The organism is Paenibacillus sp. FSL F4-0243 (genome assembly GCF_037963295.1).
In the GTDB taxonomy this organism is placed as follows: Bacteria; Bacillota; Bacilli; order Paenibacillales; family Paenibacillaceae; genus Paenibacillus_AQ.
Genome location: NZ_CP150151.1, coordinates 1842237 through 1957579, shown reverse-complemented (window position 1 = coordinate 1957579; position 115343 = coordinate 1842237). Strand labels below are relative to the sequence as shown.

General features: G+C 44.5%; 92 protein-coding genes, 1 riboswitch and 1 other annotated feature (2 of these 94 cut by a window edge). Of the genes, 18 read left to right on the top strand and 74 right to left on the bottom strand.

Translation table 11 applies throughout. The features are described 5' to 3' along the window. From NSS87_RS08710 to NSS87_RS08700, 3 genes are all read right to left on the bottom strand, one after another. Positions 1-679 carry the 5' end (the start) of an extracellular solute-binding protein gene (locus NSS87_RS08710; RefSeq protein ID WP_339246313.1) on the bottom strand. The gene continues 968 nt to the left of window position 1, outside the view, so only the first 679 of its 1647 coding nucleotides appear in the window; the start codon lies at positions 677-679; its stop codon lies beyond the left edge, outside the window. 219 nt (positions 680-898) lie between these two features. Further along, on the bottom strand, positions 899-2518 hold the full coding sequence (locus NSS87_RS08705) for an extracellular solute-binding protein (protein WP_339246311.1): 1620 nt from the start codon (positions 2516-2518) through the stop codon (positions 899-901). A gap of 45 nt (positions 2519-2563) precedes the next feature. Further along, a complete protein-coding gene (locus tag NSS87_RS08700; protein WP_339246308.1) occupies positions 2564-4810 on the bottom strand; it encodes a helix-turn-helix domain-containing protein in 2247 nt (748 codons plus the stop codon). 525 nt (positions 4811-5335) lie between these two features. On the opposite strand from NSS87_RS08700, the gene NSS87_RS08695 reads away from it, so the two are divergent. Next, the gene (locus NSS87_RS08695; RefSeq protein ID WP_339246304.1) at positions 5336-6727 is read left to right on the top strand and encodes a SpoVR family protein; all 1392 of its coding nucleotides are present in this window, start codon (positions 5336-5338) and stop codon (positions 6725-6727) included. A 100-nt stretch (positions 6728-6827) separates the two neighbouring features. On the opposite strand, the gene NSS87_RS08690 is transcribed toward NSS87_RS08695, so the two are convergent. The 3 genes from NSS87_RS08690 to NSS87_RS08680 form a co-directional block, all read right to left on the bottom strand. Then, entirely contained in the window at positions 6828-7259 is a 432-nt protein-coding gene (locus NSS87_RS08690) for a GNAT family N-acetyltransferase (protein WP_042186252.1), read from the bottom strand. Positions 7260-7608: 349 nt separating this feature from the next. Then, positions 7609-8535, bottom strand: a complete 927-nt coding sequence (locus NSS87_RS08685; RefSeq protein ID WP_231573406.1) for an AraC family transcriptional regulator — start codon at positions 8533-8535, stop codon at positions 7609-7611. 383 nt (positions 8536-8918) lie between these two features. Next, on the bottom strand, positions 8919-10814 hold the full coding sequence (locus NSS87_RS08680) for a PrkA family serine protein kinase (RefSeq protein ID WP_042186251.1): 1896 nt from the start codon (positions 10812-10814) through the stop codon (positions 8919-8921). Positions 10815-10994: 180 nt separating this feature from the next. Between NSS87_RS08680 and NSS87_RS08675 the strand changes: the two genes are divergently transcribed. Beyond that, positions 10995-11933, top strand: coding sequence for a DUF2161 family putative PD-(D/E)XK-type phosphodiesterase (locus NSS87_RS08675; RefSeq protein ID WP_339246301.1), 939 nt, complete (start codon positions 10995-10997; stop codon positions 11931-11933). Positions 11934-12673: 740 nt separating this feature from the next. Here NSS87_RS08675 and NSS87_RS08670 read toward each other — a convergent pair. Both NSS87_RS08670 and NSS87_RS08665 read right to left on the bottom strand, forming a co-directional pair. Further along, positions 12674-13891, bottom strand: a complete 1218-nt coding sequence (locus NSS87_RS08670; protein ID WP_339246299.1) for a PLP-dependent aminotransferase family protein — start codon at positions 13889-13891, stop codon at positions 12674-12676. Between the two features lie 139 nt (positions 13892-14030). Further along, positions 14031-14687 (bottom strand): response regulator transcription factor, encoded by a 657-nt coding sequence (locus NSS87_RS08665; protein ID WP_042186245.1) that lies wholly within the window; start codon positions 14685-14687, stop codon positions 14031-14033. Between the two features lie 283 nt (positions 14688-14970). On the opposite strand from NSS87_RS08665, the gene NSS87_RS08660 reads away from it, so the two are divergent. After that, the gene (locus NSS87_RS08660; RefSeq protein WP_042186244.1) at positions 14971-15378 is read left to right on the top strand and encodes a hypothetical protein; all 408 of its coding nucleotides are present in this window, start codon (positions 14971-14973) and stop codon (positions 15376-15378) included. Continuing rightward, the gene (locus tag NSS87_RS08655; protein WP_143759516.1) at positions 15375-16442 is read left to right on the top strand and encodes a phosphodiester glycosidase family protein; all 1068 of its coding nucleotides are present in this window, start codon (positions 15375-15377) and stop codon (positions 16440-16442) included. The genes NSS87_RS08660 and NSS87_RS08655 overlap by 4 nt, the downstream gene beginning before the upstream one ends. A gap of 365 nt (positions 16443-16807) precedes the next feature. On the opposite strand, the gene NSS87_RS08650 is transcribed toward NSS87_RS08655, so the two are convergent. From NSS87_RS08650 to NSS87_RS08615, 8 genes are all read right to left on the bottom strand, one after another. Further along, positions 16808-17062 (bottom strand): AbrB/MazE/SpoVT family DNA-binding domain-containing protein, encoded by a 255-nt coding sequence (locus tag NSS87_RS08650; protein ID WP_039871533.1) that lies wholly within the window; start codon positions 17060-17062, stop codon positions 16808-16810. Between the two features lie 125 nt (positions 17063-17187). After that, positions 17188-17652 carry a tRNA (uridine(34)/cytosine(34)/5-carboxymethylaminomethyluridine(34)-2'-O)-methyltransferase TrmL gene (gene trmL / locus NSS87_RS08645; protein ID WP_042125678.1) on the bottom strand — a complete coding sequence of 155 codons (465 nt, stop codon included), beginning with the start codon at positions 17650-17652 and terminating at the stop codon, positions 17188-17190. A gap of 123 nt (positions 17653-17775) precedes the next feature. Next, entirely contained in the window at positions 17776-18864 is a 1089-nt protein-coding gene (gene serC, locus NSS87_RS08640; protein ID WP_042186243.1) for a 3-phosphoserine/phosphohydroxythreonine transaminase, read from the bottom strand. A gap of 110 nt (positions 18865-18974) precedes the next feature. Continuing rightward, positions 18975-19862 (bottom strand): hypothetical protein, encoded by an 888-nt coding sequence (locus NSS87_RS08635; RefSeq protein WP_339246290.1) that lies wholly within the window; start codon positions 19860-19862, stop codon positions 18975-18977. A gap of 150 nt (positions 19863-20012) precedes the next feature. Continuing rightward, positions 20013-22751, bottom strand: coding sequence for a cellobiose phosphorylase (locus NSS87_RS08630; RefSeq protein WP_339246288.1), 2739 nt, complete (start codon positions 22749-22751; stop codon positions 20013-20015). Positions 22752-22780: 29 nt separating this feature from the next. Continuing rightward, complete coding sequence (locus NSS87_RS08625) at positions 22781-23617, bottom strand: carbohydrate ABC transporter permease (RefSeq protein ID WP_042186238.1); 837 nt, start codon at positions 23615-23617, stop codon at positions 22781-22783. Then, complete coding sequence (locus NSS87_RS08620) at positions 23617-24510, bottom strand: sugar ABC transporter permease (RefSeq protein WP_042186236.1); 894 nt, start codon at positions 24508-24510, stop codon at positions 23617-23619. The genes NSS87_RS08625 and NSS87_RS08620 overlap by 1 nt, the downstream gene beginning before the upstream one ends. A 121-nt stretch (positions 24511-24631) precedes the next feature. Beyond that, positions 24632-25999, bottom strand: a complete 1368-nt coding sequence (locus NSS87_RS08615; protein WP_042186235.1) for an extracellular solute-binding protein — start codon at positions 25997-25999, stop codon at positions 24632-24634. A gap of 375 nt (positions 26000-26374) precedes the next feature. Between NSS87_RS08615 and NSS87_RS08610 the strand changes: the two genes are divergently transcribed. Next, positions 26375-27409 (top strand): LacI family DNA-binding transcriptional regulator, encoded by a 1035-nt coding sequence (locus tag NSS87_RS08610; protein WP_042186234.1) that lies wholly within the window; start codon positions 26375-26377, stop codon positions 27407-27409. A 205-nt stretch (positions 27410-27614) separates the two neighbouring features. Here the strand turns inward: NSS87_RS08610 and glnA are convergent, their stop codons facing one another. The 17 genes from glnA to metA form a co-directional block, all read right to left on the bottom strand. Next, a complete protein-coding gene (gene glnA / locus NSS87_RS08605) occupies positions 27615-29039 on the bottom strand; it encodes a type I glutamate--ammonia ligase (protein ID WP_339246284.1) in 1425 nt (474 codons plus the stop codon). Positions 29040-29322: 283 nt separating this feature from the next. After that, entirely contained in the window at positions 29323-30369 is a 1047-nt protein-coding gene (gene aroF / locus NSS87_RS08600; protein ID WP_042186231.1) for a 3-deoxy-7-phosphoheptulonate synthase, read from the bottom strand. Positions 30370-30633: 264 nt separating this feature from the next. Continuing rightward, on the bottom strand, positions 30634-31590 hold the full coding sequence (locus tag NSS87_RS08595; RefSeq protein WP_042186228.1) for a 4-hydroxy-3-methylbut-2-enyl diphosphate reductase: 957 nt from the start codon (positions 31588-31590) through the stop codon (positions 30634-30636). A 60-nt stretch (positions 31591-31650) separates the two neighbouring features. Then, positions 31651-33096, bottom strand: coding sequence for a HAMP domain-containing sensor histidine kinase (locus tag NSS87_RS08590; protein ID WP_042186227.1), 1446 nt, complete (start codon positions 33094-33096; stop codon positions 31651-31653). A 1-nt stretch (position 33097) separates the two neighbouring features. Further along, a complete protein-coding gene (locus NSS87_RS08585; RefSeq protein WP_042125657.1) occupies positions 33098-33787 on the bottom strand; it encodes a response regulator transcription factor in 690 nt (229 codons plus the stop codon). Positions 33788-33896: 109 nt separating this feature from the next. Further along, entirely contained in the window at positions 33897-35561 is a 1665-nt protein-coding gene (locus tag NSS87_RS08580) for a trypsin-like peptidase domain-containing protein (protein ID WP_042186226.1), read from the bottom strand. 600 nt (positions 35562-36161) lie between these two features. Further along, positions 36162-36815 (bottom strand): response regulator transcription factor, encoded by a 654-nt coding sequence (locus NSS87_RS08575; protein ID WP_042186223.1) that lies wholly within the window; start codon positions 36813-36815, stop codon positions 36162-36164. Positions 36816-36818: 3 nt separating this feature from the next. Continuing rightward, positions 36819-37895 carry a sensor histidine kinase gene (locus NSS87_RS08570; protein WP_339246280.1) on the bottom strand — a complete coding sequence of 359 codons (1077 nt, stop codon included), beginning with the start codon at positions 37893-37895 and terminating at the stop codon, positions 36819-36821. Next, positions 37896-38975, bottom strand: a complete 1080-nt coding sequence (liaF, locus tag NSS87_RS08565; RefSeq protein WP_339246278.1) for a cell wall-active antibiotics response protein LiaF — start codon at positions 38973-38975, stop codon at positions 37896-37898. It lies immediately after the preceding gene. Positions 38976-39219: 244 nt separating this feature from the next. Beyond that, on the bottom strand, positions 39220-39363 hold the full coding sequence (locus NSS87_RS08560) for a hypothetical protein (protein ID WP_156113077.1): 144 nt from the start codon (positions 39361-39363) through the stop codon (positions 39220-39222). Between the two features lie 176 nt (positions 39364-39539). Further along, a complete protein-coding gene (locus NSS87_RS08555; RefSeq protein ID WP_339246275.1) occupies positions 39540-40385 on the bottom strand; it encodes a 3D domain-containing protein in 846 nt (281 codons plus the stop codon). Positions 40386-40521: 136 nt separating this feature from the next. Then, entirely contained in the window at positions 40522-42459 is a 1938-nt protein-coding gene (gene thrS / locus NSS87_RS08550; RefSeq protein WP_076300071.1) for a threonine--tRNA ligase, read from the bottom strand. Positions 42460-42957: 498 nt separating this feature from the next. Beyond that, entirely contained in the window at positions 42958-43125 is a 168-nt protein-coding gene (locus NSS87_RS08545; protein ID WP_042186214.1) for a toxin-antitoxin system HicB family antitoxin, read from the bottom strand. Positions 43126-43136: 11 nt separating this feature from the next. Then, positions 43137-43979 (bottom strand): SPFH domain-containing protein, encoded by an 843-nt coding sequence (locus tag NSS87_RS08540; protein WP_042186213.1) that lies wholly within the window; start codon positions 43977-43979, stop codon positions 43137-43139. A gap of 212 nt (positions 43980-44191) precedes the next feature. Then, on the bottom strand, positions 44192-45328 hold the full coding sequence (gene mqnC / locus NSS87_RS08535; RefSeq protein WP_042125644.1) for a cyclic dehypoxanthinyl futalosine synthase: 1137 nt from the start codon (positions 45326-45328) through the stop codon (positions 44192-44194). A 268-nt stretch (positions 45329-45596) separates the two neighbouring features. Continuing rightward, complete coding sequence (locus NSS87_RS08530) at positions 45597-46769, bottom strand: aminotransferase class I/II-fold pyridoxal phosphate-dependent enzyme (protein WP_042186212.1); 1173 nt, start codon at positions 46767-46769, stop codon at positions 45597-45599. A gap of 36 nt (positions 46770-46805) precedes the next feature. Then, positions 46806-47726 carry a homoserine O-succinyltransferase gene (gene metA / locus NSS87_RS08525; RefSeq protein WP_042186211.1) on the bottom strand — a complete coding sequence of 307 codons (921 nt, stop codon included), beginning with the start codon at positions 47724-47726 and terminating at the stop codon, positions 46806-46808. Between the two features lie 113 nt (positions 47727-47839). After that, positions 47840-47970: riboswitch (SAM riboswitch) on the bottom strand. A gap of 398 nt (positions 47971-48368) precedes the next feature. Between metA and corA the strand changes: the two genes are divergently transcribed. Then, on the top strand, positions 48369-49304 hold the full coding sequence (gene corA / locus NSS87_RS08520) for a magnesium/cobalt transporter CorA (RefSeq protein WP_042125638.1): 936 nt from the start codon (positions 48369-48371) through the stop codon (positions 49302-49304). Between the two features lie 82 nt (positions 49305-49386). Here corA and NSS87_RS08515 read toward each other — a convergent pair whose 3' ends face one another. From NSS87_RS08515 to NSS87_RS08480, 8 genes are all read right to left on the bottom strand, one after another. Next, positions 49387-50403, bottom strand: a complete 1017-nt coding sequence (locus NSS87_RS08515; RefSeq protein ID WP_339248475.1) for an HRDC domain-containing protein — start codon at positions 50401-50403, stop codon at positions 49387-49389. A gap of 211 nt (positions 50404-50614) precedes the next feature. Further along, positions 50615-51496 (bottom strand): ROK family protein, encoded by an 882-nt coding sequence (locus NSS87_RS08510; RefSeq protein ID WP_339246269.1) that lies wholly within the window; start codon positions 51494-51496, stop codon positions 50615-50617. A 261-nt stretch (positions 51497-51757) separates the two neighbouring features. Then, a complete protein-coding gene (locus NSS87_RS08505) occupies positions 51758-52684 on the bottom strand; it encodes a 5'-3' exonuclease H3TH domain-containing protein (RefSeq protein WP_042186207.1) in 927 nt (308 codons plus the stop codon). A 210-nt stretch (positions 52685-52894) separates the two neighbouring features. Then, on the bottom strand, positions 52895-54277 hold the full coding sequence (locus NSS87_RS08500; RefSeq protein WP_339246266.1) for a hypothetical protein: 1383 nt from the start codon (positions 54275-54277) through the stop codon (positions 52895-52897). A 25-nt stretch (positions 54278-54302) separates the two neighbouring features. Next, a complete protein-coding gene (locus tag NSS87_RS08495; RefSeq protein WP_339246263.1) occupies positions 54303-55154 on the bottom strand; it encodes a carbohydrate ABC transporter permease in 852 nt (283 codons plus the stop codon). Next, the gene (locus tag NSS87_RS08490) at positions 55132-56190 is read right to left on the bottom strand and encodes a sugar ABC transporter permease (protein WP_339246261.1); all 1059 of its coding nucleotides are present in this window, start codon (positions 56188-56190) and stop codon (positions 55132-55134) included. The genes NSS87_RS08495 and NSS87_RS08490 overlap by 23 nt, the downstream gene beginning before the upstream one ends. A gap of 12 nt (positions 56191-56202) precedes the next feature. Further along, the gene (locus tag NSS87_RS08485) at positions 56203-57468 is read right to left on the bottom strand and encodes a sugar ABC transporter substrate-binding protein (RefSeq protein WP_081951063.1); all 1266 of its coding nucleotides are present in this window, start codon (positions 57466-57468) and stop codon (positions 56203-56205) included. Positions 57469-57488: 20 nt separating this feature from the next. Further along, positions 57489-58538 carry a LacI family DNA-binding transcriptional regulator gene (locus NSS87_RS08480; protein WP_042186198.1) on the bottom strand — a complete coding sequence of 350 codons (1050 nt, stop codon included), beginning with the start codon at positions 58536-58538 and terminating at the stop codon, positions 57489-57491. 316 nt (positions 58539-58854) lie between these two features. On the opposite strand from NSS87_RS08480, the gene NSS87_RS08475 reads away from it, so the two are divergent. Beyond that, positions 58855-60639 (top strand): glycoside hydrolase family 36 protein, encoded by a 1785-nt coding sequence (locus NSS87_RS08475; RefSeq protein WP_339246259.1) that lies wholly within the window; start codon positions 58855-58857, stop codon positions 60637-60639. A gap of 95 nt (positions 60640-60734) precedes the next feature. On the opposite strand, the gene NSS87_RS08470 is transcribed toward NSS87_RS08475, so the two are convergent. The 8 genes from NSS87_RS08470 to NSS87_RS08435 all read right to left on the bottom strand — a co-directional run bounded on the left by NSS87_RS08470 (position 60735) and on the right by NSS87_RS08435 (position 66095). Then, positions 60735-61109: an arsenate reductase family protein gene (locus tag NSS87_RS08470; RefSeq protein WP_339246257.1), complete on the bottom strand. Its 375-nt coding sequence runs from the start codon at positions 61107-61109 to the stop codon at positions 60735-60737. Positions 61110-61290: 181 nt separating this feature from the next. Further along, the gene (locus tag NSS87_RS08465; RefSeq protein WP_339246255.1) at positions 61291-62280 is read right to left on the bottom strand and encodes an RluA family pseudouridine synthase; all 990 of its coding nucleotides are present in this window, start codon (positions 62278-62280) and stop codon (positions 61291-61293) included. A 1-nt stretch (position 62281) separates the two neighbouring features. Continuing rightward, the gene (locus NSS87_RS08460; RefSeq protein ID WP_042186191.1) at positions 62282-62848 is read right to left on the bottom strand and encodes a cob(I)yrinic acid a,c-diamide adenosyltransferase; all 567 of its coding nucleotides are present in this window, start codon (positions 62846-62848) and stop codon (positions 62282-62284) included. Between the two features lie 159 nt (positions 62849-63007). Continuing rightward, complete coding sequence (locus NSS87_RS08455) at positions 63008-63196, bottom strand: aspartyl-phosphate phosphatase Spo0E family protein (protein WP_052404481.1); 189 nt, start codon at positions 63194-63196, stop codon at positions 63008-63010. Between the two features lie 250 nt (positions 63197-63446). Next, entirely contained in the window at positions 63447-64667 is a 1221-nt protein-coding gene (locus NSS87_RS08450; RefSeq protein WP_042186187.1) for an aminotransferase class I/II-fold pyridoxal phosphate-dependent enzyme, read from the bottom strand. A gap of 13 nt (positions 64668-64680) precedes the next feature. After that, complete coding sequence (locus NSS87_RS08445) at positions 64681-65181, bottom strand: Lrp/AsnC family transcriptional regulator (RefSeq protein WP_042125589.1); 501 nt, start codon at positions 65179-65181, stop codon at positions 64681-64683. A 260-nt stretch (positions 65182-65441) separates the two neighbouring features. Further along, the gene (locus tag NSS87_RS08440) at positions 65442-65831 is read right to left on the bottom strand and encodes a spore coat protein (RefSeq protein ID WP_042186183.1); all 390 of its coding nucleotides are present in this window, start codon (positions 65829-65831) and stop codon (positions 65442-65444) included. 30 nt (positions 65832-65861) lie between these two features. Next, positions 65862-66095, bottom strand: a complete 234-nt coding sequence (locus NSS87_RS08435; protein ID WP_042186181.1) for a spore coat protein — start codon at positions 66093-66095, stop codon at positions 65862-65864. A gap of 177 nt (positions 66096-66272) precedes the next feature. Between NSS87_RS08435 and NSS87_RS08430 the strand changes: the two genes are divergently transcribed. Continuing rightward, complete coding sequence (locus NSS87_RS08430) at positions 66273-67496, top strand: FAD-dependent oxidoreductase (RefSeq protein WP_339246246.1); 1224 nt, start codon at positions 66273-66275, stop codon at positions 67494-67496. A gap of 91 nt (positions 67497-67587) precedes the next feature. On the opposite strand, the gene NSS87_RS08425 is transcribed toward NSS87_RS08430, so the two are convergent. The 3 genes from NSS87_RS08425 to NSS87_RS08415 all read right to left on the bottom strand — a co-directional run bounded on the left by NSS87_RS08425 (position 67588) and on the right by NSS87_RS08415 (position 71162). Further along, positions 67588-68130 (bottom strand): hypothetical protein, encoded by a 543-nt coding sequence (locus NSS87_RS08425; protein ID WP_052404205.1) that lies wholly within the window; start codon positions 68128-68130, stop codon positions 67588-67590. A gap of 214 nt (positions 68131-68344) precedes the next feature. Then, positions 68345-68764, bottom strand: coding sequence for a DUF350 domain-containing protein (locus NSS87_RS08420; RefSeq protein WP_042125581.1), 420 nt, complete (start codon positions 68762-68764; stop codon positions 68345-68347). Positions 68765-68795: 31 nt separating this feature from the next. After that, a complete protein-coding gene (locus NSS87_RS08415; RefSeq protein ID WP_339246238.1) occupies positions 68796-71162 on the bottom strand; it encodes an endonuclease MutS2 in 2367 nt (788 codons plus the stop codon). A gap of 150 nt (positions 71163-71312) precedes the next feature. Here NSS87_RS08415 and NSS87_RS08410 point away from each other — a divergent pair, with 150 nt between their 5' ends. Then, positions 71313-71660 (top strand): phage holin family protein, encoded by a 348-nt coding sequence (locus NSS87_RS08410; protein WP_042186173.1) that lies wholly within the window; start codon positions 71313-71315, stop codon positions 71658-71660. A gap of 69 nt (positions 71661-71729) precedes the next feature. Here the strand turns inward: NSS87_RS08410 and NSS87_RS08405 are convergent, their stop codons facing one another. After that, a complete protein-coding gene (locus NSS87_RS08405; protein ID WP_052404204.1) occupies positions 71730-72797 on the bottom strand; it encodes a GGDEF domain-containing protein in 1068 nt (355 codons plus the stop codon). Between the two features lie 241 nt (positions 72798-73038). Between NSS87_RS08405 and NSS87_RS08400 the strand changes: the two genes are divergently transcribed. Further along, positions 73039-73467, top strand: a complete 429-nt coding sequence (locus tag NSS87_RS08400) for a cupredoxin domain-containing protein (protein WP_339246234.1) — start codon at positions 73039-73041, stop codon at positions 73465-73467. 177 nt (positions 73468-73644) lie between these two features. Here NSS87_RS08400 and NSS87_RS08395 read toward each other — a convergent pair whose 3' ends face one another. The 3 genes from NSS87_RS08395 to pheS form a co-directional block, all read right to left on the bottom strand. Next, the gene (locus NSS87_RS08395; RefSeq protein ID WP_339246231.1) at positions 73645-75702 is read right to left on the bottom strand and encodes a hypothetical protein; all 2058 of its coding nucleotides are present in this window, start codon (positions 75700-75702) and stop codon (positions 73645-73647) included. A 199-nt stretch (positions 75703-75901) separates the two neighbouring features. Then, positions 75902-78346 (bottom strand): phenylalanine--tRNA ligase subunit beta, encoded by a 2445-nt coding sequence (pheT, locus tag NSS87_RS08390; RefSeq protein WP_339246228.1) that lies wholly within the window; start codon positions 78344-78346, stop codon positions 75902-75904. 343 nt (positions 78347-78689) lie between these two features. After that, entirely contained in the window at positions 78690-79724 is a 1035-nt protein-coding gene (gene pheS, locus NSS87_RS08385; RefSeq protein ID WP_339246225.1) for a phenylalanine--tRNA ligase subunit alpha, read from the bottom strand. A 60-nt stretch (positions 79725-79784) separates the two neighbouring features. Next, positions 79785-80071 (bottom strand) — a binding site (T-box leader). A 269-nt stretch (positions 80072-80340) separates the two neighbouring features. On the opposite strand from pheS, the gene NSS87_RS08380 reads away from it, so the two are divergent. From NSS87_RS08380 to NSS87_RS08360, 5 genes are all read left to right on the top strand, one after another. Beyond that, entirely contained in the window at positions 80341-82902 is a 2562-nt protein-coding gene (locus NSS87_RS08380; RefSeq protein ID WP_339246223.1) for a hypothetical protein, read from the top strand. A 58-nt stretch (positions 82903-82960) separates the two neighbouring features. Next, positions 82961-84373, top strand: coding sequence for an efflux RND transporter periplasmic adaptor subunit (locus NSS87_RS08375; RefSeq protein WP_339246221.1), 1413 nt, complete (start codon positions 82961-82963; stop codon positions 84371-84373). Beyond that, positions 84370-85068, top strand: coding sequence for an ABC transporter ATP-binding protein (locus NSS87_RS08370; RefSeq protein ID WP_042186162.1), 699 nt, complete (start codon positions 84370-84372; stop codon positions 85066-85068). The genes NSS87_RS08375 and NSS87_RS08370 overlap by 4 nt, the downstream gene beginning before the upstream one ends. Beyond that, positions 85065-86237 (top strand): ABC transporter permease, encoded by a 1173-nt coding sequence (locus NSS87_RS08365; protein WP_339246217.1) that lies wholly within the window; start codon positions 85065-85067, stop codon positions 86235-86237. The genes NSS87_RS08370 and NSS87_RS08365 overlap by 4 nt, the downstream gene beginning before the upstream one ends. Positions 86238-86676: 439 nt before the next feature. Then, entirely contained in the window at positions 86677-88287 is a 1611-nt protein-coding gene (locus NSS87_RS08360) for a diguanylate cyclase (protein ID WP_339246215.1), read from the top strand. 61 nt (positions 88288-88348) lie between these two features. On the opposite strand, the gene pulA is transcribed toward NSS87_RS08360, so the two are convergent. The 13 genes from pulA to NSS87_RS08295 form a co-directional block, all read right to left on the bottom strand. Beyond that, on the bottom strand, positions 88349-90688 hold the full coding sequence (gene pulA, locus NSS87_RS08355) for a type I pullulanase (protein WP_339246213.1): 2340 nt from the start codon (positions 90686-90688) through the stop codon (positions 88349-88351). A gap of 411 nt (positions 90689-91099) precedes the next feature. Continuing rightward, positions 91100-92812: a phosphoenolpyruvate--protein phosphotransferase gene (gene ptsP / locus NSS87_RS08350; RefSeq protein ID WP_042186158.1), complete on the bottom strand. Its 1713-nt coding sequence runs from the start codon at positions 92810-92812 to the stop codon at positions 91100-91102. Continuing rightward, a complete protein-coding gene (locus NSS87_RS08345) occupies positions 92805-93080 on the bottom strand; it encodes an HPr family phosphocarrier protein (protein WP_042131974.1) in 276 nt (91 codons plus the stop codon). The genes ptsP and NSS87_RS08345 overlap by 8 nt, the downstream gene beginning before the upstream one ends. A 100-nt stretch (positions 93081-93180) precedes the next feature. Further along, positions 93181-95244 (bottom strand): glucose-specific PTS transporter subunit IIBC, encoded by a 2064-nt coding sequence (gene ptsG / locus NSS87_RS08340; protein WP_339248473.1) that lies wholly within the window; start codon positions 95242-95244, stop codon positions 93181-93183. A 279-nt stretch (positions 95245-95523) separates the two neighbouring features. Then, a complete protein-coding gene (locus NSS87_RS08335) occupies positions 95524-96399 on the bottom strand; it encodes a PRD domain-containing protein (RefSeq protein WP_339246209.1) in 876 nt (291 codons plus the stop codon). 128 nt (positions 96400-96527) lie between these two features. Continuing rightward, positions 96528-98141, bottom strand: coding sequence for a hypothetical protein (locus NSS87_RS08330; RefSeq protein WP_339246206.1), 1614 nt, complete (start codon positions 98139-98141; stop codon positions 96528-96530). Further along, entirely contained in the window at positions 98134-98841 is a 708-nt protein-coding gene (locus NSS87_RS08325) for an ABC transporter ATP-binding protein (RefSeq protein ID WP_339246203.1), read from the bottom strand. Before NSS87_RS08325 ends, NSS87_RS08330 begins: the two co-directional genes overlap by 8 nt. 111 nt (positions 98842-98952) lie before the next feature. Next, positions 98953-100527 (bottom strand): flotillin family protein, encoded by a 1575-nt coding sequence (locus tag NSS87_RS08320; protein ID WP_052404202.1) that lies wholly within the window; start codon positions 100525-100527, stop codon positions 98953-98955. Then, positions 100527-101063, bottom strand: coding sequence for a hypothetical protein (locus tag NSS87_RS08315; RefSeq protein WP_042186148.1), 537 nt, complete (start codon positions 101061-101063; stop codon positions 100527-100529). The genes NSS87_RS08320 and NSS87_RS08315 overlap by 1 nt, the downstream gene beginning before the upstream one ends. Positions 101064-101352: 289 nt before the next feature. After that, complete coding sequence (locus NSS87_RS08310) at positions 101353-102516, bottom strand: iron-containing alcohol dehydrogenase (protein ID WP_339246199.1); 1164 nt, start codon at positions 102514-102516, stop codon at positions 101353-101355. 223 nt (positions 102517-102739) lie between these two features. Then, positions 102740-104320, bottom strand: a complete 1581-nt coding sequence (locus tag NSS87_RS08305; protein WP_339246196.1) for a UDP-glucose--hexose-1-phosphate uridylyltransferase — start codon at positions 104318-104320, stop codon at positions 102740-102742. A 55-nt stretch (positions 104321-104375) separates the two neighbouring features. After that, complete coding sequence (gene galE, locus NSS87_RS08300) at positions 104376-105362, bottom strand: UDP-glucose 4-epimerase GalE (protein ID WP_042186143.1); 987 nt, start codon at positions 105360-105362, stop codon at positions 104376-104378. A 4-nt stretch (positions 105363-105366) separates the two neighbouring features. Continuing rightward, a complete protein-coding gene (locus NSS87_RS08295) occupies positions 105367-106542 on the bottom strand; it encodes a galactokinase (protein WP_339246193.1) in 1176 nt (391 codons plus the stop codon). A gap of 218 nt (positions 106543-106760) precedes the next feature. Here NSS87_RS08295 and NSS87_RS08290 point away from each other — a divergent pair, with 218 nt between their 5' ends. Next, positions 106761-107627, top strand: a complete 867-nt coding sequence (locus tag NSS87_RS08290) for an AraC family transcriptional regulator (protein WP_042186139.1) — start codon at positions 106761-106763, stop codon at positions 107625-107627. Between the two features lie 86 nt (positions 107628-107713). Here the strand turns inward: NSS87_RS08290 and NSS87_RS08285 are convergent, their stop codons facing one another. The 5 genes from NSS87_RS08285 to NSS87_RS08265 all read right to left on the bottom strand — a co-directional run bounded on the left by NSS87_RS08285 (position 107714) and on the right by NSS87_RS08265 (position 112169). Continuing rightward, entirely contained in the window at positions 107714-108712 is a 999-nt protein-coding gene (locus NSS87_RS08285) for an aminoglycoside phosphotransferase family protein (protein WP_042186136.1), read from the bottom strand. A gap of 29 nt (positions 108713-108741) precedes the next feature. Continuing rightward, positions 108742-109749 carry an L-glyceraldehyde 3-phosphate reductase gene (gene mgrA / locus NSS87_RS08280; protein WP_042186134.1) on the bottom strand — a complete coding sequence of 336 codons (1008 nt, stop codon included), beginning with the start codon at positions 109747-109749 and terminating at the stop codon, positions 108742-108744. A gap of 104 nt (positions 109750-109853) precedes the next feature. Beyond that, the gene (locus tag NSS87_RS08275) at positions 109854-110594 is read right to left on the bottom strand and encodes an NAD-dependent protein deacylase (RefSeq protein ID WP_339246188.1); all 741 of its coding nucleotides are present in this window, start codon (positions 110592-110594) and stop codon (positions 109854-109856) included. Positions 110595-110628: 34 nt separating this feature from the next. Beyond that, the gene (locus NSS87_RS08270) at positions 110629-111393 is read right to left on the bottom strand and encodes an HAD-IA family hydrolase (protein WP_339246186.1); all 765 of its coding nucleotides are present in this window, start codon (positions 111391-111393) and stop codon (positions 110629-110631) included. A 32-nt stretch (positions 111394-111425) separates the two neighbouring features. After that, positions 111426-112169, bottom strand: coding sequence for an alpha/beta hydrolase (locus NSS87_RS08265; RefSeq protein ID WP_076284247.1), 744 nt, complete (start codon positions 112167-112169; stop codon positions 111426-111428). Positions 112170-112355: 186 nt separating this feature from the next. Between NSS87_RS08265 and NSS87_RS08260 the strand changes: the two genes are divergently transcribed. Together NSS87_RS08260 and ilvD are read left to right on the top strand one after the other, a co-directional pair. Further along, positions 112356-113396, top strand: a complete 1041-nt coding sequence (locus NSS87_RS08260; protein ID WP_339246184.1) for a fucose 4-O-acetylase — start codon at positions 112356-112358, stop codon at positions 113394-113396. Between the two features lie 316 nt (positions 113397-113712). Next, positions 113713-115343: the 5' portion of a dihydroxy-acid dehydratase gene (gene ilvD / locus NSS87_RS08255; RefSeq protein ID WP_042125516.1), read on the top strand. It continues 55 nt past the right edge of the window; the window shows 1631 of its 1686 coding nt (coding positions 1-1631); it begins with the start codon at positions 113713-113715; the stop codon falls past the right edge of the window.

Here is a 115343-nt window from a genome sequence, read left to right as displayed (position 1 = left end):
CCGGAGCGAAATCCATAGGGATTTCATCATTTACATCACCGTCCCCATTGGCATCCTTCTCTTTGAACGCCAGGAGCACATTATATAATTCATCCCAATTAGTCGGTTCCTTGAGACCTAAATTGTCTAACCATTGTTTATTGATATATTGCCGACTTACCGTATCCGGCCAGAATCGTTGATATTTTGGTAAACCGTATATTTTCCCATCCAGCTGTGTAGCGATTAATTTGGTCTCCGGCTTCTCAGTAAACATCTGTTGAATGTTAGTGCCGCCTGTTGAAATGAGCTCGGTTAAATCCTGAAAGAGTCCGGTGAACTGGGCAAAATCAGCATCCGTGATCACATTCGGTCCTATAAGGATATCCGGAATATCTCCTCCGGCTAACAAAGCGCCTTTTTTCTGATCCCAGTCCGCTGAAATTTCTTGCCACTCAATATCTACCCCCACTTGCTCCTCAACCTTGGTCAACCATTCCATTTTGGAGAATTCTTGCGTAAGAGGATGTTTCAGCATGATCCCTTTTAGTTTTACTGTACCGGTTGTAGAATTCGTTGACGAACTTGAATCAGAAGAAGAGGCACCATCATTACTCCCGCCTCCACACCCCGCAAGAATTGTTCCAAATAGGCTAAGTGCTAATACGGGCTTCATTACCTTTAACAAATATTCCCTCATACAACGAACCTCCCTTTTTGGTTTAAAGCGCACGTTCAAGCTGCGAGGCAAGCAATTGGAATACAATTTTTTGCTTCTTACTGCTCGCATTTCACATGACGGCTACATCGCAACTTTAACCCGGGGTTGAGGCGGCTGTATACGAACAAGAATTTAAGCATTCGCAATATTTGAAAGCGTTAACAATTCGATGGTTTTGGGCGTTTTTTGAATTCGTTTTCAATTATTGTTGACGTTCAAATTTGGTTGAGCATAATAATCCTCATAACCCTGTTGATATATTCTGTACAGTACTGGCAGTCCCATTTGTTTCAGCTGATTAATATACTGATCCCATTCCTTATCTACCGTTGAATTCATAATCCATTCCGCAAATTTCTCATCGACCAGCTTAAATATATCTGATTTTGCCAAGGCCATTTCATTAAGCTCTTCTGACGAAAATTTAATCATCGGATAAATGTCCTCTGATTTAGGCTCATAAGCTTTATAGATGCTGTCCAATTCTCTTCGGATCGTTACCGCGGGAGGAACAATCGTTTTGTTCTCCAATGATTGCGAAAAGTATAGCGGACCATTATCCACGAGAGCATTCGTCCATTGCTGTGTATCTTGATCACCTTCTGGAGCGGGAACTATGGTATATATACCGTCAAGTTCCTTAGTCACATAATCAGGCATGGAGCCGTAATAGCCTTGGATCGAATTTTCCTCGGAGTAGAATTGATCAATCCATTGAATGGTCTCGACAGGATGCGGATTAGCTGTTGTCATGCTAAACAGATTGGTTGTTATTCTTACGCGAGAAGGACTCATTGGCCATAATGGCGCCACATTACTACCGCTACGCAGCGGTGGCAAAGCCACATATTCGTTGGCCCATTTACCAACGCGGTCTGTTAATGACCAACCGAAGGTCACACCAACCGTTGCCGCATCATCTTGTTGCGCACTCGCTTTCATCCCGGAATAATCTTGCGTGAACACGTCCGGATTGATCAGCTTTTCCTTCCAGAGCTCTGCCAGGTGAGAGACTAAGCTCTTATATTCATCACTCTCGAACAAAAAGCGGATCTGCCCTTTCGTCACTCCGATCATCTCTTCGGTGAAATTATCTGTCACTCCATAAGCCCCAAGTAAACTGGTCACACTAAATAGACCTCTGCTCCCCAGACTTCCTCCAGCACCTGCCCACCAGTCCATTCCAAGCTCATCCTGCTTCCCGTTGCCATTGGGATCTCCATTGCGAAAGGCGGTTAATACATCACGCAGTTCATCCAGCGTAGTCGGTTCTGTCAGTCCAAGCTTATCCAGCCATTTCTTATTAATCATCAAGACATTATAGCTATCTGTATTAATTGGTCTTACACCGGGAAGAGAATACATCTTCCCATCGGGAAATGTACTCACCCGCTTGGTTTCGGGAACTTCCTCAAACATTCTCTTGATATTCGGGGCATATTTATCGATATATTCACTAAGGTCTACGAATTTATCCTTATTCGCGATGATATCCTGATCGGTCAATCCAGCCAAAAAAGCATCAGGCATTTCTCCGCTTGTCAAAGCAGTGCTTTTCGCTTCTTCCCATCCGTTACGTTTCTGCATCCAGTTCACATGAATTTTTGCGTCAGTAGCGATGCGATTCAAATAAGGAATATCCTGAAGATTCTTGGATAGCTGATGTGTAGGTGTCATCACGCTAATCTGTACCCTGTCTAGCAGCTCTACATTGCGCTCTGTAGTATGGTCAGACTCATTCTTCGCACTGCATCCCTGAAGCAATATAATCACCGGTAGCATACATACACATATAACCCATCGTCTCATTCCTCGCATATTGAATCCCCCCGTAGCTTATATCTGCAATAGACAAGAAGATATTCACTTGTTAAACAATCTGAATTGCCCAGGTGTGACCCCTACATGTTTTTTGAAGGCGCGAATAAAACTGGAAGGGTTAGTGTAGCCCACCCTGCCTGCAATCCAATCAATAGTTTCATCGGAATGAATAAGCAGCTGCTTCGAATGATTGATTCGGCGCCCATCCATAAAGTCTTTAAAGTTCTGTCCGGCGTTCTTCTTGAAATAGTGGCTAAAGTTCGACACCGACATTCCAAAGTGATCGGCAATAGCTTGTAGTGAGAAGTTGATATCAAACTGATTCTCTTGAATATATTTAAGCACTTCATCCAATGTAGCTGCCTTAGAGGAAGTATGCGTACTAGCCATCAATTCACATAATATATCCGCACTTTTCTCTAAAATCTCAGTGATCTGGGCTACCGTAATACGATTATGAAACGATGTGATCCCAAGCTGCTCCATATTCTCCTTATGCTTCAAACGGATCAGATTGTTTAATATAATGGTCGAGATATTTACAAATACAGCCCGAATCATATAGGGAGGCGTTCGATCATGTTGGAGAAATTCAATGAGTCTTTGAACTGTTTTCTGCACTTCAGAGACATCACCCGTCATGATAAACAATTCCAGTGATTGAATCGTTTCAGCCGGATAAGGTACAGGCTCATTCCTCTGCTGCATCAGATCATGAAAGGACAGGATGGAATCTTCATTCTTGATGCGCAAATGTTCGACTGTTCTAAGCGCATTAATATAAGAAGCATGAAATTCGCCTGGGCTATCAACGGTATTTCCTATTCCGATCACAAGCTTAGCGCCAGTAACCAATTCAATCTCAACCTGCAGCTTCATGAACATCTCCCGTAATGCTTGCTCCGCTGTATGTGTGGAAATAAATAGAATATCATCATTATGAATACTCCGAATAAAATACCCTTCCATTGCATCCTCGGGCTGTAATTTAACGCTCTTCACAATTTCAAATACTTGCTCGATATCTCCAATCACATTGATGACCACAGTCGTGCATTTCGCATACGTAAAGGTGATGCCATAGGACTTTGCCTCTAGCAGCATGTCTTGAAGTGAAGAGTACTGTCCACTTATGATTTCATATAGAATATTATCACGTAACTTCGGAACGATACTTTGGACATTCCGATCTAATTGCTCTTTCGACTGGAACAGATTCTGGATTGTAGAGCGTATAATATCAAACTCATTGCCACCACTTTCCGTGTTGCCTTTAAATGCATGTCTGGAGAATTGGACAAGAGACTTAATCGGGGCATAATTATTACGGATGGATAAATAGATGATAATAATCTCAGTGAGCAGGATGGATATAACCAGAATAATTGTGTTGCGCTGCGTTTCCTTCGTCTCCAGAAGTACCGATTCCAGCGGATTCATGCTTATGTATTTCCAGCCATTCTGCTTGGAAACGGTCTGGGAGGCAATATAAGCTTCTCCGTCATAATCCATTTCACCGCCTGATGGCGATGCTTGCAGCAGCTTAATAAATTGCTTGAAATTTGCCTCACGCAAATCATCACGTTGGTTGAGGGAGAAGATAGGGATGTTATTTTGATCAAGGATGATGAAATCTCCTGTATAGCTATTAGACACTGACTTCATCATTCGCTCGATCGTATCATGCCTGATCATATAGATGACGCAGCCTTCGGATTGGTCGACACCTAGAGGTAGAGGAATCATCACAGTAATCATCTTAACGCGTCCTTCGCCAAGAATGGCAACATCCTCTGAAGGGCGAACTTGAATAGCGTTGATTACATTGATCTCTTGGCTGAACTGCTCTTGACTCCAAGACGTATAAACATAACCATTCTTGGGGTTCATAAAGCGCTCCAACTCATAGATATACCCTGTACTTGAGAACAGATACCCACTTTGTTTGATATATAAGAAAGTATCATTCAAGAGAGTATCCGTTGTTTTGTATTTCTTCATCTCATTAGCCACGACGTATCGCTGGTATGCATCATTTTTTAATAAGGATAATTTGATCTCAGGATTAGCTACAATCGAAGTTGGGAGAGAATAGATGGGCCGCATAAACAGATCCATACTGCTGGCTACTTGCTCGGTAATATGTGTATTCCAGTCCAATATTTTATTCTTCACAATCGAATTGGAATATGGATAGTAATAAAAGATAATAACAGAAAGCGGCAGCAACAAGACAATGATATATGAAAGTAGAAATTTCCATAAAATATTTATTTTAAATTTACGCATTTTTACCTCCATAATCATAATCACTGAGGAGTAGCACTGGGATGTGCAGCTATACTCAGTTCATCTGCTCATTCCTATAGCTCAACAACGTCAACCGAGTAGGATTTCCATCCTTACCACTCCCACTTGTTAGATTTAGGCTGAATAAGGAATGGTCCAAACAAGATTTACATTTTTATTAATTATTTAATAAATCTATATATGAATACGGTTACATCGCTAAAGTAGCACATGCATAGGCGATTGTAAATACCAAAACGGTGTTCATTTAAACTTATTTATATTTAATTAAATTAAATATGCAATGCTGTAGTTTTCATATTGAGAAATATACAATGGATACTCCCGGCATTCGATAGTTTTGTGCCATAGTGACAGCGAGGAAGAGTTCGTCATATTGCCCTCCCCCTACCCATATACATAATATGAACTACATTGATCGACCCATCTATATGAAGCCAAACCCCATTTCGTGAGGGTTTATTCAGGTTGGATCTACAGAATTATAGGAGGGAGTACAGAATCATGCCAAGCGAAGAAATTAATGCGTTGGAGCGGGCGATTGCAGAAATTACGGAAATAGCTACTGGCTTCGGCTTGGATTTTTATCCCATGCGTTATGAAATATGTCCTGCCGATATTATTTATACATTCGGTGCCTATGGAATGCCGACAAGATTTGGTCATTGGAGCTTCGGAAAAACATTTCACAAAATGAAATCCCAATACGATTTCGGGCTGAGTAAAATATACGAGCTCGTCATTAACTCCAACCCTTGTTATGCCTTCCTGCTCGACGGAAACTCGCTGATTCAGAACAAACTGATCGTAGCTCACGTGCTGGCGCACTGCGATTTTTTCAAAAATAACATGCGTTTCTCCATGTCCAACCGGGATATGGTCGAGAGCATGTCGGCTACTGCGGACCGAATCGCGGGTTATTCAGTAACCTACGGCACCGATGCTGTGGAGAAATTCATTGATTCGGTGCTGGCCATTCAAGAGCATATAGATCCCAGCCTGATTCAGCCGCGCAAGCTAGGTAAGACCCATCTGCTGGAAGCCAAAATGAAAGAACTCAAGGATGCCCCTCCGGGTGGCTCCAAACCAGCTAATCCGTACGACGAGTTATGGAATCTAGACAAGAGAAATTCTGTACCACAGGAAGCATCATCCGGAAATCGTGCGTTCCCACCTGAGCCGGAAAAAGATATTGTCTGGTTCATCCAGCAATATTCCACCGTCTTGGAGGATTGGCAGCGCGATATTATGACGATGCTTCATGATGAAATGCTCTACTTCTGGCCACAAATGGAGACGAAGATCATGAACGAAGGCTGGGCTTCGTACTGGCATCAGCGCATCGTTCGTGAACTGGATCTGACCGAAGAAGAAACCGTAGAATACGCTAAACTAAATTCCTCCGTCGTGCAGCCTTCACGGCAAAGCCTGAATCCATACTATCTTGGTCTAAAAATCTTCGAAGACATCGAACGCCGCTGGGACCGAGAGAAAATATTTGAGGTTCGCGAGTTGGAGTCTGATACTTCTTTTATCCGCAGCTATCTGTCCAAAGAACTGGTGAACGACCTCGATCTTTATGTTTTTGAGAAAAAAGGGCCGGAATGGAAAATCACCGACAAAGCATGGGAAAACGTACGGGATCAACTGGTGCTCGCTCGAGTCAATGGCGGGTCACCTTACTTGGTCATAGAGGATGCCGACTTCGAGAAGAATGGCGAGTTATTTATCACCCACCGCTATGAAAGTATCGAGCTGGATCTGAAGTACCTGGAGCGAACACTCCCGCATATCTACTCATTATGGGGGCGCACCGTTCATCTGCAGACCGTCGTGGAGGACAAAAAGGCGCGGTTCTCGTATGATGGCAAAAAGGTGCAACGGAAGTTTATTTAAAGAGGAATAAGTGAACAGTGCTCTATTGCTTGAATAATAAAGCGGCAGAACTGGACGCGTAGTACGTCCCTGGTCTGCCGCTCTTTATTTGGTCTGTTGATTATTCGGATTCATTTAACATCTTTGAAAAATATTTTGGAGCTTCAGTAAATCCTTGTCGGGCATAAAATCTATGCGCATCAGTTCTTCTGGAGTGGCAATGAACTTGAATTCGGTCACAGTTTCTTTTTCTAGCTAAATCAGTGCAATATTCCTCAAGCATCCGTCCAATTCCCTTACTCCTAATGGCATTACTTACCACAAGATAGCTTATAATTGCAGTATCCCCTGTGAGCCCTAATTGAGGTATGTAATGCATGGAAATGCAAGCGACTACTTTATGATCTTCCTCGAAAACTAATAATTCCTCATCCGGATGCAGGACTAGCTTTTCTATTTTTTCTTGCATGAACGCTTCTGTCTCTGAATAACCCAACTGCTCTAATAATTCGGATATGTCTTTCCAGTCCTCTACTTTTGCTTCTCTAATCATCTGTTTCACTCCCCGAGATTATCAAGTTACACGTCTATTTAATCTATTAGACTACGGGAGGGGATAAGCGTCAATCAACCTACAATAAATGAGAAAGCCCGCAGCGTATAACCCGCTGCGGACCTTCTTACGTCGACACCCCGTATCGACTGAATAATTGAACTTTGCAAATGCTGCAGAGGTGAAAGTAACGTAGGGGAAGTTTGGAACTGTAGGAGCGTAGCGTTCGCCTTTGTTTCTGGATTTAATCCGCTAAGGAATAATCAATAAATCCAGAGACAACAGCGACCGAAAGTCCAAACATTCCCCGAAGTTACGATCATCACGGAGCAGCATTTGCCCTAACACATCATTCGGTCGATTTTTTCACAGGAACATAAATCTCCATCACCGTATCCGGCCGCGAGTGGCAGCGTTCATCATAGAATTCGAAATCCAGCTTACTATCATCATAATCGTAGCCACTATCCTTAAACCATTCTTCGAAGATGTACTTCCATGTGCTTTTTATAACCTGTGCAAACTGTATTTGCTCTGTATCCGTTGATGTATCCACTGGCGGCGTTGTGAACACAGCATACTCGGCTTCTGGCACATCCATCGTCAACATATCATCTTCCACCTTCGAGTAGTCCTCTACAATAACACCTAGAAGATAAGTCGCATTACCATTATCTGAGGAAGGAATACATAAGCCGACTTCTCCGTGTTTAGGCGGGTTTAGTATTTTATACATTTTGGACTCCAGATTCTCACCCTCATAATGACTCCAAAAAGATGCAATATCCTTGGTGTACATACTTCCAGCAACATTAGTTTGGATCCCATACCCAGCGACCTTAAATGCAGGCTTGCGAACAATAACAGGGTTCATTATAAAACCTCCGATTTCAATTAGTGTTTTTCCTTTAGTAAATCCGTCCATCCGTGCGGCATACTGTGTCGGGCTATAGCCAAAAGCCTTACGAAAGGCCTTAGTGAAACCACTTTGTGTCTCAAAACCATAGTCCAGCGCGATATCAATGATTCTTCTGCCGGCAAACAATTCAATGGACGCTAAAGATAATTTCCGGCTCCGCACATATTCCATCACGGACATTTCCTTGCATAAGCTGAACACTCGGCAAAAATGATACACCGAATATCCAACCTCAGCGGCTATTTCTTCCACTGTTATATTTTCTTTGATATGAGCTTCAATATATTCAACACATTTCTCTATATCTTTACTGTAATTCAAGTGCAGCACCAGCCTTCCCCCGTACGGTGATTTCATTATATCAACTGCAAGCAAGTAGGATTGTTCCTGTTTTGCTGAGCTGTATGATGTTGTATGATCTAACACTTTCTTTAGTTAGCTGTCATAAAAACCTGCAAATGTGCAGTTTTTTACATTGATATCGCCCTCATCTAGCTCAAAAGCTGCAGATTTGCGGAATTACTAACTTAAAGAGCTATGCCATATAAAATAATATACATTTGCAATTTTTTCCTGTATGGGCGTCTGCTCCCCTGCTACTTTTCATTGTTCGTGCATTACTTTTCGGTCGCGCGACCAAAGCCTAATTCCACACAATATCACGTATTGAAACACGTAAAAAATATCTATCACATAAAAAAAGACCACCAAATGGTGGCCGCAAATGTACTTGTATTCTTTTACCGATTAAGCAGACTGCCCACATACTTCAGCAGCTCATTAGCGCAAATTGGGCAATAGTGATGCCCATCAATAAGTCTAGCGCACACCTCATTGATCCGTTTAAGCTGACTTTCATCCGGCGTTTTGGACGAGGTGGTGATTTTGACGATATCTTTGAGATCTGTGAATAGCTTCTTCTCAATCGCTTCCCGTAGGCGGTCGTGGTTGTTGTACTCGAATTTCTTCCCTTTGCGTGAATACGCGGAAATCCGGATCAGGATCTCTTCACGGAACGCTTTTTTCGCATTCTCAGAGATACCGATTTGCTCTTCAATCGAACGCATTAACCTTTCATCCGGCTCCATCTCCTCATCCGTCAGTGGATCACGGATTTTGGACCAATTGCAGAAGGCTTCGATATTATCGAGATAATTCTCAAATAATGTCTTGGCGGACTCCTCAAAGGAGTAGACGAAGGCCTTTTGCACTTCGCTTTTAGCTAAAATATCATATTCTTTGCGGGCAATGGAGATGAAGTTCAAATAACGCTCCCGCTCCTCTTTTGTAATCGATGGATGCTGATCCAGACCGTCTTTAATTGCGCGCAACACATCCAGTGCGTTCATGCACTGCAGATCACCTTTGATCAAAGCGCTGGAAATCCGGTTGATAACATACCGCGGATCTATTCCGGACATGCCTTCATCCAAATACTCCGTTTGCATCTCCTTGAGATCTGCTTCTTTGTAGCCTTCGACCTCTTCACCATCATACATGCGAAGCTTTTTGATCAAATCCATGCCCTGCTTTTTACTTTCTTTCAGACGGGTCAAGATCGAGAAAATAGCAGCGGCACGCAGCGCATGCGGCGCAATATGCACATGGTTCATATCACTCTGGGCGATCAGCTTCGCGTAGATTTTTTCCTCTTCCGATACTCTGAGGTTATACGGAACAGGCATAACAATCATACGGGACTGGAGCGCTTCATTCTTTTTATTAGAAATAAACGACTTATACTCGGTTTCATTGGTGTGAGCTATGATCATTTCATCCGCACTGATCAGCGCGAACCGGCCAGCCTTGAAATTGCCTTCTTGCGTCAGTGACAGCAGATTCCATAGAAACTTTTCGTCGCATTTGAGCATTTCTTGAAATTCCATCAGCCCACGGTTAGCTTTGTTCAGCTCTCCGTCAAAACGGTAAGCGCGTGGATCGGATTCCGAACCAAATTCAGTAATGGTCGAAAAGTCGATACTTCCTGTCAAATCGGCGATATCTTGCGACTTCGGATCGGATGGACTAAAAGTACCAATCCCTACCCGCTCTTCTTCTGACAAAATGACACGAGCCACTTTAACCTGCTCAATATCTCCCGCATAATCATTTCTCAGCCGCATCTGGCAGGATGGGCACAAGTTGCCCTCAATACGCACACCGAGTTCTTTTTCAATCTCTGGACGAAGCTCCAGGGGGATCAAATGTAGTGGATCCTCATGCATCGGGCAGCCCTCAACCGCATATACCGCACCCGCATCCGTCCGCGAGTATTGTTCCAAACCTCTTTTTAACAGCGTGACTAGGGTCGATTTCCCCCCACTGACAGGTCCCATCAATAACAGAATCCGTTTACGAACATCTAGCCGGCGTGCTGCAGAGTGAAAATACTCCTCCACTAACTTTTCGACTGCACGATCAAGTCCAAAAATCTCCTGTTCAAAAAACTTATAACGTTTGCGTCCGTTTATGTCCTCTACGCCATGCGACTTGATCATGTCATAAACGCGGGAGTGAGCGGTTTTTGCGGGAGAGGGGTCTTTTTTCAAAAGTTCTATATATTGCTTGAAGGTCCCGCTCCACGCCAAACGGTCGTTCTCAGCCCGATACGAAGCTATTCGCTCAAAAATATCCATTGCTCGCTGCCTCCTCTTGCGCTCCTACTTGCTCTCCTATAGCGTTAAAAAGTGTATTACATACCTATGCGGCAAGCGCGGAATAGTTGACCTCTTTTTTGCTGTGCTATAATAGAGAATCATAAAATCGCAGTAAAACCTTAATGAGAACCCGAAAAAAAGAGCTACGGGAGTGACACTATGGCGGTACGACATGAAACGGAGCTGTATGCTCCTTTGAAGGTTTTTTTTGAAAAGCAAGGATACAGCATCAAGGGTGAGGTTCGGACTTGTGATTTGGTGGGTATTCGTGAGGATTTAGAGCACCCTCTAATCGTAGAGATGAAAAAATCGTTCAACCTCGCCTTGCTCCTGCAAGGCGTGGAACGGCTAAAGCTCAGTCCTACGGTCTATCTCGCAGTAGAACGTGTCCGTGATAAAAAAGGGGCGGTGAACCAGCGCTGGGGCGAGCTTAGCGGACTGTGCCGCCGCCTTGGTCTCGGGTTGATCACCGTTGTTTTTTATAAGACCAAGGCCCCGCTGGTCGAGGTGCTCGTCGAGCCGGACGAGACGCCACCTGCGCAGCGCAGCAACAAGCGGCGGCGCGAGCGCCTGCTCTATGAGTTCCGCGAGCGCAGCGGAGACTACAACACCGGTGGCAGCACGCGCGTCAAGCTCGTGACGGCCTACCGAGAGAAAGCGCTGCGTGTCGCGCTTTCTCTGCAGGCAGCGGAGGCGGAAGCCGCCGTCGCTGCCGAGAAGCCCGCTGCGAAGGCTTCGCTCGCAGCGGGCAAACGTGCAGCGGCGAGCACCGCTGCACAGGCTCCGGCGCTGAGCGCAGCGCCGGAGGGGCGTGCTGCCGGGGACACGGCAGCACGGGAGGCAGCGGCGGCTGGCACGCGAAGCGGTGCCCCTAGCGCTGCCTCAAGCGCCCGCTCGGCCGGGATCTCTCCGGCCGAGCTGCGGAAGCGTAGCGGCGTACCGAACGCCGCCGCTATGCTGCAGCACAACTACTACGGCTGGTTCCACCGTGTCAGCCGTGGGCGCTATACCCTGACCCCAGCCGGTCAGGCCGCGCTAGTAGAATACGCCGCTATAACTGGCGGCGTACCCCATGACAGCAATCATCACAGTAATTAGCTTGCTTATGCTAAGCAAAAAATTCTTTCAATTTCAATTTTTTGCTGGAGCCTTTATCTTTTTCTCTGCTTTTGATCTTTCACTCTGACTTTTATCATTATCCGATTTTGAACTTTCACTTCGATTTTCGTCTTTTAATCAGGTTCTGATCTTTCACTCGGACTTTAAACTTATTATTCTAATGCACACGTAACAATGTCTAGGTAACGCCAAAAAGCATCCCATCAACGGGATGCTTTTTGTGTTCCAATCCGTTAAGCCATAGAAACAGAACTAACCTTCGAAGTATTAGTCTCAAGCTGATAAGTTAAATTAAAGGGAAATCATCCCTATAATTACTCAATATACGCACTAAAATCCGATATATAGGGAATTCCTCCCTATAAATGCATAGATCACTCCACAAAAAGGGCTTTTTCTGAAATTTATAGGGAGAGATTCCCTATAATCTCCATTCCAGAATATAAATCAGCCAGTTATAGGGACAAATTCCCTATAATGGCCTTCTCCCCACTCTACGCCTTGCCTAATGCCTCACTCTGTCTGTTATGATTTTCCGGTGTGTCATAAATTGAGCTGCCAGTTCAACCTGCAACACATCACCTTGCGCATCTGATCGCACATCTGCCTTTGCATTTGACCGTTCATCAACCTGTTCATCACATTTTTATGTCCGATCCATCAGATTCCTTAAACATTCATTAAGCACGCTCTTCACGGTACAATGGATCAGCACCCACCTAACTCCGAGCCGTGAACTCCTTAACCGCCTCGCTCATCAGATTCATACCAAGTAGCAGCTCATCCCGGCCGGGATGGCTGAAGTTAAGACGAATGTGATTTCCGCTTCCATCTACGCTACATAACGGTCCTGGCAAAAATGCCACTCCCTTACCTAGCGCACATTTTAGCAGTGCCATAACATCCATCCCCTCCGGTGGAGATACCCATAGAAACATACCTCCTGACGGCAGGTCGTAGGAGCTTCCTTTCCAAGCTGGACGTTTTAGCAGTTCAACCATTAACTTCAGTCGGGTGTTATATTCTCGGTTCAGCTGCGCAATATGCTCACGAAGATCAAAAGCGGTCACATCCAACAAATGATGCAAGAGCCGCTGATTTAATGCGCTCGATTGCCAGTCTGCCATCTGCTTGGCAGCAGCCATCATCCCGATCACTTCCCGGCTACCTGCAGCCCAGCCCGTCCGCAGCGCGGGCGCAACGGTCTTGCTGAACGAACCGATATATAATACGTGTCCGCCATCACTTATATTTTCCAGCGCATACAAGGATGGATATCTTGTGGCCCAATGTTCACCATACTTCTGGAAATGTAGATCACCATAAGAATCATCTTCTACAATCAGGATGTTATACGCGATGCAAAGATCCAACACCTCACGCCGTCTTTCTAAGCTCCATAGGATGCCACTTGGATTCGTAAAGCTTGGTGTTGCGAACAACATCTTAGGGTTATGCAGTTCAATTTGCCTCCGCAAATGATCTGGATGAAGCCCGTCCAAGTCACCCTCTACAGGAATAATGATGGCACCCTGCATCCGAAGAGTTTGCAAGAATCCTGGAGATGTCGGATTTTCTACTAATACACGATCTCCCGGATCAATATACACCCGCGACAACAAATCAATCGCTTGCTGGCTCCCCGTTGTTAGCAGAACTCCACCCTCAGTAACAGTTACCCCTTTTTCTCTGAGCCAATCCCCGGCAAGCCACTCCCGAAGTGGACCATACCCTGCAGGATCACCATATTGAAGTGCTCCTGCATCTGCAGAAATCACCGTAGAGGCTGCTTCGGCAAGCAGCGATAATGGGAACAGTTCTTCCGCTGGTAATTCTTCAGCAAGCGATATCATGGAGCTTCTCCGTGTTTGGGTGCGAATACTTAGAAGCGGTGACGATAGCAGTGTGTGCGCGCGAGCAGAAAATTGGTAAAGCATGCGAAATCCCCCTTCCCTAGTACCAAGTAGAAATGGTTTAGTTTTCCTCTTCCGAGGACGATTATCCATTTAACGTGATATGCTTTCTTCTATTTCAAGAATATTCCGCCTTTCCCGTCATTATGTCGTATAGCTTGGGTTATGCGTAGATTTGTCTGTTTTGTCTTGAAAAGAGAGCAAATTTCTCAATGGCCTGCGCTCGCGTCGAAACATCAAGCTTCACATAAATTTTGCGCAAGTAATTGTCAATCGAACGACGACTTACTGCAATTTCAAGCGCTATTTTATCATAAGTAATCCCCTGAACGATTCGCTCCATAATAAACATCTCTGTCTGTGTCAATTGAAGAACATCATCCAGTCCTTTAGAAGTCGAAATCGGCCAGGATCCTTTTTCTATCCATTCTAGCGGCATTGAAAGAAAACCCACCCGCAAACCCAGGATCAGCTGTAAAAGCTGATGAGGAGAAGCTCCTTTGGAGAAGATCCCGCTGGCTCCCAGCTCTATGAGGGGCTGAAGCAGATCCCTGCCGTCTTCATCCGTCATTACGACAAAATGTGAGTTTGGTGAGCTTTTTTTCATATTTAACAGCACACTCTCAATATTACCTTCAGGCATATGATAATCTGCCAGCACTAGCTCGGGATTCTTTTCCCTTACGATGGAAGCGCCTTCGTCCCAAGTTGAATACATTCCTAGAACTTTAAGCTCTCCTCCCTCTTCCAAAATCAATTTTGTCCCCAGCATACTTGTAGGATGACACCCCACAATAACCACCTGCCAAACCTTCATCATTAATGCCCAGACCCCCTGCTTTATATAATCATCCAGAAAGGAAAGCGCCGCAGCGTTTCCGGTTTAAACGCAAGCAAGGAAGTATGATGACTTGTTCGTTTATTCTCTCGCTGGTTACCTTGAGTACGTCTATCAGAAATTCCAATCTATAGAAATTGTATCGCAGTAGTTTAATAGGATGCAATTACTTTTTCTAGTTTTCACACTCTCTTACATTTTTGCGAAACTAGTCAAAGTCTGATAGAATGGGGACTTGAAAAAAAGACCAACCCGAGGTGATCAAATGCAACCGCTAGCGGAAACGTCCCCGGTACACTCGCGCCGTGCTGCTGTGAGAAGCGGCCCTTCCGTAAAATGGTTTTTACTGTTCTGGATCGTGATGATTGGAATCGGTGTATATGCTGTATACAGCTACACAAACCATTTGAAGCAGCAAGTGCTGAGCGAACTTAGCAATCAGAGCCAGCAGCAGCTTACCGTTCTGAAGACCGACTATGAGTCGAAAATTGCCGTTCTCACTGAAGAAGTGAAGGAATTGCAGAATACAGTACAAAGTTTTAACGAACTATTAACCTTCACTAAAGATAATGCAAGTGCCAAGACAGACAATAGTAATAAGCTATATACGCAATTGAGCGAAGTTAGCAAACAGTTAGAAGCTTTGAAGAAAGAAATGGATCTGATCAAATGATGACGCCAGTCAAGAGAGTGAACCGTTTCTTTATGCTTCTGACCGCACCTTTTTTAGGTTTACTGATATGTATGTGGTGGTATAGACCTCCGCTCGAGCTGGATCTTGATGTAGGACAATTCGCACCTATCTCAGGGCCTTTGAATGAAACAGCTGTCCTAAAAAAGGATTTAACCCTAGCCGAAGGCACTGCATCCTACACCATAGATGCAGTCAGCGCTAGCGCTAAGCTATATAAAGGAACCACTACTGCTATGAATAAGTTAGTCGAGACAGCGAAGACTCAAGCGAGCCGTCCTGAGCTTATCTATAACCGCCGGATATCTGCCAAGCTTGGAATACCTTCTGAGGTCCTTACTAGCGACCGGATTAGAATCGAGCTGTATAAGCTGAATCCAGGTAACTATAAGGCCTATGCTTTGAAGATCAAATTGAAGGATCCAACTGCGATGCAAATGAGTCTTGCGAAGGAAGCTACTGGTGGCGCAGAAACCACTATGCACGCTGTACAAAGTCATGGTGCTATTGCAGGTATTAATGCTGGAGGTTTTGCGGATAAAGCCGGAAAACGATATCCCTTAAGCACTACTGTGGTTGATGGAAAGTATCTCAATGGTTTCGAGCCGACATTCAAGGATCTCAGCTTCGTAGGTCTGAACAAGTCCGGACAGTTAATCGGCGGGAAATTTTACAGTCGCGCACAGTTAGATCAACTCGAACCCGTATTTGGTGCAACCTTTGTGCCTGTTCTACTTAAGAATAACGTCAAAGTACCGATCCCGGAAAAGTGGAAAACATCCCCCAATCGGGCGCCACGTACAGTAATCGGTAATTATAAGGATGATCAGCTTCTCATCTTTGTAGCGGATGGCTATAATGAGCTTGGCAGCTCTGGTGCCCGACTAGAGGAAATTCAGAACAAGCTATATAACATGGGTGTCATGGATGCTTATAATCTGGATGGTGGAGGATCGTCATCACTCATCTTCAATGGAAGAGTAGTCAACAAGCCATCAGACGGAAATCTTAGAGCTGTACCAACCAATTTCCTGTTTTTTAAATGATTATAGTAAAATGTCTATGCAACATATCACATTTGCGTTTATTTTTATTGATTTGCAGGGTATAATCTTGATAACGAATACATTTGCTAATGGAGGTGCCAGTATGTCGTTCTCATTAACCTTTTGGATCGTAACTATCGTATTTGTGTTATTTATGGTCGGCATCCTTACCTCATCTTACAACGACGACAAAACAAAAGGTCTATAAGCAAGAAATGCCTCAGCAGCCACTTGGCTCTGAGGCATTTTTTATAAGCCTGAAACAAAAAAACTGCCACATAAGTAGAGAAATCTACGAATGGGACAGTTTCTTTTTTTAGAAAACTATTGGCTGTCAGAATTCTAAATGTGTAAATATGTACTTCCTAGGCGTGTCTTGGCAATTGCGTCATTTCTGAGAGGCATGCAGCGCAAATATAACGATCTTTATATTCACTCACACCTTCCATTGATCCGCAGAAAACACATTTTGGACGGTAACGCTCCAAGATGATATGGTCACCCTGTACCAAAATTTCAACCGGGTCGCCTTCATTCATCTGATACCTTTTACGCAGGGACTTAGGCAGAACAATTCTACCCAGCTGATCCACTTTGCGAACTACACCAGCAGGTTTCATATCTAACGTACACCTCTCCTGTTCAACTAATAATTTGTAGCTACTATATATTTCGGCTCATTCATTATATTTCGTTATTAAAATGTCGAATCCTGCTGAAAAAAAACAAAAAAAATGTCTTTTTTCTAAACAAGATTAGGAAAATCCAGCTGTCGAAGGGCTTCATATACAATAATAGCTGCAGAATTCGATAAATTAAGCGATCTCACGGCATCACTCATTGGCATGCGCATTTTTGTTTCTTTACCCGCTTCCAGAATTTCAGCAGAAAGCCCCTTCGTTTCTTTACCAAAGACAAAGAAGTCTCCATCTTGAAAATCAAAATCGCTATATCTCTTCTCCGCTTTCGTCGTTGCGTAAAAGAAACGTCCCTCACTGTACTTCTCAAGTACCTCAGCAAAAGAGTCGTGGTATTCAATGTTAACAGCGTGCCAGTAATCCAATCCTGCTCTTTTCAATGTAGCATCGTCTGTACGGAATCCGAGCGGGCGAACCAAATGAAGATGAGTGCCTGTTGCTGCGCAGGTACGCGCAATGTTTCCAGTATTGGCCGGTATTTCCGGCTCAACTAATACGATATGGAGTGCCATTATATGGTTCCTTCCTCTCTAAAGGCTTAATAGCCAGATGTTTTACTCTACTGCATAACCATAGCTTCTCCAAACAAACTGAAAACCTTCCACCCATAGGCGGAAGGTTTACGATAGAGTTCATTAACCTTGAGTTTGCCGGAAATGGTTCATGAAATCAGAAAGTGCTTTAACACTTTCGTAAGGAACTGCATTGTAAATGGAAGCGCGCAAGCCACCCACACTACGATGTCCCTTTAAGCCGACAAAACCTTCCAGTTCAGCAGCTTTAACAAACCGTTTTTCGAGTTCTTCCGATTGCATCCGGAAGGTAACGTTCATAATGGAGCGACTGCTCTTCTCAGCAACACCACTGTAGAAGCCGTCACTTCCATCGATGTGATCATATAATAGACCCGCTTTTTCAAGGTTCTTGGAATGGATACCAGCAAGACCACCTTGCTCCTCAATCCATTTTAATACTTCGTTAACCATATATACAGAGAAAGATGGAGGTGTATTGTAAAGAGAGTTATTTTTGTAATGAGTGCTGTAACGCATGATAGTTGGAATGTTAGAAGGTGATTCTGCGAGCAATTCCTCTTTAGCAATAACTACAGTCACACCGGAAGGACCAAGGTTCTTTTGTGCTCCAGCATAGATCATTCCGAATTGGTTGACATCGATTGGCCGGCAAAGGATATCACTGGACATATCTGCGATGAGCGGAATCGAGCCAGCATCCGGATATTCTGCATATTGCGTTCCTTCAATGGTCTCATTGGAAGTAACGTGAAGGTAGGCAGCATTTTCCGCAGCTTTAATCGAACTCAATTCAGGTATAGCTAAGAATTTCTTGTCTTCGGAAGAAGCAGCAACATGAGCGCCCCCTACCAATTTAGCTTCTTTATAAGCCTTATCTGCCCAGCTACCTGTCATAACATAGCTACCTACTTGGCCTTCGGAAATCAGGTTCATAGGGATCATAGCAAACTGTGTGCTTGCTCCACCTTGTACGAACAATACCTTATAGCCCTTCGGATTGCCGAGGAGCGAAAGCAGACGTTCCTGCGCTTCATTATGCACGGATTCGTAGATTGCTCCACGGTGCGACATCTCCATGATAGACATTCCACTTTCTCGGAAATCAACAAACTCCGCTTGTGCGCGTTCCAGTACCGTAAGCGGCAATGCTGCCGGTCCGGCATTAAAATTGTATGCTCTCTTATTCAAAACTACTCCCCACCCTTTCTCTCCTATCAATATGGATATCGCTTATGATAGCAATAATCTCACACACCAGCAAGTATAATTATTCACATAAAAGCTTTGATTACTGCTTATCATGACGTGAAAAAATGATAAGTTCGGCTCCAGGACTTGCTTTCATGCGGTAAAAGACTAATGTTCACAAAAACTTCAGGTGAGACCACATGGCGTTCTCCCCATAGCGCCATTCGTGCTACTGGGAAATCTCCGCTTTCGCGTACTCCTGTTCCACTAGGCTTATGAACCAACTCCCAATTGAACTCAGCCTCTGGGCCTCCCCAGCCACTCAGCTTGCAGTAAAATGACCGATCTGGCTCTTCTGACCAAGTAAGGGTATTACCAGATACCTCTAGCAAATTATTCGTGTATTGAGATTCTGGTTCTACTACTTTGAGCCCATTCGAGAGGCGCAACTCAAAATCCGAACCTATATTCAAACCATCAATTCCTACGAAATTGTGGATGTACTCCTCGGTTTGGATTGGCTTATCCCCTTTGTTATGCAATTCATATGCAATTTTCAATTGGTCGTCCTTTATAGAGATCGTTTTGGTCAAAAGCATCGCGTATCCATCACTTTCCATCGGCTGGACAGTATATGTAATCGAATCATCCCTAACCTCCATATCAACAGCAAAGGGGGTTAGTGGATATTTATTATGAAAGCTATAGCTCTGCGAATCCAGCTTTTGTAACAATCCGATTCCGGGCTTTGGAAACCAGCCTCCGATCGGCGCTTCATCATACCCAATTGCCCGGGAAATGCCAAACTCGTTGCATAGTCCACTTCCGCCAGTACCCTCGCCTTCCTTCAAGCTCTCTGGCACACAAAACGTATGGTTACCCTTTTCTAACGTAACCTGTGTGATAAACCCCGTCCAGTCAAAACGAGTCCCTTTATAATCTTCTCCAATATCAGCGATATCCACAGATAATACGCCATTTGACAGCCTGTAACCCATCCTACACAAACCCCTTTCAATCATTCAACAAATAAGTAAATTAGCCCCATTATATCATTTATGAAGAACCTTAGTTTTTATAATTTTCAAAAAAACGTCTGCAGCCGCTATTCATAACGGTGCAGACGTTTATAAAAATTCTAGTTAAGATTACGCCAGAGTCACTTCAATCACGTGAAGCTTCTCTGTCTGCAGAGCAAGTAGCTCCTCACGTGGAATAATCGCACTTCCTGAGCCGCGCTGCAGCGTCACCCCGCTGCCGTTCAACGTAACGGAGTGTATTTGGTACTCTCCGTAGTTAAAGCTTCCAGTGGCTTTATAGACCACTTCAAACTCACGATCTGCAAAGATCGTCTTAATTGATGCTTTACCCTCGGAATCAAATTGTTCTTTTACTAATTTAGGTTCTAACAATAGATCTCCCAGCTTGCCCTTCACACCAAATACTTCAGTGACCATGGTTAGCAAGAGCCAGCTTGCGGAGCCTGTTAGATACGTGTACATCCCTCTGCCTTGCTCGTTAATATATTCAGGAATACCTGGGTAGATACGAGCTTTTTCGAAATCCGTACTCAAGCTGTAAAGAGATTCGAGGACCTTATGACCTTCTTTTACATAACCACGTTTGTACAACGCATTTCCGTACATGATGGTCATGTGACTGAACATGGCCCCATTTTCTTTATGGCCAAAAGCAAAACCAAAAGCACGACCCAGATTTTGCTGAATCCCACCGAAACGTGAATTAAGCCTGTATCCAATCTTATCATCAAATAGATTACGATCTACAGCAGCTATAATGTGTGGAATTTGCTCCGGAGCCGCTGCATGACCCATAAGCGGGAACACTTGGCCCGTAAGCGTCATACGAACGCCTTCAGAAAATTCACCCTCTACCTGTTCACCATCGTTATTATAATAACCATTAAACCAGCCATCGCCATTCTCACTCTGTACCCACTCGTTGCTACGCAAATGGTTAAATAACCATTCCGCTTTTTGTTCCAGATCGTCAGCTACTTTATCAATATCGAGAGATACACGAACTCCACTCACCTTATTTGGTGCGGCAGCATAATATCGATCCAATCTCTCATGTTTACCTGATACAGAACCATAATCCACAGACTCGTTAAGGGTATCCAGCAGTAGCTGCATTTCTTCGGCTAATTCAACAGTTTCCTGACCTTTAGAAGTCTTAAGGTTACGTAGGACCCGGGAAATATCCAATAGATTGCTAGCATAGAAAGATGTAAATGCTACACTCTCTCCGCGATCCGCCCCCATATCAAGGCCATCATTCCAGTCCGCGCCTTCGAGCAGGATATTATTATGTTCTCCTACATTAAAGAACGGAACTAGATTTTGCAGTAAAATGTGTTCCAGAATTGTACCTTTGTAGATTTCCCCAGAAACTGTTCTAAGATCACTGCCTACAGAGGTATTCCATGAAGTGTCACGTTCCTTACAACGACTCATAAAAGTATCCCGGAAATAAGTCTGTTCTTGCAACAAGAAATCAAGATCACCACTCTGATCCAGATAGAGCATCGTTGTTAAAAATGGCCATGCCCCATGATCCATCCATACACGAGGGATATTGTTACGGTCAGCGATAAATTCACCTGGCTGTTGACCGATAATGGTTGCGTTACTGCCATCAATTCTCACACCAGCGTAATTGTTGAAGAGTAGGCTACGAACTTCGGCAGGCTCCATAATGAGCAGTGCCAGACAGTCTTGCCAAAGATCTCGCCAGCCACGTCCGCCTCTTCCATAATCATGATACGGTAAGAAGGAGTTACCATACAGTCTTCTAAGGACTGGTTGGATGGTTACCCATTTCATCCATTGATCTGCATCCGAGTCGCCGGTATGAAATTCAACCATATTCACTTTGTCTGCCCAGAACATTTTAGTTTCCTCTAGCAGATGATCAAAAGCTTCAGATGTACCATATTTACTCATCAACGCTTCAACGTTAATTCTATCACTATCAATTGCCATAACTACGACATAAGAATGGCTTGCACCAGAAGACAAGGTAATTGAAGTAAAACGAAGACCACCAACGGCTTCATAACCCTCTCTATCCACGCCGCCACCTTTACCAATCTCTGGCGTAGCATTCAGAATAACAGCTTCTGGCCAGTCAAGACTTCCACCTTCACCGATAAATTCTTCTTGAATCGGGAAGAAACCATCAGGCTGACTGCCATCACCTTCTGCACCAAATACACCGTAAGAAGTGTGATTAATGCGATGACCACGCTCATCGAAAGATAGTGCAGGTTGAACCTCAACACCATAAGCTGAGGTGTAAATCCGGTTCAGCAGTGAAGTTACATGTCTGTGATCGCGCAGATCATCTGCGGAACGGGCATACAAGGGAACTACCGCCGTTGGCGTAAGAGTAAGCTCCTCTGTTCCCGTATTCGTCAACGTAACTTTCATAAGTTCTACCTTGTCGTTACCGCTAGGTACGAAGCTGGTAATCTCAGCTTTGACACCCATCTCAGAGTTGCTGCGAGTCACACGATGCCATAGAAATCCAGCCTCAAGTACTGCATCATCAGCAGATGGGGTGTAGAACGCTGCATTTTGCTTAGCAGAGTTTCCAGCTGCAGACCAAGCACCCTTGCCTTCGACGTAAACCCAGAAATTACGCGAGGCGCGTGAATTATGCAAATCTTCAACAGATAATGGCGGTGTTAAAAATGTATTATGACCTGTTGTCGCCTGACCATGAAGCTTCGGGGTTACAGTCGACATCATTCCCCCCTCATTTACTAGAGGGAAGTATAAGAAACTACTATGATCCGGTTGCTGAAGCTTGAACTCCCCGTCCTTTCCGGTGAATTCAAAGCCTTGATTTTTTTTGCGGTCCATTGTCCCCATCCTCTCATTTACACATCTACTTAAGCTTTAACCGCACCTGCCAATGCACCGTCAACGATATACTTTTGAATGAAGGTGTACAGGACGATAAGTGGTGCGGATACGATCATGATACCGCACGCCAACATAGGCCAGTTGTTTCCGTATTGACCGCGGAATTCTTTAAGCCCGAAGGTAATTGGATAATGTTCCGGACTTGGCAAATACATGATTGGACCTACAAAGTCATTCCAAATGGTAATCGCCGTCAGGATAACACCTGTTGCGATAACAGGTTTCATCAGTGGCATAATGATCTGGAATAAATACCGCATATACCCAGCACCATCCATACCTGCAGCTTCATCCATCTCACGGCTGATCCCTTTAATATAACCTACGAACATCATGAAGACGATCCCTGTTCCTCCTGTTTTTAGGAGAATATAACCCAGCTTCGTATCATAGCCCACGAATCCAAGCTCTTGTTTCAAGGTAAGCATCAATTTGAACTGTGCAACCATAGGGTTAGGCAAGAACTGTGACATCAAGAAGAACAAATAAATAAACCCGCTCCACTTCACATAATTTCTCGCCACCGGGAAAGCTCCGAATAACGACACGATTAGTGTTAGCACTGTTGCTACAACTGTGTACAGCAAACTGTTAATGAAATAATTAGAGAAATTACCTTTTAACCAAGCTTCCTTGTAATTATCCCATTGAATACTTTTCACAAGTCCGATCGGGTCTAGCAAATAGTCCGAAAAAGACTTGAATGAAATGTTTATTACAAACAATAGTGGCATGATATACAAAACAAGCAATACTGCAATCAGAATATAGGAGAGAGTTTTGGCGGTTTTGGAATCTTTCATTAATACTCCACCTCTCTCTTACGCATTTGTTTAACTGCAAATACAACGAAGACCAGAATCATAAGGAACTGCACCACAGAAAGCGCGGATGGAAGTCCCATCTGTAGAGAACCACGGAACGTCTCTTTATACACGTCATAAGCCATCGTTCTTGTGTTAAAGCGACCGTCCGTAGTTGCGAGAATAATATCAAAGGTCGACATCGCACCGATAATGGACAAAATAATATTAATGGTGAACGATGGAGCAATAAGTGGGAACGTAATGTTCTTAAAAGATTGCCACTTCGTGGTACCATCAATATATCCAGCTTCATACAGATCTTTCGGAACGGATTGAAGACCTGCAAGGAAAATCAGCATGGAGTAACCCATGTACATCCAAATTTGCGTGAATATTATATAACCAAACGCATGGGTGAAGCTTCCAAAGAACATATCTTTATAACCGAACAATGAATCATACAGTTGATTTACGGGACCACTTAGCGGATCGAACATCAAGCCCCATACCAGTGCAACTACCGATACACCGAGCACAACCGGCAAAAAGAAAACTGCGCGATAAAAATAATCGCCTTTCAGCTTCTGATTAATCACTACGGCCATAAGGAGACCGACACCGTTTTGTACGATTGTAACAATGACCATGAAATAAACTGTTCGTATAATGGAATCCCATCGTTCGCCTGAATTTCCGGAGTTAAAAACACTGTAATAATTGTCAAGGCCTACGAAATTCAATTTGCTTCCTGGAACGTTAGTAATATCTGTAAATGAATAAATGACCGTCATCATAGAGGGTCCAAAATAAAAAATAACGTACAACGATAATGGAATCATAAGCAGCAGAAGCGGTAAATATCTTTTTATACCTTTTCCGAATGGATACATTTCTCTCACCTACCCAATCCTAATTCAATAAAATGATCGGGGTCTGTACGAACAGACCCCGATGTTGTAGTACATGATGGTGCACAGTATGTTGTAGATGTCTGTTTATTAGGATAACAGCTTATTTAGGTGCTGCTGCTTCCCATTCTTTTTGTTGTACATCTGCAAGTTCTTTAGCGGTTTTGAATTCGCCGCCTGGTGCCAGGTATTCAGTGTGAACGCCTTCAGCAGCAATGTGCTCGCCTACATTGTCGCGGTTAATCATAATGATTTCATAAGCAAGTTCAAAGTCTTCTGCCATGTATTGGGCAAGTTCGTTATCAATGAAGTCACTGCCAGTTGCGATGTTATCTTGTGTTGGCACGAATCCGGCAGCCTTAACATATTCCGTGTAATTTTCTGGTTCAGAGAAGAATTCCAACCATTTCAATGCGCCTTCTTTGTTCGGACCTTTTTCTGCTGCATACCAAGTTACATCGTATTTGCCGACAAGAGAAGCGTTCTTAGCAGCATCTTCAGTAGCAGGGATTGGGAAGTATCCGAATTTCACATCAGGATTTGCCGCAGCGATTGTAGGTGCATCCCAAGTTCCGTCAGCAATCATAGCTGCTTTACCTGTTGCGAAGTACGAAGGTGCTGTTGCATAGTCAATACCCAAGAAACCATCGATGATGTAGTTATCTTGAAGGGTCTTCATTTTATCCAAAACTTCTACAGCCTCAGCATCGTTGAACGCCGAAGTGCCTTTCCAAACGCCTTCAATCCATTTTTGTTGGTCGCCGCCGCCTAGAATCTTAGCTTGCAAGCCGAACACTGGCAGTTTCAAAGGCCATACGTCTTTACCAGCCACTACGATTGGCACAATGCTCTTGGATTTCAAAGTATCTAGAACACTGATGAACTCTGTCCATGTTGTTGGAACAGTCAAACCGTTTTGTTCAAAAATTTCTTTATTATAGAAGAAACCTGACATTGCTACTTTACCGGTTGGGATCGCATACACTTTATCGTTGTAAGTACCCGCTTTGGCAATATCATTCGCATTGTAGTTTTTAACGAAAGCTTCGTTGCTCAGATCAGCAATCAAACCGGAATCAATCCATTGTTGCCAGTCTGGCACTTTCGCACCTGGTGTCCAATCTTTCGGAGACAATCTCATACCGGACAAATCAGCAAGGACGTCTACGTCACCAGCTGTAATTCTTGCTCTTTGTGCTTGTTTAAATTCATCGTCCGGACCTGTCGTCGTGTACTCAATCTTGTATTCTGGATATTTCTCTTCAAACTTCTTATTAATGTCTGTAATAACCTTGTTAATGTTTTCTTGTTTCCAGTGCAAGATTTTAATAACCTTTTTCTCACCATTTGCGGGCTTGCTTGTTCCGTTGCCCGAAGTAGCCTCACCATTTGTGTTGTTGCCGCTTCCACATGCTGCTAATGAGAGCACTAGCGCTGAGCTCAACAATACCGCAGAAAGCTTCTTTACCATTTTTGTTACCCCCCAGATGATTTGTATGACCTCTTAACGAAACACCATCTTAATTATTGAAATTACGAAACTTTAGCGATTATAATACAGAAAGCGGTTTCGTTGTTTTTATTATTACATCGTTATTTATCTTTGTAAAGTCTTTTTTTATTCTTTATCTTTGAACTATTCTTGAACTCAAATCCTCCAAAACCCTTTAAAATAAAGGATATATCTGTTTGAACGCCAAACATCCCATTGACTATCTACCTATATAATTATAAAATCATTTACGAAAACGTTTCGTAATTCATATTTGAAATCCTTAAAAAGTTTAACTCACCAATACTTTTATCATAGATTACGGAGTATTTCGCATTATAAGGAGGACTAAAGTTGGCCTATAACATTAAAGACATAGCGAAAATAGCTGGAGTTTCTGTTTCGACAGTATCTAAAATCATAAATAACTACAGCGACATTTCGGAAGACACCAAGACTAGGGTACAACAAATCATAAAGGAAACTGGATATACTCCCTCCAATTCAGCAAAAACATTAGCTACAAAATCATCGAATCTAATTGGAGTTATTTTTGCAGGAATGCTGAACGTTGACTTTACCCACCCTTTTTTCATCGAAGTTCTAAATTCCTTCAAAAAACAAATGGGACTGCTAGGTTACGATCTGATCTTTTTCTCTAACGAAAAATTCCAAAGTGGCGATACCAATGATTATCTTGCCCGTTGTTTGCATTTTAATGTGGATGGCTGCCTACTTATTACCGGACAAGAGCTAGAAACCTCCATCAGCGAATTGGATAATAGTTCTATCCCATGCATCGGCGTAGATTTAAAGCTATCAGGCGACAATTCGGGTTATATCATGTCTGATAATTTTAAGTTGTCTACCAAGGTAGTCGAACACTTTTACTTATTAGGCTATCGAGAACTTGGTTATATCGGCAGCTCCTCTGAGTCAGAAATCTCCAATATACGTGAAAGTGGTTTCCGCAAAGCGCTTGAAGATTTAGGTCTACCGATCAACGAAAACTGGTTCTTAAACGGCAGCAACTTCTTTGAAGCCAGCGGTTATGAAACCATGCGTAGAATGATTTCGAATGGAAACTTGCCAAGAGCGATCTTCGCGGCTTCTGATCAGCTAGCTATTGGGGCTATGCGTGCCCTAAAGGAATCTGCTATTGCTGTTCCTGGAACCGTCGCGATTATTGGCTGTGACGATATCGAAGCCTGCAATTACACAACACCACTCTTGACTACGATTAAGCAAAATAAAGATAAGATCGGTCGTCTAGCCGCGTTAATGCTGTATGATCTAATAAACAATCAATCAGGCACGAGCTCTTTCAGCGTCGAGCCAGAGCTCATCATAAGAGAATCCTGTGGAGCTCCTGAGCGGGGTTTAGTATAGATCCCTAGTGATACCTCTACTTAATTAAAGCGGAACTACAGGGCAGAATATTAACTATAGAAGCAAAAATGAGGATATCCTTAGCCATATCAATGGCCAAAGATATCCTCATTTTTGTTAGGATCAATACAAAAGGTGTTCCTAAATCATTTCCATGACTTAGGAACACCTTTATTGGTTAAAGCTTTATATGATTTGAGCAATCTTACAGGTCGAAGTACAGAGAATATTCATGTGGATGAACACGAATCGCAACCTCTTGAGCCTCGGAACGTTTCAGAGCAATATAGTTATCAATGAAGTCCTTAGTAAATACGTCGCCTTCTGTAAGGAACTCGTAATCAGCTTCCAAAGAATCAAGCGCTTCGCTCAGGCTACCTGGAACGCTGCGGATCTTTTCTTTGTCTGCATCGGACAATTCGTAGATGTTCTTATCCAGAGGACCGTAACCCAGTTCTTGTGGGTTGATCTTGTTCTTAATTCCGTCCAGACCTGCCATCAGCATTGCGGAGAATGCCAAGTAAGGGTTAGCGGTGGAGTCCGGTGTACGGAACTCGATACGACAGCCCTTCGGTGTCACAGCCGCTACTGGAATACGAACTGCTGCAGAACGATTTCCTTTGGAGTATACCAAGTTGACCGGTGCTTCGTAACCAGGAACCAAACGTTTAAATGAGTTGGTGCTTGGGTTAGTCAAAGCGATCAAGGCTGGTGCATGGTACAAAATACCGCCGATATAGTGAAGAGCCATTTCGCTCAAGTTAGCATAAGCGCCTTTTTCGTAAAACAAAGGAGTGTCTCCGTCAAAGATCGATTGGTGTACGTGCATTCCGCTACCATTATCGCCAAACAGTGGTTTTGGCATGAAGGTTGCTACTTTGCCGTACTGACGTGCAGTGTTTTGTACAATATATTTATAAGTCATGAGATTATCAGCAGTTTTCTTCAAGGTATCAAAACGGAAGTTAATTTCCGCTTGGCCTGCAGTTGCTACTTCGTGGTGATGACGCTCAATGCGTAGTCCCACTTCAGCAAGCAGACGACACATTTCACTACGGATATCCTGTTGGGAATCCACAGGTGCTACAGGTACATATCCACCTTTAACGCCAACTTTAAATGCAAGATTGCCGCCTTCTTCTTTACGACCCGTATTCCAAGCCGCTTCTTCAGAGTCTACGAAGAATGAGGAGCTGTTCATACCGCTCTCGTAACGAACATCATCAAAGATAAAGAATTCAGACTCAGGTGCGAAGAATGCTGATGTTCCAACTCCGCTCTTCTGAAGGAATTCTTCTGCTTTCACAGCAATACCGCGAGGATCGCGCTCATAGCGTTCACCATCAGGAGTGAAAATGTCGCACATAACGTTCAGCGTTGGATGAGCTGTAAACGGATCAATGAACACACTGTTCGGATCAGGCATCATAACCATGTCTGATTCTTCAATACCACGGAATCCTTTGATGGAAGAACCGTCGAATGCTACCCCATTTACAAAAGTTTCACCTTCCACTTCAGATGCAGGCAGAGAAATGTGGTGAGCACGGCCACCTAAATCTACGAATCGAAAATCTACCCACTCGATATTGTTTTCTTTAATTGTTTGCAACACTTTTTCAACCGACATGAATTTTTCCTCCCCCAAGTTCCGAACATTAAGCCCCTCACAGTATGCAAATGTTCTTGTTTCATTTTTATTTGCTGTCGTCATTATAAATCTCATACCTAACATCGTCAATGCTTATGTCAGGTATTTCTTTCAGCAATGTAAGATATTCTAACGCTTTCGTGAAATCCATTATTTTCGCTAATATTCATAACATTTCTAACTTATCCAATAGCAAAGAAGCCCTACTATCCCGCTGTACCACGGGTTTAGAGGACTTCCAAGATTCTTATATTCTTAAAAATTATAGCGCCGAAACGGTTTCTGGCGAAGTTGAAAACTTACGTCCAACAATCGGAGCAAGCTTTTCTAGATCCTTAAGCAGATTATCGAACTGCTCGGGGAATAACGATTGAACACCGTCACCTGTCATAGAATTGTCCGGATCTGTGTGCATTTCGATGATTAGACCATTTGCACCAGCTGCAACCGAAGCTTTAGCCATAGGTTCAACTAACTCACGACGTCCAGTGCCGTGACTTGGGTCAGAGATTACCGGAAGGTGGCTTAAGCTTTGTAAAACCGGAATAGCCGATAGATCCAGCGTATTGCGTGTGTAAGTCTCAAATGTACGAATACCACGCTCACAGAGCATTACATCCTTATTTCCGCCTGCCAAAATGTACTCCGCTGCATTGAGCAATTCATCATAGGTTGCACTGAAGCCGCGTTTCAGAAGGACAGGTCTTCCACAAGTACCCAGCTTGCGCAACAAATCAAAGTTCTGCATGTTCCGTGTACCCACCTGGAGGATGTCAGCATGCTCTGCACAAATATCCACATACTCTGGTGTCATAACCTCTGTAATGGTTAATAGGCCATGACGCTTTCCTGCTTCAGCCATCATAGTCAAACCTTCTACACCTACACCTTGGAAGCTGTATGGACCTGTACGCGGCTTAAACGCGCCTCCACGCAGTACCTGAGCACCTGAAGCTTTAACCAGACGGGCAATCTCATCAATCTGTTCTGGAGACTCAACGGCGCATGGTCCGCCCATAATCACCAGATTCTCTCCACCAATCTTCACACCCTTGATATCGATAATGGTATCCTCTGGATGGAAATCGCGGCTAGCTAGCTTATAAGACTTGGAGATCTTTACGACGTTCTCTACTCCCTTCATTTGCCGCAAATGCTCTGCAAGCTTAGGAGTTACACTTCCTACTAAACCGATAACAGTGTGATCTGCACCTTTAGAGAGATGTACCTGCAGACCCTCTTTTTCGATAACTGCAATAATATCTTTAACCTGCTCTTCTGGCGTTTGATTGGATGTAATGACGATCATTTTAATAACTTCCTCTCTACACTTAAAATTTATAATAATTTCGCTCAACACACTCGCACTACGACGCGTGTTCGCTTTTAAGCTTTTAAGCTTTTATGCTTTTAACCGATAAAGCGATTTTACTCTAAAAATCCTTTACCGTCAATCCTATTTCCTGATTTATAAGATGAAACCGCTTTTTCTAAATAGAAAAGCGCGTAACCTCGATAGATGAGGTTACGCGCTTTTGCCATAACACAAATATATAAGTTCGCTTACAGCGCATTAAGTAGTGCTTGTGCTCTTATTCTTAACCGGAGGAAGTAATTTCGCCATATTCACAGTACGTTTGATCTCCCATGTCTCGGGATTCTCGGAATCGTACTGCTCCAAATAATTAATAACTTCTTTGGTAATTGGTGTAGGTGTAGACGCGCCAGAGGTAACCCCCACAATATTTACACCCTTCAGCCAGTCGGTGTTTAGTTCAGAGATATCAGAAATCCGATGAGCAGGCACACCTGCGATCTCTTCCGACACCTGTGCCAGACGATTAGAGTTGTTGCTTCGTGGATCGCCAACGACAATCACTAGATCGCATTGACCCGCCTGTTCCGCTACAGCCTCTTGACGCACCTGAGTAGCCATACATATCTCATTATGCACTTCAGCACCTGGGAAGGTCTCTAGAAGCTTTTTCATAATATTCTTAATGTCCCACTGGCTCATAGTGGTCTGATTCGTAATTACAATCCGTGAAGAAGGAATGGATAGAGTTGCAATCTCATCTTCTTTTTCAATTAAATGCACATGCTCTGGCGCAATGCCGACAGCACCTTCCGGTTCCGGATGGCCTTTCTTGCCGATATAAATAACCTCATAACCGTCATCGACTTTCTCCTGAATGAGATCATGCGTCTTTGTCACATCAGGACAGGTAGCATCGACCGTAGTCAATCCTTTATCCCTAGCCATCTTGCGTACCTCAGGTGAAACTCCGTGAGCAGTGAATATAACGGTTCCACTGTCTACTTTATCAAGAATATCCAGACGGTTATGACCATCCAAGGTAATGATGCCATCGTCCTCAAACGAATTCGTGACATGACTATTATGAACAATCATGCCCAGTATATAAATCGGCCGGGGAAGATCGAGATTTTGCGCAGCCTGCCGTGCCATTACCATAGCATCGACTACTCCGTAACAATATCCCCGGGGAGAAATTTTAATGACTTCCATGACTTCACCAACTTTCTGCTTTCGTTGACTTCTGTAATAGGACACACTTTAAATTATACCCTATTCCAGCGGTGGAGCAAAGAGAAGCGGCAACCAGATCACAAAAGTAGTTCCTTCGCCTTGGCGTGTAACAACTTCCACAGACCCACCATGCTCGTCAATAATCCATTTAGCAATGGATAAACCAAGCCCAATTCCTTCAGTAATTCCACGTGATTCATCTGCACGATAGAAACGGTCGAAAATATATGGAACCTCATCTTTATCCATACCTATCCCCGTATCGGTGATCCGAATACCGACCTGATTCTGATAGAAAATCGTATCTAAACTTACCTCACCAGAAGGCGTGTATTTAAAAGCATTATCAATAAAAATAAATAACATTTGTTGTAAATAATCTTTATTACCCACAACATATTTTCCATTTAAGACGGACATATCCCCTGTAACCCACTCCGCTTGACGAGGCAGGAAGGATGCCCTACGCGCGATCTCAGTCATCATTGGTTCCAGTGCCACCGGCTCTATCTCGAAGGTTCGCCCTGTATCAGCACGAGCGAGCGAGAGCATATCTGCTACAAGTCGGCTCATTCGCTTAGACTCGTCCGCGATATCCTTCACCGATTCCATCGAGAGCTGGCGAATTTCAGCCTCGCTCATCTTCCCTTCGCCCGGTTCCATCTCCCAAACTTTTTGCAACAGATCGATATTCCCACGAATGGTTGTTAGTGGAGTCCGCAGCTCATGTGATGCATCGGAAACGAATCGACGCTGAGCTGCATAAGAATCCTCTAACTCTGTGTAGAATCCTTCCATCCGCCCAAGCATGTTATTGACAGTCTCAATTAAACGACCTATTTCGTCCGGAGGTCCATCATATTCAATACGGGAGCTTAGGTCTGTCCCAGTCTGGATACCGTTTGCAGCTTCAATCACTTTCCCAATAGGACTCATCGCTTTACGTGCCAGGAATAAACCAAAGGTAAATGCCGCGATCAAGGTAGCAAAAGAACCGACAAGCAATATATTTTTCAAACGCTCCAATAGCTTATTCTGCTCATTCACATAGGCAGCGACTTGTAATACAGCCACTGGATTATTATTATAATGCTCTAGTTCGATAGGCATCTCGTAGATCAAAAACTGATTGCCGTCCACAACAACATTACGAAATCCTTTTGCAATTTTATCTTTAGCAGGATAATCAAACCGTAGGCCAAAGTTAATCATATTTGTCGATTGTGACAAGCTTTTGCTGCCATAAGTATAAATCTGCGTATATAAATTGGAGTTTTCAGGACCGACTCCGCCAAGTTTCAGCTCACCATTGTAGCGATCAACGCTAAATAAAAGTTTCGTTTGCTCAGATTGTACCTTCAGACGATCCTTCAAGTCCCCATACGTATTAAAATAGACAAAACCGTAAATTGCGGCTGATAAGGCCAGCAGCATAACGGCCAAAATCCCTGAATACCAAGCAGTCAGCCGCAATCTTATAGACATGTTAGTTGTCACCTCTTAGAATGTAACCGGCACCCCGGATCGTTTGAATGAGGCGTTTACCGCCATGCTCCTCCGTCTTTTGACGTAGCATAGCTATGTATACCTCAAGTACATTTGATTCACCGCTATAATCATAACCCCATATTTTATCCATGATCAGATCACGCGAAAGCACCCGTTTCGGATTTTGCATAAAGAGATGCAGCAGCTCAAATTCCTTCGCTGTCAGCTCCAGTCTCTTGCCGGCGCGTGTCACTTCACGTGAATCCACATCCAAGGTAATATCCTCGTAAGTAACCGCTTGCTCACTGCCGCCACTTTGCTCACTCTTGCGCCGAAGCAATGCTCGCACACGCGCAAGTAACTCTTCCAGCGCAAATGGTTTAACTAGATAATCGTCCGCACCCAGATCAAGCCCTTTCACACGATGCTCAATTTCATCCTTGGCCGTAAGCATTAGAACAGGTACATTACTGCCCCCTTCTCGCAAACGACGACAGACTTCAAATCCGTCTACCTGAGGCATCATAACATCCAAAATCACCACATCCGGATCGCTGCTTAGGATTGCTCGTAAACCATCCGCTCCATTCACCGCTGTCTTTACATCGTAGCCTTCAAAAGCTAACCCCCGGCGCAGCATGGAAATAATTTTTTCATCATCATCAATAATAAGAATATTCGGTCGCATCAAGCAGCCCCCATTGTTCATTTCTATTTATTTATATTGTAGCAGTCACACCATGATTAGACAAAAACGGAAGGGTTGCCCCTTCCGCGTTATTCACCGTCCGGTGTTATTACTTCTGACTTTGCCCAGTAGTCGTATCAAAATCATTCTTGTTGCCGATTGTTACGGAAAGATCCATATTTTTACCATCGCGCACCACATTCAGCGTTACTTTGTCACCGACTTTTAGCGTTTGAATGAAAGCGATCAGATCTTGGTTTGTTGCATATTTTGTTCCATTTGCACCTGTAATGATATCGTAAGGGCGCAAGTCAGCGGCATACGCTGGCGATTTAAAGATAATGTCTGCAACTACAGAACCTTCTTTAATATCCGTGCCCATTTGCTTAGCTACTTCATCTGTAATCGTCATAAGCGTTGCACCAATGAATGGTACGGGTTCTTTTGGAATCGCTTGATTCGCTTCGAGTTTATCTACGACTTCTTTAATCGTATTCACAGCGATAGCGAAACCAATACCTTGGGAATCTGTGCTAACAGCTACGTTCATACCAATTACCTGTCCATTCATATTGAGCAACGGACCACCGGAGTTACCAGGGTTGATAGAAGCATCTGTTTGCAGCAGGTTTTTGTAGTTGCGTGTTCCACTACCATCTTCTTCGTTAATATCAATGCTGCGTCCTTTTGCACTAAGAACACCAGAGGTTACTGTATGGTCGAAGCCTTGCGGGTTACCGATAGCAACCACTTCTGAGCCTACTTTCAAGCTATCCGAATCTCCCAGAGCAACTGTAGGAAAATCAGTATCTCCTTCAATCTTCAGTACTGCCAAATCCAGATCTTTGCTAGAACCTAGCAATTTCGCTTCGTATGGTTTGGTCACGCCATCCACTGTAACTTGGATAACATCGGCATTTTCAATGACGTGCTGATTGGTCAAAATATATCCGGATTTCTCATAAATGAAGCCTGTTCCAATTCCATAAGGGATGAGCTGCGATGAAGAATTTGAACCTGACTTCGAGTCCTGCTCATTTTGTGAAGAACCACTTCCACCGTATTGATCCCCGAAGAAAAATTGAGAGAACGGATCACTTAAGTTCGGACTGGATGAACTTCCATTACGCGAACCAGATTTCACTAACGTCTCAATCTTGACGACTGCTGGTCCAACCGCATCAACTACGCCAGTCACATCACGAGATCCTTTCACCAATGATGTAGTGGTAGTATTAGGTGTAGTACTAGCACTCTCATTCGTCGTCTTCGCCGTTCCATTCGATTCTGAGCTCGCAATGGTTGAAGCTGCATCTCCTGTGAACCAGTTGCCTCGATCTGCCATGAACATAGAACCTGAGAGAACGACCATACCCGCTAAGAAGGAAACAAATATTGTTTTCACTGAGCTTTTTGGCTTTTTATTAAATTGCCAGCCACCGCCACCTTCAGAACCGCCTCCGCCGTTTCCTCCACGTCCACCGCCATTACCATCAAAGCCTGTACTGCGATATGAACTGTTATATGGGAGTTGTTTTACAGGCTGTGGAGGTGTAATCTCGACCCGCTCCGGCTCCATCCGGTTGTAATGCTGAGCACTTCCGTCTACGTTACTTTCATCTTTGTTCAATGATTTAAATGGTCCATAAGAATAGTAGTATGATGATCCGGATTCGGATGACTGATTATTATTGCTATTATGGTTATTATTGTCCCAATCCCGATCTGGTGCTGGTCCATTGTCTCGATTAAAGTTGTTTTTGTTATCGTCCATGTTTATTTACCTCCTGCATCCTGTCGCCTGACAAGGATTAATTTGTTTTCTTGTTTCTTATTTTGTACTTTAAACCTTAAGGTCACATTAAAAACAATTTAAGCGGAGATAAAAGATATAGGCAAATAGACGTTATTTGGTTCAAAAGGCGCACGCTGTTGGTCGGGAATGGGTTTCAGGCTACACCGCTGTTGAAATCATGTTCCTATGAATTGACACTGCGAGTGGAACATGATTTCAAGGGCGGACGTAAACTTTTCGCTCTGATACCCAATCCCTAGGCAGGGAAGTAAAAAAGAAGCTCGGGCGCGGAAAACAACGCGGCCCGAACTTCCAACATACAACCTAGAACAAAACCCTAGAACGTCGTCCATGAACGAAGTCCAAGAACAAGGAACAAACAACGATCAATAATTATAGGGAAAAACTCCCTATAATTCTCAGCAACATAGCTAATTATGAGAAAAACAAGGAATTTATACGGAGGATTTCCCTATAGTCCTGTATACAAGCGTAAAACTCAAGTTTAAAGGGACGTTTTCCTTATAACTTACTTTTAAGCCCCCATAAACTACTCCAAATCATCATAAACACCAATCCCTAACCCTGAGCCCAACCCTTCCGATGAGCATAAATAGCCAACTGGGTTCGATCATCCAACTCGCATTTCATCAGCAGGTTACTGACATGCGTCTTCACAGTCTTGATGCTGATATGTAGTTCCTCGCCGATATCCTTATTGGTCTTGCCCTCTGCAATAAGTAGTAGGACCTCCTTCTCACGCTCCGTCAAGCCGGAGGAATCACCTTGCACGGTACGCTGGCGAATGCCACGTGTCAACGCTTGCGATACATCCCCTGTCATAACTGGCATACCGCGAAATGCGCCTTGCAGTGCGTAGATCAGTTCCTCTGCCGATACGGTTTTGAGCACATAGCTGACTGCTCCAGCTTCTATAGCGTCCACGACGAGGTCATCCTCTAAGAAGCTGGTCAAGATAACGATTTTGAGACCAGGAAATTCCGATAGCACTGCACGAGTAGTCTCCACACCATTCATCACAGGCATCATCAGATCCATTAGCACGAGATCGGGTAAGCCTTCATGTCCGCCAGCACGCAGCATCTCCAGCGCTTCTTGTCCATTTGCTGCTTCTCCTATAACCTCAAACGTCGGCTCCAGCATCAGATATGTTTTAAGACCCATCCGCACCATATCATGATCATCCACGAGCAACACTCTTATGACGCTCATGCTCTATTCCTCCTCGTCCTCTGTATCTGTTCCTAACGCTCTTTTTCCCTCTAACTCAGAGTTCCCTTGCACAAACTTAGGGATATGTACACGTATGGTCGTTCCCGCACCCTTACGGCTAATAATCTCCACTTGTCCACCCAGTTTCTCCGCACGCTCGCGCATGGTGGTAAGACCGTACGAACCCTGTTTTTGCTGTATATGTTCAAAACCTTGACCGTCGTCGCTAATACTCAGCACAACCTGTCTTGACCCTTCACGCAGTGATAAACTGACCAGTCTAGCTTCAGCATGCTTCACAATATTCGCCATAGCCTCCTGGATAATCAAGAATAACTGATGTTCAATAGCCTCAGATAATTCTCCTTGCAGCTCAAGCTCCTTCATTCCTTTTAAGCCGTTCTGGCGGCAATAATCAGGGAACCATTTTTCCAGTGCTTCGAAAAGATTCCTGCCTTCCAGCTCCACCGGTCGCAACTGTGCAATAAGTGCTCTCATCTGCTTTTGTGCCATCTGTGACATTGCAATTAACTGATCCATTACCAATTGACCTTGAGCTTCATTAACCTTCAGCACTTTAGGCAGCGAAGAAGCCGACATATGGATGGCAAAAAGCTGTTGGCTCACCGTATCATGCAAATCCCGGGCCATACGCCTTCTTTCCTCCAACACCGCACTCTCCGCTGCCTGTTCCTTCTCAATAACCTCTTGTTCACCCAATCGCTGCAGAAGCTGCATCTTGTTCTCAACCGTATCCATCATGACATTAAATTCATGGTACACTCTCGCAAAAGACTGGTCATCACTCTCTGGCATACGAACGGACAGATTCCCTTTTGCCACCTGCAGCATATTTAGATCCAGATGATCAATCCGGCGCTGAATGCGCTGACCTGCCATATAGCCGATTACAACAGTGAACAACACGATCCCCAGACATAAGTACAGCCACATGCGATAATCCATTACTTCGATATACCCAAGGCAAGTGCCTGCATACATCAACCCGGCGCTTACGGCTCCAGTGAGCAAAAAGTAAAACAACAACAACCATTTGGTATTACTAAAGATTGTTCCCATCTAACCCACCGTTTTAACTTTAATGTCACCTATAAAAGCACTTACGTTAATGCGGACCTTTTTGCCCGCTTCTTTATAATAAGGCGTCTTGCATTGAACACTGCTCATAAATCCACTCCGAGACTGATCCAAAACTTCCATATCGCCGATAAATGAACTACTGTTCACTGAGATTCCAAGATCCATATCATTCGGAATGTACACCTTGATGTCACCTATAAAAGCGGAGATATTAATTTTCGTTTCTCCATAAGCAATCTGCGCGTTCGTCAGATCCAGTACAGTATCACCTATAAACTGCGAGACATTTGTATTCTTCAGTTGGAAATGCTCGCGACCCATGTGGACATCCCCAATAAAAGCAGAGCGATTAGTTGACTCCTTGCTGCTACTCTCTGTCTTATGGAACTCCTCATGCCATTCCCCATGTCTTCTAGCATGACGCTCATGACGTTCCTGACGTCTGCGCTCATGACGCTCCTGTTTCTCCTGCCAACGTGATTCAGCGGTGGATTTAAAAGCTCCAGTTCCGTCCTCATCCTCTTCTTCATCTTTTTGCAGATTAATATTCCAGTCTCGCCCACCAGAAGGTTTGCCGAATTTCTGCTCGAATTGTTCATCTAGCGTGGAATCCAGCGGTTTTGGCGGCTCCACATCCAGCGAGCTTTTTCCTGGAGGAAAGTAATCAGGTGGTGATGGTGGCGCAGGTGGCACTGGTGGTACTGAACCTCGTGGTTTAAAAATCACATAAAGACCGCCACCAATAAGCATGATTGGAATGAACATTTTGAAAAAATCCCCGGCTGAAATATCGAACCAGTCCAAATTTCGTCCAAGGAAGAACACTCCGATCGCCAGAAAGAAAAAACCGCCGATAGGTGAAGATCCACCTTTTTGATGTTCGTCTCCCGTACCCAGGAGTCGCTTCATCCCCATGAGGATCAAGATAACAGGCCAATAATTTGAGATTAAATAACCTAAGCTGAAATCGGTGTAACCCAATTGTCTAAGTAGAAACATGGCTCCAATCCCTATCAGGATCAAGCCGCCAAAAATCTGACTGGTGAACCTTCTTTTCATATTCCATTTCCCCTTTAAATTAGTGGAACGCTCTCTTCTTCAATCTTATAGCCTTAGTCTACAGGAAGGAAGCGCTCATAAACAGCGGCGAGAGAAGGAACTTCCACTCAGTCTCTAGACGGAGACGAATGGGGTAATATTCCATTTACTTCATTATATATGAAAAATGAAAAAAGACCGTCCCTCAGTTTTAAACTGATTGGGACAGTCTCTTTATTCAGCAGTCTTCTGCTTCAGAAGCGCATTATTGTTGCGGTTTCTGAGCTGGCTTAGAAGTATTTCCACTTTGCTTAGTTGCGCCGTCATTCTCAACAGCAAACTCAGCATTGTATTTTTCATTCGGTGTTTTGTAGTTTTCTTGAACTTTAGATTTTTTATTATTAGCCACGTAATTCACCTCCCTTATCCCTTATGCAGCATAGATAATGCTTACTAAGAGAAAATCTCGGATGAGGCTAATGCTCTGCCCCAGTCCGTATTATGGCAAGGTGATGTCACTATTATGCATGACCAAGTGAAATTAAGTTCAATCCACCAAATTCATTGAAGTATAACCGCTAGATCTTAAATGGATTCTTCCAGCAGGGATTGCGGTACAGCATTATAAGTCTCAATTGCCTGAGTGAGCTTCTTCAGCATCACTTCTGTACATGTACCGTTTCCTCGCTTAATGAGCTGAACTACAACTGATTTTTTGCCCCATTCCTTATACACCTGTTTCGTAGTAGCAAAATACAAATCAATCTTCCGCCCTTTAATGGCAGATCCTGTATCAGCTACGATGCCGTATCCATAACCAGGTATATAAAGTATACTCCCTAACGGGATTACCTTAGGGTCAGCAGCAATAGTCGAGACTGTGTTCTTATCTCTACGTACTTTAACACCTGAATAGGTGATTCCGTATTCGGGATGTTTAGATGTTTTACCTGTTGATTCATAACCCGCAGTATAACCCGTCGCCATCACTTTCATTGAAGTAATAATCTGGTCAGGAGCTGGCGCAGCTACAGGAACAGAATTCGGCGATTTTGAAGAGCCTGTGCCCCCACTCCCTTTGGTAATTGGAGCTTTAGTGCTCTGTGGTGACTTTGTAGCTACTGGTTTATTTTTTGTTGTCGCAGGAACGATCGGTACGCTGGAATATGGCTCGTTTGATAACAAGGTAGCACGGCCAGTGGTGAGAATAGCTTGTTGATCTTTGGTTCTCATTGAACCAGAATTAGCCTGAGTATGTTGCAATTCGTTCGAAAGCGTTTTGCTAATATCTGTGTGCTGTAATGTGTCTCCTGTCCCATTGGCCACAACTGCTTGATGCTTGGATTCAGGAATGATACCTGCAGCAGTCAACAGTAGGACTATTGTGACGAAAAGACACCAAAACCTCTGAAATATGCCCATTTTGTTCATGTGATAAACCTCCCCCTTATTAGCGAAGGTTTCCCGATTCACAAAATTTTATACATAAAGATCAATTTTCAATCCTTATGGGCATATGACAGAGGTCATTATTAGACGTACTTTTGGTGTTGGTTATTACAAGTAATTAGGAGATTACACGGTCAGCAATTTCTTGGGCCAGCAGTTCAATCACTTCTTGAAGTGGCTTAGCTCCCATATCGCCTTCTCCACGCTTACGGATGGAAACTGTCTCGGCATTCATCTCATTCTCTCCAACTACGAACATGTATGGTAGCTTCTCCAGCTGAGCTTCACGGATCTTATAGCCAAGCTTCTCATTACGTAAATCTGCCTCAGCAGAGATACCACGGCGACGCAGCTTGTCTGTAACTTCCTTAGCATAATCGTCGAAGGCAGTCGAAACAGGAATAACTTTAACCTGCTGTGGAGACAGCCAAAGCGGCAGTGATCCTGCAAAGTTCTCTAACAAGAAAGCAACAAAGCGCTCCATAGTACCTAAAATACCGCGGTGTAGAACGACTGGACGGTGTTTCTGACCATCGTCACCGATATATTCCAATTCAAAGCGTTCAGGCAGCAAGAAGTCGATCTGTACAGTGGAGAGAGTTTCTTCTTTGCCTAGTACAGTCTTGATCTGCACATCCAGCTTCGGACCGTAGAAGGCAGCTTCGCCTTCTGCTTCGTAGAATGGCAGACCAGCTTCTTCTACAACTTCACGCAACATACGCTGTGCAGTTTCCCACATTTCGTCATTAGCGTAATATTTCTCTGTATCCTTAGGATCACGATAAGACAACCGGAAACGGTAGTCATTAATACCAAAGTCACTGTATACCTGTTTAATCAACTCGATTACACGAATGAACTCGCCTTTAATTTGATCCAGACGGCAGAAAATATGGGAGTCATTTAGAGTCATCGAACGCACACGGTGCAAGCCAGTCAATGCTCCTGACATTTCATAACGGTGCTGGATACCCAGTTCAGCAATACGGATCGGCAGATCACGATAGCTGTGCATGGAGCTCTTATAAATCATCATGTGATGCGGGCAGTTCATTGGGCGAAGAACAAATTCCTCATTATCAATAGTCATTTTAGGGAACATGTCCTCTTGATAGTGCTCCCAGTGTCCAGAAGTTTTATATAGTTCAACATTACCAAGAACCGGAGTATATACATGCTGGTATCCTAGACTTGCTTCCAGATCCACAATGTAACGCTCCAGAATACTGCGCAGTTTAGCACCCTTAGGCAGCCAGATCGGCAAGCCTTGGCCTACTAATTGATTAAATGTGAAGATTTCAAGCTCTTTACCCAGCTTACGGTGATCGCGTTTCTTGGCTTCTTCAAGCAGACGAAGATGCTCATCGAGCTGCGCTTTTTTAATCCAAGCTGTACCGTATACGCGTTGAAGCATTTTATTCTTGCTATCGCCGCGCCAGTAAGCACCAGCTACATTCATCAATTTAAAGACTTTGATCTTAGAAGTCGACGGTAAGTGTGGTCCACGGCACAAGTCGAAGAATTCGCCTTGTTCATAGATCGAAATCACACTATCTTCAGGCAATGCTTCAATTAGTTCAAGTTTGTAAGGATCGCCTAGCTCACCGAATATTTGGAGCGCTTCCTTACGGCTAACTTCCTTACGTACGATTGGAAGGTTCTCAGAGATAATGCGATCCATTTCCTTTTCAATCTTTAGCAGATCCTCAGGATTAAGCGGATGTTCCAAATCCATATCGTAGTAGAAGCCATCTTCGATAACAGGACCAACACCAAGCTTAACTTCCTTTGTTCCATATAAACGTCTTACAGCTTGCGCCATCAAGTGGGCAGTACTGTGACGCATAACTTCCAAGCCTTCAGGTGAATCCAAAGTTACGATTTCTATCAATGCACCTTCCTCTAGCGGAGTGGACAGATCCACGACAATACCATTCAATTTCCCTGCCACCGCATTCTTGCGAAGTCCACTACTTATAGAAGCCGCTACATCATCAATATTACTACCTTCTGCGTATTCCCGAACGGAGCCGTCCGGAAGTTTAATACTTACCATTTTAATTTCCTCCTTCATTTCCTTAAGCCAAACAACAATTTTAAATTTTTCGAAACGGAAATATCCACGCATACAAAAAACGCCCGTCCCGCAAAGGGACGAGCGATTGCACCCGTGGTTCCACCCAAATTCGATTCTCTCAATCTGCTCTTAAAGCAGAGTCGAGTCAGAATCCTTCGTAAGCATGGAATAACGACCATGAACCGGCGGTTCTTACTATCCCATTTCAGGGAATTCATAACCGCAGCTACAAAGGGGTAAATCGATAGTAGGATACCGGAGGAAATTACAGCCTATGTTCCCTCTCTCTGATACGGTCCAGAACAATCCATTCATATCTTTGTCAAAGCTGTTAACGTGAATTATGGAGTAATTATAAATCTGTCCTCTCTGACAGTCAAGTCTGTAGAGGGGGCAAAATTTTGTAAACCGCGGAAACAGTCACCTACACGGACAGTTCTGCAGCCAGGAAATAGCGCTAGAACTGTCCTTAACAGGTTACTCTTCTCGGCGTTTCCCAGGTAAGCGGCCTGCACGTTTCAAAGACTCACGCAGCAAGTATTCGATATGTCCGTTTACACTGCGAAATTCCTCTCCCGCCCAACGTTCCAACGCCTCATGCAGATCCGGATCGATCCGCAATGGAAAGCTTTTCTTGGCCGCCATGATGCACCGCCTTAATACAACGAGCCGGCGTTAATGACCGGACTCGCTCCGCGCTCCGACACGATCGCCACCATCAGATTATTAATCATGGCCGCTTTACGTTCTTCGTCAAGCTCCACTACACCACTCTCTTTAAGCTGTTTAATCGCCATATCGACCATACCAACTGCACCTTCAACAATGATTTGACGAGCAGACAGAATGGCAGAAGCTTGCTGCCGCTGCAACATGGTGCTGGCGATTTCTGTTGAATAAGCCAAATGTGTAAGCCGGGCTTCAATGACTTCTACACCAGATAAGGACAAACGCTCTTGAAGCTCAGTCGCTAACTCTTTAGCAATTTCATCTGCATTGGCACGCAAGGACATCCCAGATTCATTGAAGTTATCATAAGGGTATTTGCTGGCTACATGACGCAGCGCCGTTTCACTCTGAATCTCTACGAAAGCCATGTATTTATCTACATCAAAGAGGGCTTTAGCGGAGTTAATCACCTTAAAGACGATAACTGCAGCAATTTCAATCGGATTACCTTCAACATCATTGACCTTGAGCTTCACACTGTTAAAGTTACGAACGCGTAGGGAAACCGTCTTACGTACGCTGAACGGAATAACTGCGAACAGTCCACTCGTTGCAATAGTCCCTACATATTTGCCGAAAAAGGTGACTACAACCGACTTATTAGGTTGTACAACCGTAATACTCGTACATAGTATTGCTGATACAACGAACAGAATGACCGGTACTGCAATATACTCCTGAACAGCACCATAGATTCCACCAGCCAAACAAACTGCAATTAATGCGATAACCCAAAATCCGCTGACAGGACGAAGCGTCTTCTCCTTCATAAAAAGCACCCCCATAAGATATTCTTTTGATATGATTATGATATCACTTTTGGATAATAATGTGTATACAAAAATGTAATAAAATAATGAATTTATGTTCACAGGTAAAATAAACCTTCGAAATCTTAACCATACAAAAAAACGCTTGCTGCTCAATCATCCACAAAACGGATTAACGAGCAACAAGCGCTGAATTAATTTATATATTAGTTCTAGTTCTGCATGATGAAATCATTATCAATCTTCGCATTAGCATCATCGAACACGCGCAGAATATCGTAGCGTGTATTCCGCTGTGCCGGGATTTTGCCTGCTTCGCGGATCAGCTGAGTAATCGATTCGATATTGACCTTGTAGGTTGCGCCCGCAGAAGATACTACGTTTTCTTCAATCATCGTACTACCGAAATCGTTGCAGCCATATTGAAGGGAAAGCTTACCGACCTCTGGTCCCATTGTTACCCAAGAGGACTGGAAGTTTTTAATATTGTCTAGAACAAGGCGACTTATGGCTACCGTCTTCAGATATTCTTCAGGCGTTTGTCTATCCAGCTTCAGGTTGGTATTGTCCGGTTGGAAGGTCCAAGAGATAAAGGCCAAGAAACCCTCTGAATCATACTTGTTGGCAATACACTCGTCCTGAGCCTCACGCACACGAAGTAAGTGTAATGCCCGTTCTTCCATACTTTCACCAAGTCCAATGACCATCGTAGCTGTCGTATTCATACCGATCTTATGCGCTGTCTGCATGACATCCATCCACTCGCGCCATGAGCCTTTAAGTCGGCTGATCTTGCGTCGTGTGCGATCATCGAGAATTTCCGCTCCACCACCTGGTAGTGAATCCAGGCCAGCAGCATGGATTTCACGCACAACTTCCTCGAGCGATAATCCAGATACTTCTTTCATCTTCATAATCTCAGCAGGAGAGAAGGAGTGCATTGTAATCTCAGGAAAACGTTGCTTAATTCCGCGAAGTATATCGGTATAATAGCTGAAAGGAAGATTTGGGTTCGTACCGCCTTGCATCAGTATTTCTGTACCATTTACAGCGATAGTCTCAGCGATTTTTTGGTAAATCGTCTCATCCGGCAATACATAACCCTCATCAGAGCCAGGTCTGCGATAAAATGCGCAGAAACGGCAGTAGACATCACATACATTCGTATAGTTAATATTACGACCAATTACAAACGTGGCCATCGGGTCTGGATGCCAGCGTTCCATTATGGTGTTTGCAGCTGCACCCATTTTCTCAATTTCGTTGCTCTCGAACAGCCGGATGGTATCTTCCAATTGGAGACGTTCACCCCGTAGGGCTTTGTCCAAAATAAGATCTATCGCACTCATCGTTCGCATCCTCCTTCTAAACCCTTAGGGGTATGGTAGAATCACAAAATTACAGGAAGAAAAAACGTTGTCTCTTTTTTCAAGGTGACAACCCTTTCTCATACAATTGAACAGTTCATTTCCTCATCGTATCACAATCTGAACAGCTTGAAAAATGCTTTTACATTCTTCGCAAATTCCTATCCAGAAGAAAAGCAGCATCGCACTAAGCGATACTGCTAGTTATACTCTATTTCTCCACTAACACTCGATTGAACATTTCTTCCTGTTACTTGGACTCAATTTCTGCCCTAGCGGCTTCTAGTGCTTGGCTAAGATCAGCAATCAAATCCTCTGCATGTTCAATACCGACGGAGAAGCGCAGTAAACGATCATCTACACCCACAGCATTTCGAATCTCCACAGGAATATCAGCATGCGTTTGTACAGCCGGATAAGTCATCAGTGACTCTACACCGCCCAAGCTTTCTGCGAATGCAATAAGACGAATATGACGAAGAAGCGGCTCTACGTATCTGGCATCTTTTAATTTGAAAGAAAAAATACCGGTATTGCCTGAAGATTGGCGATTCTGGATTTCATGTCCTGGATGATCAGGCAATCCTGGATGGAACACTTCCGCAATCGCTGGATGCTCTAATAAGTAGTGAGCGATCGCTAATGCATTGCTTTCGTGACGCTCCATACGCAGCGCCAATGTCTTCAAGCCCCTCATCAACTGATAACTGTCTGTTGGTCCGAGCACGGCGCCAATAGAGTTATGTAGAATAGCTAATTCAGCTGATAATTCTACACCCTTGGATACAATCAGGCCTGCCAGTACATCATTATGACCACCCAAATACTTAGTAGCGCTATGAACTACAATATCCGCACCTAATTCTATAGGCCGTTGGAAGAATGGAGTCAGCAGCGTATTATCTACAATGCTAAGTAACCCATGATGACGTGCCCAAGTGCACACGGCTTCAATATCCGTGATCATCATAAGTGGGTTCGTTGGCGTTTCAATAAATACAGCTTTCGTATTTGGACGACGCGAAGTTTCCAGTGCATCCAAATCATTCGTGTCTACATATGAAGCAGTGATTCCAAACTTGGACATAATCCGTTCCAACAAACGATAGGTACCGCCGTAAAGATCCAGCGAAACGATCAGATGGTCGCCTTGAGCGAACAAGGTAAGCACCGTTTGTATCGCTGCCATCCCTGAGCTACAAGCAAATCCTGCATCTCCGGATTCCAGTTCTGCAGCTGCATTCTCAAGCACTGAACGGGTCGGACTCTTGGTACGGCTATAATCAAACCCTGTGCTCTGACCGAGTTTTGGATGACGAAATGCCGTTGCATTATAAATCGGAAAATTAATTGCTCCTGTGGCTGGATCTTCTTGAGAACCTATTTGAGCCAGTCTACTTTCAATCCTAAGTTTGTCATCCATGATTAATGCCTCCTAATTTATATTGTAGCGCTATTATTAGTAAACAATCGGGTCGATATCATAAGGCGTTTCTTGATATACATAGTAATTGAGCCAGTTAGAGAATAATAAATTGGCATGCGCACGCCACACTGCTGGAGGTGTACGTTCTGGATCATCTTTAGGGAAGTAATGTTTCGGCAAAGCCATCTCCATCCCTCTAGACACATCACGGTCATATTCCCATTTCAAGGATAGAGGATCGTATTCGGAATGTCCGGTCACAAATATTTGTTTACCGTCGTTTGTAGCCACTAGATACATACCAGCTTCTTCGGATTCCGCCAGAATCTGCAGATCTGGATTATTCTCAATATCTTCACGGGAGACATCGGTATGACGAGAGTGTGGTACATGGAATACCTCGTCAAAGCCGCGCAACAGTTTAATGTTATTTTGATTAATCGTATGAGGGAAGACGCCAAAACATTTCTCAGGCAATGCCACTTTACGAACACCAAAATGATGATATAAGCCTGCCTGTGCCGCCCAACAAATATGCATGGTTGAAGTCACATTGTCCTTGCTCCATTCAAAAATCTCTTTCAGTTCTTCCCAATACGATACTTCCTCGAACTCCATTTGTTCTACAGGAGCACCTGTAACGATTAAACCATCCAAACGGCGGTGGCTGATCTCGTCAAAGGTTTTGTAAAAGCTCTTCAAATGTTCAGCAGAAGTATTCTTGGAAATATGGGAACGCGGATGCAATAAAGTAACATCAACTTGTAGTGGCGAATTTCCAATTAAACGCAGCAATTGAGTCTCTGTCGTCTCTTTAGTCGGCATGAGGTTCAGAATAGCAATCCGTAGTGGACGGATATCCTGATGGAAAGCCTGACTTTCGTCCATCACAAAAATATTTTCTCCGGATAGTACTTCTTTCGCCGGTAAACTGTCGGGAATTTTAATTGGCATTGTCTTTCCACTCCTTAGCTGAATTTAGTTATTTTGCCGCACTGCGGCTTGCTGAACATAAAAAGACCTTCCTCGGAAATCGAGAAAGGTCATATCTACAGTCATATGCGCCTCTCTCATCTGCCAGAATGTTCCTGAAAACGATTAGACGTCTGCAGAAATTCCGCAAGAATTAGCACCGTGCGTTTACACGCCGGTTGCCGGGTTTCATAGGGCTAGTCCCTCCACCTGCTCTTGATAAGATTTAGCTGTATTCAATTAAATTACTTTAAAATTCACTTTAAATCATGAACCTCCTTTTCGTCAAGTCCATACAATGCTGAAGAAGCCTCAAAATCACAATAAATTTGCTTGAAAGAGGCATACTCCGTTGTTATACTAGACAAGTATTTCATACCTGAACGAAAAGAAGAGGTGAGAAGAAGGATGGAAGGCGACCCGAGCTCGCAAATATGTGTACAGAATGAGCAACCACACAGGATAATCATCAGCTTGCCGGCGGCGGGAGCAGTTCTTCTTCATGCCCTCGAAACGTCATTTGGCCCTATGTATTGATTGTACCGCCGGCCAAGCTGATTTTTTTCTCTGTGCTTAATTTAGCAGTCCCTAGTGAAGACCTGGGGATAGGAGGAGTGAAATCAGATGAAAATCCGGCTGGTAAATGCAGGGGTTTTTACACCTATTGATGAAATTGATGAAACACTAACACCCCCAACGGAAGGGTTCTATTGGATTGACGCCGATGTTGAGGATTTGGAGCTGCTTCAGCCCTTGTTCAACCTACATGATCTTGCTGTTGAGGATTGCCTTAGCGAAGAGGATCAGCGTCCAAAGATCGAAATATACGAAAGTCACTACTTTATAGTTGTAAATAGCATCCGCTTTGACGATGAAGAAATTTTCCTACGGGCGCTCAATGTATTCCTTGGAAGACATTACATCATCACTGTCACGAAACAAAAGATCAATGAACTACGAATCCTGAAGCCTATGCTCTGGGAGCAAGAAGTAAGTGAACCGGATATGTTCCTTTACTTGCTAATTGACCTTGTCGTTGATAACTATTTCTCCGTCGGCGACCGAATTGAAGCTCGGATTGAGAAGCTGGAAGAAGATATCCTCATGCATACCAAGAAGTCACATCTCAGTGAAATTATCGGTCTGCGAAGTGAAATTCTATGGTTGAAGAAAATGCTGGGGCCACAAAAAGAAGTGATCAATACCCTAAATAAAAAAGACCTCCGTCTGATTGATGATCAGCTGCAGAAATATTTTAGCGACATTTATGAAAATGCGGTTAAAATATCTGAAACCTTTGAGACGTATCGCGATCTCATGGGCAACTTACGAGAGGCATACCAATCCAGTATCGCCAACCGCGCGAATGAAATTATGAGAGTATTTACTGCGATTACAACAATATTCATGCCCCTGACCGTAATTACCGGAATCTACGGTATGAACTTTGATCATATGCCCGAGCTTCATACGAAATATGGCTATTATGGCGTTATAGGCGTTATGTTGACGTTAGGCTGTGGGATGCTGTATGTTTTCCGCAAGAAGGAATGGCTATGAAACAAACCGGACGAATAAGCAAGACGAAGGACCTGTAACCGTAAGGTATAAGGAAGCCTTCGTCTTTTTGGTATGCGCAAATTTAAAAACTGGTCGCCATACCCACTTTATGCGTTTGCTCTCGACGGAAACGGATGCGGATCAATCGCAGACGCTCATAATAAATATCCAATCCTTCAGCAGCGGAAAAGTCGTCGCCATACACCTTATGTAACACCGGTTTTAGGAAAAGATCCCCGAGCTCCACATAGGCATTCCATATAGCATCCTGCTCATTCTGCGGCATATTGCCAAGCTCTACATGGATTAGCTTCTCGACGGAATAACCTTCTCTTTCTAGCTCCTCTACCGCTTCTATAAGTTCACGCCGGTTCACTCCACTATTCACCTTAAGCTGTTCCAAGCCCAACCCATTCTCGATCCCCTGCAGCAAAATCCTCCGCAAGCGCAGTCGTTCTAGCTGCTTCTTATATTTGACTTCTTTCTGTTTATAAAGCCAAGAGACGAAAGACTCCTCTTCAATTACTTCATGCACCCAATTTAGAGGGAAAGCATGTTCCCTTGCCACCGCAGTAGTTATAACCAGCCAATCAGCCCCAAACTGCGCTATCTTGCCTTCTCCAACACCCGGAATTTGCATCAGTTCCTCTGGCGTATGCGGTAGAAATGTACTTAACAAGCGCAACAGACGATTACTGGCGAGAATATAGGGCGCCTTCCGTTCACTCGAAGCCTTACCACGGCGCCAAGCACATAACTCTTCATAAATGGCTTCATTGCCATAATGTTCGCTGTAATATTGAAGCTTCAGCTGTTCCTGATTACGCCCAGTAAGACTATCCTCCTCGTGGAATATCCCATCGATTAAGGGTCGATAGCCATCTCCCATCTTCACTGCTAGCTCATGCCTGTATACACAGAGCATCTCATTCCATGAACCACCTTCATACCACAAATTCTCAATGTAATTCTCCCCACCTGAAAAATCACGCCAGCCCAAACTCCAGATCCCCTCTTCCTCTCCAATCCACAGCTGGGCGTACACCTCTTGATCCACTCCAGATATTCTGGATAAACGGTTCATAAACACAATTTGCATATTCATCCCTACCTTTCTCAACATTACAGCAAGCACAATAACCTTCCGGGAAGAGCCTCCTTCGGAGCGAACAAATCCTTTTTCAATCCGACCCCGAACGCAAAAAAGCACCTCTCTCACGATAAACGCGAAAGAGGTGCTCCCTCATTAAATGCTATACTGTTAGATCCTAGAATACCATATATTACCGAACAGTCAATGTCTTTTTATACTAGCTTCTAGCTAGAGCTAATGTAGCCAATCCAATCGCTCCAGCAAGCCCTGCATTGTCTCCAAGACCTGGTGAGACAACATAATTATCGATGTCAATATTAAGCGATGGATGCTGAACATATCCGCTCAATAACTCTTGCAGCTTAGTGCGAATTAACGGGAACAGGTGGCTTTGCTTCATAACACCACCGCCCATTACGATTTTTTGAGGAGACAGAATCAGCACATAGTTCATGAGTGCATGTGCAAGATAGTGAGCTTCCATTTCCCAAGCCGGATGGTCCACTGGTAGCTCTCCTGCCGGTTGTCCCCAGCGTTTGCCGATCCCCGGACCTGCGGCTAATCCTTCAAGACAATCGCCATGATAAGGACAGTAACCCTCAAACGTATCCTCTGGATGTCTACGAACTAGAATATGTCCCATCTCAGGATGTGACAATCCATGGACCATCTGGCCGCCAACAACCGCTCCTGCTCCAATGCCTGTCCCAACCGTAATATAAAGACAGCTGTCCAAACCTTTAGCCGCTCCCCATTTACTTTCCGCAAGCGCTGCACCATTCACATCCGTGTCAAAGCCGATCGGAACGTTAAATTGCTCAGCCATTGTGCCTACCAGATTATATTGTCCCCAGTGAGGTTTTGGTGTCGTTGTTATGTAACCATAAGTAGGGCTTTCCAGTACGGGATCAATCGGTCCAAAAGATCCGATTCCGAATGCTTCTACATTCTTCTCTTTAAAATAGTCTATTACTAGTCCCATCGTTTCTTCCGGTGTTGTTGTCGGAAAGCTAACTCGGTCAACAATGGTACCGTCCTCATAACCAATCCCACATACAAACTTTGTTCCGCCTGCTTCAATCGCTCCCAATAGCTTCACAGCAATTCTCTCCCTTTCTCTAGTTAGAAGTTGAAACGCTACCCATACACAAATGAATAATATCATTAAAAAAAGCAATCACCAGCCCTAATTATACGTCGAATGAAGCGCTATCACAACATGTATAAACGCCTTTGGCATCCTTATAAGGACGGTAGCGTTTAAGAGAGAAAGATAAGGATAATGTATAGCTTGAAACTTATACGTTCTTATAGTTTAACAAAACACCCTCCATGCATCTTTGCATGAAGGGTGTCTTCTTTAACCCAAATCGCCTAACTCAATCTGTACAATTCCTCGTTCGTCCTGCACCTCAGCAATCAAATGCATCAAGCTGCCGAACTCTAGCTCCTGAAATTTGCGCGCAGCTGTTTCCCGCTGTAGTTGCCACAAGGCTTCCGTCAGCTCGCAGACCACTGGTACATCGCAACGGATTTCCGCTAGCTCTCGCGATAAATGCAGCATATCCAGATCTGCTTCGATTTTGGTACGCACACCTTTAGGGAGCAGATGCAGATTCTCAATTACACCTTCAACTGTTCCGTATTCGGTCAGCAGTTTCAGCGCAGTCTTCTCACCAATCCCTTTTACACCGGGATAATTATCACTGGTATCGCCCATAAAGCCTTTCAGGTCAATCACCTGTCTAGGCGTTAGACCCTTTTCCTCCAGCAATTCTGCAAGGTCATACACTTTATAGTTAGAGCGTCCCTTTTTCATAATGACGACCTTAACATTCTCATCAATAAGCTGAAGCATATCATGGTCACCCGTCAAAATATATACCTCAGAGTTTTCACTGTAACAAGAAGCCAGCGTACCAATGCAATCATCCGCTTCATAACCTGCAAGTCCAATATTCGGCACCCCAAGCTCAGCTACTACATCTTTTACTAGATCGAACTGTGGAATCAGCTCTAACGGGGCTTCAATCCGATTCGATTTGTATCCATCGTATTTCTCGGTGCGGAACGTTCCTTTGCCCATATCCCAGCAGCATACGACGTGAGAAGGCTCAAATGTGCTTACCGCATCGAAAAAATACTGCAAAAAACCATACACCGCATTCGTCGGCAATCCAGCTTTTGTCTTGCGAATATATCCTCCATAAGAGGTCGCATAAAAGGCCCGGAACAGCAGAGCCATTCCATCTACAAGCATTACACGGCCCGTTGTTTCTGCTCTCATGTATAAACCTCTCCCTTAATCGTTCATTGTATTGTTATTAAGCGCTTGTCCATGTTATTGCACAAAGAGTATTCTATCAGAAAATACATGATCTGATAAGGGATCATATAGTTACACATATGGGAGCTTATTCTTATCCTTTGAAATTAACATAAAAGACCACGCTCTCAAAATGAGAAGCATGGCCTTTTGTTGTTTAGCTAGATACGATTATTGCACAGCGGACACACGGTGTGTCTCACCTTCAGCTACTTCAAGTGTAATAAAGCTAATTAGTCCTCTACCATCAGTTGATTCCTGCTTTGCTGTGATGGCAGTGCCGTTATGGTATAACTTACTAACATTTCCAGGGAAGGCCGCTTTCCAGACAAAAGGCTCTCCAGATTGCAACGTAATTGCACTTTCTGTGTTGCCATTATGTTTAACCGTGAGAGTACGGTCGAGAATTGGGATCTCCCCCATCTCCGCCCATTCCAGAGAATGTGTAAGGGCAGGCAGTGTGCTGATTAAAGATGCTCCATTCGCCGCAATTCCCATCAATCCGGTAGCTATGGAACCAATCACGCAATAAGACACTTCTGGGTAATCCCGGCGATCTAGAGTAGGGTCAACCAGCTCCTTCAACTCGTTGAAGGCCTCCTCTTTCTCTCCATACCGATAGAAAATATCCGGCAGATAGGTTTTCCCCTCGACATTGGCTACACGATTGACTTTGACATCCTCCAGCGCCATACGCAGTTTTTCCTGATTACTGATCGAACCGTAATAGAGTGGAAGAAAGTTGCCCTCAGCATGGTAGTCCGTTACGAAGGACCGGTCTTGCAGCATCGCACCGTAGAAACGATCTTTTGCTTCATTCCACCAGTCTTTCTCGTAAAGCTGTTCCAGTTCTTTCGCCTTGTCGGCATACTGCTTCGCTTCTCCAGCTTGGCCTCTAAGACTAGCGAGATGGGCAAACGCTCGGTATCCAGAAATCTGTGCGCCGATCATATCACCGCCGAGCAGCGGATGAAGTCCAGCTTCATTGAAAGTCGCCAAACCTCTTCGGCCATACTCCGGATAATACTCCAATAGACCATCGCCATCTTTATCCCAAGTCTTCGTATATTCATTTAATGTTAATTCGAAGAATTCCAGCAGCTTGCTATCGTTTAAATAATAGTTATCGCCCGTCCATTGGTATTGTCGCCAGCTTGTGTCGATAATATCGAAGTTTGCAGGGAGATTGTACCAGAAGTCCTGGTCATTATCATAATCAACTGGGGCAGGCACATTGTCCTTAGTGATCTCCCAGTATGTACACCAGTCCCGCGATTCCGCAATGTTCTCAGCAAAACGCATGATCATATTCTTAGTATGAAGTCGAAGCCCCAGTACAGCAGCTCCATTGCTATGATGCATAACATCACGAATGCAAAAAGCTTCACGTTCAGGCAATGCTGCCTCATACCATAGCCCAACGTCATCTTCACCAAAATGGGCATATGCTAGTGCCTGCTGTTTGGCCCAGACAAAACCTTCGTTCAACTCTTTGTCAGAGGATTGGAAAGTTACTGCACCTGCTTTAGACTTTATTTCATTCAGATGAGTCATCTCAAAGTCACTCCTGTTATTCTGTTTAGCTTTCCTTAGAACCCGAGAAGGTCAGACCCTCCATAAATGCCTTTTGCGATGTAAAGAACAATAGTATACATGGCAGAGTTATTACGACTGCTGCAGCCATCAACAAATTGGTATCTGTGGCATAGGTGCCTTGAAATCCAGCGAGTCCGAGCGTGAGCGTCTTCCATTTATCGCTGTTAATATAAATCAGCGGCCCCATGAAGTTGTTCCAGGATCCCATGAAGACCATGACGCCAACAGCCATCAAAGCCGGTTTGGACAGCGGGAGGAAGATCGTCCGCCAAATTTTAAAGTAACCGCATCCGTCGATGATTGCCGCTTCCTCAAGCCCAACAGGCAACCGGGAATAAAACTGGCGCAATAAGAAAATATAGAATGCTGAGCCAAAGAAAGCCGGAACGATCAATGGATAAAGTGTATCGAGCATGCCCAGCTTTTTGAACAAAATGAACTGTGGGATCATCGTTACTTCACCGGGTAGCAGCATGGTTGAGAGGACGAGTACGAATAGGAATTCGCTTCCTCTAACCTTTAACCGAGCAAACGCGTAGCCGACAAGCGAACAGGACAGCACCGTACCTATAATGGGCAGAACGGTTGTAATCAAGGTATTAAGCAAATATTGCGGGAATGGAAAGGCCGTGAGTGCCTTGGCATAGTTGGCCCAACGCCAGTGCTCCGGCCAAATACTCATCCCCGAAACTGCAAGCTCCTCTAGACTTCGCAATGAGGCAGAGACCATCCAAACAAATGGATACAGGAACGCAACGCTCCCGATCAGCAGCAGAAGATAGGCCAGCCAGTGCCACTTTTTCTTTGCAGAATTACGCTCTTTTTTGACGGACACGACGCTTCCTCCCTCCGGTTTGCTCTGTTTCGTAGTACACCCATAAAGCACTGCTGCGGAATACAATCGCGGTGAACACTAGGATAATTACAAAGAGTACCCAGGCCAGCGCAGAACCGTAGCCCATTTTGAACCACATAAAGGCATTTTGATATAGGTAATAAGCATAGAACAGCAATGAATTATCTGGCCCTCCGTTGATCATGAAACCTTGGGTAAACGTCTGGAAGGCGCCTATCATACTTGTGACTGTATTGAAGAAAAGGATAGGCGAGATCTGAGGCAGAGTAACATGCCATATTTTTCTCGCGGCAGTGGCACCATCGATTTCGGCCGCTTCATATAAACTTTGCGGAATGTCTGACAAGCCGGCCAGATAAATGATCATATTACCGCCAACGGTCCAAAGGCTCATAATAATTACCGCAGGCATCGACCAATCCGGACTCGAGAACCAACCAGGACCTTCAATGCCAACCAAACGCAGCAGCGAGTTCACGAGACCGACATTCGGATTAAAGATCCAGATGAACAGTACCATTTGTGCAACACCCTGCACCAGTGTAGGGAGATAATAGATCGTACGGAAAATATAAATACCGCGAAGCTTCAGATTCATCAGGATTGCAATAGCAAACGACAAAATGACCTGCAGCGGAACACTTACCAATGTGTAATAAAAAGTAACGGACAACGATTTATAGAAAAGTGTGTCTTTGAACAACATCCGGTAATTGTCCAGCCCCGTCCACTGCGGATCACTGACCACTTCCCATTTATTGAAGCTGATATAGAACGAGAAGATCATCGGGCCTACCGTAAACAATAGAAAACCGATAATCCAGACCGAAACGAACATATAAAAGCTAGCCGTTTTGGTATGCATAATCTTCTTCTTCACCAGCATTCTCATCAATACAAAAATAACAATGAAGACCAGCGCAATCACGGTCAGAAAAGGGAGAAGCGGCAGTAAATCTGCCGGCATCCCCATTCCTTCATAGAAATTGTAAATCCCTTCTATTATTCCATTCATAGTATTCTCCCGTTAGTTTTGTTGTAGGATCTTATTAATCTTCTCTGCTACCTGCGGGAATACTTCCTTAACATCCTTTTGACCAATTCCGATCGGGGTCGTATCGTCGATAGCTTTCATCTCGTTACCGATCTCATTCGTACGCTTCTGAGCTTCCTGTGCATGCTGCTTCTCCGCAGCAAGAACGAAGGCATTCAGATTCTTATCCGGATAAATGGCTTCAAATGCACTAGTAGCACTGCTCAGAACAGGAATTCCATAGGCATTTTTGTTGCCCCCAATAATTTTTTGAGTTTCTTCATTCTGTGTCAGGTGATTAATGAAAATCTTAGCCGCTTCCGCGTTCTTGCTGTCTTTGCTAAGTGCCAGACCGTTGACTTCCTTAGAACCGCCACCTCCAGGGAACGGTACTAGATCCCATTTAAAGCTTTCTACTTCAGCCATCTGCGGTAGGTACCAAGGACCAAAGTCGGTGAACATACCGATTCTCCCGCCAAGATACCAGTTCATCATGTTCTGACCTTGTTTTTCTGTATCATTCGGTACAATACCCTCTTGCTTGGAAGCAACCATATACTCAGCGGCTTTAATGGCTTCAGGCTCACCCAATGCTGATTGGGTCAGATCATCACTATAGAATTGCCCACCGAACGAATAGATCCAGTTGCCCAGGTATAGCGGTTCAGAACCAAAAACCTTGGTAGCTCCCTCACCAGATGTTAGCTTCTTGGCGATATCATTGAACTCATCAGTCGTCATTGGCTCCGTTTTGCTCGGAAGCGGAATGTCATTCTTCTCAAAAAGGTCCACATTAATTGCCATAACCTTAGGCTTAATAATAAAAGGCGCCGCGTAGGCTTTGCCATCTACACTCATGGAATCAAGCAGTGTAGGCGAGCTGAAGACGGATCCATCCACTTCTAATTCTTGGAAAGCGTTTGCAAAACCAGGTAAATCCCCTCCGGAGATCAGCATCACATCCGGTGCAGTCCCCCCGGCAATCATCGTCTGTAATTTCGTCAGATAATCCTTTTGAATCCATTGACTTTCTACTTGAATATCTGGATAAGTCTTCTTAAAGTTATCTATCGCTTGCTTAATGGCGTCAGCCTCTGACTGGGCTCCCCAATAAGCAAACGTAATTTTCCCTTTAGGTGTCCCACTGTTACCGCCAGAGTTTGAGGAGCTTTGGGCTGTGTTTCCTCCGTTACCGGAGCAAGCGGATAAAGCAATTACAACAAGCAGAGATAAAACAATCAAAGACCATTTTTTCATCATGTTGTCCCCCTTTTGAATGTTTAACTACCTTCAGATGAATGGGTTTCTGCACCGCAGCTGCTTCTGATGATCAGTTTAGATGGAAGTACAATCTTTAACGGCACTTCTCTACCACCGATACGTTCCAGCAGCATCTTTACCGCGCTCTGACCCATCTGTTCTGTATAGATTTTCACCGTCGTTAACGGCGGATTAGCATAGGCGGCCATTTCAATATCATCGATACCGACGATGGCTACATCTTTGGGAACCTTTAAGCCCGCTTCCTTCAGCGCCCTTCCGGCTGCGATAGCCATCGGGTCCGAACCGATCAAAAAGGCCTCCGGCAAGTTTTGCTTCTCAATCGCATCCTTCATGAGCTGATATCCAGTGGACATAGAAAAGTTATTGCCGATGTGGACATGTTCAGGCATGTACAAATTCTTTTGCTTCATATAAGCTTCAAAGCTACTTTGCCGCTGATCCAATGAATCTGTACCGGAATTGGAGCCAAAACGATTAATGAAATCACGCGAGCTAATTAGACCGATCCTCGTATATCCAAGTCCAAGAAGATGATCTAATGCTGTTCGAGTTACTTTATCGAAGTCGTTAACAACGGAATCAAAGCGATTCTCATCCGGTGAGTAGTCCACAAAGACGACATTCTGTATCCGACTAAAAAATAAATTATAAGGATCAAACTCGAATTTCCCAATCACAATAAGTCCATCTAAACCTGACAGGCTTTCATAGGATTCATGGTTTACCCAGCGGATAGTACGAGTAATATGCAGACCAAGCTGATTGAACTCTTTCTCGATTTGCAGTCTGATGGATAAATAATAGGGGTCCTCTGATTCAAATTGCTCCGAACAAAAGGTTACCAACCCAATTTTATAATCTTTCAGATGTGCCGCATGAGTTACTGGACGTCGCTGACTCCCTTTATATTGCAGTTGTTCCGCAGCGGACAGAATCTTTCTCCTTGTTTCCTCCAATACCGATAACGAAGGATCTCCGTTCAGCACCCGGGAAACAGTAGATGCAGATACCCCTGCCAGACTTGCGATATCACGAATAGTTGCCAAAACTAATCACCTTTTCACTTCATATTTGGGAAACACCCCTCACAATCATTTTATAGTTTAGCCAATCATTTGCCAATCTAAATTATGTTTGTTTACTAAACATCAGTGAACTTATGCGTGGTTCTAATATAACAGGGATTATTTTGTTTGACAATACTTATATTTAATCGCTTTCATCATTTTTTTTCGCTATTAATGAAGCTTTTATCAGATGATAATTTAGATTATATATTCTTGTTTACTATACGTTTCGTAAATATTATACTCATAACGAATGGTAAACAGTAAATATCTATTTTTTGAACTAGGAGGCATTATGAAAACTTTAATCAACAACGACTGTCCCCATGTAACTCTTATTAGCGACAACCATTTCTTTGAGAGCACCACCACTGTTGAGACCATCGAGGAGAATCTTTTTCTGATTCATATCCGGTTAACAGCCTTGCAAAAAGATTATCCGCCCGTGTGCCGTATAGAGTGGTCTATTCCCGCAGTTGACATCCATTCCCTCTGGCATCCGGGAACGGACCGAAATAAAGCTTTTCAGGTAGATTGGGGCGATGGCTTCCAATCCAAAAGCACTTCCCTCGCGCCAGTAGCTTCCCTGTTCAACTTAAGCGGACAGAACCGCATGACCTTTGCTTTTAGTGATGCCTTGAACAATGTGTCCATTAAAGCCGGTATCCATGAAGAGGATTCCAGCTTCCTATGCTCTGTAACCCTGTTCGAAGAAGCCCTACCGAAGATGGACCATTATGAAGCTACACTTCGGATCGACCATAGAAATATTCCATACCATAAGGCGTTGGAGGATGTAACATTATGGTGGGAGACCTTACCCGGCTATAAACCGGCCGTAGTCCCTGATGTAGCCTTACGTCCTATGTACTCTACCTGGTATTCCTTCCACCAAGCGTTGAACGCCGCCGAATTAGAGGAGCAATGTAGACTTGCTAAGGAACTCGGCTGTGACAGCATTATCGTCGATGACGGCTGGCAAACAGACGACAACAATCGGGGTTACGCTTTTACTGGCGACTGGGAGGTTTATGATGGTAAGATTCCAGACATGAAATCGCATGTCGAAGCTGTTCATCGACTTGACATGAAATACATGCTTTGGTATTCCGTTCCGTTTGTAGGCAAATGCAGCAAGGTATGGGGTCAATTTGAGAATAAGCTGCTTCGCGTAGATGAAAAACTAAACGCCGGCGTGCTTGATCCTCGTTACCCAGATGTACGGGAGTATTTGATCCACACCTACGAACAGGCCGTTACAGGCTGGGATATCGACGGACTAAAGTTGGATTTCGTGGACAGCTTCAGACTCAGTCCAGATCAGAAGGAAGGAACTGCAGAGGGTAGGGATTACGAATCGGTGCCGGAAGCAGTTGACCGCTTGCTCTCCGATGTTATGGATCGATTAAAAGCCATCAAACCTGATATTCTGATTGAATTCCGCCAGACCTATATAGGCCCTCTGATGCGAAAATACGGCAACATGTTCCGAGCGAACGACTGCCCTAATGATTCTATTCAGAACAGAGTCCGTACACTTGACCTGCGTCTTCTGTCAGGAAATACAGCTGTTCATTCCGATATGATCATGTTTAACCCGAATGAACCTTTAGAGAGTGCGGCCATGCAATTGATCAACGTGATCTTCTCTGTTCCGCAAATCTCCCTGCGTCTTAATGACATCGGGGAGGATTATTTAGCTATGCTGCGTTTCTGGCTAGCTTTCAGCAGGGAGCATAGCGATGTTCTGCTTAGAGGAGCGTTATACCCACAGCAACCGGAGTTACTATATCCTTTAGTGACTGCACGAAAAGACGACATACAAATTATCGCTATCTATGCCGATGCTGTTGTTCCTATAGATCAGGATGCTTCCCAATTATTCATTGTGAACGGAACCTATAGCGAAAAGCTAGTCATCCGAAGCTCCCTTTCCCCTGCGTACTACAAGATACAGGTTAAAGATTGTTGCGGACAACTCATCAGCTTACAAACCCAGCAAATCAACAAAGGATTACTTGAAGTGTCAGTTCCTAAGGCGGGGATAATTAGCTTTACCCGAGTACCTAGCTCCCTGTAATTCCATCTATAATTCTTGTGTTTTTCAAATAGAGTATAACAAAAAGGGATGCCACAACAGCCATGAAATGACTGTTGGACATCCCCTTTACGGATTTATACTTCGGAAGTATTGGTCCAAGCTTCAGCATATTGATCTTCTTTAAAGCCTACCGTAACTTTAACACCATCAGTGACAATCGGACGTTTATTTAGCATACCATGGCTCGCGAGCAGCTCAAGCTTCTCCTGCTCACTAAGCTGTGCCATTTTGTCCTTAAGACCCAATGCTTTATAGACTTCACCACTTGTATTAAAAAACTTTTTCAGCTCAAGTCCGCTATTGGCCAGCAATTCACGCAGCTCCTCAACGGTAGGCGGCTGTTCTGCGATGTTTTGAAGCTCTAGCTCATGACCTTGAGCTTGTAGCCATTTTACTGCACTGCGGCAGGTGCTGCATTTTGGATATTGATATACTTTTAGCTTGCTCATGTTGTTCTCCTTTAATGGTAGTGATGAGTGCGCTACGCTGGAAAATTATTCTTCCGATCGCTGTTATCCTCAGATTTCTTGATTTAGTCCGCTTGTTGCGGATGAAATCCGAGGATAAAGGCGAAACTCCGTTTCTCCAGAACCAATTCACCCTCTCCACTTAACATCACTAAGATAATTTTTACCTCAAATTCGCTTTCGGGCCTTGCTTCAATACATTCTCCAAGGCCGCCATATCAGGCGGCAAAGGAGCTTCAAAAATCATTTCCTGCAGCAGCACCGGATGCTTGAACGTTAGGCGCACCGCGTGCAGTGCTTGACGCGGTATGGAGGCATCTAGTGCTGTAACGGACTCCAACTGTTCACTTTGAGTTAAAGTCAATTCCGGTAGATTATACAGCTCATGACGATACATGCTGTCACCAATCAAAGGACAGCCGATAGAGGTCATATGGACCCGAATCTGATGAGTACGACCACTCTCCAGCTTCAGTTCAACTTTTGAACCTTGTGCGTATACGGTTTTAACCTCATACCGAGTCAGAGAAGGATAACCTTCCGGTGTCACGATACGCCGATGCGGCTCCTCAGGATCACGGTCAATAGGTCCGTCGATATCGCCGAAAGGCTCCACAGGAGCCCCATGAACAAATGCAGCATAACGTTTGTCCACTGTACCCGCAATCATCTGCTCAGAAATATGCTGATGGCTATACGGATTCTTGGCGATGACTAACACACCGGAGGTTTCCTGGTCCAGACGATGGACGGGTCGAAAGCGGAAACGTTCATTTTTTTGCGCCCAATAATGAACTACTCCGTTAGCCAGCGTATCAGTGTAATGTCCGTGTGTGGGATGCACGATGATCCCCGCTGCCTTGTTTACTACGAGCAGATGCTCATCTTCAAATAGAATTTCAAAGGGAATCGGCTGCGGTAAAATATCATCCGAAGTCTCTGTTTCCATGCGAATCTGTACAATATCGCCTGCCTTAACATGTACGCTGATATAAACACGCTCTCCATTTAATGTAATCCCTTGTTCTGTTTGCTTAAGGCGTGACAACAATTTACGTGAGACATCCATCCGTTTATGCAGGATCGTCTTCAGCAACCAGTCATCCTCTTCTGGCGGTATAATGTAAGTAATTGGTGAATAATAGCTAGTCATATTAGTCTCGGAACACCTTTTTACTGCGAATGTATTCTACATCAGTAATCCCTGCCCGTGTATTAGCCGTCCTAGCCAGCGCAAAGAAATAATCGGATAACCGGTTCAAATAAATAACCGCTTCCGGATTAATGTCTGCATTTCGTCCAAGTGTAACTGCCCGGCGTTCCGCCCGGCGGCAAACCGTACGGCACACATGTAGAACCGAAGCTAATGGACTGCCCCCAGGGAGGATGAATTTTTCTAGTGGTGGATTCTCTGCTTGAAGTTCATCAATCCAGCCCTCCAACCGTTTAGCCATCTCACTTGTTACCATATATTGACCACCATCACCTAGCTTAATAAAAGCCAGATCGGTTCCGCAATCGAATAGCTCATGCTGAATTTCCAGCAGCTGCTCGCGTACATCATCAAACTGATCGTCCTCCATCAGGCTCCTTGCCTGACCTACAAAGCAATTCAGTTCATCGATCGTTCCGTAAGCTTCAACTCGGACATCGTCCTTACCAACCCGGCCGCCAATCACTGAAGTTTGACCCGCATCACCCGTGCGTGTATAGATCACCATGGCTTACTCCTCCTATCCATTCTTCAAATCACATAATGCTAGTTTAAGCTTTCTTATATAAAAATGGCAAATGAAGAGTATAGTTAGCAACTGACATTTGGGCTTAAAGGAACAACAAAAAGAGGACCCTAGGGTCCTCTTCAACAGCATGTAGCGACGTTATTTTCCAACTGGACGCCCCTTCATGTATTCATTTATCTTGAGATCCAGTAAACTGCTAATTTCAATCACATTATCTGAAGTGAATGATTTTTCCTGCAAAAAAAGCTGCTCCATTTTGCTACGGAGTATTCTAATTTCATCTTCCAGAGAGAGTATGCGAGCAGAAGCATCACCCTTGGGGGACAGTTTCCCACTTCCAGAAAAACACTGCCCTCCATAGGAAGGTAAGTAATAATCGGCACTAAGCACAATCATCCCTCCTAAAAGTATTATTGAGCGCGTGCCACAAAATGTCATTAAAGTAATAAAAGCAACTTCAAAGCAACGCTTAATTCCAGAGTAAAATACGTCCTTGTTAGTTCTATTATAGGGGTTAATTACTCTCAAAGTAAAATAATACCATAGGATTATAGGATAGGCTATAGTCCAATTTTCTCTATTCCATTCTCTCTCGTTCCAGTTGTGTGACAAAAGCACCAATGCGTTCTATAGCTTCATTCAGTTGAGCTACTGAAGTAGCATAGGAACAGCGTAAGTAACCTTCACCACCTAAACCAAAGACACTCCCAGGTACAGCTGCCACCTTATATTCAAGTAATAATCGTTGTGCAAACTGATCAGATGTCAGTCCTGTCTTGCGCACGCTTGGAAAAGCATAAAATGCACCTTGTGGTTCATGGCACTCCAGTCCCGCATCACGCAAACCCTTAACAATCAGCCTCCGCCGTTGGTTATAAGAATCGACCATTCGATCCTTCTCTTCCATCCCATTGGTCAGTGCCTCAAGTGCAGCCACCTGGCCCATAGAAGGAGCGCACATCACAGTGTACTGGTGAATCTTAAGCATAGCGGAGATCAAATCAGGGTGACCACAAGCATAACCCATTCTCCATCCAGTCATTGCAAAAGCCTTGGAGAAACCGCTGACCAAAATCGTACGGTCCATCATACCTGGCAATGAGGCAAAGCTGACATGATTAATTCCATACGTTAATTCCGCATAGATCTCATCCGAAATTACAATAAGATCATGCTTCTCTACAACCTTGGCGATCGGCTCCCAATCCTCTCGGGTCATAACACTTCCCGTTGGGTTGCTCGGGTAGCACAGAATTAGAACTTTGGAGCGTGGAGTAATCTTCGCTTCCAAACTCTCTGCAGTAAGTTTAAAGTCATTCTCTCCGATGGTTTCGATACCTACAGGAATACCTCCACCAATAGCCGTTATCGGCGAATAAGAAATATAGCAAGGTTCTGGTATGAGGATCTCATCGCCCGGCGTGATCAAAGCGCGCAGAGCCAGATCGATAGCCTCACTTCCGCCGACCGTTGCTATAATTTGATTGGCAGGATCATACTCCACTGCAAAACGGGTGTGCAAATAGTTCGCAATACCCTCCCTTAGTTCAGGCATTCCTGCGTTGGATGTATAGCCTGTAAATCCTCTTTCCAGCGAATAGACACAAGCTTCTCTGACATGCCACGGGGTCTTAAAATCAGGTTCCCCGACTCCGAGTGATATGATATCCTTGCTGCCTGCAGCCAGATCAAAAAACTTACGAATACCCGAAGGCTGAATTTGCTGTACCAGCGGGGCCAAATAAGAATTCATTGATTTGCTGTCTTCTCCGGTTAGCTGCGTTTTGTTCGTGATCATATGATTACTTCCTTTATGGAGAGATCATCAGACGGTTGTCTTCCTCATGCTCCTCGAAGATGATCCCATCCTGTTTGTATTTTTTAAGGGTAAAATTCGTTTTAGTTGAGAGTACTGAATCAATTGGAGACAGCTTCTCGGATACAAAATTGGCCACTTCACGTAAGTTTCGGCCTTCCACTTCTACCAGAAGATCGTAAGCACCTGACATCAGATAAACGGATTTCACTTGTGGATACAGGTAGATTCTCTCGGCAATGCCTTCAAATCCGCGACCCCGTTCGGGTGTAATCTGTACCTCAATCAGCGCTGTCACTTTCTCGTCATCGACTTTATCCCAGTTTACAACGGCTGCATACTTAACAATTACATGGTCCTTCTCTAATTGCCCAATCGCCGTCTTTACGTCTTCTTCTTCCTCGCCAAGCAGCGTAGCTAAGAGTGCAGTAGATCTTCTCGCGTCCTCTTTAAGCAGTTCCAGCACTTTCCTCTTTAGTTCGTTCATTTCCTTCATGCCTTCCCTCCGGATAGTTCGCAAATGACGTTGCGCTATTCATGCGTCGCCCCGCGAAAAGAGTTTAATACTAATATGACATGAATTGAGCATCTCTGCAAACAAAATAACCCCATATGATGTCCGCATAGAAGACTGTGTTTACTCAGCTAATTGGATTTATATACAAAAAACACCCGTTTACACCGGAGCTTTCCGGAATAAACGGGCGTCAGCCTTAAGGTAATGAGGTAGGATGCTTCATCCCATAACCATCTTGGTTACATTAAATGAGACGGTTGATGTTGCCCATTCGAATGAAGATGAGCGTTCGCATTGTGAGCAAAGGATCCAGCTTGTCCGGTTTTTTGCTGAACAAATTGTCCGGCTTTTTGCTGCAATTGCTGTGCAGTTTGGAGCTGTTTGTCTACATCTTGGCGCAATGCTTTTGCAGGTGCAGGATACATATTCAGTTGGGACATCTGCGTATAAAGCTCGCCCTGAAGTCGAAGCGTGTTCATGGTCATGTCGTTAAACACCCGACGAACCGCTGGACATGCCGATTCCGTAGCAGCTGTCGCATACTCACGGACCGTCCGCTTCAAATCACACAAAATGGTGTTCATTAAATCCTCATCTGGCATAAATGCTGCTGGATTCTGTGCATTCATTTTATAACCTCCTTAAGATTAATAATGCAATTATTGTGGGCTTGTTGGTGCGTACTGTTGATGCTGCTGGAGTAACTGAGTGAGTGTATCCATGTGCTGCGTGTGATTTTGGATATGCTGCAAACAAACTTGTCGGACCTGCTCGTTCTGCGTTGTCGCGGCGGTAGCCGCACATTGCTTAAGGAGCAAGTCCTCATTAGAGATGGAGTCTGCGATATATTCCAATTCTTTTCCACTTAGTGCCTGCATTTGCATTGATTGCATGAGTTGTAGTCCCTCCTTGTAGTTGATCCAAACAGGCTTTAGTATACCGCCAAAGCACACCATTTATTTGCCCAACAGCACTAGAGAGTTATGACAGAAATAAGAACATGCTGCGAATGAGACGGTAAAATGCCGCCCATACTAAATAATGGAACAAATGAAGGAGCGATCATTTTCATGAGACTAAATAGCGGCACCCCACCTTGGAGAAGCACTTTACAAGACCCACCAACTTATCCTGCGCTAGAGGATACCATTCACTGTGATTGCTTGGTCGTAGGGGCTGGAATGGGTGGAGCAATGGCATCCTATCGCTTGTCTTTAAGCGGAGCTGAGGCTGTTCTGATCGAAAAAAGACGAGTCGGAAGCGGAAGCTCACATGCCAACACAGGTTTACTACAGATATCTAACGATAAATCGTTAACCTCATGTATGAACACTTTTGGAGAAAAGAACGGCTTGCTCTTTTATCAGTTATGCCAAGCAGGGGTTAGAAATATTTTGGATCTGCCAGCCAAGCTCGATATCGATCCCCAGATCATTCCTCGCAGCAGCCTTCTATATGCCAGTACACTAGAGGATGTACCTGCTCTGCGAGAAGAATATAAGAACCTCGTTGCTCACGGATTCGATTCTGATTTCTGGGAAGAGGATAAAATTGCTTCGGTGTATTCTTTTTCTAAACCTGCTGCACTTTATTCACGCAGTGATGCAGAAGCGAACCCTTTCCGGACAGTTCACAGCCTGATCGCCAAGGCAGCAATGAATGGTGTACACGTTTATGAGCAGACCGAGGCTAAACACTATGAGTTCACTGAAGATGGAGTAATTTGCCACACAGAGAACGGACGTATTATTGCGAAGAAGGTTATTTTTGCAATGGGTTATGAAACGCAGGAGTTTAAAAAAGACCGAGGCGCTGAGCTGATCAATACGTATGCAGTGATGACCAAACCTCTGAAGGAATTCCCAAAGTGGCATGAGCGGAGCCTCCTCTGGGAAACCGCCCGACCGTATTTGTATTTTCGGACAACACCGGAGGGACGTATTATTGCAGGAGGTAAAGATGAACCGTTGACGGATCCAGAGCGCCGTGATATCAGAGTGATTTCACAAAGTCAAAGGTTATTGGAAGAGCTGGAAGCTTTATTCCCTGAAATCAAAGGCATTGAGATAGAATACTCCTGGGGTGCTGTATTCGGATCTACGCGTGATGGGCTTCCTTATATCGGCCCTCATCCCAAGTACCCTCATTGCTACTTCATCGAGGGTTATGGGGGCAATGGGACGGTGTACAGCATGATTGCTGCGGAGTTATTAACCGATACGATTGCGGGTAAACATCGGCCGGAGCTTGATCTATTCTCATTGACACGATCAGCCAAACCTTCTCCTTCTTAGAAAATGGACGTGAATAAGCAATATTGGGGTTTTAAAAAAAAGCTTAGTCCCCTTATGGTCAATAAGAGGACTAAGCTTTTTATGAGGATGCTTATGCTTTATCGGTACTCAGATTACGTACGAGCTGAATACGGTCTTCCTGCGCTAGACTGTGCTGTACATGGAAACAAGACGGGCACACATACACATTAAGGGAGAATGGAGATGTTAATACAGGTCCACCTAGTGTAGCCGGTGCAGATGGCTCGAAGCTGCTAACAAGCTGTTTACCAGCAAGGATAGTTAACTCATGGCATTGTGTACATTCCGGAGCTTCTTCCTGAATCGCTAAGATGCCCGATACACGCTCTTCATACTTATTCAAATCATAATCGTCACCGAATTGGTTGAGCGTGTTGTAAATAGGAACTACACTGTCTTTGTCGACGTCTCCCCAAAGATCATCATCATTAATAACCTCTTGTTTAGGTTCTTCTACAACTTCTTCTTCCTCTTCTTCAATGCCGTCTATCCCTACAGTAACTGTACGATATCCGTTAAGTTCATTGTTGCAGTGAGGACAATTTTCCTCGGGTCCGAATTCCTCGTCCCATACGATTTCGGTATGACACCAAGGGCACACAGTTGTTTCCATCTTAATAATCTCCTTCATACTTCACGTTTAAATTTAGTTCATCATTAAATAAATAATACCGGCTGCTATAAAAGCAATAGCTGACACAAACAGAACTCGGGTAAGAATCTTCATGATATCCTCCTAATACTCCACAAAGTGGAGCTGCTCATTTCAAAGCTTGTCCAGCTTCATCTGGAATCCTTTGTAGGGAGGTGCAAAACTTTCTATTTTTTTAAAATATAGCTGCACCGATCACATAAGACAACGAAACCGAGATCAGCATCGCTATTAGCCCAACAGCACGGTTATCTGCAGCGATCTCCTCATCAATAGAGAACACTGGGGTTAGGAATTCAAATAAAAAATAGGCAAGCAGCAGCAGCAAAAAACCGACGACCGACCACTTCATCGTCTCATAAATCGAAACACCTGATTCAATGCTGAAACGCAGTACGTTGCAAATTCCGAAGATTTTGCCACCAGTAGCCATGGCTACTGCCAAGTTCCCCTTGCGAATTTCTTCCCAGCAATTATATTTCGTTACCATTTCAAAAATAGACAGAAATACAACAAGCCCAAGAATTGCTACTGCAAAGTAGCCAAGCAAGGCACCTAGCGGATGACCCAGCAAAAGATCAATATCTCCTTGCACACTTTTCCCTTCTTTCTGCCGGGCAATCCCGCTATTGCAGCTCAGCCACGGTTACGCCTGCGCCGCCTTCATTATAATTTCCAAGCCTATAGCTCTTAACATGTCTGTGCTTACGCAAATATTCTTGAATTCCTGTGCGGAGCACACCTGTGCCTTTACCATGAATAATAGAAATTTGGCCCAGATTTCCTAAGAAGGCTTCATCAATAAAACGATCCGTCTCCATAATCGCTTCTTCCAAATTCGTACCTCGCAAATCCAGTTCTCTACGAATGTTCTCATCACGGGAGCGTTTAACGGTTGTCGCCTGCCGAAGGGGCGTTGGTACAGAGGCTGCTTTCGAAGAGAGCAGTTCCAAATCATCCAGGCTTACCTTCATCTTCATGATCCCAAACTGTACTAAAGCCTCTTTAGAGCCGCTTAATTCCACTACAAAACCTTTTTGGTTTAAGCTATCTACTTTCACTTCGTCACCAGGACCAATCGTCCGCGGAGTCTTAGCAGGCTTACGAGTAGCGGCTTTCTTACGCGGTGAAGGTTCGGCTTCATCTAGACGTCTCCGTGCTTCAATCAGCTTATGCTCTTTGACTGAAGCGCCTTCTTCCATAGCTAAGCGTCGTAAATCACTGATAATTTCCTCAGCTTCTTTACGCGCTTTCTCCAAGATTGCGCTGGCATCTTTCTCCGCTTTCTCCAGTCGTTTATCTCGCTGACTTTCCAGCTTCTCCAGCTCTTGCTGCTGTCTGCCGCGTAATTCCTCTACTTCGCGGCGGATACTCTCTGCTCGCTCATGTTCCTGTTCCGCTCCAAGTCGATTCTCTTCGAGAGAGGCAATCATATGCTCTACACGTAGATCCTCTTCCTTCACTTCGCCGCGTGCATGCTCCAGAATCGCACCTGGCAGACCTAATCGCTCTGCAATTGCAAAGGCGTTGCTTCGTCCAGGAACACCAATCAGCAAACGATAGGTAGGGCTGAGACTCTGGACATCGAATTCCATGCTGGCATTGATGACCCCTTTACGCTCATAAGCGTAAGCTTTCAATTCGCTATAATGCGTGGTAGCGACCATACGGCATTCAGTCCGGTGAATATGTTCCAGAATGGCAATCGCCAGCGCGGACCCTTCTGCAGGATCCGTTCCTGCACCCACTTCATCAAGCAGAATAAGACTCTTGGGAGTCATTCTACGCAGAATGGAAATAATATTCGTCATATGACTGGAGAATGTACTCAGACTCTGCTCAATGCTTTGTTCATCCCCGATATCTGCATAAATGGCATCAAACACACACATTTGACTACCTTCTTCTGCAGGGATGAATAACCCAGACATCGACATGAGACTCAACAGTCCAATGGTCTTGAGTGTAACGGTTTTACCACCCGTATTCGGTCCGGTTACAATAATGGAGCTATATTGGTTGCCGAGCTCCACATCCAGAGGAACCACATGCTCCGCGGGAATAAGTGGATGGCGTCCTTTTCGCAGCTTCAAATACCCGCGATCGTTCATACGAGGCTGTGTAGCCTTCATATCTCGGGCAAGACGCGCCTTGGAGAAGATAAAGTCAAGCTCACCAAGAATATCGATATCATAAGTCATTTCTTCGGCTATATCAGCTACAAGCGCTGTCAACCTATGCAATATGATCTCGATCTCCCGTTCTTCACGCAGCCGTGTTTCACGCAGCTTATTATTCATCGCCACAATGGACTCAGGCTCGATAAATAAAGTGGCTCCTGATCCGGACTGATCATGTACAATCCCTCCGAAATGCGCACGATACTCCGCTTTTACAGGAATAACAAACCGATCTCCACGAATGGTTACCAGCTGATCCTGCAGCATTTTAGCAACGGAAGAAGAACGAATCATGGAATCCAGCTTCTCACGAATTCGGGTCTCTCCTCCGCGCAATTCACGGCGAATCGTAGCTAATTCAGAGCTAGCTGTGTCAAGTACATCTGCGTTCTCGTCTATACATAAACGGATGGCATCTTCTACATGTTTTTGCTCCGATAAAACATCGCTGAGTGAAAATAGGAATTCAATCTTTTCCTCCTCATGCATAGCTGCCAGGAATCGTTTGACTCTTCGTGCGCCGCCAATGGTAGTTCCCACTGCCAACAGTTCAGTTGTTCCCAACATTCCACCTATAGAGGCACGTTTTAGTGCTGCTCGAATATCGCTTATCCCGCCGAATGAAGGAATACCCTTCAGACGATCTACATTAGCCGCTTCGTCCGTGGCTTGAAGTAGCTTCTTCACACCTTCAAAATCACCGGATGGTCTTAGTTGCTCTGCAGTCATTCGCCCCATTGAGGTTTGCGTATATTGCATTAATTTATTTAAAATCTTGCGATATTCAAGCGTATGCAAAATTTTGTCGTCCAATTACAGTCACAGCTCCCTTCATAGATGTTTCCATTATACAGAATTCAAGCCAATTTCGCTATTTGGTATCGGTTAAAGCATAAAAACAAGTATTAAGGTCACAATAAGAACTGCACATATCCTTAGCTTGGGCCAAAGGAGGTTAGTACAGTGAATTTCTTGAGTCATGTGGGTCGTTTTATTGTAGCAGCGCTTGTTCTGATGGTCGTTAGTTGGATTGTTCCACAGTTCTCGGTTGGTGGCTTCTGGAGCGCTCTAATCCTTGCACTGGTGATTGCGTTACTCGGCTGGGTTGTCGAAGGAATCTTCGGCAAAAAAGCAACGCCCTTCGGGCGCGGTATCGTCGGTTTCATCGTTAGTGCATTAGTCATCTGGGTCGCTCAATTCGTAGTGAGTGGAGTCAGCGTTTCCATTCTAGGAGCTATCCTGGCGGCGTTGGTCATCGGTATTGTCGATTTGTTTTTGCCGGTATCCACGCCGTTTGAGGCAGCAAAGTAACGAAAGCTATTTACAACACAGAACCCCTATTTCCGGTTTTTTTCCGGTAATAAGGGTTCTGTGTTGTTTTTATCCATATGACACAATCTCCGCTTCATGACTCTCAGCACAATTGACCACTCTGTTCTTACCTTGCTTTTTAGCGGTATAGAGCGCTTTGTCCGTTTTACGAAAAAGAAGCTCTTTCCCATCCCCAAGCTGATAATCACAAATTCCAATGCTGACAGTAATCGGCTTATTTCCAGCCTGTAAATGCTCGATTTGAGCAATATTGATCCGTAATTTCTCTACAGCCTCATAAGACTCTGAAAAACTTTTGTCTGTAAAAATCACAGCGAATTCTTCACCGCCATACCTAGCCGCAAAATCATTTAACTCAATCATACCGCCCACCTTGTCCGCAATTACCTTAAGAACAAGGTCCCCAACCCTATGTCCGTAGGTATCATTAACTTGCTTGAAATTATCTATATCGAAGAGCGCCAGCTGTAGTTGAAGATTGTTGCTTTCACATTGCTCCAATAATGAATCCAAATATTCATGAAAGGTTTTATGATTATATAGTCCAGTGAGTGCATCTATCTTCAGCAGCTTATCCGAAATAGCCCTCTCCACCATTAGATCTTGGCCTTCCTTCGTTAATCTCTCCAGATTTACACGCGCTTCCCGCGCACGAATAATTACAGCAAGAGCCATCCCTACAAATATTATAAACACACACTCTACTATTAAGAATTCAAGCAGCGGTTTATGTAGGAATGGCCGTTCCAACCCGAAATATACTCCCGCATAAAACACAATACTAAATAGTCCCATTAGATACAGGAGCTTACGATCAAAATAAATTAGAGCGACCATAATCGGCATCATGAGCGTCATCTGAGCACCATCGACAAAAGGCTCTAATACAAAATACATAAGGTAGGACACTAAAAATCCACAACTAACCACCCCATATTTAGGGGATTGTTTACTATAACGAAGCCACAGCTCCGCAGTAATCATAAGGACCACAATTAGTAAATTACAAGCAATAAATAAGTGCCATAGATTCGTGTCCATGGTTGTTTTTATTTGAAGTCGGTCAATATTCGACAAAAACAGCAACTGTGAGATTAATAAAAGAATAACTACCATCCAATAACCTTTTAAGATTCTACGGTGCCAAACCTCCGTATTTAGCGTATCGTTAGTGCTTGAAATATGTATCCCCTACTTTTGCACGTTAATGTAATAGCTTTCATTATAATAAATTTTAGTTATATTTTCATCATTTATTTGCAATTTACGACAAAGTTTGAACAGTCTCCCTTGTTCACGGATTTTTCACATTTAATCAAAGCGCTTACTTAAATTTTAAGTTATGATGTCTACATAATTGTCACATTTTCACTATGCTTGGACTTCTTGGGAGGAGGTTTGGATCATTAAAAAATTTGCAATTCTACTTTCAATTGTGTTCGTTATAGCACTTACAGCCTGTGGAAACAGCAATGATAGTGCTGCTGGCAATGCTAACACATCGGAGCCGGAGGTCGAGGCAGAAACAGAACTTACAATTACAGCTACGAATTACAGCTTTGATCAGGAAGAATATCATCTAAAAAAAGGTGTACCCGTCAAAATTATTTTTAAAAACGATAGCGGCAATCACGGCATCCTTATCCCTGAATTCGAACTCCAGCTTAATAGCAAAAAGTCCTCGAAAGTAATTGTTCCAGAGGAAGCTGGCACATTCGAAATGACCTGTTCGATTATGTGTGGATCCGGACATAGCGGCATGAACGCAAAAATCATTGTGGAATAGATGAATCATTAAAAAGCCGATCGTTAGGGAATTGCCCTGACGATCGGCTTTTTATTTAAGTGAGAAATATAAGACATGGTGTGAAACTTATTCTTTCGAATATATTAAACAAAGAGGGCTGACCTGAAATAGATCTCTCTACACATCAGGTACAGCCCTCTTTCTTGCATCCGACATTCAACTGTCCTGTTCGATCAGTTGAATCCATTCATTATATTCATTCTGAAGCTTGGCATATTCCTCTTGAAGATTACGATGCTCATCCGTCATCTTCTGTAGCTCATTCTGATGCATCTCAAACTGGACCTGTAGCAGACGAAGTTGTCCTTGGGCCAATTCATAATTCTCGCCGACTTCACCAAGCTGCTGAAGCACCTCACTGCGTTCACGTTCAATAGATTTCTGCTTAGCCTCAGCTTCACCGGCCTCCTGCTGCCAAATATCTATCTCTTCACGCAGCTTCGCTTCCAAATCACTCCACTGCTGCTGTCGCTCGAATAATTCCTCGTACTTTTGCTTCCATGAAGCGCCGTACGCCTCTGCTTCCCTCAGAACATCCTGCTGCTCTGCAACCGTAGCAGCGGCCTCAAGGCTAGCTTCAGACAATTCCTCTAAGCGTCGAGCTGTCTCTTCGCCTTCTTCTTGCAGCAGTTGATATCTTTCCTGTAGACGTTCTCCATCTTGCAGCACTTCATCATATTGAGAGATCAGTTCCTCATAGCGTTCACGAAGTGCAGACAGTTCCTTCTGAACCTGTCCACCTTGTTCACGGAGTGCTGCAGTTTCGTGTTCTGCATCTGTACGAAGCTGAGCTTCCCGATCTAACTGTTGTACTAATCCATCCGCTTGACCACGAAGGATCTCAATCTCCTTTTGAAGCGCCAAAGATTTCTCTTCGGTCTCCAGTAGGTTCATTTCAAGCTCACTAATATCTTCCATCCGTTTATCCGAGAGCTCCTGCCAATTTGCTGCCTCCGCCATAGATCCAGCGAGTTCTTCCTGAACACGGTGCAGATTGTCATTCGTTTCCTGTAGTGACTTCCGCAGCTCTGATGCTTCATTCTGAGACTGCTGATAACGCTGGCGCAATTCTTCCAGCTCTTCATTCAACAGCGTGCCTAGCTCAGTAGCAGTACGCAGCTCTTCACTGAGCTGTTCTTCACGTTTAACCACCGCTTCATATTGTCCGAGCAGCGTCTGACGAGCATCTCGTTCACTCTTAAGACTGGCTTCAGCCGAACGGAGTCTAGACTGAAGTTGTCCTGTTCCACCACGAAGCTCAGCCAGCTGTTTCTCGAGCTCTTGAATGTTTTGCTTATGTCTATGTTCCTGAGTACCTTGTGACTGACGAAGTTCCTTATTCTTAGCAAGCTCCCGTTGTAAAGCTTCCCGTTCTTCAGCCAATTCCTTGCTTAGCTTCGTTGTCGTGCTCTCAAGCTCCTTACCCAGTGTCAACTTCGTCTTCTCGAGTTCCTTACCTAATGTTGATTTGGTTTCCTCAAGCTGTTTCTCTAAGGTTGATCTGGTCTCGGTTAACTCAAGCTCCAGAGCAGACAAGGAGTCTGAATTCTCCTTAGTCAGCGTCTCACGGATGTTCTCCAGCTCTTGCAAATGCGCTGCCTTCTGCTCTTCCAACTGCTGTAGACGGATGGCTTCTGCATTCGCTAGTTCCTCTCGATGATTCTCACGCATAGCAGACTGTTCAGCCTCATAACTTGCCCGCAGTTCCTGCAACTCCAGCTCACGCGCAAGCAGCTCCTCTTCCAGCTTCTCTCGTGCGGCTTCAGCCGCTTGGGTTGCCTCTTGCAGCTGGTTAGCATGTACTTTACGCTCATTCTCCTGAATTTCCAGATGACGCTTGCGCTCTTCTTCAACCGCAGCAATCAGTCGTGTAGCTTCTTCTTTAGCCGCCGCTTCAAGGCGTTCATATTCTTCTTGTCGCTCCCGCTGAACCTCCAGCAGGCGAGATACTTCCAATCGCAGTTCACTGCGTTCACCTGTCATCATGTTGAGTTCATTTTTAAAATCCTGAACCTGAATAGCCTGCTCCGCCATATGTACTGCTGCAAGCACCGCTATGCGCGGCGTATCCAGTCTGTTGTGTGATTTAGAAATCGTGCGCATATGTTCGTCAACATAACGGGCCACTTGTTTCATATATTCAGTGCTGCTTCCGACGAGTTTATAGGAAGTTCCGTATATCTCCACGGCGACACGTGTCCGGTCCATAGCCACAGTTGTGCCCTCCTTTGTATGTGTGCGGATTCTAAGTTAGTCTTACTGTTTCTATTGTAGCTTTTTTCTTAAGCATTTGGCAAAATCCCTTGTAATCAATAGACTCTCGCTGATATCCTCCGCATTTCACTCTACCCAGAAAAAGCCGCAGCGAATCTCAGTTTCTAAATGGATTCGCTGCGGCTTTACACAATTCCTGCTATTTTCTTAATTCTGCACCAAAAGTTTGTTGAAGGACTGATAATAGCTTATCATGCACCTCTCCAACCTCTTCATCTGTCAATGTATGTTCACCGTGACGATACAGCAGTGAGATCGCAATACTCTTCTTTCCACTCTCTAACTTGCCACCAGTGTACACGTCGAATACCTGTACGGATTGCAGCAAAGTTCCTCCGTTTGCACGGATGGAAGCTAGTAGATCGCCTGCTGGTACAGTTGAATCTACAACCACTGCAATATCCCGTTCCATACCTGGGAAACGTGGAAGCTCATTATATTGCAGACGGCTTTGCGTGTTATCATACAGCGGCTGCAATAGAATCTCAGCTACATAAGTATCCACTAGATCAAGCTCTCTTTGCAGTTCCGGATGAAGCTGGCCCATAGTTCCAATCTTCACACGACCCTCGTCTCCGACTAAATATACCGACGCGGAACGTCCAGGATGATACCCTTCTGGACTATCTCCCTCGTAGATAATTCTGTCTGTAAGACCCAAATAAGCAAATACAGATTCCAGCGCACCCTTCAAATCAAAGAAATCTACAGGCTGTGCAGAAACGTTCCATTGCTTCACGGTTAGGCTACCGCTAAGTAACAACCCCAGCACCGGCAGTTCACGCGGCTGACGAGTCAACTGTTCCTCATCTGTGAAGAAGACATTGCCGATTTCAAACAACGCTAGATCGCTTTGACGACGGTTAGTATTATAGCTAGCAATATCCAATAGTTGTGGCAGAAGGCTAGTACGCAGTACACTTCGTTCTTCACTCATTGGCATAGCCAATTTAACCGCTTGTGAGCCTTCTGATAACTCAGGGAACATTTTGCTTTGTTTCGGCTGGATGAAGGAGTAACCCATCACTTCCTGATAACCGCCATGCGACAACAGGCGACGCAGTTCACGGCGGAGTGATTGCTTATGCGTCAATGCGCCTGGCGTTGTAACACCTTCAATCAGAGTCGTTGGAATATTGTCATACCCGTACAGACGAGCAATTTCTTCGATAAGGTCAACATCATAGCTGATATCGCCACGTCTAGTTGGCACCTGAACTTCGATCAATCCTTGTGCTGTATCCCCGCATTTGAAATGTAGACGACCAAACAATGTCTTCACTTCTAGCAAGGACAGATCTGTTCCGAGATAACGGTTCAGCTTCTCCAAGGACAAAGTAAGTACCTTCTCTTCTCCTGCGACTGTTCCTGCTTGCACAATTCCTTCATGCACAGATCCGCCAGCATAACGCGCAATAAGTACTGCAGCGCGATTCAATGCAGGGATTACTGCATTTGGATCCACTTCTTTCTCGAAACGAAGCGATGCTTCCGAGCGAAGTCCCAGTTGACGCGAGGTTTTACGAACGGTTCCTCCGTCAAACTTAGCGGATTCCAGAACGAGATTTACCGTCTCAGCAGTAACTTCCGTATCCTGACCTCCCATTACTCCAGCCAGAGCTACTGCTTTAGCTCCATCAGCGATAACGAGCATATGTGGCTCAAGCTTCCGTTCTTGGCCATCAAGTGTAGTCAGGACTTCACCTTCATGAGCAAGACGAACGCCGAGTTCTCCACCTTCTATTTTATCTGCATCAAAAGCATGAAGCGGCTGTCCGTATTCGAGCATCACATAGTTAGTGATGTCTACGATGTTGTTAATTGGACGAATCCCTGCCGCCATCAGACGATTCTGAATCCACAGCGGGGATGCTGCAGATTTAACACCTGAGATATAACGAACTGCGTAATGACTGCAATGTTCTTCATTCTCAATCTTAACGGAAATAGATTGAGCAGCTGCTCCGCTGATCTCAATCATTTCACTCGCAGGATCAGGCAATTTAATGTCGCGTCCAAGAATCGCGCTCACTTCATAAGCAGCACCAATCATGCTTAGGCAGTCTGAACGGTTCGGAGTCAGATCGAATTCCAGAATTTCGTCATCTAGACCCAGCAAATTTGAAATATCTTGACCGATCTCTGTACCTTCAGGAAGTACAAGAATTCCTTCTTGCTGCTCTTTAGGAAGCAATTTATCATTGAGTCCCAATTCTTTAGCCGAGCAGATCATCCCTTGTGATAATACCCCGCGCAGCTTCGCTTTTTTGATATCCAGCCCTGGCAGCTTAGCGCCAACAAGAGCTACAGGAACGGTTTGTCCCGCAGCTACATTCTTTGCGCCACAGACGATTTGCAGATCTTCACCTTGACCTGCATCCACGATACATACGTTCAGCTTATCCGCATCAGGATGCTTTTCTTTCGATTTCACATAGCCGGTTACGATGCCGGAAATCCCTTTATTGCGGCGCTCTACTCCGTCAATTTCAATGCCGGCAGCGGTAATCTTCTCCGCTAGCTTTTCGGCGGTTACTCCTTCAATCGATGTATAATCAGCCAACCATCCGGTTGATACTTTCATGTCCGCTCACTTCCTTTATGTTTCAGATGTATTTATCTACTTGCCGTTCGATCTGCTTCCTGTGGGAGTAGTACAATTTAGGATTACTCGATCAAAGCTTCATAACAGTCCTATTTATAGCAGTCACTACGAAAAATATTGGACTTCCGATCGCTGTTATCCTCAGATTTCCTGATTAGAACCGCTTCTCGCGGTAGAAATCCGAGGATAAAGGCGAATGCTGGCGCTTCTACAGTTCCAAAATTCCTCTCCGTTCCTTCTATTAATAGTCTTTTATTAAGCAAGATCAGTAACCCAATTGCTACTTACTCCTAACCCGCCAGCCAGCTCGCCCACCAAAAATCTAAACGCCCTTGAACTGCTTTACAAAACTCATATCGTTGTTATAGAAATGACGGATGTCATCGATGCCGTATTTAAGCATAGCAATCCGCTCAACACCCATACCAAATGCGAAGCCGCTATACTTAGCAGGATCATAGCCACCCATTTTCAGAACATTTGGATGCACCATGCCGGCGCCAAGGATTTCTAACCATCCGCTTTGCTTGCACAGTCTGCAGCCATCGCCGCCACATTTGAAGCAGCTTACATCCACTTCAACGCTTGGCTCGGTGAATGGGAAGAAGCTCGGACGAAGACGAATGTCTGTATTCGGGCCAAACATCTCTTGTACGAATTGCTGCAAGGTACCTTTCAGATCACTCATCCGAATGTTGCTTCCGATAACCAAACCTTCAATTTGATGGAACTGGAAGGAATGCGTTGCATCGTCATCATCGCGGCGGAATACTTTACCCGGGCAAATGATTTTAACTGGAACTTCACCGTTCATAGCCTGCATAGTACGAATCTGTACCGGAGACGTTTGAGTACGCATAAGCAGGTCATCCGTTAAATAAAAGGAATCCTGCATATCGCGAGCCGGGTGATTTTTAGGCAGATTTAGGGCTTCAAAGTTATAATAATCGGTCTCCACTTCCGGACCTTCAGCCACACGGTAGCCCATACCAATGAAAATATCCTCAATTTCCTGAACCACTCTGCTAAGCGGGTGAACGCCCCCTTGCTGCATGCGGCGACCTGGCAGGGTTACGTCTACTTTTTCAGCCTGCAGACGTTGCTGAGTCTCTTGCTGTTGAAAAGCCTCTTGCTTCGTTCCAATAATCTCCTCAATGGCACTACGCACCTGATTCGCTACTTGCCCGATAACCGGACGCTCCTCAGCACTAAGTCCTCCCATACCACGTAGAACTTCTGTAAGCTCGCCTTTTTTACCGAGATATTTCACTCTTAGGTCATTCAAAACCTGTGGATCCATAACCTCCTGCAACTTAGCCAGCGCCTCAACCTTCAATGCTTCCAACTTCTCTTTCATGGCCGTGTACAGCCCCCTTCAATCATTGTCTAGTTCAACAAAAAAAGGCCTTTCCTCCCGGTAAGGGACGAAAAGACCGTGGTACCACCCTTGTTAGACAAGCTGATCTGTTCCCCTTAAGAGCTTCATTCCCTCTTTTGGCTGGACAGATACCTATCTCACTTTATACAGAAATAACGGTCTGTGACCGGTTTCCCCTACGCTTCCTTACAAGGCAATCTTAAGGAATTCAAGGAACTGCTCCGGAGTGAACTTCGACAGCTCTGTATCCTAGAAACGCTCTCAATCACCGGCGTCTCCTCCCTGTAAGTCAGGCACTGTGTACTCTTCTCCATCACTGCATTTCACAATTCAATCTAATTGTCAGGTATCTCTTTTATGCAAGAGATATGTCTGTTTATTATATGCAAAATCTGTCGTTTTGACAAGTTCAAGCATAATTAGGGCAATTTTTATCTGGCTTTAAGCTGGCTTTAAGGTTCAGAGCCATTTTGGGGACTTTTTTTCAGCTAACGTTCAGCGGAGCTTGATAATTTCCATTATTAAGAAGGCATGGTTGTACTCAATCATAAATCACCTTCAAAATACAAGGACTTTCATACCGGGAGGGAATTACATGCATGCACGAAGAACAAAAGTAGCTGTGATCATACTTAGCGCAGCAGTTCTGAGTCAAGCTTCAGCGTATGGAGCATACGCGGCATCAACGACTACTTCATCCACCAAAACAGCAACTGCCACCACTGTATCCACTCTGGATAAACTCGGCTCGATAGCTTTAAAGAGTAACTTTAGTGTGAAGCTGACCGATGTTGGCTTTTTGACTCAGGATGGCGGCAATATTCTTACATACACCCTCAGCTATAACAATGGGAGCGGAAGCAGCATCAATCTTGTGGACTATTTCTCTAAAGTAACAACTGCCGGAGGAACCGTTATCCAAGGAAGCCCAGTAACCAGCAGTGCAACCATCAAATCTATCCCCTCCAAAAGCAGTCAATCCGTAACCTATTACGTAAACGTCGGTAAATCCACATCTTTAAATGGAGTGAAGATTTCAGTATTCGGTTGGGATTTCAGCAGTACCGATTATCAAAAAAAGCTGGGGACCTTCACCATGCCTGTTGCTTTTTCACAAGCGGTCGCTAGAGGCCAAAGTAAAAAGATAACCTTGAATAATCAGCCCGTAACAACCAAAACGGAAAGTCTGCAAATTTACAAATATAACGGTAAGGTATACGCCAAAGTAGGTGTGAGCTTAACCAATCAAGGAACCAAAGTGCTAAGTGATCCTGGACTTAAGGGATACCTCGCATCCGCAGGAGGATCTGTATTTGAATTAACGCTTGATGATGCGAGCAGTAACTACAAAGTACAGCCACAGGAAAAAAAGACGATCTACTACATGACGGAAATCCCCTCTTATATGAAGACAGACAATATGACTCTGCAGTTTGCTGCAGAAGATACCTCATTAAAATTAGCTTTGCCCATCGTCACCTATAACCTTCCCGCTGCTACCACACCAGATCTTGTCGTAGCCAGCAATGTCATCAAGAAGCTTACGATTAACAATAATACTGTCGAGACGCAGTTAAAAAACGCCAATGTCTATGCCGACAACGGCACCGCGAAGTGGACGCTGCAATTCCGAGTAAAAAATAGCGGCAACAAGGCGATTACTTTGCCTGCTTATGAGTTTACCGTTAAAGCCGCTGAAGGATACAGCTTTCCGGTGGACACGAAGGCTTTCGCTAACCTTACACTCAAACCCCTTGAAGAAAAAATAATTGAGCTCAGTGCAGAAGTTCCGCTAACGATCGCTCAAGGAACGCTACAGCTGCAAATGACTGAACCCACTGTAGAGGGTAAGATCATTTTTCCTGCGGCCTATTATCAGATTCCTTACACACTCCAAACTAACAATTGGCAGGATACAGAATACGCAGTGGAGAACAGTCACGGCACATTTGCTGTCAAGCTTGAGAACATCCAGCGGCTACCTTGGGCAGACAAAGATCAGCTTGTAGCTAAAATCAATATTCGCAACACGAAATCGACCTCTGTGCAGCTTCCTGCATTTACAAGCGTCATTAAAGCTGGTGAGAGTGATATTAGCAGCACTTCCCAAGTCGTCACAGAAAGCACGCAAACCATACTCGGGCCAAATGAATCCGCAGACGTTTATGTCGTGGCCAATGTTCCTTACACCTACCAGTTCAATCAATTAAAAATAACGCTGCAAGAAACCTCCGGCGAAAGCAAAATTAATTTTCTTTCTTTAAGTACAAATCAGTTGGACAGCCGTGTTCAGGAAGTTGCAGCACTAAGTTCCTTCCAAATTGACCTTGAAAGTAAAAAAGCAGAAGTTTTAGAGCGCCGGACAACGGTTTATCAGGGTGCGAGCTCCAATATCATGTACACAGAACTGGAAATGAACAGTGAGGAATCACGTAAATCGGAGCAGGCTCAACTCGTAGCTTATTACAAAACGCCTGACAATCAATATTACGAAGCCGAGGTCAACCAGTCTACCACTTCCACGAGCCCTAACGGAAAAAATCTGGTTACCGTCTGGACTAAGCTTCCACTTGGAGTAGATCCTTCTCAGCTTGTTCTTTATGTCGGTGAAGGGGTATCCGAAGGAAAACTTACGGCTCCTGGTGGGAAATCAACGGGATATATCAATACGGTGTCACTGGGACTAAATAATGTTGCGGTGGAGTCAAAAAGCAATCTTTTGGATGTAGAATTGTTCCCTTATACCCTATCCGTTACAAATGCAGTCGCCACCATCACTGGTGGAAAAGATACGCTAAGCACTGTCCTAACCTACAACCTGTCGAGCAGCACGCTTTACGAATCGGGTACCTATGAGCACAAGCTTGTACTAGAGCTGATCGACCCCTTCGGACAAACGATGGAGAAGACATTAACACTGGGCACAGATCTACCATTAGGGAACTTCAAGTCATACACCACAACATTCACAAGCAATCTTTACAAAACTCTAGGTGGCGGCGCGATCCGATTGAATGTATACGACGAATTCCAAGGTCATCGAAATTTGCTGGGAACTGGGACCTATGTTGTCACTTATCAGGCAGCGTCAACGACTTCAAACAACAATTCCACTTCAAACACCGATTCTAGTGCTAACAATCCATCCGACACTTAGTAAGAGTACGAGGGGTGGCCTAAGTTAAAAGAAATTTGATGATCTATGGAGGAAAGAAATGAAGAAGAAAAAAGTGTTGCTCTGGACCATCGGAGTAGTAGCTGTAGTAACAGCCGGATTGTTGGTGTATACATTTTTACCTGATAAGAGCAGTCAGGCTGCTGAAGTGCCCGTTAATACAGCCACGGTTACGAAGGGCGATATCGTAGTAAATGTATCTGGAGCAGGCTCCGTCACGGCCACAGAAACAGGAAAAGTGAAAACGAAGGACGCTGGAACCGTAGCTGAGGTGCTTGTCAAAGAAGGCGACAATGTGAAAAAAGGTCAGACATTAATTACCTTCGAAGGCGATGACCTGAGCGATAATCTTAAGCAGGAACAAACCTCTCTTACCTCGCTTGAAACAGATCTTCAGGACAAGCAGGAGCAGTATAAGAAGCTTGCCGTGGCAGGTGCCTCCGAGGATGAATTGGCCAGTGCCAAACGTTCGATTGAAAAAGCGAAAACGGATATCGCTTCTCAAATCGAAAAAATTGCATCTGTACAAGAGGATATGATCCCTCCATATCCCCTAACCGCTCCTATTGACGGAACTGTTACAGCAGTTAACATAGCCAGCGGTGAAAAAGCGATGGATGGCTCTGAACTCATCGATATCACCGATTATGCTAATTTAAGCGTCATAGTGCAGGTGGATGAGCTTGATATTCCTACAGTGAAAATAGGGATGCCTGCTACCATTTCATTGGATGCCCTGCCCGACACTGAATTCAAGGGGAGTGTTACTAAGATTGCCAAGGAAGGCACCGTCTCGAACGGAGTCTCCCTCTTCGATGTTACCGTTGGCTTAACCACCTCCGAAGGCGCCCTTGTAGGGATGTCGGCAGAAGTTTCAGTTACAACAGCTGAGAAAAAAGATGTATTAACCGTACCTATTGAAGCTGTTCAAGAAAGAAATGGCAAGTACACAGTTTCTCTCCCTTTAACAGCGGGTTCACCGGGTTCAACCGATTCCTCAAAAGCCTCTAGCGAGGGCCAAGCACCGAGGCCTAGCGGGGCTCCCGATGCTAACGGTGGTGCTATGCCTAGCGGGGCTCCTGATGCTCGCGATGGCGCTATGCCTAGTGGAGCGCCTGATGCTCGCGGCGGTACTATGCCTAACGGAGCAGCTGGCACAAGAAACCGTGGAAATAGTAATCAGCGAACAGTTTCCGTCGAAGTGGGCATCCATGATGAGAGCAGTATTGAAATTGTCAGTGGGCTTAATGAAGGAGACAAAGTGATCATCCCTACTGTCATCTCTACCAAAACAGGTACAACTAGTACTGAGATGCAAATGCAAGGTGGCATGGGCGGTATGGGTGGCGCCGGTTTCGGCGGCGGCGGCTTTAGTGGCGGTGGTGGCTTCAGTGGAGGTGGTACTGGTGGCACGGGCGGAGCACCTGGTGGTGGCGGAGGTGGCAGTAGATGAGTGCTTTAACGCCACTGATCCAAGTCCAGAATATGACCCATGGCTATACTATGGCCGGAGAAACTATGACAGTTCTAAAAAATCTTTCCTTTACAATCGACTTCGGAGAGTTCGTAGCGATTATAGGTCCTTCCGGTTCTGGTAAATCAACACTAATGAACATGCTCGGATGCCTGGATGTATCGGATGAAGGAAGCTATCTCCTAGACGGACAAGAGGTTCGTAAGTTATCCGACAACAAGCTGGCAGTTATCCGGAATGAGAAGATCGGCTTTATCTTTCAAAACTTCAATCTCCTCCCCAAGTTGTCTGCTGTCGAGAATGTGGAGCTTCCGCTAATATACCGCGGCCTCTCACATCGAGAACGCAGAGAAACAGCGCAGCAAGCACTCCTTAAAGTTGGTTTGGAGGAGAGAATGCATCACCGACCTTCTGAGCTTTCAGGAGGTCAGCAGCAGCGTGTAGCGATTGCGCGAGCCATGGCTGGATCTCCCCCGATTCTACTTGCAGATGAACCTACCGGGGCGCTTGATACGCGAACTGGACAAGAGGTCATGCAGATGATACGAGAATTAAATGAGCAGGGTCATACAATCATCCTAATCACACATGACCTCGAAATTGCAAAGCAAGCAAAGCGGATCATTCGTATTCAGGATGGCAACCTCGTAGAAGATCGGAGGAATGCGAGGTGAAATTATTTCAAAGTATGCGGATGGCTCTAAAAAGTATTTACAGCAGTAAAGTAAGAGCTTTTTTAACGATGCTGGGTATTATTATTGGTGTATCATCCGTTATCATCCTCGTTTCTGTGGGGCAGGGAACTACTTCTCAGATTACGGAGCAGCTTAATGGACTCGGAACAAATCAACTGACGGTAAACATCACTGGCCGTGGGGCTACCACCTCCCTCACCTATGAAGAAGCCTTGGCACTAGGAGATATAGAGGGGATAGAAAATGTAGCTCCTGTGATCAGTGGCAACGTTACAGCCAAGCATAATACTGAGAATGTTAGCGTTACAGTTGAGGGCATTACACCTTCTTATGAGGACGTTAAGGATTTTCATGTACAGTCAGGACGTTTCCTGCTTGATATTGATACGGAGTACCGGCAGAAGGTAGCGCTAATCGGCACAGGTACGGCTGAGGATTTATTCGGTACAGATGATCCTGTCGGCCAAAAGGTACAGCTAAACGGGATCAGCTATAAAATCGTCGGTCTTTTGGAAGCAAAAGGCTCTAATCTAAGTGGCTCCAACGATGATATCTTATTGATTCCTATAGCTACTGCAGAACGTCAGTTAAAAAGCAAAGGCGTACGTTCCATCACAATTGCGACGACTTCAGCAGACACTGTAGCTACCGTAAAAGATAAACTAGAGAGTACACTGGATGCTAAATTTAATTATGCGGATAATGCTTTTAGTGTCTTTGACTCTCAAGAGATGCTGGAAACTGTAAATTCTACGACAGCTACGCTTTCAATGGCACTTGCGGGAATTGCCGGCATTTCTCTGTTTGTCGGGGGGATCGGCATTATGAATATTATGATCGTATCCGTTAATGAAAGAACAAGAGAAATTGGTATCCGCAAAGCAATCGGCGCCAAAAAGTTCGATATTCTCGCTCAATTCATGATCGAATCCATTGTGCTTAGCGGATTGGGTGGGGTGATCGGTGTTGGCATTGGAGTCGCAGGTAGTTGGTTACTAGGAAAGTACACTTCACTTACAGTATCCATTGCTTGGGATATGGTACTGATATCTTTTGTTTTCTCCTTGCTTATCGGCGTGATTTTCGGAATGATGCCTGCGAACAAAGCCGCACGGCTTCGCCCCATTCATGCACTACGTAACGAATAGTAACTTCAAGTCAGCTGCCACAGTCATTATTATGACTAGGCAGCTTTTTTTAACATAACAGAACTCATATTTTTGGGGCTGAGCTGGGTATCATTTACGAAGGCGTTGGGTAATAGGATTTATGGATTTGAATATAGATAAGGCAATAGGCCCATACCATAATCATTTAAATTTTTTATTATTGATATTTATTTGAGGAAGCGATTGCTCTATAAGTAGGACGTCCTATATACTTGTTGTACTACAAACTGCGATCCACACACAATTTATCTTTCCCATGCCTCAATTCCCACTATGTTACAACACCTCTTTTTTTTACATAATTACTCTCAACATCTTTGCCTGAAAATAAAACACGCCTGCCACAAATGGAAGTTCCGCAGGTTATAGTTAGCAGCAATAAGATTTGTTAAACATCTTATGCGGGGAGAAGATGACCGTGGCTGGATTTTTCGATATCAAAGTAACACGCAAACTAATCTTTATTTTCGCTGCGATCTCCATTCTACTGGTTGGGATTAGTGTAGCTTCTTTACTCTATCTGAATCACACCATTAACAGAATGTCAGATTCTTTATATGAAGATGTATTTGAGAACTCTGAGCTCATACTGAGCGCTGATCGTGATCTGCATCAAGCCGCAATCGCTCTCCACTCCTCCATGAGCTCGAACCTCACTGACGCTGAACGTGATCAGTTCATTCAGGAATTTAAGGACAATAATCAACAAGCACAAGAACGGGTAGGCCTAGCAAGTTCAGACATCAAATCTATCAACAAACCCTACAGTGATTTGAAACAGGCAAATATACTTACTGAATTAGAGAACGAGCTCCATGCCTTCGAAACATCCCTAGTCCTATGGAAGAGTACAGGAAGTAAATTGATAGCTGAACGGATGCAGATCGGATGGGATCCTGCTTCATATCATGCTGTAAGTCTGAACATGCAGTTAAATGAAGTCAGAACTCATCTAGATCAATCAGAAGACCTGATAGACACCTACGCTTTACAAGTAACAGATGGATTCCAAGATAAAAAGAGTGCACTCTTTGCGCTATACTCATTGGTCTTCTTTATTCTGCTTCTAGTTATTATTTATCTGGGTCGCAAAATCATTTGGCTCAAAAATGAAATGCTGGAGGAACAAACACTCTATCAGCTAATCGGCGAAACCATGTCTGACTTTATTATTTTGACTGATCCTAACGGGTTGATACTGTATAGCTCCCCTTCACATTCAAGTATTCTCGGCTATGTTCCTAAAAAGGGTGACCCACTCTCCAACTACATTCGTGAACCGGAAATTGCTTGGGCTAAACTAAAGAGTGTCGTTCAAGGAACCCCTCGTATCTCAGAGCTACGAATGCGTGGAGCTGAAGGGCAATGGGTATGGCTGGAAACGAAGGTGTCGCCTGTTCGGGGAAGCAATAATTTCCCAGCACAATTTATGTTAGTGTCCCGTGAAATTACACAACGGAAGCAATACGAAGAACGATTACATAAGCTAGCCTTCTATGATCATTTAACCGCGATTCCCAACCGAGCTCATTTCAAAATGTACATGGAGAATCTCATCAACCAACCCGAGGAACGGAGAAAGAATATTGCACTCGCATTGCTGGATTGTGACAGATTCAAGCAGTTAAACGATACCTTAGGACATCTCGCTGGAGACGAATTTCTCCAGCTGCTCTCTCGAGAGCTTTTGCAAACGGTTAAAGGTGTAGGCCAGGCGTTCCGGATTGGCGGTGATGAATTCGCGGTGGTACTGCACCGATTTACTTCTCCAGAAATGTTAGATGAAATGCTACAACGGTTGCTTAAGTTATTCAACAAATCTTGGTCTATTGACAATGGATCTAGCTTCCACACCTCCGCAAGTATTGGTGTAGCCCTATTTCCTGAGCATGGAAGCAGTATTAATGAACTTCTGCGTGCCGCAGATCTAGCGATGTACCTTTCCAAAGACCATGGAGGGAATGAAGCTAATCTCTACTACGAGCTTTTAGATGTAGGTTTATCCAACCAGATCATCGGAAAACCATAAGATCAACAAAAAGAGCTGTTCCGGGGGACAACTAACCCTGAAGCAGCTCTTTTTTATTTTTTTAACTGGTTAACTGCAGATGATCATCTGAGATTCCATCATTCTCCTGATCACGATCTATAACCATGACCTTGATCAGCTCTTCATCCTTGGAACAATCAATGAAGCGATCGCCATCCCCATCTTTCTCTTCCCAGTCATTTAGTCGTAATATATACCCGATAGAATCGGTACCTGGCAACACCTCAATTCGTGCAACTGCACGCCCATCCTCCATATACCGAAAGTCGCATTGTCCGTCCTGAATTCCTGTATCCCAAACCCAAAGATTCCAGCCTTGATATTTCCCATCTGGCCGCTCATAGTGTACTTCGATAATTTTGGACCGCGGTGCTGGCTCACCACATTCATCATAGAGCACCATCATCGACAAGCCTTCAATTTCCACCTCGCTACCTGCGACCTTCCGGAATGCTTCTGTCCCCGCTCGGGTATGATCCACTACCACGTTCCAACCGTTGTTAGCTTCAGGAAGAGATAGCTTTACTCGATCATTATTGGCATTAAAGATGACTGTTATATTGTTCCAGAGGTCACCTCCTGCATGATTTCTAAGCAGGTATGACACGATCCCCCCATCACAGCGCAGAAATTCCAGCGAACGCTCAATTTCCTGCCGACCATGTAGACGAAATGCCGGATGTGTACGCCGCAGTTCGATCAAACCTTTATAATATTGAAATACAGGCTTAAACATACTCTTCATGTTCCAGCGGATCGCGTTTATCGTATCACCGCTACGATAGCTATTATGATCTCCAAATTTACTGCGCAGTAGCTCATCACCGGCATGCAGGAATGGAATCCCTTGCGAGGTCAGGATGATTCCATTTGCAAGTAGGGATCGGCGCACGGTCTCATTGCAGAGAATATTCTCCAGATCTACATTCACGTAAGGATTAGCCCGTGAAATGGCATCCTGAAATCCCCCTTGAACGGTAAGCACCTTATCCCATAAATTCAAATTATCATGGGCCGTTACATAGTTCACCGATTCCACTGGGGAGTCTGTAAATTCGTGGATGGCTCCTTTGATTCCGGCTGCAATAGCCCCTTCTTTACCGTATTCCCCTGTAATGAAGCCCCGTCCCCATCCATCACTATCACCTTTGATCGCCGAACGAAAGTTATCATTGAAGACAGCATATCCTTTCCCCCGCTGCACACCTTTTAGCGTCTTTGTTGCCAGTGGAGAATCTCCACCTGTCCAAGGTTCGCCATATAACAGCAGATTAGGATTCACCTCAAGTCGAAGCTCTTCCGTTATTTCACGCATGGTCACACTATCCATCAGACCCATTAGATCAAATCTGAAGCCATCAATATGATACTCCGTAGCCCAGTAGGACAACGAATCCTTAATATATTTGCGTACCATCGGACGCTCTGTAGCCAGCTCGTTACCAACTCCCGAGCCATTAGATAAACGTCCCAAGTAGTCACGGCGATAGAAGTAATCTGGTACAAGCGGCTCGAAGGGACCCTTCTCCACAGCATACGTGTGGTTGTAAACCACATCCATAATTAATGAAATCCCACGACTATGCAAAGCCTGAACCATTTCTTTAAATTCCCGGATTCGTAGACCTGGATCGGTAGGATCAGTGCTATATGATCCTTCCGGTACATTATAATGCTGAGGATCATATCCCCAATTGTAGTCGGTATGTTCAATGGACGAACCACGCTTTATTACACTTAACTCATCTACGGTCTGGAAATCAAACACGGGCATCAGATGTACATGGGTGATACCCAATTCAACCAGATGATCAATACCTATTGCATTTCCTTCCGAATCTCTTAAGCCAAATTCGGTAAATGCTTTGAATTTGCCCTTATAGTACATGCCAGAACTCTCATGTGAGGAGAAGTCACGCACATGCAGCTCGTAAATAACCGAGTCTGCAGGATGCTGCAATGGAGGAGCAACGTCCTTCTCCCAATGCTCAGGATGGGTCCTGCGCAAATCAACGATTGCTGTTCTTAAACCATTTGCCGATACGGCTTTTGCATAAGGATCTACTGCTTCCGTCACATTTCCATCAGCAAATACAGCACGGTACATATAATATTTCCCTTTTAAATCACCTGATAACTTAGTCTGCCAGACTCCGCCGTTCTGACGCTGCATATATATAATACGCCCACTATCTGTAGAGCTCGGATCAAATCCAATGTTACGTTGATTTCCATCTGTTTCGTACAAAACTAGAGATACAGCAAAAGCAGTAGGTGCCCAAACTTTAAATATACTGTACTCCACCGAGTACGACAAGCCCAGGTCTTTACCTTCATAGACCTCTAACATTAATTCTGTATTTATAACATTTTTACTCATGAGTTAACACCATCCTATGGCTCCCTGGCTAACTTATAGGGATGCTTATAAGTCCAAATATTTCCAATTTAGATCATATTAATACTTGCACAGCTCTGCAAGTCGGTAAAGGAGTATAAACTTTCTATGGATTCATACTATTATATGTAAGACATATTTACAGGTTTGGGTTCCTTACCGACTTTATACTCATCACTATTACTATCGGCATAGACATCTGTGCAATAAAGCAAATAAAAAGTGAATTTAATTATTCTAAATTGAGTATAACGCTCACGTATGAACTTAAGCCAACGTAAGAAATAAAATTATCGATATAAACACAAAAAAACCGACCTCCATACATCGGAAGTCGGTAATAGTAGTTGGAACGTTATAAAACGTTTAACGGAGTAATGCATATGGAAATAGTTAGTTAGTGATGCTTTGAACAAGTGCAGCTACTTCTTCAGCAGTGCCAAGTTGCAATGCTTTTGCAGCCAGTTCCTTCATGTCGGCAGCCGACAATTTAGAAATTTGACTACGTGCTGGCAGAATTGACGTTGCACTCATACTGAATTCATCAAGGCCAAGACCTAGTAAGAGTGGAATCGCTGTTGCGTCCCCAGCCATCTCACCGCACATTCCTGTCCATTTACCTTCTGCATGCGCTGCATCAATTACATTCTTGACCAGACGCAGGATGGCCGGATTGTATGGCTGATACAGGTAAGACACCCGTTCATTCATACGGTCAGCAGCCATTGTATATTGAATAAGGTCATTCGTACCAATACTGAAGAAATCAACTTCCTTTGCAAACTGGTCAGCCAGTACAGCAGTGGAAGGAATCTCAACCATAATGCCGAGCTGAATGTTGTCAGATACTTCCTTGCCTTCTTCACGAAGCTTCGCTTTCTCTTCAAGCAGAAGATCACGAGCTGCACGGAATTCACCAAGTGTTGCGATCATAGGGAACATAATGCGAAGATCCCCATGAACACTTGCTCTCAGTAAAGCACGCAGTTGCGTACGGAAAATATCCTGACGATCCAGACAAAGACGAATCGCACGGAATCCTAAGAAAGGATTCATTTCCTTTGGAAGATCCAGATACGGCAGTTCTTTGTCGCCACCGATATCAAGTGTACGTACGACTACCGGTTTGCCTTTCATATTCTCAAGCACAGTACGATAGGCGTTATATTGAATTTCCTCAGAAGGCAGCTTATCGCGGCCCATGTATAGAAACTCAGTACGATACAAGCCTACACCTTCGCCACCATTCTCAATTACACCATTGACATCGTTTGGTGTACCGATATTAGCCGCCAGCTCCACGTGCTTACCGTCTGAAGAAATCGTTGGTTTATCACGAAGTTTCTTCCACTCTGCAATTTGCAAGTCGTAAGCTTCCTGCTTGCGAACGTACTCCGCCACTTCTGCTTCACTAGGATTAATAAGAACGTCTCCGTTCAAACCATCAACAATCACTAGATCCCCAGAATTCACTTCTGTCATGACATTCTTAGTTCCAACTACCGCTGGAATTTCCAAAGAACGTGCCATAATCGCGGAGTGGGACGTACGTCCACCAATGTTTGTTGTGAAGCCTTTAACATACTTGCGATTTAGCTGTGCTGTGTCAGAAGGTGTTAAATCCTCAGCGATAACAATAACCTCTTCATTTATTTCTGCAGGACTAACATAATGAATACCCAGCAAGTGGTTCAGCAGGCGTTTGGTCACATCACGCATGTCAGCTGCACGTTCTTGTAAGTAAGCACTCTTCATGTTTTCGAACATTTCAATGAATTGTGTAGCTACTTCGTTTAGTGCATAGTCCGCATTAACCGATTCCTGACGAATTTTATCAATTACGGGATTAATCAGCTCAGGGTCCTCAAGAATCAGCAGATGAGATGCAAAAATCTCTGCTTTCTTCTCTCCTAGTTCTGCTAAAGTACGCTCTTTAATGGTCTGCAGTTCAGCACTTGATTTAGCAAGTGCGTCATTCAACTTGGCGACTTCTGCTTCAGGATCACTGATACTAGTTTTTGTAATTGTATAATCCGGATGTTTCAGGATAAAAGCACGGGCTACTGCAATCCCTGCTGAAGCCGCGATTCCTGAAATTTTATTCATGGATTTCCCCTAGCCCTTCTTTAATCATTACATCAGAAAGTGCGCTCAGAGCTTCAGCTTCTTCGCTACCTTCAGTAATCAGAGACAAAGTGTCTCCAGCTTCTAGACCCAATGACAATACGCCAAGGATAGATTTCAATGTAACTTTTTTGCCTTTTGCTTCTGCATAAGCTTCTGTACCTTTGAATTTCGTAGCTGTATTTACCAAGGCAGTTGCCGGACGTGCGTGAATTCCATCTTCATCGATAATTCTGAATGTTGTTTGCATAATATTATCCAACTCGCTTTCTTTTAATAGAATATTTTTAAATTTATAGTGAAGGCTTCGCTCCCTTTAATGTTTAAAGGAAGCGTCCACCCTTGCACTTTTACTGAATGGTAATAATATCCTTATCGCCAATGGATACCTTACCTGGCTTCTTCAAGGTTACGGAAGAGCCTTCTGGTAAATTGGAGAAAATAACAGGAGACATTACTGATGGTGCATGTGCTTTTACATATTCTAAATCCACTTCCATGATCGGCTGTCCAGCAGCTACAAGGTCGCCCTCTTCGACTAGAACTGTAAAGCCTTGACCTTTAAGCTTAACTGTATTAACCCCTATATGAACGAGCACTTCCTTACCTCCATCGGACATAATGCCGATCGCATGCTTGCTCGGGAACACATTAAACACTTTACCGTAGACTGGTGAAGCAATCTTTCCATCATCGGATAAGAAAGCAAAACCATCACCCGTCATTTTTTGGGAGAATACTGCATCGGGAACCTCAGTGATATCCACTAGTTCACCATTTACCGGTGAGACGATATCTTCTTTGATAATCGCTTCACCAGCTTCACCTGCCTGCTGTTCTTCTTCAGGCTGTGGCGTAGCCGCAACCGGCGTTGGCGCAGGTGTCTTCCCGCTAATTACATCTTGAATCTGAGATTTAATGGTATCGGAACGTGTGCCGAAGATCGCTTGAATGTTATTACCCACCTCAAGCACACCTGATGCACCTAACTTCTTCAGACGAGTCTTATCCACACCTGATTTATCTTTAACCTCCACACGAAGACGGGTAATACAAGCATCCAGATGAGCGATGTTCTCTTTACCACCCAACGCAGACAAGATGTTTCGTGGTAAATCATCACCCGTTTTAGAAACGGATTCTGTGTTAGTATCTTCAACCTCACCCGTATCCTCTTCACGACCCGGTGTCATCAGATTGAACTTCCGAATAACAAAGCGGAACCCGAAGTAGTAAATTACGGCAAGAGCAAGACCTACTGGAATTACGAGCCACCAAGCCGTACGGTTCGGGATAATACCAAAGAGCACGTAATCAATAAAACCTCCAGAGAAGGTCATACCAATCTTGACATTAAGAATATGCATGGTCATAAAGGACAAACCTGCAAAAACAGCATGTACTGCGAACAGCAATGGAGCTACGAACAAGAATGAGAATTCAAGCGGCTCTGTAATCCCTGTCAGGAATGAAGTCAATGCTGCGGAAAGCATCAAACCTCCGACAATTTTTTTATTATGAGGTTTAGCTTCATGATAAATGGCCAAAGCAGCTGCTGGAAGACCGAACATCATGAAAGGATACTTACCTGTCGTAAATGTTCCTGCTGTGAATTCTACGCCATCACGAAGCTGCTGCATGAAGATCCGTTGGTCACCTCGAACCAATTCCCCAGCTTTATCTACGTAGGTACCAAATTCATACCAAAACGGAGAATAGAAGATGTGATGCAGACCAAAAGGAATAAGCGAGCGTTCGATTGTTCCGAAGATAAACGCTGCGAGCGTTTTATTCGTATCAATCATACTTTGTGATACATAGTTCAGACCGTGTTGAATTGGCGGCCAAACTAAGGTCAATGCCAGACCAAGAATCAAAGACGTTACCGCAGTCATGATCGGTACGAAACGTTTACCTGCGAAGAAACCCAGGTAGGATGGAAGTTCGATTTTGAAGAATCGTTTGTACATGGACGATGCCAATATACCGACGAGTATACCTCCAAATACCCCCGTTTGCAGTGTTGGAATTCCTAAGACGCTAGCATAGGAAAAGTCGCCTTGGCTCAGGACATAATCATTGACGCCAATTACAGTACCCATCGTAACATTCATTACGAGGAAACCAATAATAGCGGCTAGACCAGCAACACCCTCACCACCGGATAAACCGATGGCAACACCCACGGCAAATAGTAAGGATAAATTATCAAATACAATTTGCCCTGAGTTCATCAATACGTTCGCAATTGCCTGAACTACATCGTTCTCAAGTGCCGGAACGTATTGTAGAAAATCGGGGTTTACCAGCATGTTTCCTATTCCAAGGAGCAGACCGGCTGCTGGCAGTATGGCTACTGGGAGCATCAGCGCTTTACCGACTCTTTGTAAAACGCCGAAAAGCTTTTTGAACATCATGGTCACTTCCTTTCATTATTCACATTTTCAGTAAAACAGATGCCAAAAAAGGCATGAGCAACACAGTATAAAGGTTGTTATCTAACGGTAAGGTTAGATTACCCCAAGATGGGGACTAGCAACCAAAATACTGTAAATCACTCATGCCTGATCGAATCAGTTACACGCTTGGTATTCTGTTTTAATTAGGACACCGATATTGTAGCACCGTTTTTTTGTAGTGACAAGCTTTTTTTAAAATAAAAGAAAGTATAAGTTTCACTTTATACATTATCCTTATATTTCTCGCTTCGTCTCCATATCCACTTCATCCTCTTTCTTCTGGGCAAGACGTTGCAAATGAACTGTCAAATAACTGACCTCTGCTGGATACACAGGAATTCGCACTCGGTTCTCAATCACCTTAGTTAATTGCCAAGCCAAGGTATACATTTCGGGATACTCTCGTTTCATAAGACCATCCAGCGTAGAAGTCTCCCGCACTGATTCTCCACGGCGCAGTCTTTCTAGAACAAATCGTAGATGAGTCACCAACCGCGAATAATCAAGTGAATCACGTGGAATTCGATATTCGAGATTATTCTCTACAATTCCGATCAAATCACCAATCAAAAGAGAATGCTGTCTGACCTCGGAAATTTGTCTATTACTCAGCGCGCTAACGATATGAAGTGCAACAAAACCCACCTCATCTACAGGCAGTTCCACGCCCATGCCTTCATTAATCCGCTCAATCGCATACTCTGCCATCTTATACTCTTCAGGATAAATTTCCTTAGTCTCATACAGAAACGGATTGTGAATTGGGATATCTTGTTCATAACGCCGTATAGCAAATGAGATATGATCAGTGAGTGCAATATGAACATGCTCATTAAGTGGTTGACTACTGCTATGCATAATATATAACAAAATTTCATGTACAATCTCAATCAACTTTTCATCCACTTGGGGAAGAAGCTGTTTATATTGTTCCTGTTCTTCCTGGCTGCGGAGAATAAACATCTTCTCCACAGAGGATAGGTTAATCCGATCATGCAATTTTCGATTAAACCCTATCCCTTTGCCAATTACTACAACCTCGGAATATTGGGGATGGTCCGCAATGATAACGTTGTTATTTAACACCTTTGCTACAGTTATGCTACTCATTTTTGCCACCTCTTTTATCTCTAAACACCTGACTTCCAAGCAGCAAACGCAACATGAAACGGTACGATTAAAAAACTCTCGTTACCATCATATCATCAACATTCCGATATTAGAAGAACACTCGCATTCTATTTTACCCGGAAGGTTCGGCTGGAGAACTTGTATACCAACGTCACGGCAATAACCATATAAGCAATCGTTCCCGCAAGAACAACTAGTGTAAAAAGTGATGATGCTTTTGAAAATCCGATACAAGCGACGCTTAGTCCCAATACAATGCTGTTGACGATAAAAAAGAACGGATTTTTCATATTTAGCTCCGTGCTGTACGGTTGAAAGATATAATACATGAACAAATGGTGCACTGAGAAGAACAAGGAAAGACAAAGAATCGTTACCCAAAAGATCACTGCATCCATCAAACCCCAATCTGCACCAGAAAGCAGAAACAGCAGAGTACATGCTAAACATATGGCGACAGCAGGAATAAGATTAAGGCCACTCAATTTAATAAGACGAATCTTAAAATTGTCCAGAATCGCAGCTTGCTCACGATAGAATCCATAGCGCAACAAGCTTAAATCACAATTGTAAAACATCGCTTTGCATACGCGCTCACCTATAGAGGTATAGTTCATTATAAATACAAAAAAGGGAAGTCCACCGAGCAGATATGCTGTAAATTCGGACGAAGTCTCCGGCGAAATAAGCATCATTAGGACAGCCACTATAAAGAGCACACCAATGATCGTTAAACGCCTCTGGATGGGTTGAATCAACAAGCGTTTATGCCTGGAGAAAAAAATAGCATTCAGGTAGGCGTAACCTGTCTTTCCTTGAAAAGCTTTCCCCATAAGTTCTTCCGACGAAAAGTCCTTCTCCTTAGTCTGAACATCTGCCACCCTTGCTTCTTTCATCATCCGGTTCATATCCAGCAATGGATCATCTATCTTGGTAACGACATCTACAGCACTGCGATAGTTAGGATATTTCCCAATATACACAGCCGCAATTCCTCCAAGTACAACGATCACAAGACTCACGGGGACACTAAATCCTGTCGCATCATTTACAAAAGCGTACCCTAGATAAAGGGGCACATAGGCAAGTAAGCCACCTAGTCCAATCACGGACCATACCCAGCTCATCTTTTTAACTAACACAATTTCTTTTTTGTCAAAAAACCAAAGATTCAGCGCCTCGGTGACTATTCTGCAGGCCGTTAACAGTAGTGTTAGCCATACGCCATGCCATAGCGGTGCCCCAAAAATCCCCGCAAACACGGTTAATGCCGGAATAAAATATATAAAGAACGTTAGCCCTTTAAGCAAAAGCGTAGCATGCATATACTGTTTAGCCGGAATTCTCATCAGCTTCACACATATATATTTATCCCGTTTGGGCTCTAATATAAATACATTCGAAACCGCAGCCACTATAAAGCTCAGAACTATAAAAATATGTAAGAACAATGCATACTGTTCGGCGTGCGGCAATTCTTTGTGTGTAAGGACGATTGGCAAATAGATCACAATTCCCAAATAGGCGAACTTGCCTAAAAACCCCCACACTACCTTCAATGCAAGTACTATCCCAGCGAAGACTTGTTTTAGTGCAATGTTAGAGTAAATATCCCCTTTTAAAAGTTTGCCAAGAATAGGCAGCTTTTTGAAATAGTAAATCAGCCGATTGGCTCCGGACGAACCTCTAATCCTCTGAATGCTGCGAAGTGTACTAATCATTGTTGCCATCCTGAAGTAAAGCTATGATTTGCTCCTCAAATTCTGGACTTTGCAGAGTTTCACGCGGAATTTCTTGAAGGGTTCCATGATTTAGAATAACCAACTCGTCACATAAATCGGCGGCTAATTGCAAAATATGCGTAGAAAAAATAATGATGTGATCCTGCTTCATCTCACGCAGCAATTTCTTGATCTCAAGAGCCACAACCACGTCAAAAGAAGTTAAAGGCTCATCTAATAAAATCAAAGGCGGGCGAGTAATGATAAAGCAGAGCATTTGAATTTTATTCTTCATCCCGTGGGAATAACCCTTAATCAGCCGGTGCCGATCTTCTTCCTCAAACTTAATAATTGAAAAATAATCTTCAATGCTTTTATTCGGATCGATCTTCTCACGGTTGATGTCCATATAAAACTTTACGAACTCATAACCTGTCAGAAACTCAGGCAAAATGGGTAGGGAAAATACATATCCGATGTCCTCGTCACGAAGCGGACGGGCACTATCCTTCTCACCAATAAAGGCAGCTCCGCTATCCATTTGGATCTCACCACTCAAACAATTGAAAAGTGTGGTTTTACCTGCTCCATTCCGTCCAAGCAGCCCGTAGATCTTCCCTCTTTCAAAGGTGAAGTCTGCATCTTTAATCACCTGTTTACCATCGAAGCTTTTATAGATATGATCTAAAATTAGTTGCACGCTCGCGCACCTCTCCTATTCTATAGCTAAGACCCAAAACATAGAATAAGCCCGGTAGCAATCACCGAGCTTACCTTAAGTTAAATCATTCTATAGTAGTTATTGCTTTAACTAGTCTTCAGGTTGCTCAGCCACAGAAGTTGAAGCTTTGCTCGCTCCCCCCGATGCGGCTGGAGGTTGTATGGAGGTCACGGGTGTGACTGGAACAGCCTTGCTTCCAGTTGACCCCGAGGATCTAGTCGTCAGCCCTTTGATCAGGGCCTCTACGTCAATTCCAGAGACGCTCTTCAGCATCTCAGGAGCCGTAGACATCAACTGGGTTACATAGTTGCTGACACGTGCCGCACCTTCACCATTACCGGTATCTACAACCGTAAGCTTATCAATAGATGCCAGCGGCTTCGCGATTTGGCCAGCCAAATCAGGCAGCATTTTGACGATAATATCGAGCACGGCTGCTTCGCCGAATTTCTGGAAGGCTTCCGCCAGCTTTTCTTTGGCTTCTGCTTCCGCTAGACCGCGCAACCGGATAACCTCAGCATCCGCTGTACCTTTAGCCAGCTCTGCATCTGCCATCGCTTGACCTTCAAGACGCTTCTGCTCAGCTGTCGCTTTAGCTTGCGTTTCAATACTATATTGCAAGGCATCTGCCTCACGCATTCTCTTCGCCTTATCAGCTTCCGCCGCTTGCTCTACTGCGTAACGATCCGCTTCCGCTTTTTTCTTCACTTCTGCGTCGTACTGCTTCTCGCGAACTTGAATTTCTTTGGCTTGCAAATCGATTTCACGTTCCTTACGTACCAGCTCAACCTTCATCTGTTCTTCAACAACGGTCTGCTTTGCACGTGCCTCTTGAATATGATAAGCCTGGTCGGCTTCCGCTTTCGCTGTATCCTGATCCCGTTTAAACGCAGCCACCTTAAGCTGGTTTTCCTTGGAGGCTTCGGCAATATTCGTATCCCGCAGCAGTTCTGCTTTTTGCCCTTGCTCTTCAGCGTTTGCCTTTTGAATTCTCGCATCCCGCACTGCTTCTGCTTCAGCGATCTCTGCATCCCGCTTCACTGCAGCTATCCGCGGTTTACCTAATGCGTCAAGATATCCATGTTTGTCTCGTACATCCTTGATAGTAAAGGAAACAATTTGCAGACCCATTTTCTTAAGATCACGTGCCGCCACGCCTTGAACCTCTTGCGCAAAACGGTCACGGTTACGATATACTTCCTCAACGGTCATCGAACCGAGAATGGCCCGCAGATGACCCTCAAGAACTTCTTGTGCTTCGCTCTTCAGCGCTTCAATCGGTTTGCCCATAAATTGCTCAGCGGCTGTCGCCACATCTTCAGTCGAGCTACCCACTTTAATAATCGCTACACCGTCAGCAATAACCGGAACCCCTTGTTCGGTGTATACTTCCGGGGTCGTCACATCGAGTTTATGAGAAAGAAGCGACATAAATTCAGCTTTCTGAAAGATAGGGAGGATAAATGCCCCGCCCCCACGTACTATCTTTATTTTACGACCAGAACCATCGTCTGAAATATGATTTTTCCCCAAGAATGACCCCGTTACGATCATCCCTTCATCTGGTCCAACAGTTTTGTAACGTGCCCAGAATGCGATACCTAGCACAAACAAAACAGCAACGACAACAGCAGGGACTAACAAATACTCAGGAATACCGAACATTAAAGATCCACTCCTCTTCTCTTTTCGAATTCTGACACCAATGCAACGCCTTCTCTAACCTCCACTACAACAACTTTAATCCCTGCCGGAAGCAGCTCATGATCAAAGCTTGCTGCCGTATGCAGGCTATTGCCGGCGCCAAACTTTACCATAATCTCACCATAACCCGTGGCGGGAACAGGAATTGTGATTTCCCCGATCTTGCCAGGCAGATCACTCATAGAGAAACCATTGGACATTTCGCTTTTTTCCATGGGCTTAACCACCCCTAGATACATCAGTACTCCCAAAAAAGCGGCGGCTAACAAAGATAAAGCAATGATCGCCCCAGCTTCCAGAGCGCTGTACCGGGTTAGAAGAATGCCCGCTCCGCCGAACACGGTTATTCCTCCTGCCAGTACGGTGGGATTCAGAAAATCTACGGATACGAAATCAAAGACTCCATGCAAAGCATCTCCGATCACATCACCCACCAGGACGCTGACTATGGCAAATATGACGCCTAGCGCCAAGCAGCCTAAATACAGCGTTTGCATATTTACTTCCTCCTGTCTTCATTCAGGACTGTCATATTACTTTAAACGAATAAAGTAGGTCATTGGTTTCATAAACTTTGGATATTTACCCATAAAAGTTCCATTCTGAGGATAAACGTACGAAAAATGCGGTCAGCAGCAGCGGAGATCGGGGACGATGTCGAGGAGAAATCCACAGTAGAGCATAAACGCAAAGAAGCGATTCATCCATAATGGAAGAATCACTTCTTTGACGTTCTATACATCTTCTAGACTAAAGACGAAGGGTCTCTTTCGTAGAAGAATTTACTTACAAAGCCATTTTATAAATTTCAACTACATCCTCACGGTCAAGCTTGCGGAAATTACCAAACGCTCCGAAACGAACCGCCTTATCAGCCATACTGCCGATCTCGCTGTCATCAATATCATAATCAGCGAGTGTCTTCGGTGCGCCAATGGAATCCCAGAAGCTACGCAGCGCTTCAATTCCTTCCAGCCCTATTTCCTTATCGTTCTTGCCCGCAGGATCAACTCCAAACACGTTTACAGCAAGCTTGCGGAAACGGGCAGGATCAGTATCGATATTATATTTCATCCATTGTGGGAACAGAATGGCCAGGCCTCCACCGTGTGGAATATCGTATACAGCTGATACTGCATGCTCGATGTTGTGAGTCGCCCAATCTCCTGCAAAACCCATGCTAACCATACCGTTAAGCGCCATTGTGCCGCAATACATGATCGTCTCACGCAGTTCGTAATTATTCAAATCTTCAATAAGCTTCGGTGCGGTTTCGATCACCGTACGTAGCAAAGTCTCACAGAAGCCGTCTTGTACCGGTGTGTTGCCATCAGTATGGAAATAGTGCTCCAGAACATGAGACATGATATCTACCATGCCGTAGACCGTCTGATCACGTGGCAGAGTGAAGGTATTCTCTGGGTCAAGAATCGAAAATGCAGGGAATGCATGAATACTGCCCCAACCCATTTTTTCCTTGGTCACTTCGTTGGTGATTACAGAGCCGCTATTCATTTCTGATCCTGTAGCTGCCATCGTCAGCACTGTACCGAGTGGGAGAGCATCTTGAGCAGCTGCCTTACGTTCAACAAAGTCCCACATGTCACCTTCATATTTCGCCCCAACAGCAACTGCTTTAGCGCAGTCCAACACGCTACCGCCGCCTACAGCGAGGATGAGGTCGATATTATGCTCGTGACACAGCTCTACACCTTTATGTACGGTGGAAAGGCGTGGATTCGGCTCTACGCCTGAGAGTTCAGTAACCACAGCATCTATTGCGCTAAGCTCAGCCATGACCTTATCGAACAGACCGCTACGCTTGATACTACCGCCACCGTACATCAACAATACATTCTTGCCGTACTTAGGAACCTCAGTCTTCAACGCTTCCAGCGTACCCTGTCCAAAAATCAACTTGGTAGGATTATAAAAATCAAAATTACGCATATGTGTAAACCTCCATTAGTTATTTCAGAATGTTTTGCTCACTCGTATTATAAACCTCTGAATTGCCGCATTCAAATGGATTAGCTTCAAGCCACATAAATATTTCCACAAAGTGGTGCTTTGCTTCGATGCAAACTCAGATACTTTTCAGGGACCCCAAATATATAACCTAAAAAAAGATGTCCTTAAGCCTACAGGCTTAAGGACATCCCCTTTCCAAACTTTAGATCGCGCCGAAGCTCTTCACGAAACGACGGAAAGCAGCTTGCCCTTCCGGAGTCCGTTTATAGACACCCGCGTGTTCAAGAATATGTGTAAACTTGATGCCGACTTCGTTCTGCACAATCTTGACGGCTTCTTCATGCTGTAATGCCGTTCCGAAACGCTCTACAAGCTCCTGAACCCAAGCAGCGTGCTGCGCAAGTGGATGACTAGGGTCATTCTTCACCGCTTCTAATAGTGCTTGATCTCCTGCAAGGATGCTCGCAATAGAATCAAGCTCTTCCTTCAGACGACCTGGCAGAATTGCGAGTCCCATGACCTCAATCAAGCCGATATTTTCTTTCTTGATATGGTGCATCTCCCGATGGGGATGGAAAATCCCCTCAGGATATTGCTCGTTAGTCCGGTTGTTACGCAGCACGAGATCCATCTCGAAGCTGCCATCTTCTGCCCGACGAACGATTGGAGTAACGGTATTATGAGGCTGCACTTCACCATCAACTTCGCTGAACGCCAACACTTCTGCATCAAGATCACTATACGCCTTCCAAGCTTCATAAAGTGCATTGCCACACTCCAGCAATACCGCAGGATCTTCACCATTCAAACGTAATACGGACATAGGCCATTTTACGATATTAATGCTGACACCCGGATAAGATGCATGCGTGAATGTATCTTCCTTAGGCGCTTTCTGAATAGGGAAGGTGTGACGTCCACCTTGAAAGTGGTCATGCGTCAGAATCGATCCGCCAACAATCGGCAGGTCTGCATTCGAGCCAATAAAATAGTGCGGGAAAGATTCCACGAAGCTAAGTAGCCGCTTCAAGGTATCCTTGGTAAGCTTCATTGGCACATGATCATGATGGAATACAATACAGTGCTCGTTGTAGTAAACATATGGCGAATACTGAAAGAGCCATTTCTCATTATTCAGCTGAAGTGGAATGACACGCAGGTTCTGGCGCGGCGGATGATTAACCCGACCAGCATACCCAACATTCTCGCGGCACAGCAGACATTTTGGATAGACCGGCGGCGGGAGCAAGCGGGCCATAGCAATTTCCTTCGGACTCTTCTCAGGCTTGGACAAATTGATGGTCATCTCGATGTCACCGTAAGGCGAATCTTGCAGCCAGTAGACATTCTTGGAAATCCGGTCCATCCGGATATAGTTGGAATCTATGCTTAATTTATAAAAGCGATCTGTAGCCGCGGAGATACCTTTTTCAGCAGCTAAACCGTTGAACTCCGCATTTACGTCTGATGGACGGGCCATTAGGAGTCCCATAATCTTGGCATCCAGCAAGTCACGGTAAGTGTCGCTATTCTCTGGAATCAATCCGATTTCAAAACCATAATCAATCAGTGCATCCAGTGGAATCTGTGGACCTGTAAGTGGACTTTGATCGACCTCGCCAACGAACGGCACACTAAATCCGAACTGATCTAGCAGCACATTACGGCTATAGTCTTCATCTGATGGAGCAATGAGCTGCTCACGTAGTGCGAACAGAACTAGCTGCTCAATCGCGTGTAAGGCTTTTTGGCCAGCAGGCGTAACCTTATTCTCGTTGTGCATTTTCAATTCTCCTTAAGTAGGGTCTCATGCTCTAGTTAAGCTATGCTAAAGCCCCTTATTCTCCGTACCCCTGCGGATTGGCAGAATGCCAGTTCCAGGCGCTTTGAATGATATTCTCTAAGTCAGCATGCTGAGGGTTCCATCCAAGGATAGAGCGCGCTTTATCGGAGGAAGCTACCAATACTGCCGGATCTCCAGCACGGCGTTCTTGAATAACTACAGGGATTTCTAGTCCTGTAACTTTCTTCGCAGTTTCAATAACCTGTTTTACCGAGAAGCCAAGTCCATTTCCCAAGTTAAAAATATTACTGCTGCTTCCGCTACGCAGATAAGTTACTGCGCGAACATGGGCGTCAGCCAGATCGCTAACATGAATGTAGTCGCGCACACAAGTACCGTCTTCTGTAGGATAGTCGTCTCCGAATACGGCGATGCTCTCCCGTTGCTTCAAAGCGGTTTGCAATACCAGCGGAACCAAATGACTTTCCGGACGATGGTCTTCACCGATTTTGCCACTAGCATGTGCACCTGCAGCATTAAAGTAACGAAGCGCTACATATTTGATACCCAGTACTTTATCAAACCAAGCCATCATGCGTTCCATAGTCAGCTTAGTTTCGCCATATACGTTTGCTGGCTCGGTACGGTCTGTTTCTTCAATCGGCACCTTTTCCGGTTCACCGTAGGTTGCAGCTGTAGACGAGAATACGATTTTGTTCACGCCAGCTTTTTGCATAGCTTCCAAAAGGCATTGTGTGCCGTATACGTTGTTGTCATAATATTTCACTGGGTCCTTCATGCTTTCACCAACCAAAGAGCTTGCTGCAAAATGGATAACCGCATCAATCTCATTCTCGGCGAACAGCTTGCCAAGCAGCTCCTTATCACGCAGATCGCCCTCGTACAGCTTGCCACCCAGTAGCGCCTCACGATGCCCTGTTAGCAGATTGTCGATGACAACCACTTCTTCGCCGCGATCCAACAGCTCTGCTACAGTATGAGATCCAATATACCCCGCTCCACCTGTTACTAAAATTGCCATTTGATTACACTCCCTTCAATTCTTGGACACCATTACCGATGCCGCAAACGTAGAACTCACCAACCAAACCAGATCTTGTGGTATATGCCTCGCCTACTTCACGAATAAAACGCTCTACATCATCTTCATGCACCAAGGATACAGTACAGCCACCAAAACCTGCGCCAGTCATACGAGAGCCGAGTGTACCCGGAATACGCTGTGCTTCTTCAACCATAATATCTAGCTCTTCACAGCTAACTTCATACAAATCGCGCAAGGAAGCATGTGAGTCATTCATGAACTGCCCAAACTGTTTTAGATCATTGTTCTTTAATACCTCAACGGAATCTAGTACACGTTGATTCTCTTCCACTACATGGCGAGCGCGGCGTCTAACAATTTCATCTGTGATTTTATCTTGATGTGCTTCGAACTGCTCACGATTTAGCTGTGCTAGATAAGCTAGTGAAGGCACTTCTTTTTGCAAAATAGACAAGGCCTCATCACACTGCTGACGACGCTCATTGTACTTGGAATCTACAAGTCCTCTGCGTTTGTTCGTGTTGCCGATAACCAGTTTGTAAGCACCTGTGATGAAAGGTACCAGATTATATTCAAGCGTATCACACATTAACAGGATTGCATGATCTCGTTTGCCATTAGCAACTGCGAACTGATCCATAATTCCGGAGTTTACACCTACGTACTGGTTCTCAGCACGCTGAGACAAGAGTGCAATCTCAACGGTATCCGTGTCGCCGCCTTCGAGAGTTAGGAAAGCATAAGCAGTCACGACTTCAAGAGAAGCCGATGAGGACAAGCCTGCGCCATTCGGAATATCACCATGGAACAGCAGATCGTAACCTTTAGATACTGGAGTGTTTTTCTTCTCCAATTCAACCATTACTCCAACCGGATAGTCGATCCATTCTCCAGTTTTGGCCTTGCCAATTTCACTATAATCAATTGATGCTTCATAAGGAAAATTAGTAGATGCAAAATTCACTTTGCTGTCACTGCGTGGACGGACAATCAATGTTGTTCCGAATTCCAAAGCTGCCGGCAGCACGTATCCACCGTTATAATCCAAGTGCTCTCCAATGAGATTAACACGGCCTGGTGCATAAAATACTTGAGCTTCTTGCTCGCTTACCCCGTACTTTTCGATGAATTTCTTTTTAAGTTCCTGTGTGCTCATTAATGCCACTCCATCCTTTCGCTGCTTCAGCCAGTGGGAATAAGTAAAGCGTTCTTTATGTATTCATTATAATAGAATCAGTCATCCTCTGATAATGCAATCATGTGTGTAATGTATGGATAAATGTGACTTCACATAATATAATAATTACACAAATAATTGATACACCCTAAACTATAAGCCATAAAATGACAATAACACAAGAAAGGCTGTCTCAAATGGAGCATACTTATTCCGTAGGATCTAATCCCGTGTATTACGATAAACAAAATCTCCATGTACTGTTTGCCGGACAGAGTCAGACGATTCCTATGCATCAAGCTGGCCCTAAGATTTACGATTATTATTTACTTCACTTTATAGAGTCTGGCTCAGGTGTTTTCCGTACTGAACATCATCAATATGCACTGGGAAAAGGTGACTGCTTCCTTATTCATCCAGGACAGCTGGTCAGTTATGTTTCGGATAAAGATCAGCCCTGGTGCTATCGCTGGGCAGCTTTTACTGGGAGTGAGGCTGATAGCCTCGTGCTGCAGACAGGCTTTACACCTCAAAAACCTGTGGTGACTACAACGGGTGATAGCGTCATCCCAGGTGCCCTTTCCAGTATCATGCAAGCCTTCAAAGCAAACAAAGAAAGTGCACACCTAACTTCTCTAGGGTATCTTTATCTCATTGTAGGTGAAGCCGCAGATTTACTCTCTTCCTTCTCCCGTCTTCCTGGAGCTGAATCGCAGGTTAAGCGTACTGTGAAGCAAATGATCCACTACATGGCCTCCCAATATGCTCATCCAGTATCCATTGAACAAATGTGTGATACTCTTGGCTATAACCGGGCCTATCTATCCCGTGTATTTAAGCAAGAGACCGGATTATCTCCGGTGACCTACTTGCTGAAGCTGCGCATTGAAAAGTCCAGACAGCTGCTGCGTGAACGGCCCGAGCTGTCCGTGGAACAGGTAGCAGCATCCGTGGGGCTCACCGATGCTTTATACTTCTCACGCCAATTCAAACGGTTTTGTGCTCAGTCACCCACCGCTTACCGTCTCACAACGACTAGACATGTAAAAAAGACAAATCAGTAAGGGAAGCCTTTGAAAAAGGGATTCACATATTAGGCAAGTCCAATATGTGAATCCCTTTATTAAGCTGATCATTCAGTTAGCTTCGGTTATGTTGCATATAGACTCAGATATTCAGGGTAAGCACGAAGATGTATCTCTTTTGCCCTTTTCTGAGCCATTTCCTTCAGTTCTGGCACTTGCTCCGCTTCAACATAGTCAGCAAGAACATCAATCACATCATCAAGGAGCTTCGCTCTAAAATAAAACTCAATCCGTTCCAATATTGCAAGGCCTGCTAAATCAATAACTAGATCCCTACAGTAAGTCCAATCTTTTGATTTATAGAGCGGCCAAAGTAGTACGGAATAATCCATTGCAGCGTCTCCAAAAACCGTAAGGTCATCCCAATCAATAATCCAAAATTCATTATTATCATTGACTAAGATATTCTGCCAATTCACATCATTGTGTACGATGTCGGACGCCTTTCTCTGAAAAGAAGGGTGCTGACTAACCATAATTCTCAAAGCTTCCACTTCTGTATCGAACCAATCTAAAGTGTCCGCCGTTACGAAGTCCAGCAAATGCTTTTCCGCTCTAATAATTTGCAGATCTTCTTCAAATCGGTTGATGTATTCGTCAGTAAATGCGGCGGCATAATTGTAGTCCTCATCCTCACTTACAACTGCCATCCTAATTCCTTTATCTGCATGTAATTGATGAAGGGACCTCAGAACCTTTTCAACCACTGGCAGTGGATCGGAAATGGAGCTTAATGGTTTACCTTCGATAAAATCAAACACTAAACCATAAGAATAACCAGATGTTATTTCTTGTGTAATCTCCCTAATCAACCGTGGTGCCTTGTAATTATAAGTCAAATGTTCACTGATCTTAACCCACTGTTTAAGTCCCACTGCTTTTTGCTCTTGCGAGAGTTTTAAATGACGAAAGGTTTGACCATCCGTTATGCGATAAGATTGGTTTACAAACCCTCCAGGATTCCAAATATACTTAGCCTCAATCTTCGACCTATTTAAGCCTATAGATTCCGAGTTGGCTTCGGCCCACTCTTTCACCTTGTTCTCATCTTGAAGCAACTCCATCGATGCAGCTCATCCCTTCACCTACGTCTTCATCCAGTTCCATTCTCCGTTTGAAGAATAGTCTCAATGCGATCCAATTCTGCCTGCGAGAACTCCAAATGCTGAAGTGCAGCTATATTCTCTTCAATCTGACTAATTCTGCTAGCCCCTATCAATGCAGAAGTAATCTTCCCATCACGTAGTGTCCAAGCTAGTGCAAGCTGCGCCAAACTCTGGCCTCTTGAAACAGCAAGCTGATTTAACGCGTGGATCTTGCGCTTCACATCCGGTGTAATTCGGCTTTCATTTAACGCAGCAGAGGGTTTGGCCGCTCTTGATCCTTCTGGGATTCCATTTAAATACTTATTGGTTAACAATCCTTGAGCCAGAGGTGTAAAAGCGATACTGCCAACTCCGCTCTGTTCCAGCACACCCTGTAAACTCCCCTCAATCCAGCGATCGAGCATAGAATAACTCGGCTGATGAATTAAGAGCGGCGTTCCTAGGCTGTTCAAGATTCTAACCGCTTCGAGCGTCTGCTCCGCGGTATAGTTAGATAATCCTATATACAGAGCTTTGCCGGAACGCACAGCATGGTCGAGCGCCTGCATGGTTTCTTCAAGAGGTGTTTCCGGGTCCGGCCGATGCGAATAATAGATATCAACATAATCTATACCCAGCCGCTTCAGACTCTGATCCAGACTAGCCAGCATATATTTACGCGAACCCCATTCGCCATAAGGACCGGGCCACATGTTGTACCCTGCTTTTGTAGAAATCACCACTTCATCTCGATATGGAGCCATATCACTTGCAAGCACTTTACCAAAGAGCTCTTCTGCTGAACCCGCTGGTGGTCCATAGTTGTTGGCTAGATCAAAATGAGTAATTCCAAGATCAAAAGCACGAGTGATCATTTCTCTGCCATTCTCGTAAGTATCAATTCCACCAAAATTCTGCCATAGTCCTAATGAGATTGCCGGAAGCTTAAGACCTGAGTTCCCGCAACGGTTATAACGCATGTCTTCATATCGTGCTTCATTTGCTACATATACCATTGCTTATCCCTGCCTCTCATTACGCGCTGTTTCTGTACTACCTATCTTTAAACTACTAAGCGCAATAATAATCTGGCAACCGGCAAGCGATGAGATTATCCCTTCTAACCAAGCAGATCCTTTACACTGCCGAGTACTTTCCCAATCCGATCTGTAATCAGAAGATCAGCTTGATCATCAAAAGGTGTCGGGTCGCCATTCAGCAGCACCGTACGTTTGCCCCGGAAATAAGTAACTAGACTAGCTGCAGGCTGGACCGTAAGAGAGGTTCCACCAATCATAAGCATATCTGCAGCTGCTATCGCTTCGACAGAACTCACCAGCACCGAATGGTCCAATTCTTCTTCATATAGCACAACATCCGGCTTAATAATACCACCACATTCGGGGCAGCGAGGGACGATCTCAGTGGTACTTAGGAGCTGCTCCAGCCCGTAATAACGTGAGCAGTCCATGCAATAGTTACGATGAATGGAACCATGCAGCTCAAATACCTTTTGGCTACCCGCCAGCTGATGTAGGCCATCAATATTTTGCGTAATAACTGCTTTAAGCTTGCCCTGCCGTTCTAACTCTGCAAGCAGCAGATGTGCGCCATTCGGACGAGCATCGGGATGAATCATTTTACTGCGGTAAAAATCAAAAAAAATGTCCGGTGAGGACATAAAAAAAGTTCGGCTCAGCATCACTTCAGGCGGATAAGGTGAATTGTGCTGAGTCTGGTATAATCCTGCTGCCGAGCGGAAATCCGGGATCCCACTCTCTGTTGACGTACCTGCCCCTCCGAAAAAAACGATGTTGTCACAGTCTTTAATCCAAGAAGCAAGTGTCTGCAATTGATCCATATGTTGTAGCACATCCTTTCCATTAATATGCTGATCAATAGGTGATCCTTAGCTCATTATAGCTAGAAATAATCACATCTGCGTCAATCAAGTGATTTCCATCACCCATGCTGGAGATTCCAACGGCGAGGCGTAAGCCTGCACCTTTACCCAATTGCATATCTGCATTGCTGTCACCAATAATAATCGTCACTTCAGGAGACAGCCCCAGCTCCCGGCAGGCTAATTCAGCCATTTCAGGTGCGGGTTTTCCGTTTAATACTCTGTCTCTTGTAACTACCGAATGAAAATAATGAGCAATACCAAGCCAATCCAGATGCTCCTGAGTGGTCTTTGCGCCATCTGAGGTAACCACCCCTAGCTTGAGTGATGCAGCCGCGCACTGTTCCAGAAAAGGAAGAAGCCCTTCTAGAGGTTGTGCCGTGCGGCGTTTGCGTAATTCATACATAGCGTCCTTAGCTATACTCTTTACACGGGTCAACGCTTCATTCCAAGGAACACCAGCAGTATACAGCTGCCATGCAAGCACACCATAACTTTCTTCTTCTGTAGCCATGGTGAGCGGCCCTGCTGGATCATAACCAATCAATTTTCCTGCAGCATCATGCTGGGTACCTAGCACTTTACTCCGATCCACGATAAAATCAGTTCCCATAATCGCAAGCTGATTTTCCATTCCACATAGTACAAGCTCGGCCCAATTCCCCCAAGTGGCTAATAGATCCAATAACGTGCCATCTTTGTCGAACAATATTCCTGAACAGGGTATGCATTCATCGTTAATCTGTAATTCTGGCATAAGTATCCTCCCTTTGTTGGAAAGACCGAAGACTACCTGATATTCCCAAGCCAATCCAGCATGGCGCGCACAGTGTCATTTTGCTGTTCTTCTTCGGAAATGGTTGCTTTCCCGTCTCCTTTTTGTGGTCCATAGCTTCCAAACTGAGCGTGATTTCCACCGACGATTGAACTATAAACCGTATTATCTGGCAAATAGGAACGTCCTTTGTTGTAGCTGTCTCTGTCAATAACCTGATCCTCTGTACCCACTACCGACAATACTGACAAAGTAGTCTCACGCAGACTACCTTTTTCATCTGGATAAGAAGCCAGGAAAAACACACCTTCCAGCTGGTCCGCATGCTCAATCGCATAACGTGACGCCATGACACCCCCAAGCGAATGCCCACCTAGAACAAAAGATTGCTTTGGATGCACACGAATAATCTCTTCAGCAGCATCGCCCTTTGTTACTGCTAAATTAAGCGGCATTTTAGCGATGTAGAACGGATGCCCCGCAGCAGCAATGCCCTTCGCAAGTGGGGAGTAAGCTTCTGGTTTCACCAGAGCTCCAGGGTAAAATATGATCGAGGCCCCCTTAGTAATTGAGGGTTCGAACGAAATCCAGTTTTCATTCTGTTCAACTGTAACTCCACCGCTTGAAATCAGTGCAGTTTCGGCTTCTTCAGCCGGTGCATACGGAGTTAAATATTTCCAAAGCAGCAATCCGGCTACAACAAGAATGATTAGTACAATTAAACCAATACGACGCTTAGTTATTCTTTTCTTCAACATGCTCCACTCCCGGATGTTACTGCATATAAGAAAATTATAGTAGAAACCCACTGTTCTAACAACCTTCAACACATCGCCACATTTGGCACTTATGATAACGCTTTCAATAGTGAGTTAATTCACAATTCAATTGAAGAAAATCTTGTATTTTAAAATTAAAGCATCAAGCATCTTTGGGGGGAAGTCATGGTAGGGGAAAACTCGCTAGACACGCCTGGAAAGACCTTTTTTCTAAATTTACGTTTTGTTCTCATTCTTACTGTAATTGTTGGAAACGCCATAGAACCATTGATAGGCTCAATGAGCAGCTTGCATAGCTTATATATGTGGATCTTCAGCTTTCATATGCCGCTCTTCGTACTTGTTACGGGCTTTTTTGCCAATAAACACCTTACGGGTACACAAGGCCGTCGGATTATCATGCAAATCGGATTGCAGTACATTATTTTTCAAAGCCTCTACTCTGTGCTGGACGCCACCATATATCAGGTGCAGGGTATCCATCATTCCTTTTTCGCCCCCTATTTGCTCTTATGGTTCCTGGCAAGTCATGCCTTCTGGCGTATACTGATGATCGGGATGCGTAAATGGGCGCCTGCCACTCAATTCATTTTTGCTGTCGCCGCTGGAATTGCCGTTGGGTACCTACAGCTTGATGGCGTATGGTTCAGCATTAGCCGCACTTTTGTATACCTGCCATTCTTCGTATTAGGTTATCATTTTTCGTTCCAGTCCTTTTCTCGCTTTTTTCAAAAATGGATTAAAATTACCGCTGCCGCAGTCTCCATCCTTCTATTCCTTCTGTTTGCATCTTGGGGATTAGACTTGCCGATAGGCTGGCTTTATGGAAGTATGACCTACATGCAGCTTGGGCTTCATGAATGGTACGCAGGAATTTATCGTCTGGGCGTTTACGGGCTACAAATCACTGCTGCACTAGCGTTTATGGGGTGGATTCCTTACTCGCTTAGCCGACTGACTGACTGGGGCTCCCGTACGTTATATGTTTTTCTACTTCACGGATTTATCGTTCGTTTTGCCGCTGTTTCTGGCCTGTACGCTTATATCAACCATTCTTTAGGTGCCATGTTATTGGTGCTTTCTGCAATCTTACTGACCATTCTCTTAGCCCAACCAAGTGTAAAAAGGCTGATGCATCCTATTGTTGAGCCCCCCGTCGGTTGGATGATCACCCTGCAGCGTGTTGCCTTAAGGCGCTCATTATAAGTGGCCTATCCCCTTGCGGATAGGTTTTTTTATACTATTTAAGGTCGGTCTCCTCATGAGAAACTTCACATTGTCCGGTAGAAAAAACGTGCTCTTTGTGATAGACTCACTAATAACAATGACTTCTCCGTTCATTAAAGGCGGGAACCGTTTATACCAAAACAGCGGCATTTTTTATAGAATCGGCTTCGCCCTTCTTCTCTAGGAAGCTCGTCCCCGTTCATTCTATAAACCGTATATACGCAGGTCTTTGGAGTTCATTGCGTTAATGCGACACTATATTTCATTGCAATTTATTTAGGGGGGAAATGTCAATATGGCAGCTAAGAAAATGCGTTCAGACATGATTAAAAAAGGCTTTGACCGTGCTCCACACCGTAGTCTCCTGCGTGCAGCCGGAGTAAAAGAAGAAGATTTCGGAAAGCCGTTTATTGCGGTCTGCAATTCCTATATTGATATTGTTCCAGGTCATGTGCATCTTCAAGAGTTCGGTAAGATCGTTAAGGAAGCGATTCGTGAAGCTGGCGGCGTTCCTTTCGAATTCAATACGATCGGCGTTGATGACGGTATCGCAATGGGACATATCGGTATGCGTTATTCACTACCAAGCCGTGAGATCATCGCTGACGCCTTGGAAACTGTCGTTTCCGCGCATTGGTTCGATGGCATGGTCTGCATCCCTAACTGCGATAAAATCACACCGGGAATGATGATGGGCGCATTGCGTGTCAACATTCCAACCATGTTCGTAAGTGGTGGTCCAATGAAAGCCGGCGTAGACAGTAAAGGTAAAAAGCTCTCCCTTACCTCCGTATTCGAGGGCGTAGGTGCTCACCAAGTCGGAAAAATCAATGACGCTGAGTTGCTTGAATTAGAACAATTCGGTTGTCCTACCTGTGGATCTTGTTCAGGAATGTTCACTGCCAACTCCATGAACTGTTTGGCAGAGGCACTTGGACTGGCATTGCCAGGTAATGGTACCATCCTAGCTGTAGCTGATGAACGCAGAGAATTTGTACGCAGATCTGCTACTCAACTGATGGAACTGATTAAGTTAGACCTTAAACCAAGAGATATCGTAACTAAAGAATCACTCGATAACGCTTTTGCACTGGATATGGCAATGGGTGGCTCCACCAATACGGTGCTACACACCCTTGCACTGGCTCAAGAAGCTGGTATCGATTATCCGCTTGAACGCATTAACGAAGTGGCTAACCGTGTTCCTTATTTGGCGAAGCTGGCTCCAGCATCCGATATTTTCATCGAAGATGTGGACCGCGCAGGCGGCGTTAGTGCCGTCTTGAATGAATTGCTGAAGAAACCAGGTGCTCTGTACGGAGACTGTATGACGGTTACCGGCAAAACATTAGCCGAGAACGTAATCGGACATGAGATCCAAGATACTTCCGTTATTCATAAGATCGATAACCCTTACTCCGAAAGAGGCGGTCTCGCCGTCCTATACGGCAACCTGGCTCCTGAAGGTTCCATCATTAAAGTAGGTGCAGTAGATGCTTCTGTTGGTGGATATCACAAAGGTCCTGCGATCTGCTTTGATTCCCAAGAATCCGCACTCGAAGGCATCGCTAACGGTAAGGTTAAAGAAGGCCATGTAGTCGTTATCCGTTATGAGGGTCCAAAGGGTGGACCGGGAATGCCGGAAATGCTAGCTCCTACATCGCAAATCGTGGGGATGGGTCTTGGTGCTAAGGTTGGTCTGATTACAGACGGACGTTTCTCGGGGGCTTCCCGCGGAATTAGCATCGGGCACATTTCTCCGGAGGCAGCTGAAGGCGGCCCGATCGCTTTTGTTGAAGATGGAGACATCATTGAACTCGACCTCAACAATCGCAAGATTGAACTCCTGGTTGACGAAGAAGTATTGGCGGTTCGCCGTACGGGCTGGAAAGAGTTTGAGCCTAAAGTTAAGACTGGTTACCTGGC

What these genes read in the sequence shown, in the direction of transcription:
- NSS87_RS08375 (WP_339246221.1), top strand. Translation starts at nt 82,961, where the DNA reads ATGAAGAAGAAAAAAGTGTTGCTCTGGACCATCGGAGTAGTAGCTGTA.
- NSS87_RS08270 (WP_339246186.1), bottom strand. Translation starts at nt 111,393, where the DNA reads ATGCCAGAATTACAGATTAACGATGAATGCATACCCTGTTCAGGAATA.
- galE (WP_042186143.1), bottom strand. Translation starts at nt 105,362, where the DNA reads ATGGCAATTTTAGTAACAGGTGGAGCGGGGTATATTGGATCTCATACT.
- NSS87_RS08575 (WP_042186223.1), bottom strand. Translation starts at nt 36,815, where the DNA reads ATGAGCGTCATAAGAGTGTTGCTCGTGGATGATCATGATATGGTGCGG.
- NSS87_RS08670 (WP_339246299.1), bottom strand. Translation starts at nt 13,891, where the DNA reads ATGCTTTACCAATTTTCTGCTCGCGCGCACACACTGCTATCGTCACCG.
- NSS87_RS08570 (WP_339246280.1), bottom strand. Translation starts at nt 37,895, where the DNA reads ATGGGAACAATCTTTAGTAATACCAAATGGTTGTTGTTGTTTTACTTT.
- trmL (WP_042125678.1), bottom strand. Translation starts at nt 17,652, where the DNA reads ATGGCACTCCATATCGTATTAGTTGAGCCGGAAATACCGGCCAATACT.
- NSS87_RS08330 (WP_339246206.1), bottom strand. Translation starts at nt 98,141, where the DNA reads ATGATTAGTACACTTCGCAGCATTCAGAGGATTAGAGGTTCGTCCGGA.
- thrS (WP_076300071.1), bottom strand. Translation starts at nt 42,459, where the DNA reads ATGGTAAGTATTAAACTTCCGGACGGCTCCGTTCGGGAATACGCAGAA.
- NSS87_RS08650 (WP_039871533.1), bottom strand. Translation starts at nt 17,062, where the DNA reads ATGAAACCTGCTGGTGTAGTTCGCAAAGTGGATCAGCTGGGTAGAATT.
- NSS87_RS08695 (WP_339246304.1), top strand. Translation starts at nt 5,336, where the DNA reads ATGCCAAGCGAAGAAATTAATGCGTTGGAGCGGGCGATTGCAGAAATT.
- NSS87_RS08705 (WP_339246311.1), bottom strand. Translation starts at nt 2,518, where the DNA reads ATGCGAGGAATGAGACGATGGGTTATATGTGTATGTATGCTACCGGTG.
- NSS87_RS08290 (WP_042186139.1), top strand. Translation starts at nt 106,761, where the DNA reads ATGGAGCATACTTATTCCGTAGGATCTAATCCCGTGTATTACGATAAA.
- NSS87_RS08470 (WP_339246257.1), bottom strand. Translation starts at nt 61,109, where the DNA reads ATGAGCAAGCTAAAAGTATATCAATATCCAAAATGCAGCACCTGCCGC.
- NSS87_RS08485 (WP_081951063.1), bottom strand. Translation starts at nt 57,468, where the DNA reads ATGATGAAAAAATGGTCTTTGATTGTTTTATCTCTGCTTGTTGTAATT.
- NSS87_RS08555 (WP_339246275.1), bottom strand. Translation starts at nt 40,385, where the DNA reads ATGAACAAAATGGGCATATTTCAGAGGTTTTGGTGTCTTTTCGTCACA.
- NSS87_RS08580 (WP_042186226.1), bottom strand. Translation starts at nt 35,561, where the DNA reads ATGGACGATAACAAAAACAACTTTAATCGAGACAATGGACCAGCACCA.
- NSS87_RS08675 (WP_339246301.1), top strand. Translation starts at nt 10,995, where the DNA reads ATGGCGGTACGACATGAAACGGAGCTGTATGCTCCTTTGAAGGTTTTT.
- NSS87_RS08440 (WP_042186183.1), bottom strand. Translation starts at nt 65,831, where the DNA reads ATGAATGCACAGAATCCAGCAGCATTTATGCCAGATGAGGATTTAATG.
- NSS87_RS08320 (WP_052404202.1), bottom strand. Translation starts at nt 100,527, where the DNA reads ATGTTCGGTATTCCTGAGTATTTGTTAGTCCCTGCTGTTGTCGTTGCT.
- glnA (WP_339246284.1), bottom strand. Translation starts at nt 29,039, where the DNA reads ATGTCGGTTGAAAAAGTGTTGCAAACAATTAAAGAAAACAATATCGAG.
- NSS87_RS08475 (WP_339246259.1), top strand. Translation starts at nt 58,855, where the DNA reads ATGAAAACTTTAATCAACAACGACTGTCCCCATGTAACTCTTATTAGC.
- NSS87_RS08435 (WP_042186181.1), bottom strand. Translation starts at nt 66,095, where the DNA reads ATGCAATCAATGCAAATGCAGGCACTAAGTGGAAAAGAATTGGAATAT.
- NSS87_RS08690 (WP_042186252.1), bottom strand. Translation starts at nt 7,259, where the DNA reads ATGATTAGAGAAGCAAAAGTAGAGGACTGGAAAGACATATCCGAATTA.
- NSS87_RS08540 (WP_042186213.1), bottom strand. Translation starts at nt 43,979, where the DNA reads ATGAAGGAGAAGACGCTTCGTCCTGTCAGCGGATTTTGGGTTATCGCA.
- NSS87_RS08425 (WP_052404205.1), bottom strand. Translation starts at nt 68,130, where the DNA reads ATGGAAACAACTGTGTGCCCTTGGTGTCATACCGAAATCGTATGGGAC.
- NSS87_RS08515 (WP_339248475.1), bottom strand. Translation starts at nt 50,403, where the DNA reads ATGCAAATTGTGTTTATGAACCGTTTATCCAGAATATCTGGAGTGGAT.
- mgrA (WP_042186134.1), bottom strand. Translation starts at nt 109,749, where the DNA reads ATGGTATATGTAGCAAATGAAGCACGATATGAAGACATGCGTTATAAC.
- NSS87_RS08310 (WP_339246199.1), bottom strand. Translation starts at nt 102,516, where the DNA reads ATGCGTAATTTTGATTTTTATAATCCTACCAAGTTGATTTTTGGACAG.
- NSS87_RS08275 (WP_339246188.1), bottom strand. Translation starts at nt 110,594, where the DNA reads ATGGATCAATTGCAGACACTTGCTTCTTGGATTAAAGACTGTGACAAC.
- corA (WP_042125638.1), top strand. Translation starts at nt 48,369, where the DNA reads ATGAAAATCCGGCTGGTAAATGCAGGGGTTTTTACACCTATTGATGAA.
- metA (WP_042186211.1), bottom strand. Translation starts at nt 47,726, where the DNA reads ATGCCAATTAAAATTCCCGACAGTTTACCGGCGAAAGAAGTACTATCC.
- NSS87_RS08660 (WP_042186244.1), top strand. Translation starts at nt 14,971, where the DNA reads ATGCAACCGCTAGCGGAAACGTCCCCGGTACACTCGCGCCGTGCTGCT.
- pheS (WP_339246225.1), bottom strand. Translation starts at nt 79,724, where the DNA reads ATGAAAGAGAAGTTGGAAGCATTGAAGGTTGAGGCGCTGGCTAAGTTG.
- NSS87_RS08680 (WP_042186251.1), bottom strand. Translation starts at nt 10,814, where the DNA reads ATGGATATTTTTGAGCGAATAGCTTCGTATCGGGCTGAGAACGACCGT.
- NSS87_RS08265 (WP_076284247.1), bottom strand. Translation starts at nt 112,169, where the DNA reads ATGTTGAAGAAAAGAATAACTAAGCGTCGTATTGGTTTAATTGTACTA.
- NSS87_RS08370 (WP_042186162.1), top strand. Translation starts at nt 84,370, where the DNA reads ATGAGTGCTTTAACGCCACTGATCCAAGTCCAGAATATGACCCATGGC.
- NSS87_RS08335 (WP_339246209.1), bottom strand. Translation starts at nt 96,399, where the DNA reads ATGAGTAGCATAACTGTAGCAAAGGTGTTAAATAACAACGTTATCATT.
- ptsG (WP_339248473.1), bottom strand. Translation starts at nt 95,244, where the DNA reads ATGTTCAAAAAGCTTTTCGGCGTTTTACAAAGAGTCGGTAAAGCGCTG.
- NSS87_RS08490 (WP_339246261.1), bottom strand. Translation starts at nt 56,190, where the DNA reads ATGAATGGAATAATAGAAGGGATTTACAATTTCTATGAAGGAATGGGG.
- NSS87_RS08450 (WP_042186187.1), bottom strand. Translation starts at nt 64,667, where the DNA reads ATGATCACGAACAAAACGCAGCTAACCGGAGAAGACAGCAAATCAATG.
- NSS87_RS08500 (WP_339246266.1), bottom strand. Translation starts at nt 54,277, where the DNA reads ATGACTCATCTGAATGAAATAAAGTCTAAAGCAGGTGCAGTAACTTTC.
- NSS87_RS08630 (WP_339246288.1), bottom strand. Translation starts at nt 22,751, where the DNA reads ATGGACCGCAAAAAAAATCAAGGCTTTGAATTCACCGGAAAGGACGGG.
- NSS87_RS08595 (WP_042186228.1), bottom strand. Translation starts at nt 31,590, where the DNA reads ATGGAAGTCATTAAAATTTCTCCCCGGGGATATTGTTACGGAGTAGTC.
- NSS87_RS08285 (WP_042186136.1), bottom strand. Translation starts at nt 108,712, where the DNA reads ATGGAGTTGCTTCAAGATGAGAACAAGGTGAAAGAGTGGGCCGAAGCC.
- liaF (WP_339246278.1), bottom strand. Translation starts at nt 38,975, where the DNA reads ATGAAAAGAAGGTTCACCAGTCAGATTTTTGGCGGCTTGATCCTGATA.
- ptsP (WP_042186158.1), bottom strand. Translation starts at nt 92,812, where the DNA reads ATGAATAAAATTTCAGGAATCGCGGCTTCAGCAGGGATTGCAGTAGCC.
- NSS87_RS08590 (WP_042186227.1), bottom strand. Translation starts at nt 33,096, where the DNA reads ATGTCTATAAGATTGCGGCTGACTGCTTGGTATTCAGGGATTTTGGCC.
- NSS87_RS08620 (WP_042186236.1), bottom strand. Translation starts at nt 24,510, where the DNA reads ATGTATCCATTCGGAAAAGGTATAAAAAGATATTTACCGCTTCTGCTG.
- NSS87_RS08665 (WP_042186245.1), bottom strand. Translation starts at nt 14,687, where the DNA reads ATGATGAAGGTTTGGCAGGTGGTTATTGTGGGGTGTCATCCTACAAGT.
- mqnC (WP_042125644.1), bottom strand. Translation starts at nt 45,328, where the DNA reads ATGAGTGCGATAGATCTTATTTTGGACAAAGCCCTACGGGGTGAACGT.
- NSS87_RS08655 (WP_143759516.1), top strand. Translation starts at nt 15,375, where the DNA reads ATGATGACGCCAGTCAAGAGAGTGAACCGTTTCTTTATGCTTCTGACC.
- NSS87_RS08295 (WP_339246193.1), bottom strand. Translation starts at nt 106,542, where the DNA reads ATGAGCACACAGGAACTTAAAAAGAAATTCATCGAAAAGTACGGGGTA.
- NSS87_RS08585 (WP_042125657.1), bottom strand. Translation starts at nt 33,787, where the DNA reads ATGCGACCGAATATTCTTATTATTGATGATGATGAAAAAATTATTTCC.
- NSS87_RS08345 (WP_042131974.1), bottom strand. Translation starts at nt 93,080, where the DNA reads ATGCAAACAACATTCAGAATTATCGATGAAGATGGAATTCACGCACGT.
- NSS87_RS08380 (WP_339246223.1), top strand. Translation starts at nt 80,341, where the DNA reads ATGCATGCACGAAGAACAAAAGTAGCTGTGATCATACTTAGCGCAGCA.
- NSS87_RS08700 (WP_339246308.1), bottom strand. Translation starts at nt 4,810, where the DNA reads ATGCGTAAATTTAAAATAAATATTTTATGGAAATTTCTACTTTCATAT.
- NSS87_RS08405 (WP_052404204.1), bottom strand. Translation starts at nt 72,797, where the DNA reads ATGGTAGTTATTCTTTTATTAATCTCACAGTTGCTGTTTTTGTCGAAT.
- NSS87_RS08505 (WP_042186207.1), bottom strand. Translation starts at nt 52,684, where the DNA reads ATGAGAGCAGAAACAACGGGCCGTGTAATGCTTGTAGATGGAATGGCT.
- NSS87_RS08530 (WP_042186212.1), bottom strand. Translation starts at nt 46,769, where the DNA reads ATGGATGACAAACTTAGGATTGAAAGTAGACTGGCTCAAATAGGTTCT.
- NSS87_RS08260 (WP_339246184.1), top strand. Translation starts at nt 112,356, where the DNA reads ATGGTAGGGGAAAACTCGCTAGACACGCCTGGAAAGACCTTTTTTCTA.
- NSS87_RS08315 (WP_042186148.1), bottom strand. Translation starts at nt 101,063, where the DNA reads ATGCAAACGCTGTATTTAGGCTGCTTGGCGCTAGGCGTCATATTTGCC.
- pulA (WP_339246213.1), bottom strand. Translation starts at nt 90,688, where the DNA reads ATGAGTAAAAATGTTATAAATACAGAATTAATGTTAGAGGTCTATGAA.
- aroF (WP_042186231.1), bottom strand. Translation starts at nt 30,369, where the DNA reads ATGATCGTCATTACATCCAATCAAACGCCAGAAGAGCAGGTTAAAGAT.
- NSS87_RS08305 (WP_339246196.1), bottom strand. Translation starts at nt 104,320, where the DNA reads ATGCACAACGAGAATAAGGTTACGCCTGCTGGCCAAAAAGCCTTACAC.
- NSS87_RS08685 (WP_231573406.1), bottom strand. Translation starts at nt 8,535, where the DNA reads ATGAAATCACCGTACGGGGGAAGGCTGGTGCTGCACTTGAATTACAGT.
- NSS87_RS08545 (WP_042186214.1), bottom strand. Translation starts at nt 43,125, where the DNA reads ATGGCGGCCAAGAAAAGCTTTCCATTGCGGATCGATCCGGATCTGCAT.
- NSS87_RS08460 (WP_042186191.1), bottom strand. Translation starts at nt 62,848, where the DNA reads ATGGTGATCTATACACGCACGGGTGATGCGGGTCAAACTTCAGTGATT.
- NSS87_RS08445 (WP_042125589.1), bottom strand. Translation starts at nt 65,181, where the DNA reads ATGAAGGAAATGAACGAACTAAAGAGGAAAGTGCTGGAACTGCTTAAA.
- NSS87_RS08615 (WP_042186235.1), bottom strand. Translation starts at nt 25,999, where the DNA reads ATGGTAAAGAAGCTTTCTGCGGTATTGTTGAGCTCAGCGCTAGTGCTC.
- NSS87_RS08465 (WP_339246255.1), bottom strand. Translation starts at nt 62,280, where the DNA reads ATGACTAGCTATTATTCACCAATTACTTACATTATACCGCCAGAAGAG.
- pheT (WP_339246228.1), bottom strand. Translation starts at nt 78,346, where the DNA reads ATGAAAGTATCAACCGGATGGTTGGCTGATTATACATCGATTGAAGGA.
- NSS87_RS08430 (WP_339246246.1), top strand. Translation starts at nt 66,273, where the DNA reads ATGAGACTAAATAGCGGCACCCCACCTTGGAGAAGCACTTTACAAGAC.
- NSS87_RS08635 (WP_339246290.1), bottom strand. Translation starts at nt 19,862, where the DNA reads ATGGGTTACAGGCTGTCAAATGGCGTATTATCTGTGGATATCGCTGAT.
- NSS87_RS08625 (WP_042186238.1), bottom strand. Translation starts at nt 23,617, where the DNA reads ATGAAAGATTCCAAAACCGCCAAAACTCTCTCCTATATTCTGATTGCA.